The organism is Photorhabdus bodei (assembly GCF_003287735.1).
Classification (GTDB): domain Bacteria; phylum Pseudomonadota; class Gammaproteobacteria; order Enterobacterales; family Enterobacteriaceae; genus Photorhabdus; species Photorhabdus kayaii.
The window spans coordinates 57,672-173,014 of record NZ_NSCM01000005.1; the positions used below are offsets into that span (position 1 = coordinate 57,672).

98 protein-coding genes, 1 other RNA gene and 5 pseudogenes (2 of these 104 cut by a window edge) are annotated in these 115,343 nt (G+C 42.1%); 42 read left to right on the plus strand and 62 right to left on the minus strand.

The features are described 5' to 3' along the window. From CKY02_RS05650 to CKY02_RS05660, 3 genes and pseudogenes are all read right to left on the minus strand, one after another. Positions 1–255: pseudogene (locus tag CKY02_RS05650) on the minus strand (IS1182 family transposase) (it extends 1,169 nt beyond the left edge of the window). Positions 256–555: 300 nt separating this feature from the next. Continuing rightward, positions 556–1,242, minus strand: a complete 687-nt coding sequence (locus CKY02_RS05655) for an SDR family NAD(P)-dependent oxidoreductase (RefSeq protein WP_112894543.1) — start codon at positions 1,240–1,242, stop codon at positions 556–558. 235 nt (positions 1,243–1,477) lie between these two features. Next, positions 1,478–1,729 (minus strand): 6-carboxytetrahydropterin synthase, encoded by a 252-nt coding sequence (locus tag CKY02_RS05660; RefSeq protein ID WP_167405270.1) that lies wholly within the window; start codon positions 1,727–1,729, stop codon positions 1,478–1,480. A gap of 794 nt (positions 1,730–2,523) precedes the next feature. On the opposite strand from CKY02_RS05660, the gene CKY02_RS05665 reads away from it, so the two are divergent. Then, a complete protein-coding gene (locus tag CKY02_RS05665) occupies positions 2,524–3,336 on the plus strand; it encodes a TraB/GumN family protein (protein WP_112894545.1) in 813 nt (270 codons plus the stop codon). Positions 3,337–3,521: 185 nt separating this feature from the next. Beyond that, entirely contained in the window at positions 3,522–3,998 is a 477-nt protein-coding gene (gene ybaK / locus CKY02_RS05670) for a Cys-tRNA(Pro)/Cys-tRNA(Cys) deacylase YbaK (protein WP_112894546.1), read from the plus strand. A gap of 61 nt (positions 3,999–4,059) precedes the next feature. On the opposite strand, the gene ushA is transcribed toward ybaK, so the two are convergent. Continuing rightward, on the minus strand, positions 4,060–5,718 hold the full coding sequence (ushA, locus tag CKY02_RS05675) for a bifunctional UDP-sugar hydrolase/5'-nucleotidase UshA (protein WP_112894547.1): 1,659 nt from the start codon (positions 5,716–5,718) through the stop codon (positions 4,060–4,062). A 379-nt stretch (positions 5,719–6,097) separates the two neighbouring features. On the opposite strand from ushA, the gene CKY02_RS05680 reads away from it, so the two are divergent. Together CKY02_RS05680 and ybaL are read left to right on the plus strand one after the other, a co-directional pair. Next, the gene (locus tag CKY02_RS05680; protein ID WP_112894548.1) at positions 6,098–7,315 is read left to right on the plus strand and encodes an MFS transporter; all 1,218 of its coding nucleotides are present in this window, start codon (positions 6,098–6,100) and stop codon (positions 7,313–7,315) included. A 241-nt stretch (positions 7,316–7,556) separates the two neighbouring features. Continuing rightward, on the plus strand, positions 7,557–9,263 hold the full coding sequence (ybaL, locus tag CKY02_RS05685) for a YbaL family putative K(+) efflux transporter (RefSeq protein ID WP_112877963.1): 1,707 nt from the start codon (positions 7,557–7,559) through the stop codon (positions 9,261–9,263). Positions 9,264–9,662: 399 nt separating this feature from the next. Here the strand turns inward: ybaL and CKY02_RS05690 are convergent, their stop codons facing one another. The 10 genes from CKY02_RS05690 to apt form a co-directional block, all read right to left on the minus strand. After that, a complete protein-coding gene (locus CKY02_RS05690) occupies positions 9,663–10,274 on the minus strand; it encodes a LysE family translocator (RefSeq protein ID WP_112894549.1) in 612 nt (203 codons plus the stop codon). Positions 10,275–11,324: 1,050 nt separating this feature from the next. After that, entirely contained in the window at positions 11,325–12,635 is a 1,311-nt protein-coding gene (locus tag CKY02_RS05695) for an inosine/guanosine kinase (protein ID WP_112894550.1), read from the minus strand. Positions 12,636–12,733: 98 nt separating this feature from the next. After that, positions 12,734–13,837, minus strand: coding sequence for an LPS O-antigen length regulator Wzz(fepE) (gene wzz(fepE), locus CKY02_RS05700; protein WP_112894551.1), 1,104 nt, complete (start codon positions 13,835–13,837; stop codon positions 12,734–12,736). Between the two features lie 179 nt (positions 13,838–14,016). Beyond that, complete coding sequence (hemH, locus tag CKY02_RS05705) at positions 14,017–14,994, minus strand: ferrochelatase (protein ID WP_112894552.1); 978 nt, start codon at positions 14,992–14,994, stop codon at positions 14,017–14,019. Between the two features lie 176 nt (positions 14,995–15,170). Next, a complete protein-coding gene (adk, locus tag CKY02_RS05710) occupies positions 15,171–15,815 on the minus strand; it encodes an adenylate kinase (protein WP_112894553.1) in 645 nt (214 codons plus the stop codon). A 182-nt stretch (positions 15,816–15,997) separates the two neighbouring features. Next, entirely contained in the window at positions 15,998–17,890 is a 1,893-nt protein-coding gene (gene htpG / locus CKY02_RS05715) for a molecular chaperone HtpG (RefSeq protein WP_193493076.1), read from the minus strand. Positions 17,891–18,146: 256 nt separating this feature from the next. Continuing rightward, on the minus strand, positions 18,147–18,752 hold the full coding sequence (gene recR / locus CKY02_RS05720) for a recombination mediator RecR (protein ID WP_112894555.1): 606 nt from the start codon (positions 18,750–18,752) through the stop codon (positions 18,147–18,149). Further along, positions 18,752–19,081: a YbaB/EbfC family nucleoid-associated protein gene (locus tag CKY02_RS05725; RefSeq protein ID WP_049582543.1), complete on the minus strand. Its 330-nt coding sequence runs from the start codon at positions 19,079–19,081 to the stop codon at positions 18,752–18,754. The genes recR and CKY02_RS05725 overlap by 1 nt, the downstream gene beginning before the upstream one ends. A 56-nt stretch (positions 19,082–19,137) precedes the next feature. Next, positions 19,138–21,114 carry a DNA polymerase III subunit gamma/tau gene (gene dnaX, locus CKY02_RS05730; protein ID WP_112894556.1) on the minus strand — a complete coding sequence of 659 codons (1,977 nt, stop codon included), beginning with the start codon at positions 21,112–21,114 and terminating at the stop codon, positions 19,138–19,140. A gap of 96 nt (positions 21,115–21,210) precedes the next feature. Next, a complete protein-coding gene (gene apt / locus CKY02_RS05735; RefSeq protein WP_112894557.1) occupies positions 21,211–21,762 on the minus strand; it encodes an adenine phosphoribosyltransferase in 552 nt (183 codons plus the stop codon). A 143-nt stretch (positions 21,763–21,905) separates the two neighbouring features. Here apt and priC point away from each other — a divergent pair, with 143 nt between their 5' ends. After that, positions 21,906–22,448, plus strand: coding sequence for a primosomal replication protein PriC (gene priC / locus CKY02_RS05740; protein ID WP_112894558.1), 543 nt, complete (start codon positions 21,906–21,908; stop codon positions 22,446–22,448). Positions 22,449–22,470: 22 nt separating this feature from the next. Continuing rightward, positions 22,471–22,638, plus strand: a complete 168-nt coding sequence (rsmS, locus tag CKY02_RS05745) for a pleiotropic regulatory protein RsmS (protein WP_074524823.1) — start codon at positions 22,471–22,473, stop codon at positions 22,636–22,638. A gap of 129 nt (positions 22,639–22,767) precedes the next feature. Here the strand turns inward: rsmS and CKY02_RS05750 are convergent, their stop codons facing one another. Continuing rightward, positions 22,768–23,205 carry a DUF1284 domain-containing protein gene (locus tag CKY02_RS05750; protein WP_112894559.1) on the minus strand — a complete coding sequence of 146 codons (438 nt, stop codon included), beginning with the start codon at positions 23,203–23,205 and terminating at the stop codon, positions 22,768–22,770. Between the two features lie 123 nt (positions 23,206–23,328). On the opposite strand from CKY02_RS05750, the gene CKY02_RS05755 reads away from it, so the two are divergent. Together CKY02_RS05755 and CKY02_RS05760 are read left to right on the plus strand one after the other, a co-directional pair. Further along, entirely contained in the window at positions 23,329–24,093 is a 765-nt protein-coding gene (locus CKY02_RS05755; protein WP_112894560.1) for a 2OG-Fe(II)-dependent halogenase WelO5 family protein, read from the plus strand. A 31-nt stretch (positions 24,094–24,124) separates the two neighbouring features. Then, positions 24,125–25,030, plus strand: a complete 906-nt coding sequence (locus tag CKY02_RS05760) for a DMT family transporter (RefSeq protein ID WP_112894561.1) — start codon at positions 24,125–24,127, stop codon at positions 25,028–25,030. Here CKY02_RS05760 and CKY02_RS05765 read toward each other — a convergent pair. The 4 genes from CKY02_RS05765 to acrR all read right to left on the minus strand — a co-directional run bounded on the left by CKY02_RS05765 (position 25,027) and on the right by acrR (position 27,838). Then, positions 25,027–25,575, minus strand: a complete 549-nt coding sequence (locus CKY02_RS05765; RefSeq protein WP_112877949.1) for a biotin transporter BioY — start codon at positions 25,573–25,575, stop codon at positions 25,027–25,029. The genes CKY02_RS05760 and CKY02_RS05765 overlap by 4 nt on opposite strands. Before the next feature lie 40 nt (positions 25,576–25,615). Further along, entirely contained in the window at positions 25,616–26,245 is a 630-nt protein-coding gene (locus CKY02_RS05770) for an energy-coupling factor transporter transmembrane component T family protein (protein ID WP_112877948.1), read from the minus strand. Next, on the minus strand, positions 26,242–26,916 hold the full coding sequence (locus CKY02_RS05775; RefSeq protein ID WP_112877947.1) for an energy-coupling factor ABC transporter ATP-binding protein: 675 nt from the start codon (positions 26,914–26,916) through the stop codon (positions 26,242–26,244). The genes CKY02_RS05770 and CKY02_RS05775 overlap by 4 nt, the downstream gene beginning before the upstream one ends. Positions 26,917–27,196: 280 nt before the next feature. Then, positions 27,197–27,838: a multidrug efflux transporter transcriptional repressor AcrR gene (gene acrR, locus CKY02_RS05780; RefSeq protein ID WP_112877946.1), complete on the minus strand. Its 642-nt coding sequence runs from the start codon at positions 27,836–27,838 to the stop codon at positions 27,197–27,199. Positions 27,839–27,967: 129 nt separating this feature from the next. Here acrR and CKY02_RS05785 point away from each other — a divergent pair, with 129 nt between their 5' ends. The 3 genes from CKY02_RS05785 (at position 27,968) to CKY02_RS05800 (ending at position 33,593) form a co-directional block, all read left to right on the plus strand. Next, entirely contained in the window at positions 27,968–29,161 is a 1,194-nt protein-coding gene (locus CKY02_RS05785; RefSeq protein WP_112877945.1) for an efflux RND transporter periplasmic adaptor subunit, read from the plus strand. A gap of 27 nt (positions 29,162–29,188) precedes the next feature. Further along, positions 29,189–32,338 carry an efflux RND transporter permease subunit gene (locus CKY02_RS05790; RefSeq protein WP_112894562.1) on the plus strand — a complete coding sequence of 1,050 codons (3,150 nt, stop codon included), beginning with the start codon at positions 29,189–29,191 and terminating at the stop codon, positions 32,336–32,338. A gap of 1,051 nt (positions 32,339–33,389) precedes the next feature. Further along, entirely contained in the window at positions 33,390–33,593 is a 204-nt protein-coding gene (locus CKY02_RS05800; RefSeq protein ID WP_011147992.1) for an HHA domain-containing protein, read from the plus strand. A gap of 81 nt (positions 33,594–33,674) precedes the next feature. Here the strand turns inward: CKY02_RS05800 and ffs are convergent. Beyond that, positions 33,675–33,771: signal recognition particle sRNA small type (gene ffs / locus CKY02_RS05805), an RNA gene on the minus strand. A 133-nt stretch (positions 33,772–33,904) separates the two neighbouring features. Then, on the minus strand, positions 33,905–34,534 hold the full coding sequence (locus CKY02_RS05810; protein WP_238399016.1) for a YbaY family lipoprotein: 630 nt from the start codon (positions 34,532–34,534) through the stop codon (positions 33,905–33,907). 192 nt (positions 34,535–34,726) lie between these two features. On the opposite strand from CKY02_RS05810, the gene tesB reads away from it, so the two are divergent. Continuing rightward, positions 34,727–35,590 (plus strand): acyl-CoA thioesterase II, encoded by an 864-nt coding sequence (gene tesB, locus CKY02_RS05815; RefSeq protein ID WP_011147994.1) that lies wholly within the window; start codon positions 34,727–34,729, stop codon positions 35,588–35,590. A gap of 72 nt (positions 35,591–35,662) precedes the next feature. On the opposite strand, the gene amtB is transcribed toward tesB, so the two are convergent. The 5 genes from amtB to CKY02_RS05840 form a co-directional block, all read right to left on the minus strand. Further along, positions 35,663–36,946, minus strand: coding sequence for an ammonium transporter AmtB (amtB, locus tag CKY02_RS05820; RefSeq protein ID WP_112894635.1), 1,284 nt, complete (start codon positions 36,944–36,946; stop codon positions 35,663–35,665). 22 nt (positions 36,947–36,968) lie between these two features. Next, entirely contained in the window at positions 36,969–37,307 is a 339-nt protein-coding gene (gene glnK, locus CKY02_RS05825; RefSeq protein ID WP_049582557.1) for a P-II family nitrogen regulator, read from the minus strand. Positions 37,308–37,484: 177 nt separating this feature from the next. Next, positions 37,485–39,269: a SmdB family multidrug efflux ABC transporter permease/ATP-binding protein gene (locus CKY02_RS05830; RefSeq protein ID WP_112894563.1), complete on the minus strand. Its 1,785-nt coding sequence runs from the start codon at positions 39,267–39,269 to the stop codon at positions 37,485–37,487. An 11-nt stretch (positions 39,270–39,280) separates the two neighbouring features. Then, positions 39,281–41,035, minus strand: a complete 1,755-nt coding sequence (locus CKY02_RS05835) for a SmdA family multidrug ABC transporter permease/ATP-binding protein (protein WP_112894564.1) — start codon at positions 41,033–41,035, stop codon at positions 39,281–39,283. 122 nt (positions 41,036–41,157) lie between these two features. Then, positions 41,158–41,619, minus strand: coding sequence for an Lrp/AsnC family transcriptional regulator (locus CKY02_RS05840; protein WP_112894565.1), 462 nt, complete (start codon positions 41,617–41,619; stop codon positions 41,158–41,160). 127 nt (positions 41,620–41,746) lie between these two features. Here CKY02_RS05840 and CKY02_RS05845 point away from each other — a divergent pair, with 127 nt between their 5' ends. Then, positions 41,747–42,799, plus strand: a complete 1,053-nt coding sequence (locus CKY02_RS05845) for a PLP-dependent cysteine synthase family protein (protein WP_112877938.1) — start codon at positions 41,747–41,749, stop codon at positions 42,797–42,799. A 32-nt stretch (positions 42,800–42,831) separates the two neighbouring features. Continuing rightward, positions 42,832–43,530, plus strand: coding sequence for a 7-cyano-7-deazaguanine synthase QueC (queC, locus tag CKY02_RS05850; RefSeq protein WP_112894566.1), 699 nt, complete (start codon positions 42,832–42,834; stop codon positions 43,528–43,530). 28 nt (positions 43,531–43,558) lie between these two features. On the opposite strand, the gene CKY02_RS05855 is transcribed toward queC, so the two are convergent. The 9 genes from CKY02_RS05855 to tig all read right to left on the minus strand — a co-directional run bounded on the left by CKY02_RS05855 (position 43,559) and on the right by tig (position 53,623). Then, entirely contained in the window at positions 43,559–43,966 is a 408-nt protein-coding gene (locus CKY02_RS05855; RefSeq protein WP_112894567.1) for an acyl-CoA thioesterase, read from the minus strand. A 156-nt stretch (positions 43,967–44,122) separates the two neighbouring features. After that, positions 44,123–44,497: a ComEA family DNA-binding protein gene (locus CKY02_RS05860; RefSeq protein WP_112877935.1), complete on the minus strand. Its 375-nt coding sequence runs from the start codon at positions 44,495–44,497 to the stop codon at positions 44,123–44,125. A 152-nt stretch (positions 44,498–44,649) separates the two neighbouring features. After that, a complete protein-coding gene (ppiD, locus tag CKY02_RS05865) occupies positions 44,650–46,521 on the minus strand; it encodes a peptidylprolyl isomerase (protein ID WP_112894568.1) in 1,872 nt (623 codons plus the stop codon). Positions 46,522–46,696: 175 nt separating this feature from the next. Continuing rightward, positions 46,697–46,972, minus strand: coding sequence for a nucleoid-associated protein HU-beta (gene hupB / locus CKY02_RS05870; protein ID WP_112894569.1), 276 nt, complete (start codon positions 46,970–46,972; stop codon positions 46,697–46,699). A 176-nt stretch (positions 46,973–47,148) separates the two neighbouring features. Further along, positions 47,149–47,292: a hypothetical protein gene (locus CKY02_RS24365; RefSeq protein ID WP_162119806.1), complete on the minus strand. Its 144-nt coding sequence runs from the start codon at positions 47,290–47,292 to the stop codon at positions 47,149–47,151. Positions 47,293–47,325: 33 nt separating this feature from the next. Next, complete coding sequence (lon, locus tag CKY02_RS05875; RefSeq protein ID WP_112877932.1) at positions 47,326–49,680, minus strand: endopeptidase La; 2,355 nt, start codon at positions 49,678–49,680, stop codon at positions 47,326–47,328. Positions 49,681–49,888: 208 nt separating this feature from the next. Then, positions 49,889–51,160 carry an ATP-dependent protease ATP-binding subunit ClpX gene (clpX, locus tag CKY02_RS05880; protein WP_112894570.1) on the minus strand — a complete coding sequence of 424 codons (1,272 nt, stop codon included), beginning with the start codon at positions 51,158–51,160 and terminating at the stop codon, positions 49,889–49,891. A 262-nt stretch (positions 51,161–51,422) separates the two neighbouring features. Continuing rightward, positions 51,423–52,046, minus strand: coding sequence for an ATP-dependent Clp endopeptidase proteolytic subunit ClpP (gene clpP, locus CKY02_RS05885; protein ID WP_058588443.1), 624 nt, complete (start codon positions 52,044–52,046; stop codon positions 51,423–51,425). Positions 52,047–52,318: 272 nt separating this feature from the next. Next, positions 52,319–53,623 (minus strand): trigger factor, encoded by a 1,305-nt coding sequence (gene tig, locus CKY02_RS05890; RefSeq protein ID WP_112894571.1) that lies wholly within the window; start codon positions 53,621–53,623, stop codon positions 52,319–52,321. Positions 53,624–53,901: 278 nt separating this feature from the next. Between tig and CKY02_RS24370 the strand changes: the two genes are divergently transcribed. Then, complete coding sequence (locus CKY02_RS24370; protein ID WP_167405271.1) at positions 53,902–54,111, plus strand: hypothetical protein; 210 nt, start codon at positions 53,902–53,904, stop codon at positions 54,109–54,111. A gap of 118 nt (positions 54,112–54,229) precedes the next feature. Here CKY02_RS24370 and bolA read toward each other — a convergent pair whose 3' ends face one another. Continuing rightward, positions 54,230–54,544: a transcriptional regulator BolA gene (gene bolA, locus CKY02_RS05905; protein WP_112877929.1), complete on the minus strand. Its 315-nt coding sequence runs from the start codon at positions 54,542–54,544 to the stop codon at positions 54,230–54,232. A 243-nt stretch (positions 54,545–54,787) separates the two neighbouring features. Here bolA and CKY02_RS05910 point away from each other — a divergent pair, with 243 nt between their 5' ends. From CKY02_RS05910 to CKY02_RS05950, 9 genes are all read left to right on the plus strand, one after another. Next, positions 54,788–55,366, plus strand: a complete 579-nt coding sequence (locus CKY02_RS05910) for a lipoprotein (RefSeq protein WP_112894573.1) — start codon at positions 54,788–54,790, stop codon at positions 55,364–55,366. Positions 55,367–55,419: 53 nt separating this feature from the next. Next, on the plus strand, positions 55,420–56,898 hold the full coding sequence (ampG, locus tag CKY02_RS05915; protein WP_112894574.1) for a muropeptide MFS transporter AmpG: 1,479 nt from the start codon (positions 55,420–55,422) through the stop codon (positions 56,896–56,898). Between the two features lie 250 nt (positions 56,899–57,148). Next, positions 57,149–57,910 carry a nucleoside-specific channel-forming Tsx family protein gene (locus CKY02_RS05920; RefSeq protein ID WP_112894575.1) on the plus strand — a complete coding sequence of 254 codons (762 nt, stop codon included), beginning with the start codon at positions 57,149–57,151 and terminating at the stop codon, positions 57,908–57,910. Positions 57,911–58,259: 349 nt separating this feature from the next. Further along, complete coding sequence (gene cyoA, locus CKY02_RS05925; protein ID WP_112894576.1) at positions 58,260–59,195, plus strand: cytochrome o ubiquinol oxidase subunit II; 936 nt, start codon at positions 58,260–58,262, stop codon at positions 59,193–59,195. A 4-nt stretch (positions 59,196–59,199) separates the two neighbouring features. After that, on the plus strand, positions 59,200–61,191 hold the full coding sequence (gene cyoB / locus CKY02_RS05930) for a cytochrome o ubiquinol oxidase subunit I (RefSeq protein WP_112894577.1): 1,992 nt from the start codon (positions 59,200–59,202) through the stop codon (positions 61,189–61,191). Beyond that, on the plus strand, positions 61,181–61,795 hold the full coding sequence (locus CKY02_RS05935; RefSeq protein WP_112877923.1) for a cytochrome o ubiquinol oxidase subunit III: 615 nt from the start codon (positions 61,181–61,183) through the stop codon (positions 61,793–61,795). Before cyoB ends, CKY02_RS05935 begins: the two co-directional genes overlap by 11 nt. Beyond that, positions 61,795–62,127, plus strand: a complete 333-nt coding sequence (locus CKY02_RS05940) for a cytochrome o ubiquinol oxidase subunit IV (protein ID WP_112894578.1) — start codon at positions 61,795–61,797, stop codon at positions 62,125–62,127. The genes CKY02_RS05935 and CKY02_RS05940 overlap by 1 nt, the downstream gene beginning before the upstream one ends. A 12-nt stretch (positions 62,128–62,139) precedes the next feature. Continuing rightward, a complete protein-coding gene (cyoE, locus tag CKY02_RS05945) occupies positions 62,140–63,024 on the plus strand; it encodes a heme o synthase (RefSeq protein ID WP_112894579.1) in 885 nt (294 codons plus the stop codon). Positions 63,025–63,179: 155 nt separating this feature from the next. Next, positions 63,180–64,556, plus strand: a complete 1,377-nt coding sequence (locus CKY02_RS05950; protein WP_112894580.1) for an MFS transporter — start codon at positions 63,180–63,182, stop codon at positions 64,554–64,556. A 124-nt stretch (positions 64,557–64,680) separates the two neighbouring features. Here CKY02_RS05950 and CKY02_RS05955 read toward each other — a convergent pair whose 3' ends face one another. Next, positions 64,681–65,172 (minus strand): YajQ family cyclic di-GMP-binding protein, encoded by a 492-nt coding sequence (locus CKY02_RS05955; RefSeq protein WP_112879731.1) that lies wholly within the window; start codon positions 65,170–65,172, stop codon positions 64,681–64,683. Between the two features lie 134 nt (positions 65,173–65,306). Between CKY02_RS05955 and panE the strand changes: the two are divergent. Further along, positions 65,307–66,219: pseudogene (gene panE, locus CKY02_RS05960) on the plus strand (2-dehydropantoate 2-reductase). Further along, positions 66,182–66,772 carry a protein deglycase YajL gene (yajL, locus tag CKY02_RS05965; protein ID WP_112879733.1) on the plus strand — a complete coding sequence of 197 codons (591 nt, stop codon included), beginning with the start codon at positions 66,182–66,184 and terminating at the stop codon, positions 66,770–66,772. The pseudogene panE and the gene yajL overlap by 38 nt, the downstream one beginning before the upstream one ends. A 79-nt stretch (positions 66,773–66,851) precedes the next feature. On the opposite strand, the gene thiI is transcribed toward yajL, so the two are convergent. Beyond that, positions 66,852–68,300, minus strand: coding sequence for a tRNA uracil 4-sulfurtransferase ThiI (thiI, locus tag CKY02_RS05970; protein ID WP_112894582.1), 1,449 nt, complete (start codon positions 68,298–68,300; stop codon positions 66,852–66,854). A 199-nt stretch (positions 68,301–68,499) separates the two neighbouring features. On the opposite strand from thiI, the gene xseB reads away from it, so the two are divergent. The 3 genes from xseB (at position 68,500) to dxs (ending at position 71,628) form a co-directional block, all read left to right on the plus strand. Next, positions 68,500–68,778: an exodeoxyribonuclease VII small subunit gene (gene xseB / locus CKY02_RS05975; RefSeq protein ID WP_112894583.1), complete on the plus strand. Its 279-nt coding sequence runs from the start codon at positions 68,500–68,502 to the stop codon at positions 68,776–68,778. A gap of 4 nt (positions 68,779–68,782) precedes the next feature. Then, positions 68,783–69,700, plus strand: a complete 918-nt coding sequence (gene ispA, locus CKY02_RS05980) for a (2E,6E)-farnesyl diphosphate synthase (protein WP_112894584.1) — start codon at positions 68,783–68,785, stop codon at positions 69,698–69,700. A gap of 62 nt (positions 69,701–69,762) precedes the next feature. Next, complete coding sequence (dxs, locus tag CKY02_RS05985; protein ID WP_112894585.1) at positions 69,763–71,628, plus strand: 1-deoxy-D-xylulose-5-phosphate synthase; 1,866 nt, start codon at positions 69,763–69,765, stop codon at positions 71,626–71,628. Between the two features lie 331 nt (positions 71,629–71,959). On the opposite strand, the gene CKY02_RS05990 is transcribed toward dxs, so the two are convergent. The 13 genes from CKY02_RS05990 to queA all read right to left on the minus strand — a co-directional run bounded on the left by CKY02_RS05990 (position 71,960) and on the right by queA (position 82,387). Continuing rightward, on the minus strand, positions 71,960–72,097 hold the full coding sequence (locus tag CKY02_RS05990; protein ID WP_202924524.1) for a hypothetical protein: 138 nt from the start codon (positions 72,095–72,097) through the stop codon (positions 71,960–71,962). Continuing rightward, positions 72,069–72,341 carry a type II toxin-antitoxin system RelB/DinJ family antitoxin gene (locus tag CKY02_RS05995; protein ID WP_011148029.1) on the minus strand — a complete coding sequence of 91 codons (273 nt, stop codon included), beginning with the start codon at positions 72,339–72,341 and terminating at the stop codon, positions 72,069–72,071. Before CKY02_RS05995 ends, CKY02_RS05990 begins: the two co-directional genes overlap by 29 nt. A 140-nt stretch (positions 72,342–72,481) precedes the next feature. Then, positions 72,482–72,973 carry a phosphatidylglycerophosphatase A gene (pgpA, locus tag CKY02_RS06000; protein WP_112879364.1) on the minus strand — a complete coding sequence of 164 codons (492 nt, stop codon included), beginning with the start codon at positions 72,971–72,973 and terminating at the stop codon, positions 72,482–72,484. Continuing rightward, entirely contained in the window at positions 72,966–73,955 is a 990-nt protein-coding gene (gene thiL, locus CKY02_RS06005) for a thiamine-phosphate kinase (protein WP_112894586.1), read from the minus strand. Before thiL ends, pgpA begins: the two co-directional genes overlap by 8 nt. A 100-nt stretch (positions 73,956–74,055) precedes the next feature. Further along, a complete protein-coding gene (nusB, locus tag CKY02_RS06010) occupies positions 74,056–74,472 on the minus strand; it encodes a transcription antitermination factor NusB (protein WP_112879366.1) in 417 nt (138 codons plus the stop codon). A gap of 26 nt (positions 74,473–74,498) precedes the next feature. Then, on the minus strand, positions 74,499–74,969 hold the full coding sequence (gene ribH, locus CKY02_RS06015) for a 6,7-dimethyl-8-ribityllumazine synthase (protein WP_112879367.1): 471 nt from the start codon (positions 74,967–74,969) through the stop codon (positions 74,499–74,501). Between the two features lie 126 nt (positions 74,970–75,095). Continuing rightward, positions 75,096–76,205 (minus strand): bifunctional diaminohydroxyphosphoribosylaminopyrimidine deaminase/5-amino-6-(5-phosphoribosylamino)uracil reductase RibD, encoded by a 1,110-nt coding sequence (ribD, locus tag CKY02_RS06020; RefSeq protein ID WP_193493064.1) that lies wholly within the window; start codon positions 76,203–76,205, stop codon positions 75,096–75,098. 4 nt (positions 76,206–76,209) lie between these two features. After that, on the minus strand, positions 76,210–76,659 hold the full coding sequence (nrdR, locus tag CKY02_RS06025; protein ID WP_036775072.1) for a transcriptional regulator NrdR: 450 nt from the start codon (positions 76,657–76,659) through the stop codon (positions 76,210–76,212). 115 nt (positions 76,660–76,774) lie between these two features. Further along, positions 76,775–77,743: a protein translocase subunit SecF gene (gene secF, locus CKY02_RS06030; RefSeq protein ID WP_112879368.1), complete on the minus strand. Its 969-nt coding sequence runs from the start codon at positions 77,741–77,743 to the stop codon at positions 76,775–76,777. A 10-nt stretch (positions 77,744–77,753) separates the two neighbouring features. Further along, the gene (secD, locus tag CKY02_RS06035; RefSeq protein WP_112894587.1) at positions 77,754–79,601 is read right to left on the minus strand and encodes a protein translocase subunit SecD; all 1,848 of its coding nucleotides are present in this window, start codon (positions 79,599–79,601) and stop codon (positions 77,754–77,756) included. Between the two features lie 27 nt (positions 79,602–79,628). Beyond that, positions 79,629–79,958, minus strand: coding sequence for a preprotein translocase subunit YajC (yajC, locus tag CKY02_RS06040; protein WP_011148038.1), 330 nt, complete (start codon positions 79,956–79,958; stop codon positions 79,629–79,631). Positions 79,959–80,049: 91 nt separating this feature from the next. Further along, complete coding sequence (gene tgt, locus CKY02_RS06045; RefSeq protein WP_112894588.1) at positions 80,050–81,174, minus strand: tRNA guanosine(34) transglycosylase Tgt; 1,125 nt, start codon at positions 81,172–81,174, stop codon at positions 80,050–80,052. 145 nt (positions 81,175–81,319) lie between these two features. Next, positions 81,320–82,387, minus strand: coding sequence for a tRNA preQ1(34) S-adenosylmethionine ribosyltransferase-isomerase QueA (gene queA / locus CKY02_RS06050; protein WP_112894589.1), 1,068 nt, complete (start codon positions 82,385–82,387; stop codon positions 81,320–81,322). A gap of 104 nt (positions 82,388–82,491) precedes the next feature. Between queA and CKY02_RS06055 the strand changes: the two genes are divergently transcribed. From CKY02_RS06055 to ggt, 3 genes are all read left to right on the plus strand, one after another. Continuing rightward, positions 82,492–83,088 (plus strand): acyl carrier protein phosphodiesterase, encoded by a 597-nt coding sequence (locus CKY02_RS06055; RefSeq protein WP_112894590.1) that lies wholly within the window; start codon positions 82,492–82,494, stop codon positions 83,086–83,088. A 1,000-nt stretch (positions 83,089–84,088) separates the two neighbouring features. Next, positions 84,089–84,691 (plus strand): peroxiredoxin C, encoded by a 603-nt coding sequence (locus CKY02_RS06060; protein ID WP_011148042.1) that lies wholly within the window; start codon positions 84,089–84,091, stop codon positions 84,689–84,691. A gap of 218 nt (positions 84,692–84,909) precedes the next feature. Continuing rightward, positions 84,910–86,670, plus strand: coding sequence for a gamma-glutamyltransferase (gene ggt, locus CKY02_RS06065; protein ID WP_112894591.1), 1,761 nt, complete (start codon positions 84,910–84,912; stop codon positions 86,668–86,670). Positions 86,671–86,800: 130 nt separating this feature from the next. Here ggt and brnQ read toward each other — a convergent pair whose 3' ends face one another. From brnQ to phoB, 3 genes are all read right to left on the minus strand, one after another. After that, positions 86,801–88,132 (minus strand): branched-chain amino acid transport system II carrier protein, encoded by a 1,332-nt coding sequence (gene brnQ / locus CKY02_RS06070; protein WP_112894637.1) that lies wholly within the window; start codon positions 88,130–88,132, stop codon positions 86,801–86,803. 350 nt (positions 88,133–88,482) lie between these two features. Next, positions 88,483–89,820 carry a phosphate regulon sensor histidine kinase PhoR gene (gene phoR / locus CKY02_RS06080; RefSeq protein ID WP_112894592.1) on the minus strand — a complete coding sequence of 446 codons (1,338 nt, stop codon included), beginning with the start codon at positions 89,818–89,820 and terminating at the stop codon, positions 88,483–88,485. 23 nt (positions 89,821–89,843) lie between these two features. Further along, on the minus strand, positions 89,844–90,533 hold the full coding sequence (phoB, locus tag CKY02_RS06085; protein ID WP_112879375.1) for a phosphate regulon transcriptional regulator PhoB: 690 nt from the start codon (positions 90,531–90,533) through the stop codon (positions 89,844–89,846). A gap of 386 nt (positions 90,534–90,919) precedes the next feature. On the opposite strand from phoB, the gene sbcD reads away from it, so the two are divergent. The 8 genes and pseudogenes from sbcD to CKY02_RS26205 all read left to right on the plus strand — a co-directional run bounded on the left by sbcD (position 90,920) and on the right by CKY02_RS26205 (position 99,413). Continuing rightward, positions 90,920–92,155, plus strand: a complete 1,236-nt coding sequence (gene sbcD / locus CKY02_RS06090; RefSeq protein ID WP_112894593.1) for an exonuclease subunit SbcD — start codon at positions 90,920–90,922, stop codon at positions 92,153–92,155. Then, positions 92,152–95,838, plus strand: coding sequence for an AAA family ATPase (locus CKY02_RS06095; RefSeq protein WP_112894594.1), 3,687 nt, complete (start codon positions 92,152–92,154; stop codon positions 95,836–95,838). The genes sbcD and CKY02_RS06095 overlap by 4 nt, the downstream gene beginning before the upstream one ends. A gap of 306 nt (positions 95,839–96,144) precedes the next feature. Continuing rightward, positions 96,145–96,315, plus strand: a pseudogene (locus CKY02_RS26645) (hypothetical protein); the annotation flags it as partial. A 610-nt stretch (positions 96,316–96,925) separates the two neighbouring features. Continuing rightward, positions 96,926–97,210 carry a 3-phosphoshikimate 1-carboxyvinyltransferase gene (locus CKY02_RS06105; RefSeq protein WP_238399017.1) on the plus strand — a complete coding sequence of 95 codons (285 nt, stop codon included), beginning with the start codon at positions 96,926–96,928 and terminating at the stop codon, positions 97,208–97,210. Positions 97,211–97,284: 74 nt separating this feature from the next. Continuing rightward, positions 97,285–98,466: a multidrug effflux MFS transporter gene (locus CKY02_RS06110; RefSeq protein ID WP_112894596.1), complete on the plus strand. Its 1,182-nt coding sequence runs from the start codon at positions 97,285–97,287 to the stop codon at positions 98,464–98,466. Positions 98,467–98,499: 33 nt separating this feature from the next. Continuing rightward, positions 98,500–98,751 (plus strand): annotated as a pseudogene (locus tag CKY02_RS26195) (SDR family NAD(P)-dependent oxidoreductase); the annotation flags it as partial. A 13-nt stretch (positions 98,752–98,764) separates the two neighbouring features. Then, the gene (locus CKY02_RS26200) at positions 98,765–98,956 is read left to right on the plus strand and encodes a hypothetical protein (protein ID WP_275658206.1); all 192 of its coding nucleotides are present in this window, start codon (positions 98,765–98,767) and stop codon (positions 98,954–98,956) included. A 37-nt stretch (positions 98,957–98,993) separates the two neighbouring features. Further along, complete coding sequence (locus CKY02_RS26205) at positions 98,994–99,413, plus strand: SDR family oxidoreductase (RefSeq protein ID WP_275658205.1); 420 nt, start codon at positions 98,994–98,996, stop codon at positions 99,411–99,413. A 57-nt stretch (positions 99,414–99,470) separates the two neighbouring features. Here CKY02_RS26205 and CKY02_RS06125 read toward each other — a convergent pair. Then, positions 99,471–99,635: pseudogene (locus CKY02_RS06125) on the minus strand (IS110 family transposase); the annotation flags it as partial. Between the two features lie 71 nt (positions 99,636–99,706). On the opposite strand from CKY02_RS06125, the gene CKY02_RS23565 reads away from it, so the two are divergent. Both CKY02_RS23565 and CKY02_RS25155 read left to right on the plus strand, forming a co-directional pair. Beyond that, on the plus strand, positions 99,707–99,931 hold the full coding sequence (locus tag CKY02_RS23565; protein ID WP_146747391.1) for a hypothetical protein: 225 nt from the start codon (positions 99,707–99,709) through the stop codon (positions 99,929–99,931). Between the two features lie 2,716 nt (positions 99,932–102,647). Further along, a complete protein-coding gene (locus tag CKY02_RS25155) occupies positions 102,648–102,917 on the plus strand; it encodes a helix-turn-helix domain-containing transcriptional regulator (protein WP_338047382.1) in 270 nt (89 codons plus the stop codon). Here CKY02_RS25155 and CKY02_RS06135 read toward each other — a convergent pair whose 3' ends face one another. The 7 genes from CKY02_RS06135 to CKY02_RS06165 all read right to left on the minus strand — a co-directional run. Further along, positions 102,918–103,667: a creatininase family protein gene (locus CKY02_RS06135; RefSeq protein WP_112879515.1), complete on the minus strand. Its 750-nt coding sequence runs from the start codon at positions 103,665–103,667 to the stop codon at positions 102,918–102,920. Between the two features lie 17 nt (positions 103,668–103,684). After that, positions 103,685–104,554 carry a beta/alpha barrel domain-containing protein gene (locus tag CKY02_RS06140; RefSeq protein ID WP_112894599.1) on the minus strand — a complete coding sequence of 290 codons (870 nt, stop codon included), beginning with the start codon at positions 104,552–104,554 and terminating at the stop codon, positions 103,685–103,687. A gap of 107 nt (positions 104,555–104,661) precedes the next feature. Then, complete coding sequence (locus tag CKY02_RS06145; RefSeq protein WP_112879513.1) at positions 104,662–105,150, minus strand: nucleoside 2-deoxyribosyltransferase; 489 nt, start codon at positions 105,148–105,150, stop codon at positions 104,662–104,664. A gap of 129 nt (positions 105,151–105,279) precedes the next feature. Beyond that, positions 105,280–107,043, minus strand: a complete 1,764-nt coding sequence (locus CKY02_RS06150; protein ID WP_112894600.1) for an aminotransferase class III-fold pyridoxal phosphate-dependent enzyme — start codon at positions 107,041–107,043, stop codon at positions 105,280–105,282. 50 nt (positions 107,044–107,093) lie between these two features. Beyond that, the gene (locus tag CKY02_RS06155; RefSeq protein ID WP_240002008.1) at positions 107,094–108,794 is read right to left on the minus strand and encodes a beta-ketoacyl synthase N-terminal-like domain-containing protein; all 1,701 of its coding nucleotides are present in this window, start codon (positions 108,792–108,794) and stop codon (positions 107,094–107,096) included. A 42-nt stretch (positions 108,795–108,836) separates the two neighbouring features. Further along, positions 108,837–112,976, minus strand: a complete 4,140-nt coding sequence (locus CKY02_RS06160) for an SDR family NAD(P)-dependent oxidoreductase (RefSeq protein WP_112894601.1) — start codon at positions 112,974–112,976, stop codon at positions 108,837–108,839. After that, a protein-coding gene (locus tag CKY02_RS06165) for a non-ribosomal peptide synthetase (protein ID WP_112894602.1) crosses the window boundary here: on the minus strand, positions 112,969–115,343 show its 3' portion. Its footprint extends 952 nt past the window's final position; the window shows 2,375 of its 3,327 coding nt (coding positions 953–3,327); the start codon falls outside the window, past its right edge; its stop codon occupies positions 112,969–112,971. Before CKY02_RS06165 ends, CKY02_RS06160 begins: the two co-directional genes overlap by 8 nt.

Below are 115,343 nucleotides of genomic sequence, written 5' to 3' on the forward strand. Positions count from 1 at the left end.
GACCTAGATTTCCTGAGCCAAGCGGCATTCGCTGGGGATGCCAAACAAGTAGCCGAGCAACATCATTTTAATCAACATGACCGGATAAATGGCAGGCCGACCATTATTGTGGCAATACAAAGGCGCGACTCATTCGCGGATGAATTCAAAATCAATGGCGGCATCGACTTGATGGACCAAATGATTTTTGGGCACCAGCTCGTCAAGCGAGAGCGTTTCTGGCGGGAAAGTCTGGGGAGGGGGTATTCTTAACATGGCGGCCATCTCCGTCGGGTAAACGGAACTTAATTACTTAATTAAAGCAAAGCACCAGATAAAAATGTCAATAATCTGAAATTACGCCAGCACGACTGGCACTGGCATTTGTCATTATATGGCTGCCGATGAGTATTGAACAAATGATGAACAATAAACGTCAACAGCCCCAGCCCCTAAAGTGAATTTTAATTTCATAATTTTATGCAACACATCAAAACAGTGTGTCGATTACTATAGACTTAAGGTGTTAACTACTTTGTGATTGTTTTTTAATCCTTTGATTATTGTTGCGGCCCATTAGCTGTTAATTTGCCCAAGGTTAGCGTGAATTACACTTCCGTTGAGTGTTGGATTTTCAGAACAAAAATATGTTAGTGTTGCGATTTCCTCCGGTTCAACATATCTACCCAATGAAACTCGCTTAGAAAAAAAATCATCAGTGAACTTTTCACTCTCCGTGGCCATTCGGGTTGCGGTAACTCCCGGGCAAATACAACAAGTATGGACTTTGCGTTCACTCATGTCTTGTTGGGTCGCTCTCATCATACCGACAACAGCATGTTTTATCGTTATATATGAGAAGTTTCCAGGAACACCTAACTCGGAAAGCGTTGAACCTATATAAATTATTGACGAACCCTCATTAAGGAAATTAGAAAAAATACTATTTAGTTTTGCCGCTCCCTTTATAGAGATATTAAATAAATCACTCAAGTAATCAATATCTGCCTTAAGTGCAGTATCTGAAACATGCTGTGCAGCATTATGAACCAAACATATTTTATCCTTGCATTCATTAAGGATTTCTCGAATTCTATCCTCCTTGATGCTGCATTGTGCAAAATCAGTTTCGATGTGAATGCAGTCGTCAAGTGGCGGAGGAGTCCGAGAAAGTGAGACTACGCGCCAACCCATTTGTAAGTACATGGTGCAAATACTAAGACCAATCCCTGTGCTCCCACCTGTAACAAATACTGTGTTCATTTTATTATCGCTCTTCTACTAACCTTCTGTCCTTTGCTTGATCCAACATACACCACAATTTCGCTTATAAGATTCATTGGCATAGAGTCACAAACCGTTAGTTCTTTTATGAACCAAGAACTTAATGATTCGAGTGTAATGTTTTTTAACGGAAGAATACGTACATCCCTTTCAGGAAATGAGAAAAAATCATTATGAAAAAAACACTCTACATTAGCTTTGTTTCTTTTTATAACTAAAAATGGTGATTCACCAGGAAGTAATAATTTGTCATCGAGATAACTACAAAGCTCATGGAGTTTTTTTTGATTATGCAATAATCGAAAATCATACCGTTTTCTTCATATTCGGAATATACTTCTACACCAACATTGAAATTATGCCCATGCAACGTTTCCCGTTCAAACTCCGAAAAAATAGTGAAGTGCGAGGCTGAGAAACCGATATCATCCCTCTGCATCATAATGCCAATACTATCTATGTTCATCAATGCCTCCTGCCATGAGTCATACTCTCTTTGTATGTGAAATTTCGTGGAGACAACGATGAGCATTTTTAATTCAGAATCTAGCCAACTGTCAAATTATTTTTTACTATAAAAAGCGGGGGATGTAGTGATGTGATGGACATCTCCTTTTTCAGCGGCAAATAGTGCCATCTTTTTTCCGATGTACTAGTAAACCACACACACGGTACCCGACCTGAATATCCTCAGACAGCAAGTCAAGGAATGCCCAATTAACGGGTCTTCATGTTCAACTAATTACATGAGTCACAACAACTTCACCATTACGCAACTCAAAGGCCAATTGACTACCAGTATCAACACCCAACCCTATGGATTTCAAGATACATTGCGGCGGCAAGGGAGCGAATCCCCGGGAACATAGATAACTCTGTGACAAGGGTGAGCGAGTGCAGCCAACAAAGAGGCAACTTGAAAGATGACGGGTATATACCCAAGAAACTTCAAGATGCAGTTTTTAACACCTGAAAATGGTCATTAATTCTATACCTAATGAACTTCAAGATGCTTGAACAACAAGATATAAAAACATTTAAATTCAACAATATAGTTGTTTTTCAAACATGCACCTTGAAGTGTTTTGAGTATAGATCATTTTTAAAAAACTAGAAAGGTAAATACAGCGGTCAAGTAAAATCTCCTTGTATACTGAATAGTAGTAAAAGAACATTCAATGGAAATGGATAGAGATACAGTTGTAATATTAACCTAGAAAAATAGCTAGTTTAAAGAATAAATGCTAAACCGGAGCTAAAATGGGACGACTGATTAAACACCTTACCAATATATTAGGAATCAATGCTCTCCATCGTTATCCCTATCCCGCTCACGATATTACACTGGCAGGTGATAGACATTTGCATCTGGTGGGCAGTATTCATATGGGTACGAAAAATATGTTCCCACTGTCGGAAATATTGATAGAACAACTTAATCTATCCGATACATTAATCGTGGAAGCAGATATTATTCAGGCAGACTCCCCATTTCATGATGAATTTCAATCATATCACCGCATCGAACAACGTTTATCTTCTGAGATGTACCAGAATTTTCAAGACTGCTGCAATGAAATCCAACAGCAGGAAGAATTCCTCAATTTATTACCCTCATGGCAAATCGCTTTAATTTTACAAGCAGGACAAGCACAAAACCTTGGATTGCATCCCCATTACGGTATCGATTATCAGCTACTGAATGCAGCCAAAGCGCAAGGGAAAACGGTTATTGAACTAGAAGGTACTGAATCACAAATTAATTTACTTAATCAAATTCCCAATAACGGCCTGCCACTACTGGAAGATACATTAACCCATTGGCACGCAAATGCCCGCGCTTTACAAACAATGATCAGTTGGTGGATGGACTATCAACCTGAACAGCAAAAACATGTTTTACCAACAACTTTCAGTAAAGAGATATACCAACTATTGATGACTGAACGTAATAAACGATGGAATAAGCGTTTACGGAAATTACCTACCGGTCGATATCTTGTCGCTGTTGGTGCTTTGCATCTGTACGGTGAAGGGAATTTGCCTCAGATGCTGGCAGAAGAACAGGATTAAAAAAAGGCCAATAATACAGTAATATTGGCCAATCAAAGAGGAATAACCTGTCACTCTCGTTATTCTTATTGTTCGGGATATTACCTGTTTGTACACAAGCAACAGAGCCATAGTTAGAATATCAATTCCATCCTTCTATTTCATCCGTTATCCTTAATTACAAAATTATTCTATGTAATGAAATTATGACACCTGCGATCATTCTATTAGAAAAACAGAACGTTAGCTTTACTCTTCATACCTATGAACACGATACAAATGAGCATAACTTTGGTGATGAAGCAGTGAGGAAATTAAGACTCAATGCTAGGCAGGTATTTAAAACTTTGCTGGTTGCACTTAATGGTGAGGCTAAAAATTTGGTGGTAGCCGTCACCCCCGTTTCAGGTGAACTGGATTTAAAAAAGGTCGCCAAAGTTTTTAAAGTCAAAAAAGCAGAAATGGCTGATCCCCAAATCGCCCAGAAAGTGACAGGGTATCTCGTCGGCGGGATCAGTCCGCTAGGACAGAAAAAATACTTGCCAACAGTTATTGATAACCAAGCGCAACAGTTCCCAACTATATTTGTCTCGGGTGGTAAACGAGGGTTAGATATTGAATTGGCGTCGTCTGATCTCTGTAGATTATTGAGAGGTAATTTCGCTGATATTGCAAAAGCTTAAATTATTACCCAAAAAGGGCGGCCAAAATTGCCGCCCTTTCGATTTATCATTCTGTCAGGGATTATTGATAAATAATTTCACCCTTTGGCTCATAATCAGCCGCTTTCAGTGGTGAATGCTTCTCGATATAGTCTTTCAAAACTTCTGCATCAACAAAACCGGTGTTGACATAGGTTGGATAATTATCAACACGTGGATAGCCATCACCACCAATAGCATTAAAGTCCAGCATTGCCATGCGGTAAGTTTTATTCGGCTCTAGTGGCTTTCCACCGATTTTTACCTCTTTAACACCTTTACCATCAGCAATCAGGCTGACATTCACAAACTGTGCATAAGCACCAGAGTCAACTTTCATATTAGCAATCGCCGCCAGATATTGTTTGACTTCATCGCCTTTCATATCAACGTAAACCAATGTGTTAGCAAATGGATGCACTTTCAACACATCTTTATAAGTGATATCACCTGATTCAATCGAATCGCGAATACCACCACCACTCATAATCGCAAAATCAGCACCCGCGCGTTCCATCATGGCAGAAAGCGCAACATGGGCCATATTAGTCTGAACAAAACGAACTTTGCTACGATCCCCTTCCAATTTACCCTCAATAGAACCCACTTTTACACCAAGTTGTTTATCACCTTTATCTTGATAAGGCATCAGCAACTTTAACATATCCGGGTTTTGTGCAATTTCATGAGTGTAGTAAGCACGTTCAGTAGAACCATCTTCCTTCTGCACTTTCTTTTTGAGGTTAATAGGGATCAACTGATAGTGAGTCAGCTTTAATTCACCATTACGGAACTGGAAGTCAGCACGACCAACATATTTACCCCACTCATGAGCCTGAACAATCCAGGTACCGTTCTGACGATCCGGCGAACATGGGGTTCCTGGCACATAATCGATCTGCTTATAATTTTTATTTTCCGCAGACATACAGACCGGATCTTGTGAGTGACCACCGACAATCATATCCAGATAGCCCGCAGGCAAGCTGCGAGCCATTTCAACATCACCCGGCGCATTAGAACCATGATTACCGTTGTCATAGTGCCCCATATGGGTTGCTGCAATAATCACATCTGGCTTTTCATCTCTCTTTAGTTCTTCAACAACCATTTTGGCTTCTGTCGCAGGAACACGAAATTCAACATCAGGAAAATTAGCTGGGTTACCGATTTTCGCCGTATCATCAGTCGTCAGGCCAATAACCGCAATTTTCACACCCTGTTTATCGAAAATAGTATAAGGTTTGAACAAACGTTTGCCGGTGCTTGTTTGGTAAATATTGGCGGCCAGAAATGGAAAAGTTGCCCATTTTTCCTGTTGACGCAGTATTGACAGAGGATTATCAAACTCATGGTTACCCAACGCCATTGCATCATAGCCCACCAAGTTCATGCCTTTAAAATCAGGTTCGGCATTTTGCAGATCAGATTCTGGTACACCGGTATTAATATCCCCGCCAGAAAGTAGTAACACACTACCACCTTTTTTCACGACCTCCTGACGGATTTCATCAACTACCGTTTTTTGAGCGGCTAAACCATACTCACCATAATCGTTATGCCAAAAATGACCATGATGGTCATTGGTGTGCAAAATGGTAATGTTATAGGTTTTATCCTTCTCCCATGCATTTGCGATTGCTGGAAGTAGTGCTATAGATACAACCAAAGCACAAGCTGAGGTCTTGAACGAGAATTTCATGGTATATCTCCATGTTTTTTTTAGTGAATTGCCATGCAAAAACAGCTTTTAAAGCTAACAAGGCGGGATAAATTGATCATTTCTTGAGACAGGTTATGTTATGCAGTTATTAACACATGTTTTGTTTCGTCTTTGCGAGAATACTATATACCCGTCATCTTTCAAGTTGCCTCTTTGTTGGCTGCACTCGCTCACCCCGGTCACATCGTTATCTATGCTCCCGGGGATTCACTCCCTTGCCGTCGCGATCCATCTTGAAATCCATAGGGTATAAAACTATATCCAAGATAGTAAAAAATCAACTCTCTACCTAATATGTATTAAAATTCAACAAATAACCAATATACTGACTATTGATTAAGACAGGTTGGCTGCGAATATGAGCGAACAAAGCAATACCACCATAGTTCCATCTCACCCCAAAAAAACCAGGAATACCGTTTTTACTATTCTTGGGGCAATCAGTGTTTCACACTTATTGAACGATATGATCCAATCGCTGATTCTGGCAATTTATCCTTTACTACAATTAGAATTCAACCTGAGTTTTGTGCAAATCGGTATGATCACCCTGACTTATCAGATTACCGCCTCTTTATTACAACCACTGATAGGTCTCTATACTGATAAACATCCACAGCCCTATTCATTACCTGTTGGGATGAGTTTCACCTTATCCGGTCTATTATTGCTGGCCTATGCCAACAATTTCCCGTTAATTCTATTAGCATCTGCATTAATTGGAACAGGCTCTTCGGTATTCCACCCGGAATCGTCGCGCGTAGCACGTATGGCATCCGGTGGTCGCCACGGACTAGCTCAATCTCTTTTTCAAGTCGGCGGTAATTTTGGCAGCTCCCTTGGGCCTTTGCTAGCCGCTCTGTTTATTGCTCCCCATGGCAGAGGCAACGTTGGCTGGTTCTCTTTGGCGGCATTACTGGGTATCATCGTGCTGCTACAGATCAGTAAATGGTATAACGCTCAGAATTATATCAAGAAAAATCAAGCCAAAATTGGCCCTGCCATTAAAGTTTTATCAAGAAAAACCGTGATAGGTTCCTTGGTTATTTTGCTAATCTTAATCTTTTCCAAATATTTTTATCTCACCAGTATCAGTAGCTATTATACTTTTTACTTAATACACAAATTTGGCATTTCCGTGCAAAGCGCCCAGTTTCATCTGTTTATTTTTTTATTCGCAGTTGCGGCAGGAACCATTATTGGTGGACCGCTTGGTGACAGGATCGGCAGAAAGTATGTTATCTGGATATCTATCCTTGGAGTTGCACCTTTTACATTAGTTCTGCCTTACGCTTCTCTGTACTGGACAAGTATTCTATCAGTGATTATTGGTGTGATTCTGGCATCTGCGTTCTCTGCAATCCTGGTATACGCTCAGGAACTTATTCCAGGTAAAACCGGGATGGTATCCGGCCTGTTTTTCGGGCTGGCTTTTGGTATGGGAGGTATTGGCGCAGCGGTACTTGGTGATATTGCGGACAGAACAAGTATTGAACTAGTTTATCAGATTTGTGCTTTTCTGCCGTTACTTGGCATATTTACCGCTTTATTACCTAATATAGAAGATAAGAACTAGGAAAATCACCATACAATCCCACATAAAAGTTAATTTTTATGTGGGAATAGTGCTTATTTACCTCATAAATATTCAAATAGAGCAACACAAATACCTGTTACGGGTAATTTAATCCTTTCAATCCATATTTTTTGATGTTTTATTCATTTTTTTAGCGAATTTACCTCGAATTATCTATAAAATACAGTTACACCTACCTCTTCACTATGCTATTTACTAGCCTCAGCAAGAAGGAGTCTTAATGGAGCACTCGACACCACTTATCACCACTATCGTTGGCGGATTCTTTATCGCTTATCTGCTTGGTATGCTGGCACAACGCCTGAAAATCTCACCGCTGGTTGGTTACCTTACTGCGGGAGTACTCGCTGGTCCTTTCACTCCTGGTTTTGTCGCTGATGCATCACTGGCCCCCGAACTGGCAGAAATTGGTGTCATCTTATTGATGTTTGGTGTCGGACTGCATTTTTCACTCAAAGATCTGTTAGCAGTAAAATCTATTGCTATCCCTGGTGCTATTGCACAAATATTGGTCGCGACCCTACTCGGAGTAGGGCTATCAGCAATACTGGGTTGGGAATTATTTAGCGGTATCGTCTTTGGTCTCTGTCTATCAACCGCCAGTACCGTTGTTCTATTACGAGCGCTAGAAGAGCGCCAACTGATCGATAGCCAACGAGGTCAAATAGCTATTGGCTGGCTGATTGTCGAAGATCTAGCGATGGTGCTGACTCTGGTATTACTGCCCGCGGCTGCCGGTATTCTTGGTAATAAGGAAGCCAATATCGGGCAGTTAATTATGGAGCTCGCCATGACAGTCGGCAAAGTTATCGCTTTTATCTTGCTGATGATTGTTGTTGGCCGCCGTCTAATCCCTTGGGTACTGGCAAAAACCGCTAGTACCGGCTCCAGGGAACTATTTACCCTTGCTGTACTGGTTATCGCCTTGGGTATCGCTTACGGTGCCGTTGCTCTGTTTGATGCTTCATTCGCACTGGGGGCGTTCTTCGCCGGGATGGTATTAAACGAATCAGAACTAAGCCACCGTGCAGCCCAAGATACGCTGCCACTCAGAGATGCTTTCGCCGTATTATTCTTCGTTTCTGTTGGCATGCTGTTCGACCCAATGGTCCTCATTCAACAGCCCCTATCGATATTGGCAACGTTGGCAATCATTATTATTGGTAAGTCCGCCGCTGCAATGTTACTTGTAAAGATGTTCGGCCACTCACGCCGCACCGCGTTAACGATTTCAGTCAGTCTGGCGCAAATCGGTGAATTTGCCTTTATTCTAGCCGGTCTTGGGGTTGCACTCGGCCTGCTTGATGGAAATGCCCGTAACCTTGTTCTGGCTGGCGCGATTGTTTCTATCATGCTAAACCCAGTTCTATTTAGTCTGTTGGATCGCTATCTAGAAAAAACAGAAACTATTGAGGAACAGTTACTGGAAGAAACGTTGGAAGAAGAGACGCAAATTCCTGTCGATATCTGCGGCCACACTATCGTTGTCGGCTACGGACGTGTCGGCAGCTTGCTATGCCAACGCTTGCAGGAAAAAGAGATCCCTCTGGTTGTTATTGAAAACACCAGAGCTAAATTTGAGGAACTCGGTGAACAAGGTATTAGTGCGGTCATGGGCAACGCTGCCAGCAAAGATATTATGTCACTGGCGCGCTTGGATTGTGCCTGCTCCCTCCTACTAACTATTCCTAATGGCTATGAAGCGGGTGAGATTGTCGCCTGTGCAAGAGAAGCACGCCCGGATATTAATATTATCGTCCGAGCCGACTATGACGATGAAGTTACCTATATCACAGAGCGTGGAGCTAGCCACGTCATTATTGGTGAGCATGAAATTGCTAAAACAATGGCAACTGTATTCGCCAACAGTGAGCAAAGCTATCCGATTGAACCACCTCCAGCATCGCCTTTTTCGCCATTACTTTGAGGAAAGCGACTGCTGATGGAATCATTCCCTATTCCTTACCGAGTAGGGATCATGAGCCGTTCTTATCACTTAAGTATCAGTGATAAGAACGGTTCAGAGGGAACAAAACTTTCAGTTGAAGTATTGCTTTACTCAATTCTATACAACAAAAATCAGTCGAATTATCAATTAATCCTTAGCCCATTCAAAACAAGATTCAGCAACCCATTGAGGTAAATATTTTTTTATTAATAGGGAGGGTAAATACCATGCATTACTTAACATGATCATGGTATTTACCTAGTTACAACAAGGAAACTCTATACAATCCAAGCTACCTTCAACCACTATTAGCTTAATGAGACTATTAATGAAAAAGCCAATCAGTCGGGAGGGCGCAATATCAAACATCCGATTATATCAAAGATATAAAACACCTTTCATTGACGTGTAAAACATTGAAACAGAGAAAACACATAACACTAAAGAAGCAAGACGATAAAACAAATCGGGTTTTAAAATTCCTTTTCCCAACTTTCCTACATATAGCATTTTCCCAACCCCCACCCAAATCAGGGAAACGGGTAATAACGCACAAACAAAAACCGTCATGCATGGAATGTATTCTGACCACAAAGTAAATGCAGTAAGAGGAAATATATATGTAGCAAACACAAAAGCCTTAGGATTCAGCAATGTGGCAAATAATACCGTGATAAAATGGATTTTTGCTACATTCTTGTCTAATGAGAAATGCCAAACTTTAAAAGCTAGATAAGCAATGTATGTCGAAGCACACATCTTTAAGACGACCAGTGACCATATGAAAGCATGAGAGACTGTAGATAAAAATAACCCCCACAAACTAATTGCTGTTATATAACCCAATGCCTCAGCTAATATCAGCCTGAGTGTACTAATAAAACCATGTGAATATCCAGATGATACCAAAAGAGTATTTGTTGGTCCCGGCATAATTAAGACCATACTCACCATACTGGCAATTCTTATATAATCGTAGTAACTATTCATAGTATCCTCAGTGGCTGTTATACATAATAATTAATTATTTGAAATATAATAGGAAATTTTCAGTAAAAAATTTCATCACGCCCCCCATCTCTTTAAATTAACAATAATAAGTTACGGTCATTAAATACCATTACTTTCACTTAATAGCTATTAGGTTCGTCTTTTCTCTCAATGTTAGTAATCTCAATAACTCCAATTCAGTAATAAAATATACAAGAAACCTTTCCTAATATAGGCAACAAAATAAAATAATTACAGAAAACAAAAACTATTTCACTAAATGATCCTTCTGAGTTATCAATCATCGCCAAAGTTTCGCTATCTAAATTAGCATCATAAAACACTAATTTACATTTCAATACTATACAAAAAATATGAAATTCCGTATTAACCTCGGGAATACTCCTAAAATATAGCAGCTCCAATCCATATATAACTAATATCATTTCTATATATGGCCGATATCATTTCAATATATAAAGAATATCATTTCAATACACAGCTAGTATCATTTCAGTATATTACTAATAAAGGAGTATTCTCTAGCTAATCATCTTGATTATAATTAGTAAAATCAACAATTGATAAATCAGTTCCAAGATTTTTAAAAATTGTGATTTTAGTCCAAATTCTTCCTTTAGCTAATCCCTATTACAATAAACAGAAAAATTAGGTACATAATCAAATCAGCATGAACCGGATTGGTGATTTTAGCCGTATCTAGCTATATTAGAAATGCGCCGTCACACGAAATTTTTATATAAAAAACAACAATATAAGTTAAATATAAAAAACAAATAGAAAATTTTATTTGCATATTATTGCTATCTGGGTGATATAAATATTCTATTCTAGGACATTTTTAAATGTTATTTGAATTTATTTAAACAGATATATAAATAAGAATAAAATACTTTGCCTTTTATAAATTCGACGAAAAATCATTGCTGTTAATAAAATAAACTCTAACTACCATTTACAATCTTAATAAATGATTTTATAGCTAAATTTCGGCACCTCATTAATTTATACGGTGCCGAAATTTTAAAATTATCGTTCCCAGTAAGATTCTTCCAAACTATCTTCTTTTTCGGGTAAACCACGGCTTAATCGTGGGGAATGCTGACTCAATACCTGATAGCTAACTCTGTTGGCATATTTACACACTTGAGCAAGTGATGAATATGTTAGATAAGTACGGATATGTTTACTGGAATTAGGCACATTCATTCTGTGGTGATTGTTAGCCGTTATATCATGCAGCAAAGCAGATAAAGCACCATCACCTGCCCCATTGGTATTCATGATTTTTTCTGGCCCCCCCATATAAGGTTCAATATGGGAATAAACTTTCATCGGGATTTGGCAATCAGATTTACGCATAGCACGGCTGAACTCATAACGGTTAAATTCAGCAATAGCACCCGGTAACAATGGATGGGTTGTCTGACGCATATAATCTTTTTCCGTATAACCTGCCATATATAATCCAGCCGGACCTGCGGTACACAAAACTAAATCGACCCAATCTAGTGCCATATCCGAAGCCAATAGTGGATCACTGAAACCAGTAAGCTCATAAGCTTCATCTTCATTCATTGCCAGAACAGAAATATTCTCAACCAGAAAATCACGCCACCATTGTGGATCATCAGCAATAACATATTTCGTCCCTAGCGTCAGAACCACAGGTACACTATGCTTTTTCGCATATTCGATAGCTTTCATGGTTGCTTCTGGCATTGGTTCTCCCGGTTTACAACGAATCAAGTAAGCAGTTAATACCAAAGCAGAAGCTTCAGCAATAATCTTCTCAGGAATACTTTCCGGTTTAAGTTGATTCATTTGCCCAGGACTGATGGCAAAAGTCCGCTCACCATTTTCCGTTACTAACGTAAAACAGCGACCAATTGCCCCGTTCACTCCCTGTAAATAGTTCAGATCAGTACGGCTAGACGTGTTACATAAGTAGCGGTAAGCATAACTGCCAATCTGAATATTACTACACATAGTACCCAATAAGACGGAACGATCATCGGCAAGAACTGAGTAATTATGTAAAGTATTACCAATAGTGCCACCAGCAAATTCGTGGCTAATAAGATTATTATCAGTAAGTTCTTTATACAGGGTTTCAGCTACATCATCTTCAATAACTAATGAATGCCCTTGGCTGAGGTTATAGCGCTGGATAAAATCTTCATCTACTTTCGCCTCAATATCCACTAATGTCTGATCGATACCAACGATATAAGCTCGGTTATTCTCACCATCCATCATCTCTTTAATTGGCTGGAGTAAAGGATCACGCAGACTGACGGGAAAATAGTGTTTTGATTTACGTTTACCAGGGAATTTCATTTTTGATTGATGCTATAACGCCAAAAGGTGCAGCATATTAGCACAATAAAAACTGACAGGCAGCAAATGTCACTACGACATTTACTGCCAAGGAAAACTTAAGCCGCTTGCTGACGACTACGTACCATATGACGAATTAGAACAGACACCACAGCCAAGATCAGCCCAAGAAAAGCACTGCCTATTAAGATAAGTAGACGCTTCGGTGAATCTTTCGCTGTCGGCTCATAAGGAGCCTGCATATATCTAAATGGTTGGAAGTTAACTTTATCTACTTTAAGTGCTTTCAGCTCTTCTATATAGAACAAACGGTTACGTAAGTCAGCATCAATCAAGGTGGGATCTTTTATCTCCTCTGTAATTTGCAACTTACGTTGTAATGCATCAGCCCCCAAAGCAATGGAATAATCTGGATCGTCTTTGATCATTGCTCCTTCACTGGAAATAGGCTTTTTAATTCCTGCCGAATTAGCGATAGATAATGCATGTTTCAATCGCTCAATATTAGCTTCCTGTATATTATTCACACGGTTTAAATCAACGTTATATAAACCTTCAGAGTAATTAAGCTTTTGTTTTACTATATCACTTAATTCACTCTTCACCTGTTCATGGACAACAGACGACGCATAGTCAATATAGCCATTTAACAGATTATATGCATCTTCTGCGGTTCCGGCACTGAAAGTCAATTTAGTTTCACCATTTTCATCATCTTTTTCCGCTTTTGAAGAAGATGAAATATTATCATTCACAATCTTTTCAATAAGTTTTCTTTTTGCAAATGGTGAATGATCACCTGATTCAGCCACCAGATTTTTAAAATATTCTGTATTAACCAGATATTCTTCACGCAAAACCCGTGAATTAAAATTATTTAAAAAATTATTATACAGTGACGATGAAGTTACTGATGGTTGTAAACTTAAAACCTCTAACTTAGTCAGGAGATCTCTAAGTGGTTGTATCTCTTCAAGTTGAGGTTTAACAATAGAAGCCGAACTGCTCCACTTTTGTGGCATCAAAGATGCTGCTACAAAGCCAATAACAGCAAAAAGGATAGTAATAGTGATAATCAATAACTTTGATTGAAATAAAACAGAGAATAACTCAAACAAATCAATTTCATCATCTTGTTTTGAATTGTAATAATTAAAATATTCTTCACTGAAATTAGTGTCTTTAATCGGTTTATTACTCATTATTTATATCCAAATCCAAATATGCTGTTACTAATTGATATACAAAACATCATCCCACTGAGCCTATAGGTTAATTCCCATTTACTCTGAAACAAGTATGGCAGTTCCACCAGGCTGGCATCTGTGTAGCAATATACCTTAAAAAGCCAATGAACCCTAATGATAGATTAATCCTATCACTATTCATTCCTGTTTCTGACAAACCCGTTGATCAACTCTTCAAGTAGTAAAATATGACTAGCGTTGTCGTTAAGCGCCGGAATATATTCAAATTTTTTCCCACCTGCATTAAGAAACATCTCTTTATTTAGCTGTTTTATCTCTTCCAGCGTTTCCAGACAATCAGACGAAAAACCAGGGCAAAGTACCTGAATATGTTTTATTCCCTGATTAGGTAGAGTTTGCATCGTTTGATCTACGTATGGTGTCAACCATTGCTCACGACCAAAACGTGATTGATAAGCCATCATTACCTGCTCTGCCGGATAATTAATTGCTTGCTTTAGCAATCGTGTTGTTAACTTACACTGCTCAGCATAAATATCGCCCGTATCAACAAAACGCTGCGGAATGCCATGATAGGAAAGCAATAATCTGTCTGGTTGACCATGCTTATCGAAACTCTGCTCAATAGTTTCTTTCAGTGCAGAAATATAAGCCGGATGATCAGCATAACTACGAATAAAGTGAATCCCAGGAATAGTGCGGTATTTTTGCAATACCAGACTAACACCATCAAATACAGCCGCAGATGAGGAACCAGAATATTGGGGATAAAGTGGTAAAACAATCAGCTGCTCAACATTCTGCTTAAGTAAGTTGTCAATCGCTTGTTCAAGAGATGGAGAACCGTAATTCATTCCCAGTTCAACAGGGATGTCAGCAAGTCTTTCTGCCAGTAATTTCTGTTGCCGACGGCCATGTACTAATAGAGGAGAACCTTCATCAGTCCAAATTTTCTGGTATAACTTTGCTACACGTGAGGAGCGGAAAGGCAAAACAAAACCATATAATATTGGCTTCCAGATAAATCGAGATAAATCTATGACTCTTTTATCGCTAAGAAACTCAGCTAAATAACGTCTTATAGCCGCAGTTGTCGGTTTATCAGGAGTGCCGAGATTAACTAATAAAACACCAAATTTACCGTTGTTCATTATGTCGATCCTTCATTGTTTCGCTAGTGAAAACCCTAGCATAATAAAATACAGATGAAAATCATGTTTATCTACGAAAACAATGAGGAAAAATCGACTAATTTACCTGATACAGTAACTAAATAATATAGGATAAGGCGACTTATTAGTCGCCCTCTAAGAATCATTCAGGTTGATTAATCCAAAATTTTAGATAATTCTTCACTAATCTCAGATACCTTACGAGTACCATCAATTCTAAAATATTTGGTATAATCTGCCTCTGCTTCTTTTTGATAGTAGGACACTAAAGGTGCTGTCTGTTGATGGTATTCAACTAAACGTTTACGCACGATATCTTCGTGATCGTCTTTACGAACAGTCAGCTCTTCACCCGTAACATTATCCTTGTTTTCCACTGCTGGCGGATTAAATTTAATGTGATAAACACGGCCAGATGGCGCATGTATACGGCGCCCAATGATACGTTCAATAATGAGTTCATCGGGAACATCGAATTCCAAGACATAATCAACATTAATACCCGCTTCTTTCATTGCATCAGCCTGGGGGATAGTACGGGGGAACCCATCCAGCAAGAAACCATTGCGGCAGTCATCTTGTTTGATGCGCTCTTTGACCAAAGCAATAACCAGTTCATCAGTAACCAGCTTACCATGATCCATCAGCGCTTTTGCTTTTAAACCCAATTCTGAGCCAGCCTTAACCGCAGTACGCAACATATCGCCAGTAGAAATTTGAGGGATCCCATATTTCTCCACGATAAATTGCGCCTGAGTCCCTTTACCGGCGCCCGGAGCGCCCAGCAGAATGATACGCATTGCGTAAATCCCCTTGCTAGTTAGTTTTTATATTTTGAGAAAACGAGCCACCATACCATTTAGCATGGGGTTCGCTCAAGGAAACAGGTAAACGATTTCGTGATATTTTTCTGTAAAAATAAACCACGCCCCATCTCATTATCGGAGGCGTGGTTTCCAATCGTCACAAAAAAATGATTAAATCAAGCTTTCTCAGACAACAATAGCTGATTCATACGGCGAATAAACTGATTTGGGTCTTCCAACGTGCCACGCTCAGCAAACAATGCCTGATCAAGCAACAGTTCAATCCAATCCGCGAATTGAACTTCATCACTGATATCAGCAGCCAGTTTTACCAACTGATGATCAGGATTCAGCTCAAAATTGTACTTAACGTCCGGCACCTGTTGACCAGCCGCAGCAAACAATTTCGCCATCTGCGTGCTCATTTCATCCACATTTGTTGTGACAATTGCTGGAGTATCAGTCAGACGGTGAGTCAATTTAACCTCTTTTACTCGATCACCAAGCAATGTTTTTACACGCTCAACAAACGGCTCCAGCTGCTTTTCAATTTCTTCCTGTTCGGCTTTGTTTTCATCTGCCAGTTTATCCAAGGATTCATCGGCTTTACTGACTGACTGGAATTTTTTACCATCAAAATCAGTGAGGTATCCCATCATCCATTCATCAATGCGATCTGACAGTAACAGAACTTCAATACCTTTCTTACGGAACAACTCCAGATGAGGACTGTTTTTCGCCGCAGCATAACTGTCTGCGGTGATGTAGTAAATCTTATCCTGACCTTCCGTCATCCTACTAACATACTCTTCCAGAGAAACTGTTTGTGCCGAGCTGTCATTATGAGTAGAAGCAAAACGTAGCAATTTAGCGATAGCTTCTTTGTTGGTACTATCCTCCGCCGGGCCTTCTTTCATTACCAGACCAAACTGTTGCCAGAATTGCTGGTACTTTTCTGCATCATCTTTCGCCAGTTTATCCAGCATCTGTAATGCACGTTTGGTCAATGCATTACGTAAATTACGGGTAATAGAATTATCTTGTAAAATTTCACGGGAAACGTTCAGTGGCAAGTCGTTGGAGTCAATCAAACCACGGACAAAGCGTAAATAGTTCGGCATAAACTGTTCCGCATCATCCATAATAAACACACGCTGGACATACAATTTCAGCCCGTGCTTATGCTCACGGTTCCACATATCCCACGGAGCCTGAGATGGAATATAGAGCATGCTAGTATATTCCTGTTTACCTTCTACGCGATTATGGCTCCAGATCAGCGGATCAGTAAAATCATGAGAAATATGTTTGTAGAACTCTTTATACTCTTCATCTGTAATTTCAGATTTACCACGAGTCCATAAAGCTTGAGCTTTATTAATCTTCTCCCAAGTTACTGTATCCTCTTCACCCTCTTCTTCGCTCTTATTTTTGGTTTCAATTTCAACCGGCAAGGCAATATGGTCAGAGTATTTACTGATAACAGAACGCAAACGCCAGTCATTCAGGAATTCATCTTCTCCTTCACGTAAATGAAGGGTGATCTCTGTACCACGGGTTTCTTTTTCAATATCGGCAATCGTGTAATCGCCTTCACCAGCAGATTCCCAGAATACGCCCTGATCAATTGAAGCGCCGGCGGCACGAGTACGTACAGTGACTTTATCAGACACAATAAATGCAGAGTAAAACCCAACACCAAACTGACCAATTAATTGGCTGTCTTTAGCCTGATCTGAACCAATAGATTCCAGAAAAGCTTTTGTTCCTGATTTAGCGATTGTTCCAAGATTATCGATAACTTCATCACGAGTCATACCAATGCCATTATCACTAATCGTAATGCTTCTCTTTTCTTTATCAAAAGAAAGACGAACGCGTAGTTCACCATCATTTTCATAAAGTTTTGGAACAGATAATGCGCGGAAACGTAATTTGTCAGCAGCATCGGAAGCGTTTGAGATTAGTTCACGAAGGAAAATCTCTTTATTGGAATAGAGTGAATGGATCATTAATTGCAGAAGTTGTTTTACTTCAGACTGAAATCCACGGGTTTCCTGACCTTTCATACTCATTTATTACCTCAATCTAAATCCAGTTCAGACAGACAAAATCAGACGATAATATGCAGATGGGGATAAATAAGTTGAATTTCAAGTTTGATTATCCAAAAGAATTATGAAGTAACTTTTGATCATAGCAAAATGGATTAAAAGGCATGCGCCACATAAAATGTAGCGCCTCAAAACCTTTACGACTTGCTCTAACCAGACTACAACACTATTCGGTCACAACTCGACAAAACCGTAAGGCATTAACAGAAGATTAATAAGTAATCTTCTGCCGCCCAGCAAGTGAATGGGACAATGTTGTACCATCTACCATCTCAAGTTCACCACCCACCGGCACACCATGAGCAATACGGCTTGCTGTTACACCATACTGAAAGCATATCTCTGCGATATAATTGGCAGTGGCCTCTCCCTCCACTGTTGGATTAGTCGCCAGAATCACCTCTGAAATCTCCTCAGTAGAGAGACGATCCTCAAAACAATCTAAACCAATATCCATTGGACCAATGCCATCTAATGGGGATAAATGCCCCATCAATACAAAGTAACTCCCGGCAAACTGCCCAGTTTGTTCAATAGCATGAATATCCGCTGGACTTTCAACCACACAGATTTGACCATTTTGTTGACGGCGTGGATTAGCACAAATTGTGCACTGTTCCTGTTCGGTAAAAGTCCGGCAATATTTGCAGTGTCCAATTTCTGACATTGCTCTGGTCAATGCCTGAGCCAAACGCATTCCACCACTGCGATCACGCTGTAGCAGATGAAAAGCCATCCGCTGTGCAGATTTAGGGCCAACCCCTGGCAAACAGCGTAATGCTTCCATCAAGGATTCAAGGAGAGGACTGGTTTGCATCAGAATGGCATCTTAAAGCCTGGTGGCAATTGCATCCCACTGGAAATGCCTGCCATTTTCTCTTTCTGAGTTTCTTCAATACGACGGGCTGCGTCATTGAATGCGGCAGCAATCAGGTCTTCCAACATCTCTTTGTCATCTTCCATCAGGCTTGGATCGATCTCAACACGACGGCAATTATGAGCCCCATTGATAGTCACTTTAACCAGACCTGCTCCCGATTCCCCCGTCACTTCTAGATTGGCGATCTCTTCTTGCATTTTCTGCATTTTGTCCTGCATTTGCTGGGCCTGTTTCATCAAATTGCCCAAACCACCTTTACCAAACATAGATTTCTCTCTTCGCTATGGCTACATCGTACAACAAGGTACAGATTGCAGCATGGTTAAACCGGTCGGATACTGTCTTCATCCAATTCAGCATCAAATACCTGCCGCAATGTTTGAATAGTTTTATCCGCAATAATTGATTGGCGAGCTTGTGCCAATTTCTCTTCATAAATGGCTTGTCGCCACTCCAGCGGAGTTTTCTCCGCAGGATTATCATCTTCAATAATACTGAATTCAACTGTTACGCCGTACAACTCGCTTAAAGCCTCCGCTAATGACTTTTGTGTGAAAGCGGAATTAAGGTGACGCTGGCTCGAACGCAAATGTAAACGGATATTATTTTCACTAACCTGTTCTTTGAATGCATTTAATGCCAATTGCTGCACCAGTTTAGGAATTTTAAGTTTACCAACTTCTGCGGCCCATGCATCTCTCTGTTTAGATTCTTCCGTTAATTTCTCTGCCAGTTCTGGTGTTTTCTCATGTTCCAAAGCTGTTCTTAAAGCCTTTGGTGTGGCCACATGAGTTTCTGTTTTCTCCTCAATATTCTTGGCACGCCAACGGTAAGCTTCTTTTTTCTCAGACTTGTTTTCCTGTTTTTTATCTATTGATGACTGAGGTCGCTGTCCTGACACTGCGGCAAACCGTTCCAATGCTGAAGTTGCTGACTTCATCTTAACAGGCGTAGCTGATTCAGGCTTTTTTGTCGACGCTTGCTCTTGCTGTCGGGATAACACATTCCTTGCTTTCAGCAACTGCGCTGTTGGGCTTGATGCAAGCGCCTGAGGTATCTGGGGTTCCGACTGAGCAGTTCTATCCAATTGTGCCGGTTCATTAATATAATTAGCAGGTGGCACATCTCCCTGATCACTATGTTTCGGCTGTGCTGTAACTGATGGTATAACCGCAGGATGTACTACCGGTGCCGCAACCTCTTCAATAACTGTTTTCGGATGAAATGCCAAGGCTCTGAACAGCGTCATTTCAACACCCATCCTGCGCTCCGGTGCATACGGTAAGTCCCTACGACCAATCAGCAAAGTTTGATAATAAAGTTGCAAATCTTCCGGTGAAACAGCTTTTGCCAATATCCGCAAACGGCCTTCAATTGATGAAGAAGCGATTTCTGGCTGAGAAGGTAACAGCTGGAGCATTGCAATACGATGCAGCAATGCAAGAATTTCTACTAACAAATCCTCCCAATCAGCCCCCCGTGAAGCGACTTGTTCCACCAATGCCATAACCTGCTGACCGTCAGCTCGAATCAATGCTTCAATAATTGATAACGGCTGTTCATCATCTAAAGTTCCTAGCATCAAGCTGACTATTTCAGTCGTCACCAAGCCTTGTCCGATAGCAATAGCCTGATCTGTCAGACTCAATGCATCACGCATGCTGCCATCAGCAGCACGAGCCAATAGCTGACGAGCGCGGTTATCACTCTCTATATGTTCAGCTTTAAGAATACGCTCAAGCTGAGCGCTTATTTGACCAATATCCAGCGATTTGAGATGGAATTGCAAGCAACGGGAAAGAATAGTCACTGGCAATTTTTGCGGATCAGTCGTTGCCAGTAAAAACTTCACATGCTCAGGCGGCTCTTCCAACGTTTTCAATAATGCATTGAAACTGTGGCGGGAAAGCATGTGGACTTCATCAATCAGGTAGACTTTAAAACGCCCACGAGCCGGAGCATATTGCACGTTATCTAGTAATTCGCGCGTATCTTCAACTTTAGTACGGGAAGCCGCATCAATTTCAATTAAATCGACAAATCGCCCTTGTTCAATTTCAAGGCAATTAACACATTTACCGCAAGGCTTATCAGTAATACCTGTTTCACAATTTAGCCCCTTAGCAAACAAACGGGCGATCGTTGTTTTCCCAACACCTCTAGTGCCAGAAAATAAATAGGCGTGATGAAGCCGGCCATGGGCAAGACCATTAGCTAACGCAGTCAGGACATATTCCTGACCAATTACATCAGAAAATATTTGTGGGCGCCACTTACGGGCAAGTACCTGATAGCTCATTGATACCGGAAAAATCGAATACAGTTGGGTATCATGCTAACACAGCCTCACTACAGACAGCGAGGCCGATATGTTAGTAATACAAAAATAAGCAGATTAATGATCTGGGAATTCAAGTAGAGTAAAACTACTTACACCTTGTCTTTGCAGGCGCTCAACACCACCTAAGCCAAGCAAACCAATAATAAATGCCGCTTCAGAAACCTCACCACCTAAACGACGGATTAAACGAACAGTGGCTTCAACCGTACCACCCGTTGCCAGCAAATCATCAATAACCAGCACCTTATCATTTTCTTTTACGCTATCCTTATGCATTTCCAACGTATCAGTGCCATACTCCAGATTGTACGTTTCACTCAATGTTTCCCGAGGTAGTTTGCCCGCTTTACGAACAGGAATAAAACCAACACCAAGTCGTAACGCAACCGGGGCTCCAAACAGAAAACCGCGAGCTTCAGTGCCAACTATTTTTGTGATGCCTTTGTCCTGATATCGCTCCACCAGAAGATCAATTGTTGCCTGGTAGGCAAGAGGGTTATCCAATAAAGTGGTAATATCACGAAAAAGAACCCCTGGTTTTGGATAATCAGGAATAGTTTCAATACTGTCTTTAATAAATTGCAGTTGCTGCGCATTTGCGGTCATAATCGGTGCCAATGAGTAGAACACGAAGGTGCTAAAATCTATTCAAACTGATAGAAAAAAGCAACTAATGAACACGCACCAGCCTACTTTTTGTCGTCCCAGATTAATTCTGCTTCGCAAGGCATAACCATTTTAAGGTATAAATGAATACGCAGCCGTTATTAAATTTACTCGAAAAACAGGTCGATATACTGGCGGAAGAGATAGCACCATTAGCAGACACACCATTCTCTACTGCCCGGTTTGATCAGGCTTTATTTAACCGACACAGCGATAAACTCCGTGGTTATCTACAAGAAGTCAGGCACAACATGGAACAACTCAAAGAGTGTGTGCAGGATCACCGAACCGAACAGGTCGCATTTCTGACTGAACGCTTAGTTGCCCAAATAGAAGCATTAAGGCGTGAATTGTCTACCCAGTCATTGAGAAAAAAAGAGAGCCGATTTGAACATAAACAACAAACTACTGACCTGTATCACAAACTGGCTGAACATCAGGATTATGAACGCCGCCTGCTCGCAATGATCAATGATAGAGAGCTAAAATTGAATCAACAAACTACACTTAATCATCAACAAAAAATACAGAAAGAAATCGCGGCATTAGCCGGAAGACTAGCACGTTGCCGTCAATCTCTGACGCGAATTGAAAAATCAATCGAATACAAAGAGAACATGGATTAACGATTCAGATGAGGAATGCTTTATGTCCGTCGAACACGCACCACCCGAAGTTCAACTTGCTGTTGATCTGATCTATTTACTTGAATGCAATGAAATCGCTCCTGAAATCGCACTCGCCGCACTGGAAATAGTCAAACACGACTATCAAGCAAAATTAGCGAAGCAATCACAGTCGACGAAGGAATATTGAACGATTTACTTCAAACACCTTAATAGATATCTTGATCGATACTATAAAAGATTCACGTTTGTCTTAAGTATGTGATCATACATTCATATCAATATCAGCCTTTGCTAAATTTCAAACGGCTTTATATCGTCACTCGCTCTTTCCACTATTTCGTTTAAGAAACGTTGAAGAATAATCATCCGCAGCAATTCGAGTGCAAAGCGGTTCCCATTCACAGCCTATACAAGCAGATCTTATGATCCCACGATTGAAAGCCCATCGCGCCTGTTTTAAATAGGTTTCATCAAGCCTCAGCGTATGACCTATCTCAATTGGTCGGCCCATAAGAGAACCAACAGCTTCCAAAGCTCGACTATCCCGGATAATAACACTCTCGCCAAAACAATGAGGTTCATCTTCTCCAAGCAAGGGAATACATATGTCATCCGGTCCTGCCACAATCAAGATATCTTCGTCCCGAATTCGAGGAATAATCCTATTGTAGTTTTCAACAAAACTAGGGGAGTATCCGTTGCCCGCATAGGTAAGAATACACAAGAGGTGGTGACCTCTCAGGGATATTGTCATGAGTTACGCTCCTGAATGTGATCAAGTGTTGCATTTTTATACAATCAATGCTATATGATTGATACTGACCATCAATAGATCAATTTTTCTAATATAAAGAAAATCGGCTAGGAATCGACTATTATGTCGTCACGGTGGGTATCAAACGAACTTGTCAAATTATCATCAGAAAGCTTGCAGGCAATCATAGATAACAAGATTCCAGCAGCGATGATAGATGATTTTGCAACGACAAAAGAAACAGAACAACTTTCGTCTGCAATACTGAGCATGAAGGCAAAACCCTATGAATTTGGAAGGCCGGGGTTTTATTTGGGAAATACACTCGCTCATTATCGTGATCAACCAAAAGAGCAATATTTTGCTCAAGTTAGCGTAGCTGAGCAAGATCGCATCCAAATTATCAATCAAGCTTTTGATCCCGTTGATCGGTTCATGCGATACATCAATCATGATACAAATTTCAGCATTTCTGTCGCAGAAGAACCGGGGTTCGGTCCCTATTTTACCGGTATCGTTCGAATTATCTCCGGTGGCTCAGATCTACATGTAGATTACGCACCCACTTTTGCGAAAGGAAATTTAGTCGTCGGAGATATATCGACTCAGCTTGCTTGGAACCTCTATATTTTATCTCCCTCTCAGGGAGGAGAAACCGTGATCTATAACCAACCATTCAAGAATACTACCATTGATAAAACATACAAACCGTATGATAGTGCTCTATTGGTTAATTGCGAATCTTTCACTTTTCGACCTCAAGTTAGTTCAGTCGTCATTTTCAACACAACTAACCCTCATATTGTCCTGCCTGCAAGTGGCAATCGCATTGCAACAGGCTCCTTCATCGGTGTATTAAATGAGAAGAAGTTGATTTTATGGTCGTAATACATCTCAGCGAAACACTTGGGACCTGAATATGAAGAGTTCCTCTTCTTGCTCCACTGCTGTTCTATATGTCGTGACGATCATCACTGGGGGAACATCGTGGTATGCAGCAAAACTGCAATTAACTGATGTTTCACCTGTAATATCCCTGATTTATCGTTTTGGGTGTGCGTCGGTACTGCTACTTCTGATTGCTGTGATTTCACGGGAAAGACTTACACACACCTGGCGCGAGCACCTCTCTTTTGCCGCACTTGGAGCATTAGGATTCGCTGTCACATTCTTGCTGATTTACAAGGCTACGGCCTTGATCACTACCGGTCTAATCGCCCTTACCTACTCTTCAGTCATATTATTCAACTCCATAAATACAATTCTCTTCCTACGGCAATCGATTTCATGGTCAGTGCTGGTAGGCGCTGTAGTTGGGCTAACTGGGATAATTTTAGTCTTTAGTCCAGAATTTTTAAATAATGAATGGAATTGGACAGGATTCGGTTACGCAATCGCAGCAACCCTGACATTCTCATTTGCTAACATTTCCGCAGTTCAGTTACAGAGAAAAGGTGTCACTGTTCTGCCAATGACCGGGATTTCTATGGGATATGGCACCATATTCTTGCTCAGCTACGCCTTTTTGACCAAGCAAACGTTTGATTTTGATCTATCACCAGCCTATGTAACATCTCTATTCTATTTGATCCTGTTTCCTTCGGTAATTGGGTATACAACTTACTTTGCCGTTGTTGGTCGCTTGGGGGCTGAACGAGGAGCTTATACCATGCTTCTCGTTCCACTCGTAGCCTTAACGATCTCCAGCGTTACAGAAGGCTATCGTCCAACCATTTGGGCCATAATTGGCACAATGATGACACTTAGCGGTAACTATTGGGTAATTACAAACAAACATCAACCCACGACAAAAACTGACACTTAAGAACGCGGTTCAAGAGTGGGGTAAGCCCGACGAACCGTTTTCGCAATCAAAATAACCAGTACGATTTTAATAATATCTCCCGGTATGAACCCAATTGAACCTACGGCTGCTTGCCAGGTGCTGATATTAGCAAATACAGCAATCCACGGGATACCGATTACATAAACAACCATAATTCCACCAAAGACAAGAAATACAGCTTCTTTAAAGATATTCAGTTTTGCAAGATTTTTCTCATACAAATAGCCGATAACAAAAGCGGCAATCGGCCATGCCAAAATAAAGCCACCACTTGGACTGAGAAATACACTCAATCCTCCCCGCCCTCCAGACATTACCGGTAATCCAACGGAAACAAACACACAAAAGAGCAACAATGCTAATCCACCCCGTTTCGCACCAATAATGGCACCAGCAAGCATTGCTCCCATTGACTGCGCTGTTATCGGAACGCCCACAACGGGAAGTGTCAGTGGCGGAAATAAACCCAGTGCTACGGTTAAAGAGGCAAATAGTGCTATATAAACAATATCTTTGGTAGACATTTAATCCCCCTTTCTTTTCGATAAAGCCACAACCTCTGTTTTACTTGCTGCTTGATTTATTTCTGTCAAATTCTGGATCATAGGACCTAGCTTCAATAGCGGCGGAAATATCGTCTGCCATTTTGAGCATCCGCACAATAACAGGAACTGCAATTGCAATGACACTCTTATCAAGGCCCCTTGCTTTCTGCGCCTCCCGTACTTCTTCTGTAATTGACGCCAGAACAGGGATAAACCGCAAAGCAAGCGATAGAGCCAAACTCACTTTTCCAGGATTGATGCCAAGATAGTACAACCACCCAAGACCCTTTTCCAATGCGTCGATCATATCAGAAGAGCGAGTAGTGAGAGTGACCAGCGAGGCCAGCAATAAAAGAGAGGTAAGACGAACTATTACAAGTACACCTGTGGTCCAGTGGTGTAAAAACAATTGGACTATGAAAATAAGCGCGAAGATCCATAACGCCGGCCGTAATTGCATCCAAGCAGTTTTTAATGAGATTTTGGCTAACAAGTATAAAAGTACGATTCCCGCCAATGCCGCAGCAGAAAGATCGATACGTGGAATAACGAAAAGCAATGTTCCCAGAATGAGCAAAGAAATAATTTTAAGCCCAGGACTAACTCGATGCACAAATGATGAACCAGGATTATATCCAGACAGGCTCATAACATCATCCTTACGTATTCAGGGATAGCAATAGAGGGGATGTCATCAACAACGACACGACCCTCATCAAAAACCAGAACACGATCAAATCCCACTAGAAAATCAAGGTCATGAGAAACTACAATCACAGTTTGAGATAAGTTATCGATTGCTTCGGCAACACGGCGCTTGTTTCGTAAATCCAGCAAGGTTGTAGGCTCATCGAAAATAATGTAATCGGGCTCCATCACAAGAACACCGGAAATCGCAAGGAGTTGTTTCTGACCACCACTTAAAAGATGGGCAGGATGCTCCCTAAATTGAAGTAAATCATAGCGTGAAAGGGCCTCCTGCGTTCTTTGTCGAATCTTATCCTTGGTAAACCCGAGATTTTTCATGCCAAAGGCTAAATCTTCCTCAACGACTGGAAAAACGATCTGATTGTCAGGATTCTGAAATACGAAACCAACCTTACGTCGGATCGCTTTACCTTCCGTTCTGGTATTCAGACCATCCACCAAAACATCACCACTTTTCGGTACCAACAATCCATTAAGAAGGCGTGCGAATGTACTTTTGCCGCAACCATTACTACCTATGATGGCAATGCGTTTTTCCTTAAGCTGCAAATTTAATTCTTTCAATATTACTCGCTCGCCATAGGCATGCGTCACATTTCGTATTTCCAACATAGATGGTTATCCGTTCTCTTTCCGAAAAGAATCAGTACATTTTACACAGTCAAAATCTTCAGCATTTACCTTAGGCTACAGCCTGTCTTCAGTCTCTTCCTTAACAAAACCGGCAACAGTATCTGATATTAGAAATAATTTCAGCTTAGTTTCTCAGTCTAATCTCTTATATAACAGCAGATAAACAAAGAGCATAAGATAATGACTTTTTGCCATTAGCCACATTGTTAGCAATTACCAAAATAGAATTCACCTTAATTTTCCTCTATATTCTAGTTCTTCATTTTTCAGTGACTTTCATATGCTCACTATATTTAAGCATATCGATAAAACTATCCACTAACGACTCGGCTTCCTTCTGAATATCAAAACTATCTGGTGCAAATAGCCAATTTTCCAATAAGCCCGTTATCAATCCTCTTAACATGATAGCCGCTCGCCGTAGATGAAGATTATAAGGAAGCTGACCTGACGCAATACAGCCGGAAAGAGATGCTTCAATACGAACATAATCTGCAACACACAGCTCCTGACGGACTTCCACCAAGGCAGACATTTCACCAACAAACTCACATTTGTGGAAAAAAATCTCCATTAATAGCCGGTTTTTCGGATCATCAGTGACCGACGTCAGGATATGGATGATTAAAGTTCTTAAAATCAGGAGTGGATTATTAGGATATTTTGCTTGATACTCTTTCTCTAATTCGTCAATCTTAGAATCTGTTATTTTACAAGCTTCGGAAAACAGGTCTACTTTATTTTTAAAGTGCCAGTAAATTGCCCCTCGGGTTACTCCAGCTGTTGTGGCAATATCTGTCAGTGAAGTAGCCGAGACACCGCGCTCAGAAAACTCTTTTATAGCTGCGTCTATAATCTGTTGCCGGGTCTCCTCAGCCTGTTGTTTAGTTTTTCGTGCCATACACTCTAATTTTAACCTAAAATGGATTTACATACATTCACGTATGTTTGTATTATAGCATGCTGTTGTTAATGGAGTAATGGTTTTACGGATTGAAGGGTCAACATCTAAAAATATTGAGGTTTACTTATGCGAATAAACAGGGGAGTCTTGCCTCTGGCTACAGTACTGGTACTCTCAGGCAGCTTAGCTCTTTCAGGATGTAACGACAAAGACTCTCAGCAAGTTGCTGGGAACCAACAGGCTCCTGAAGTCGGTATCGTGACGCTGAAAACTGAACCTCTGATGGTCACGACGGAACTTCCAGGCCGAACATCAGCCTTCCGCATTGCAGAAGTTCGTCCACAAGTAAGTGGTATAATTCTGAAACGAAATTATAAAGAAGGTAGCGATGTAAAAGCAGGCACTTCTTTATATCAGATAGATCCAGCAACTTACCAAGCTGACTATGACAAAGCTAAAGCTGATTTGGCAAAAGCTCAGGCTAATGCAGAGATCGAACGCTTGACAGTGAACCGATATAAATCACTGTTAGGTACAAACTATGTTAGTCAACAGGAATTTGATAAAGCCAGCGCCGACTATGCACAAGCGAATGCTATAGTACAGGCAGCAAAAGCGGCCGTAGAGACCACCCGTATCAATTTGGCATATACCAAAGTTACAGCACCGATTAGTGGTCGTTCCGGCAAATCTACTATAACTGAAGGTGCTCTAGTTTCTGTTGGTCAACCAACAGCACTGACAACTGTTCAACAACTGGATCCGATTTATGTGGATGTCACTCAGTCAAGTGATGATTATCTGCGTCTTAAAAATGAAATCGCCAAAGGTATTGTGCAGAAAGGGGACAATAAGGCTAAAGTTCACCTGATCATGGAAAATGGTAAAAACTACAGTGAAACAGGTTACTTGGAATTCTCTGATATTACTGTAGATGAAACAACAGGCTCTATCACTATCCGTGCAATATTCCCTAACCCGAATGAAGAGCTGCTTCCAGGTATGTTTGTTCGTGCAAAACTGGAAGAAGGTATTCGCCAGGATTCAATACTGGTTCCTCAGCAAGGAGTTACCCGTACACCTCGTGGTGAAGCTACTGTCATGGTGGTTGGTGCAGACGAAAAAGTCGAACCGCGCATTATCACTGCCAACCAAGCTATTGGTGATAAATGGCTAGTAGCTTCCGGTCTAAAAGCAGGTGATCGGGTCATCGTTACTGGTTTGCAAAAAATTAAACCCGGCATCCCGGTTAAAGCAGAAGAAGTGGACTTAAATGCAAAATCTGCTGCGAACCAAGCTGAACCTGCGAAAAAGTCTTAATTTAGGAGTCATAGGAGTCAGTGATTCATGCCTAAATTTTTTATAGATCGGCCAATCTTTGCATGGGTAATCGCGATTATCACCATGCTGGCTGGCCTGCTGGCAATTATGAAATTACCCGTAGCGCAATACCCTACTATTGCACCACCGGCGATTTCTATCTCTGCAACTTATCCCGGCGCAGATGCCACTACTGTGCAAAACACAGTGACACAGGTTATCGAACAGAACATGAATGGTATCGATAACCTAGTTTATATGTCTTCCAACAGTGATTCTGCTGGAAACATGAATATTACACTAACCTTTGAGGCCGGTACTGATCCCGATATTGCACAGGTACAAGTACAAAACAAGCTACAACTCGCTATGCCTCTGTTACCACAAGAAGTGCAACAGCAAGGTATACGTGTAGATAAGTCCACGGCCTCTTTCTTGATGGTTGCCGGATTCATCTCTGAAGATGGCTCTATGTCACAAGACGATATCTCTGACTATGTTGGTGCAACCGTCAAAGACCCTCTGAGCCGTGTCACTGGTGTGGGTGATACAATGCTTTTTGGTAACCAGTATGCTATGCGTATCTGGTTAAATCCTGACAAGCTCATTAACTACAAAATGACGACTCTGGATATAATAAATGCCATCAAAGCACAAAATAACCAAATAGCCGCCGGTCAATTAGGGGGAACCCCTCCGGTTCCAGGTCAACGCTTGAATGCGTCGATCATTGCTCAAACACGTCTAACCTCACCGGAAGAGTTCAGCAATATTCTTCTGCGTGTCAATACTGACGGTTCTCAGGTCCGTCTGAAAGATGTAGCAAAGGTGGAACTAGGTGCAGAAAGCTACAACATCATTGCCCGCTATAATGGAAAACCTGCTGCGGGTATCGGTGTCAAACTAGCGACAGGCGCTAACGCTTTGGATACATCCAAAGCAGTAAAAGAAGCGCTAAAAAATATGGAACCTTTCTTCCCTCACGGGCTGAAAATCGTCTATCCATATGACACCACACCATTCGTTAAAATCTCTATAAACGAAGTGGTAAAAACACTGGTTGAAGCCATCATGCTGGTGTTCGTGGTAATGTATCTATTTCTCCAAAATTTCCGTGCAACACTCATTCCAACCATTGCGGTTCCAGTCGTACTCTTAGGAACATTTGCAATACTCGCTACATTTGGCTATTCAATAAATACATTAACCATGTTTGCTATGGTTCTCGCCATTGGCTTATTGGTAGATGATGCCATTGTTGTTGTAGAAAACGTTGAACGTGTTATGCAGGAAGAAGGTCTATCGCCGAAAGAAGCAACCAAGAAATCAATGGGACAAATCCAAAGCGCCCTAGTTGGTATTGCAATGGTGCTGTCTGCTGTATTTATCCCAATGGCCTTCTTCGGTGGTTCAACCGGTGCAATTTATCGTCAATTCTCGATCACTATCGTATCTGCAATGGTATTGTCTGTGCTGGTAGCACTAATCCTGACACCAGCTCTATGTGCCACCATGTTGAAACCCATTGCCAAAGGTAGCCACGGTAAGCAGACCGGCGTCTTTGGCTGGTTCAACCGCATATTTGACAAAAGTACCCACCACTATACTGACAGCATTGGTCGTATTCTACGCAATACAGGCCGTTATCTGGTAATTTATGTATTCCTGGTGGCGGGTATGGCCATCATGTTCACACGTTTACCATCCTCTTTTCTTCCCGAAGAAGATCAGGGAGTATTGCTGACAATGGTTCAATTACCTGCGGGGGCGACACAGGAACAAACAGAAAAAGTTCTAGATAAAATAAGCGATTACTTCAATACAGAAGAAAAAGATCGTGTGGTTTCTGTATTTACCGTCAGTGGCTTTGGTTTTAGTGGGCAAGGTCAAAACACTGGGTTGGGATTTATAAGCCTGAAAGACTGGGGTGAACGTCCAGGTGCTGAAAACAAAGTACCTGCTATTGTTGCCAGGGCTAGTGCTCACTTCCAGAAAATCAAAGAAGGTATGGTTTTTGCGTTTAACATCCCGGCAATTGTAGAATTAGGTTCAGCAACTGGCTTTGATTTTGAATTAATTGATAAAGCAAACCTTGGCCATGACAAACTGACAGAAGCCCGTAACCAATTACTTGGCATGATACAACAGCATCCAGATATGCTAGTAGGTGTTCGTCCTAATGGTCAGGAAGATACCCCTCAATATCGGATCAGAATCGATCAGGAAAAAGCTGAAGCTCTCGGTGTTTCCATCGTGGATATCAACTCTACACTCAGCACGATGTTTGGCAGTAATTACGTAAACGACTTTATCGATCGCGGTCGAGTCAAAAAAGTTTACGTTCAGTCGGAAGCTCCTTATCGTATGCTACCAAGTGATATTTACAAGCTGTATGTCCGTAATAAACAGGGTGAAATGGTTCCATTCTCTGCCTTTACAGATACGTCCAAAGAACCCTGGACCTACGGTTCACCACGTCTGGAGCGTTATAACGGTTTACCATCAATGGAAATATTGGGTGAAGCAGCCCCTGGTAAAAGTACCGGTGATGCAATGGCTTTGATGGAAGAATTAGCATCGCAGTTACCAAATGGAATCGGTTTCGACTGGACAGGTATGTCCTATCAGGAACGCCTGTCTGGTAATCAAGCCCCAGCTCTATATGCGTTATCATTGATAGTAGTATTCCTCTGTCTAGCTGCACTGTATGAAAGCTGGTCAATTCCATTCTCAGTTATGCTAGTAGTACCATTAGGTATCGTTGGAGCCTTGTTAGCAACAACATTCCGCGGTTTAGATAACGATGTTTACTTTAAAGTTGGCTTGTTGACCACTATCGGTTTGTCGGCTAAGAACGCGATACTCATCGTTGAATTCGCCAAGGACTTGATGGAAAAAGAGGGCAAGGGGTTGATAGAAGCTACGCTAGATGCGGTAAGAATGCGTCTTCGCCCAATCCTAATGACATCACTAGCATTTATGTTAGGTGTTATCCCCCTAGTACTGAGTAATGGTGCGGGATCCGGCTCTCAAAACGCAGTGGGTACTGGGGTATTAGGCGGAATGATTGCAGCAACCTCGCTAGCCATCTTTTTCGTGCCGGTATTCTTTGTGGTTATAAGACGACGTTTCAGTAAGAAAGCGGAGGAGATTGAACTCGCATCAGAATCTCATTAAATGCTACCAACAATAACCAGAAGGCCGTCAAATCGGCCTTCTTAAATATAATCGTTGCTTACATCTGACAAGATTCTGATCATTAATCTATCCGCTTAATATTTAAGTAATTTCGTTTAAATTTAATTATAATCACCACTTATGAGTATAAAATAGCTTTAAAAATCCAAGCATTAGTAACTTTAATAAAATTAATATGAAAGTTGTCGGACAAAAATTACTTTATCTTTTTTTACACTAAATGACAAAAAACAATACCAGCACATAGTGACTTATGTAATAATGATGTTATATTCATTGATTATTGTAGCCATCAGGCTATAATCTGCCGTTACTGGTATCTGAGGGAAATACTGTTTTATATAAACCTACATATTAACTCACACATACTAGCCGCTATTTATAGTTTATTGAGTTAAGGTATGAATTTTGTTAAGAGCTGATTCTGATTTACTAGAAGCAAATCAGAGCCATCTGTAAAAAAGATAAATAATCCCAAAGAACGATTATAGATACATAATAATAATCTCTCGAAAAAAATTTATAATACGTGTATATGCTTAGTGTTTAACTCGAAAAATTAAGTAATGGCATATACAGCAAGATCAACATGGCATGGATGAATATTCACTCAAGATGACATAATATTGATGAATTAGAATGCTTATGTGAAAATCTAAGGCAAGAAGCACTTCTAGTGCAGAGTACACAGAGATGAGACTGGTTGTGGAAATAGCTTCTACATTTCAGGAGATTTTAAAGCTAAACAAATAGATTGAATACATATCAACTTTCGTTTGGTACTTTAAAATAAAATATTCTGATGATTTCAGTCTTCTCACTTGAATTGATAAATGTATTGATAATACATATACTTATACTTTGTTTGGAAACAAATTAAGATTAGCGTTTCTAAACTTATGGAATGGTAAAAAAACTAATGAACGCTTAACCAGCGTCCTGTTACAGGATTTAAATTGCTCCTTGAGCAAAATTTGATTGAATATTTCCCTCAATAATTTTTTATATATGTTAAATAAGAAAGGCGATTATGACTAAAACTGATTATCTGATGCGTTTAAGAAAATGCACCACGATTGATACACTGGAACGTGTGATTGAAAAGAACAAATATGAACTTTCAGGAGATGAACTTGAACTATTCTACTCTGCTGCGGATCACCGCCTGGCTGAGCTGACCATGAATAAACTGTATGATAGAATTCCACCTTCAGTATGGAAATATGTTCGCTAAAATAGTCTTTATCAGATAGAAAGTGATCCGAGCCGGTAAAGTGCTATCGGCTTATTAGGTTACCAATGAAATTGGCGAGGGCTCTGCCAGCGGCATCCCGGCACACACATCCCCTGCTATGGCTGCTTCCTTCCGGACCTGACCAAGTTAACAAGTTAGCGTTGCGGGAGAACCAACAGAGCCCCCATTGTGACGTGTTGCTTTAACTCTAAAGCGGTGCCATTATCATTCATACCTACTTAAATAGCAAGACAGGCAGACCCGAACGCTGATTTATTGCGCATTGCAAATCAATACAATAAGGAAATGTATTATCTAACGGCTTTCAACGTAATTTCGACATCTTTAGTCTTCCCATTATTAATCACTTCATATGCGGTATCTGTAACAAACATCAAGCGGCTATGCAGCGAAACAGAAGCTCTGACAACAATGCGTGCATTCGGCTTAATTTTGTTTGGCTGATAAGGCAAAACAAAATGGAAAGGTGATTGTTTCCCACCTAAACGCTCTACCTTCTGAGACAGAGTAACTGAAGGTGCATCAGCCAAAGATACATCAGACAACGCTACTGTCAGAACAGCATCTGCTGGCAATGCTATACGCTGTAGTATATTAATATTACCTTCAACAAAAGACCGTTTCATTGGATTTTCAATCTTTCCCACCTGAGCATCTACTACCTCAGCACCTTTGGCATTACACCCAACCAAAGCAACCGCTAGTAATACGCCAGCGGGGAACTGCCATAATTTCATACACATTCCTCCATTATTAACTAATCTATACCCGTCATCTTTCAAGTTACCTCTTTGTTGGCTGCACTCACTCACCCCGGTCACATAGTTATCTATGCTCCCGGGGATTCGCTCCCTTGCCGCCGCGATGCATCTTGAAATCCATAGGGTATATATAAATATTAAAATAAATTGAAGTATCAAATCATTAAATCTAAATCATTTGAATTATAGATTAAAAATTTGAACATAAGACGCCAATAAATCTCACATTCTTTATTGCACTGCTGTTAGGACTTAAAACATTTACAATTTAGTTATTTATTAATCATCTATTAATGAGACAATAATCATCCCTTGTACTCTCGATAACCTAATAGAAAACAAAGGCATATTATGAGCAAGTCATTACAGAATCTGATAAATTTGATGAAATTGGAAAAAATTGAGGAAGGTATTTACCGAGGGCAAAGCGAAGATCTCGGTTTTCCTCAGGTTTTCGGAGGACAAGTGATTGGTCAGGCACTGTATGCTGCCAAACAAACCGTTGTCGATGACCGAATGGGCAACTCTTTCCATAGCTATTTCTTACGCCCCGGTGACAGTCACAAACCTATCGTCTATGATGTTGAGATTTTGCGTGATGGAGGAAGTTTTAGTGCCCGGCGAGTTAGTGCAATTCAGAATGGTAAGCCTATCTTTTATATGACTGCCTCATTTCAAAGTCACGAAGAAAGTTTTGAACACCAAAATATAATGCCGGATGTACCCTATCCAGAAGAACTTATCCCTCAGGATGAAATCGTGAAAAAAATGTCGCATCTACTGCCACAAAAGATGCAGAATACTCTTCTTTTTCCCTGCCCGTTAGAAATGAGACCCGTAAAATATCACAGTCCATTCAATTGTCCACCAGAAGAGCCTATACGCTATGTTTGGTTCCGCAGTAACGGCAATATGCCTGATAATCCTTTTATTCATCAATATCTACTTGGCTATGCCTCCGATTTTAACTTTCTGCCAACAGCATTACAGCCACATGGTGTCGGGTTCCTTGAGAAAAATATTCAGATAGCAACAATTGACCATTCTATGTGGTTCCACCGCCCGTTTAGACTAGACGACTGGCTGCTATATGCTGTAGATAGTCCGTCAGCTTCCGGTGCCCGTGGTTTTGTTCGGGGACAGATTTATAATCGTGAAGGGATACTTGTTGCTTCCACTGTACAGGAAGGTCTGATTAGGAAACGCAATAGATAAATGAATAAGGCAGCAAACTAAGAAACCAACATTACATTTTATGGCCTTATTGCTGCCCTTTTATATTACAACTTAATTATAAGCACTCTCTCCGTGAGAATTAATATCCAACCCTTCCCTTTCAATTTCAACCGTAACCCTCAGCCCTACCAACAGATCTGCTATTTTAAAAGCAATAAAGGCAACAACGACTGACCAAATCACACAAACCAGTATACTAAAAGCCTGAATACCAACTTGTTCCAACATGGTTATACCCTCTGCATAGCCGGTCCCTCCCAAAGATTTAGCCGTAAAAACCCCTGTTAGGAGACAACCTACGATCCCACATACGCCGTGTATGCCGAATACATCACACACATCGTCAACACGTAACCACCGTTTTAAGGCCACCACCCCCCAAAGTCCGGTAAAACCCGCGATCAGACCAATGATTAATGCACCACCAACACCAACCATTCCCGCCGCAGGTGTAATACCAACCAGCCCAGCAATACAGCCTGAACATGCCCCTAAAAGAGACGGTTTATTACGGAAAAACCATTCTGCAAAAACCCATGACAGGATAGCGGCGGCAGTCGCCACAATGGTATTTAAAAATGCCAGAGCAGCTATCTCATTAGCAGCACTAGCAGAACCAGCATTAAAACCAAACCAACCAATATAGAGCACAGCAGTACCAGTGAAGACCATCGGCAAGTTATGTGGTTTAAATGCTTCTTTCCCAAAGCCAGTACGTTTTCCCAGTAAGTAAGCACCAACCAATCCAGCTACAGCAGCATTAATATGAACAACCGTACCACCAGCAAAATCCAATGCTCCATCTTGTGAAAGCACACCCCCACCCCAAACCATATGCGCCATAGGCAGGTAAGAAAATGTCAACCACAGCACACTAAAAACTAACAAAGCCGGAAAGCGAATACGCTCCCCTAACGCACCAATAATCAAAGCAACTGTGATACAAGCGAAAGAGCCCTGAAATGCCACATGAATTAGCTGATAAAAATTGCCACTTAAGTCAGTGAATGCCAAATTTTTTAGCATCACTTGACTAACACCACCGAAAAAACCATTCCCTGGCTCAAAAGCCAAGCTGTAACCGTAAATCACCCATAATACACATACTAAAGCGAAGCTCACCATGACCTGAGCCATTAAAGATAAAACATTTTTATTCCGTAGCAATCCACCATAAAACAGAGCAATTCCTGGAATCGTCATAAACAGAACAAGGACTGTACAAATCATCATAAAAGCATTATCAGCTTTATCAACAACACCTTCCGCTGCCTGAGATAATGATGGTAAGCAACTGGCTACAATACCGGCAGCCACAGAGAATTTTCTTTTCATATCTATCTTCTCTATCAGTGAGTTACAGTGCCGCATCGTTAGTTTCTCCTGTTCTAATACGAATAGCCTGTTGCAATTCGATGACAAAGATTTTACCGTCGCCAACTTTTCCAGTGAAAGCTGATTGCTGAATAGCATGAATTACCTCCTCAACCAATTCATCTGCTACAGCAATATCTATCTTTATTTTAGGTAAAAAATTGACACTATATTCCGCTCCACGATAAAGCTCCGCATGTCCTTTCTGACGCCCAAATCCTTTTACCTCTGTTATGGTCAACCCCTGAACACCAAGACCAGAGAGAACTTCCCGAATATCCTCCAATTTGAATGGTTTTATAATTGTCGTAATGAGCTTCATACATCCCCCTTCCATCCGGCTATTATGTTTTCAATAAGGAAATAGCAAGGGGCGTGCCAGAAATTAAAAACATATAAAAATCAAATAATAAAGAGAGTAAAAATTATGGAGAATTAAGAAGGGAGGAGAGCAGCGAATATACTCTCCCGTGAGTGCACCGAATCAGTGCAAGCTTGATTAAATTAGCACCTCTTTCTCAGCGATTGTGCCACATTCATTTAATGTCTCACCTACTTGTTGCAACTGATACATCTGATAGTAACGTCCACGACTCACAAATAATTGTTGATGGCATCCCTGTTCAACAACTGCACCACGATGCAGCACCAAAATAGTATCAGCCTCCACAATGGTAGACAAACGATGAGCAATCACGATCAATGTTGTTTGTTGACGAATCAATCTCAAAGCCTGTTGTACCGCCTGTTCCGTACCAGAATCAATATTTGCAGTCGCTTCATCAAGGATCAAAATTTGTGGCGTTTGCACTAACACTCTCGCCATAGCAAGCAATTGTTTTTGACCGGCTGACAACGTATTACCCTGCTCTCCCAAGATAGTATGAAGTCCATCAGGCAATGTACGTACTAACCCAGCTAATTGAACAGTTTCCAGTACTTGCCAAACCTTCTCTTCTGAAATATTCCGACCAAGCGTAATATTGTCAAAGAAAGAGCCCACAAGAGCAACCGGGTCCTGCTGGACTATTGCCACACCATTGCGTAATACCGAATGAGACAGAGATGATACAGGCCGGCCATCAAGATAAATTTCCCCTTTCTGCCACGGATAATACCCCATCAGCAAATTTGCCAGCGTACTTTTACCGCTACCGGTATGACCAACCAAAGCAACAAAACCATGAGCCGGAACCTGTAAATTGATGTCTTGTAAAACTACTTTGTCATCCCGATAAGAAAAGCTAACATTTTCTATATCAATTCGACCGATGGACAATGGCTGATTATCCATGCCATAGCCTTGTTGAGGACTATCCATTAATTCAAATATTCTCTCACCAGCAACCACAGCCTGCTGCAAGATAGATTGCTGGGAGGTCAACTCAATGAGTGGTTCATTCAACCGTGCCAAGTAATCGATAAAGGCATACAACACCCCAACACTAATTACGCCGATTCCATTAAAACCAAATAGCATGATAAGGCCACACAGTACCATAGCTGACACAAAATTCAGTAATGGTCGTAATAAAAGCCCGTCTAACCGTAGTACCTGCATTCTTGCTTGATAATGAGCAAGATTAGTTGCCAGCATTCGCTCACCAAAACGGGCCTGCTGCCGGAATTGTTGGATAACACTCATTCCATTGATAATCTCGTTAAAATTATCATTAACGTCAGCTAAATAACTACGTACCTGTCGGATAATTGGTGTACTTAGATACTGATATATCGCCATAACAATTAATACGATAGGAAAAATAAGAATTGCAATCAATGCCATACGCCATTCCAGTACAAACATGGCAATCAACATAGCGCTAATCAATGCTATACCACGGAATACCGTAGGGATCACATTGATATAAAGATCTAGAATAACCTCTGTATCATTCGTTACACGAGAAATTAATTGCCCTACTGGTTGATTATCAAAAGCACTCAAAGGCTGACGCAATGCCGCATTCATTGCATCAGTACGAAGTCGCCGAACAACATCAACTGATATTTGGTTGAACAATAAAGCCTGGAAATAGTGTAATACAGCGGTGATAAGTTGCAGAGCAATAAAGGATACAGCCAAGCCAATAACCAATCCAATGGGCATATTACCTGTTGCAACCATATTATCGATAAAATAACAAATTAGAACTGGACCACTTACCTCCGCAATTGCAGCCACCCACAACATAAGTACCGCCAGCACCAACAGCTTACGATAATCTTTCCCATAAATCAGCAAACGTTTCAGAGACGGCCACAATTGACGAACCTTAGTCATCTCTATCTCCTTCATACGATTCCATCCTCACTATCCAGTGCTGCTTCAATTTGCTGATAATGATACATATCACGATACCATCCTGGTTGCTCCACCAGTTGCTGATGTTGTCCCTGCTGTATAATCGAACCTTGCTGCATCACCAGAATATTATCAGCATCAGTTAATGCAGATAGACGATGGGCACTAATAATAACAGTGCGTTGTTGTCTCCATTGTCTTAGGTTTTGCAAAATACTGTATTCAGTTTGCCCATCAACCGCAGATAAGGCATCATCCAAAATCAAAATCTCTGTATCTAAGAGTAATGCTCTCGCAATAGAGATACGCTGCTTCTGCCCACCAGAAAGCATCACACCACGTTCCCCTACCTCCGTTTGATACCCTTCTGGTAAACGAAGAATATCTTCATGAACACAAGCCAGGCGAGTAACTTCTTCAATTTGCTCCTGTGTAGCATCCGGATGTCCCAAAGCAATATTACTGGCAACAGTATCTGAAAACAGAAAAGGTGTTTGATTGACAACAGCAAAACGAGCCCTCCATTCATCCAACTGGATATCTGCAATTTTTATCGACTGGAAAAGAATTTCTCCCACAGTTACATCAAACTGTCTCTGCATCAGAGCAAGCAGGGTACTCTTACCTGAACCTGTTAGACCACAGATTCCCAGTAACTGCCCAGGAGATAACCTGAAATTAATTTGATTCAGAACACTTTTATTACTTTGAGGATAATTAAAAGATTTAATATCCACATTCAGGATACTGCGCTCAGGTGATAAATGGCGGAGACCATTTTTAATGACAGGAGGTTCTTGTAATAAACTACGGATACGGCTATATGCAGCACCTCCCCGTTCAACAATATTAAACATCCATGCTAGCGCCAACATTGGCCAAATCATCAAACCAAGGTACATTACGAAGCTAGTAAGTTCACCCAGTGTTAATCCCCCATTCAACACCATCCAACTACCGCCCCCGACAGCCAACAAATCTGATATACCGATTGCAATAACAATTGTCGGATCAAATCGGGCATCTACTCTGGCAACATACATATTCTTACGGCTAGCCTCTACTGCAACTTGCTCAAACTGATTTGCTTGTAGATCTTCAAGACCAAATGCCTTGATCATGCGAATACTAGTTAAACTCTCCTGAGCTTGATTATTCAGAGCAGAAAATGCACCTTGTGCCGATTTAAAAAGATGATGTAGTTGATCACCATATCGTTTAATAATAATTGCCATAATAGGCATAGGTAACATAGCCAATAACGTTAACTGCCAACTAATTTGCACACTCATTACAATCAACACAGCGCAGCCCATAACTAGCGAATCAACCAACGTTAACACGCCTTCTCCCGCGGCAAACACCACCCGTTCCACATCATTGGTGGCACGAGCCATCAAATCGCCCGTACGGTGACGCAGATAAAATTCCGGGTTTTGGCAGCTGAATTGTCGGTAAAAATTATTCCGTAATTTAACCGCTAATTGATATGACGCCCCAAACAACCATAATCGCCATATATATCGTAGAATATAGACAAACAACGCTACGACCGACATAACACCAATCCATATCATCAATTGGTAAGATGACATAGATCCAGCACTAACACCATCAACAATGACGCCCACCAAATATGGAGGAACTAGTAGCAGAATAGAAATGATAATAAGCAGGCTTACTGCTCCAAGGTAGCGACGCCATTCACTACGAAAGTACCAACTTAATTGAGAAAATAATATCACACGTGTATATCCCGAAATATAAATTTATATTTAAATATAAACTTAAATATAAATTTAAATAAATAATAAGAACATCGAATCAAACTCAAAATAATTGAATTAATTCTCTGAATAATAGTGGACTAATCTGGTATTGGCAATACCGTAGTATACTTGATTTTTTCCATTGCAAAGTTGGATGTAACATCAATCAACCCCGGGATACCGTTCACCATACGCTTGTAAAAAAGATCATAACTTTTCATATCTACAACTTCAACATGCATCAGATAATCACACTCACCAGCCATACGATAAAAAGCCAAGACTTCTGGCATTTGCTTTATAAATGCAACAAATTGCTCATACCAACCACTGCTATGCTGCTGAGTTCTGATCATAACAATCACTGTCAGCCCTAATCCTAATTTTTCGCTATCAAGCAAAGCAACTTTACCAACGATATAGCCTTCATCTTCAAGTCGTTTTAGTCGTTTCCAACAAGGAGTAGAGGTAAGATTAACAGCTTCCGCCAATACATTCAGAGACAGGCTACAATCTTTCTGTAGTAACTTAAGCAACTTGCGGTCTGTTTTATCCAACATAGCTACCTCTTATAGAAAAATTTTCCATAAAGAAACCACATATTAAGAAAAATAACAATCTATTTCTCCCAGTATCAAGTTAATCTACCCGCTGCCAATTATTTTTAAATTATAGAGTTAATAATTAATGTCACACAGTTGGACCACCAAGGCAATCAGAGAGATTCAAGCAGACCATCAACGCAGCTCTGACACTCATCTTATCCGCCTTAATTTGCCAGTTTTTCCAGGTATCCATTTATATCTAAAAGATGAAAGCACCCATCCAACCGGCAGTCTGAAACATAGGCTTGCTCGTTCTTTATTCCTTTACGCACTTAGTAATGGTTGGATAAAGGAAGGTACCCCGGTTATTGAATCCTCATCGGGTAGCTCTGCTGTATCCGAAGCCTATTTTGCCCGCCTGCTTGGGCTACCTTTTATTGCTGTTATGCCCTCATACACTGCGAAACGTAAAATTCAGGAAATTGAATTTTATGGGGGTAAATGCCATTTTGTTAACCATTCAGCACAAATATATGACGAGTCAGAACGACTAGCGAAAGAACTAAATGGTCATTATATGGATCAATTTACCTACGCCGAACGAGCAACAGACTGGCGAGGTAACAACAATATTGCTGAAAGTATTTTTCGCCAGATGCAAATGGAACCATTTCCTGAACCAGATTATATTGTTATGAGCGCTGGTACTGGGGGAACTTCTGCAACTTTAGGACGCTATATCCGTTACCAAGGGCATAACACTAAACTAATTGTTGTCGATCCAGAAAACTCTATATTTTATGACTATTACCGTCAAAATTGCTGTGATATTCGTGGCAATTATAGCAGCAAGATTGAGGGTATTGGCCGCCCTAGAGCAGAGCCTTCTTTTATTCCCTCAGTCATTGATGACATGATCCAAATACCCGATTGCGCCAGCATTGCAACAATTTACTGGTTGGAAAAATTACTAGGCAGAAAAGTTGGCGCATCTACGGGGACTAATGTCTGGGGAGCGCTTCTGCTTGCTAACCAAATGCATGAGCGTGGAGAACAAGGTGCAATAGTAACTTTACTGTGCGACAGTGGTGAACGTTATCTCGATACTTATTACAATCCAGATTGGGTAAAAAATAACATCGGCGATATCTCACCTTATCTCAAACAACTACCCAATTTCTGTAGTTATAAGTAACATAACCATTTTATTCCAATGAGGATGTTACAATGAGACAAGCTGTTGTTGTATTCAGTGGGGGGCAAGATTCCACTACCTGCCTGATTCAGGCAATTAATCAATATGATGAAGTACATTGTGTCACTTTTGATTATGGTCAACGCCATCGTGCCGAAATTGATGTTGCACGTAATATCAGTCATTCTCTTGGTGCTGTCGCACATAAAGTACTGGATGTCACATTACTTAACGAATTGGCTCTCAGCAGTCTGACTCGTAATAATATTCCTGTTCCCGATTACAATGAAAGTGAAAAAAGCGCCATACCCAGTACATTTGTCCCTGGCCGTAATATCTTATTCCTGACGCTGGCTGCTATATATGCTTACCAAGTTGAAGCCGAAGCAGTCATTACCGGCGTATGCGAAACTGATTTTTCCGGCTACCCTGATTGCCGTGATGAATTTGTCAAGGCACTGAATAAAGCAGTAAGCCTTGGCATTGCCCGTAATATCCGCTTTGAGACGCCATTGATGTGGCTCAACAAAGCTGAAACTTGGGCATTGTCCGACTACTACCAGCATTTAGACTTTGTTCGTAGTCAGACATTGACTTGCTACAACGGTATTCAAGGTAATGGGTGTGGTACATGTGCAGCTTGTCATCTCAGAGCTAACGGATTAGAACAATATCTCAATGCGCCTGAGAAAATTATGACTGAAATGAAAGCAAAAACACATTTAGTTTAATCCAAATGGCAATGAGAGCTTTTTCCTCTCATTGTCCTGTTTTCACCAAAACTCCCATTATTTCACGTAATTCACCTTCAATAGACAAAGCTCTTTGTGTTTTCCTATCAATCCAGACAAACGTAGTTTTAGCATCTGCAATGAGTTGATTATTCCTCTTGCGTATAATTTCTTGAGAAAATACGCCACTTCTGTTTCTCAGCTCCGTCAACCGGCAATCCACCTCTAATTCATCACCAAGAACCGCTGAACTGCGATAATTAATATTAATATTAACCACTGCAAACCCAACATTGTTTTTCTGTATCCATTCCACTACAGAGTGTTTATGCAGCCACTCCCATCGAGCACTTTCTAGAAATTCCAAGTAGCGAGCATTGTTCACATGTTGAAATAAATCTATATGATAACCATGAACTTTTATAACTGAACTCATAATATTGCCTTAATGTTAATGTCACTCGTCTGATCAAGTTGATTTCACAATAGCAAAACAAAAAATTCATACTAATTAAAGTGATTTATTTGCAACCTTGATCACAACATCCTCATTCACAAAATAAATCATGAATAAGGATGAGGGAGAGATATACTAGTAGCTTAACTTATTTCTGTTTCGTTCAACGAAAACTGGCCCTATTCCCTGAACCTCTTGTAATTGTTCCACCGTAGTAAATGCACCATGTTTTTCCCGATATTCAACAATCCCCTGTGCTTTTTTTACTCCAATACCATTCAGTGCTTTTGCTAACTCTTCCGCACTTGCAGTATTAATATTCACCTTTCCTTTTTCCTCTACTTTCAAAGCTTCCTGCTGCTGTAGCTGCTTTTCTGATGAAGAATGGCTGGTAGTACTGACTGTTTTAGCTACTTTGTCTTTTACTTGTTCGGCGGCAATCGCAAATTGTCCGCCACACGCATAAAGCAAGCCAGCAACCAGAACAGATAAAATTCCCGATTTTTTCATATATGAATTCCTCCATGTTTTATTAGCGAGAAAAAGATTGCCACAGATAAATTTGAGCACAATGGACGAAGATCAGATATGCGAAAGGCCGCGAAAGCGGCCTTTATTGACAAGATAATTACAAAGATATTTGCGATACTCTCCGCAAATTTTTATTCGATATGACCTAACTTAATTTTGGCTTTTTCACGCAGACTTATCAGCAAAGATTCCAGCATAGCGTTACCCATTTCACTCTGGTAAACACCCGTCATGCTTTTAATTTGTTCCTCCGATACAACACCTGGAGTCACTTTATCCAGTTGAATCAGCACAACGTCATCCAAACTATTTTTCGTCAAACCATATTCTGCCTGACCTTCTTTTGGCTGTGGTAACGCGAACACTGCATTAACTAACATATTATCTTGAGATGTACGCTGAATAACCTGGGATTCACCAAACTGAATACCTGCATTTTTCAAGGCTTGCTCACCTTTACCTTCCTTTAAGGCGGCCAGTAACTTATCGCTTTCGACTTGAAGTTGTTTTTCAGCTTTCTGACGTTTAACCAGTTCAGTAACCTGTTCTTTAACTTTTTCGAAGGGTTGTACTGTTTCTGGTTTATAATTGTCTACACGCAGAACAAATGCACGATCACCTTCAACGGAGATAACATCAGAGTTAGTTCCTGTTGGCCCCTGCCCATCAACAAGATTGCCTTCAAAAATGGCATGAATAACAGAACTAAAGTTAATCTCTGCCGGCACATGATTACGATCAAACCAATTAGTCGTCACAACCTTAATACCTGAAATTTCCTCAGCAGCAGCTAAAGATTCATTATCGCTGGTAGCAGCATCACTGACTTTCTGTTGCAGAGCATAGAAAGCATCTACTGCTTTTTCCTGCTTAACCGTTTTTTCAATTTCAGAGCGAACTTCAGATAAGGGTTTAATTATTTGAGGTTTAATCTCATCCAAATGGAAAATAGCGAAGCCATTAAGAACCTTAACCAAAGAAGAAATTTGGCCTTTCTCTTTTAAATTAGCTTGTCTCAACTCTTCAGGAAGAGCATCTTCTTCCATCCAGCCGATATCACCGTGATTTTTCGCTGAAAATTTATCGGTGGACTTTTCAGCCGCCAATTTACCAAAATCAGCACCTTTATTTAACTCATCAACTACTGTTTTAGCCTCAGCTTCAGTTGCAAGCTGAATTAAACTGTACTTTTTCTGCTCTGGTTGTGTATAGCGTTTTAAGTTGTGCTCATAGTAAGCATCAATGTCAGCAGACGTAGCCGAAACCTTATTCATTTCATCTACAGCATCCATTTTGATATAGCTGACTTTCACTTCCTCAGGAGCAATAAAGCTGCTCTTATTCAGATTATAGTAATCTTGCAAATCTTTATCTGTTACTTCCTGCTGCGCCTGAATTTTCTTCAGCTCCAGTGTAGCCAAACGGGCGGTTCTCTGTTGCAAAAACAATTCAGCATTGAGTTTCACTTCACTCGGCAAGGCTATTTCACTACCAGAAAAAGCCATAATTAATTGTTGATTAACTAAATTCTGACGTGTTTGTTCAGCAAAAAGATCCGGACTCATATTGGAACGGTTGAGCAACTCCAGATATTTGTTGTTATCAAATTTACCATTTATCTGAAAGTAAGAAGTATTTCGGATAAAATCCTTAACTTGCTCATCACTGGCAGATAAACCTAATTCACGGGAATATTGTTCAATTAATACATTATTAATTAGACGCTCCAAAGCCTGATTACGAATCTGCTTCATGCTTTGTTCGTCACTTGCCAACACAGAGAATTTATCTCCCAATTGATCTTTCAAGGTGTCTCTCTCTTGCTGAAACACCCTCTCCAATTCAACACGACTGATAGTCTGACCATTCACTTCGGCAGCATAACTACCAGCTCCACTTGTCAGGTAGCCCCCAACCCCCGTCAAAACAAAAGACAGGATAATGAGAGCCAGCACGATTTTAAGCACAGGACTGTTTGCCGCCGTGCGTAGGTTGTCCATCATAAAGAGGCAAAACTCCGCTTTGGTGAAATTGAAAATACCATATTACGCTAATTCAAGCGCTAAGAGAAAAAAAGCGCACCAATCAATTGATGCGCTTCTATTTTAACTTACCAAACCTATCTCGTCAGTCTATGTTTGCCAATATAACACGGACTGATAAAAAATATTTGGTTCGTCACCCATTAACAGCTTCTTTCAAACCTTTACCTGGACGGAAAGCAGGTACTTTAGCCGCAGCAATTTTGAGCTCTTTTCCTGTTTGAGGGTTACGGCCTGTACGTGCAGAACGTTCACGAACAGCAAAAGTACCGAACCCCACCAGAGCAACATCATCACCATCCTTCAATGCACCCGTTACAGAAGAAATGAATGCATCTACTACACGCCCCGCAGCTACTTTAGAAATATTAGAGTCAGCAGCAATTTTGTCGATCAGTTGTGATTTATTCACTCTTATCATCCCCATATAGTTTTTACTACCGCATCAGAATCCCAACGGATAACCCGATAGCAGTGCCGTTATATCAATCCTTTCCGATATTGGCAAGAAATCATAAGACAACAAAATATTTATTAAGCAGTTTATCCAAGTTAATAATATAAAAAAGCTGGTAAGCCTGAATTCACTTACCAGCCTATATACCCGTTATCTTTCAAGTTGCCTCTTTGTTGGCTGCACTCACTCACCCCGGTCACATAGTTACCTATGCTCCCGGGGATTCGCTCCCTTGCCGTCGCGATCCATCTTGAAATCCATAGGGTATATTTCATTCATACTTATTGAAAAAGTTCACTATTTTTGTATTACTTGACTGACACTAATTCTGCGCCAAACGCAGGGTTCTGCAATGTAATAGACAAAACATCTTCAATACGTTTAACTGGATGGATCTGTAGATCTGCAACAATGTTCTGGGGAATTTCTTCCAGATCACGTTTATTCTCTTCCGGAATTAAGACTGTTTTAATTCCACCTCGATGGGCAGCTAATAGTTTCTCTTTCAAGCCACCGATTGGCAGAACTAAACCACGCAACGTGATTTCACCCGTCATAGCAACATCCGCCCGAACTGGATTACCGGTCAGACAGGAGACTAATGCTGTACACATGGCGATACCCGCACTTGGGCCATCTTTTGGCGTCGCACCTTCCGGAACATGGACATGAATATCCCGTTTCTCATAGAAATCAGAGTTGATACCCAACTTATCAGCACGAGCACGAACAACTGTTAATGCTGCCTGAATGGATTCCTGCATAACCTCACCGAGTGAGCCGGTATAGGTTAGTTTACCTTTCCCTGGAACACACGCGGTTTCAATGGTCAGTAAATCACCACCAACCTCAGTCCATGCAAGCCCTGTGACCTGACCAATACGGTTTTCTGTATCTGCACGGCCATAATCCACACGTTGAACACCCAAATAATCTTTCAAGTTATCTGCATTGATTTCAATATGTTTTAAATTTTTATCCATTAACAATGTCTTCACCGTCTTACGGCACAGCTTAGAAATTTCTCTCTCTAAACTACGCACTCCGGCTTCACGAGTATAATAACGGATAATGCCAATAATAGCACTGTCATCAATAATTAATTCATTTCTTTTCAGAGCATTACGTTCAATCTGCTTAGGCAGCAAATGACGCTTGGCAATATTTAACTTTTCATCTTCGGTATAACCGGAAAGACGAATAATCTCCATGCGATCCAACAATGGTGCTGGAATATTCATAGAATTGGATGTTGCAACAAACATGACATCTGACAGATCGTAATCGACTTCCAGATAATGGTCGTTAAATGCCACGTTCTGTTCTGGGTCCAAAACTTCCAATAAGGCAGAAGCTGGATCACCACGCATATCGGACGACATCTTATCAATCTCGTCCAGTAGGAATAGGGGATTTTTCACTCCAACTTTGGACATTTTTTGAATCAATTTGCCCGGCATAGAGCCAATATAGGTACGGCGATGACCACGAATTTCCGCTTCATCACGGACCCCACCCAATGCCATACGCACATATTTCCGCCCGGTCGCTCGTGCAATAGACTGACCTAAAGAGGTTTTACCCACCCCAGGAGGACCAACCAGACATAAAATCGGTCCTTTAATTTTGCTAATTCGGCTTTGTACTGCTAGATACTCAAGGATACGCTCTTTCACACGCTCTAAACCATAATGGTCGGTATCCAGAGTTTCCTGAGCTTTAACCAAATCTTTTTTAACTTTACTGCGAGCAACCCACGGAACCTGCACCATCCAATCGATGTAGCTACGGACAACCGTCGCTTCCGCCGACATAGGAGACATCATTTTCAGTTTTTGCAATTCAGCTTCGGCTTTTTCACGAGCTTCTTTGGGCATTTTTGCCGCTTCAATTTTGCGCTTCAGGGTTTCATACTCATCAGGCGCATCATCCATTTCACCCAGTTCTTTTTGAATCGCTTTCATCTGCTCATTCAGGTAGTACTCGCGCTGGCTTTTTTCCATTTGTTTTTTCACGCGGTTACGGATGCGCTTTTCTACCTGTAACAAATCAATTTCTGATTCCATCATTGCCATCAGATATTCAAGACGCTCAACGACATCAGACATTTCCAAAACAGTCTGTTTATCACTGAGCTTCAATGGCATATGCGCAGCAATTGTATCAGCTAATTTAGCTGCATCTTCAACACTGTGTAGCGAAGTCAAAACCTCTGGCGGGATTTTCTTATTTAGCTTAATGTAGCCTTCAAACTGATTAATAGCTGTCCTGATCATAACTTCCTGCTCACGTTCATCAACGATCGGTGAGTCAAGATACTCAGCATGAGCAGAAAAATGTTCGCCATTGTCAGTCAGAGTTGTAATGCGGGCACGTTTCAACCCTTCAACAAGCACTTTTACGGTGCCGTCAGGCAATTTTAACATTTGTAAAATAGAAGCTACTGTACCAACGGAGAAAAGGTCATTAACCCCTGGCTCATCAGTTGAAGCTTCTTTTTGCGCAACCAACATGATTTGTTTGTCATGATCCATTGCTACTTCTAGGCAGTGAATAGACTTCTCACGCCCTACAAACAATGGGATCACCATATGCGGGTAAACCACCACATCGCGCAGAGGCAATACAGGGATTTCTATGCGTTCGGAACGCTCAAGATTCATAGAGCTCTCTCTTCGTTTAGCTTTCGCCAGTTTTTAGGGAATCTCGTGAAACGCGGTTCTCACGAGTTTCACTCCATAGAATATAAAATATATGGGGACAGGAATTTGACATTCAATAGTATGATACTTTAATAAAAATAAAATGAGGGTAGTCCCCTCATTTTATTCAAGAATATCTCGTTTAGTGAATTCCCTATCCTAGACTCAATTATTCACCAGAAACCTGGGCATCCGGTTTGCTGTAAATCAGTAAAGGCGCAGATTGACCATTGACAACCGATTCATCTACAACAACTTTCCCAACGTTTTCCATTGATGGCAGATCATACATAGTGTCCAACAATGCGCCTTCAACGATAGAACGCAGGCCGCGGGCACCAGTCTTACGAACCATTGCTTTCTTAGCAATAGCTGTCAGGGCTTCACTTCTGAATTCCAGATCAACACCTTCAAGGTTAAACAGTGCTTGATACTGCTTGGTCAACGCATTCTTAGGCTCTTTCAAAATCTGAATCAACGCATCCTCACTCAATTCACTGAGCGTGGCAACAACAGGTAACCGCCCAATAAATTCAGGGATAAGACCAAATTTGATGAGATCTTCTGGCTCAGCCTGTGCAAGCAATTCGCCTTCAGTCGCTTTTTCCGACTCACCTTTGACTTTCGCACCAAACCCAATACCTGTACTGGTATTTAGACGCTGACCAATCACTTTATCCAGACCTGCAAACGCACCGCCACAAATAAACAAGATCTTAGAGGTATCTACCTGCAAAAACTCCTGTTGTGGATGTTTACGCCCCCCCTGAGGAGGAACCGCCGCAATTGTACCTTCAATCAGTTTCAGCAGCGCTTGCTGTACGCCCTCACCTGAAACATCCCGAGTAATTGACGGGTTATCAGATTTACGTGAAATCTTGTCAATTTCATCAATGTAAACAATACCGCGCTGAGCTTTTTGCACATCGTAGTCACATTTTTGCAGTAATTTCTGAATAATGTTTTCTACGTCTTCTCCCACATATCCCGCTTCAGTCAGCGTAGTCGCATCTGCCATAGTAAAAGGAACATCAAGATAACGGGCCAATGTTTCAGCCAATAGTGTTTTACCACTCCCTGTCGGCCCAATCAGCAGGATATTACTTTTACCTAATTCAATACCGTTACTGGTATCGCCATTACGTAACCGCTTGTAATGGTTATAAACAGCAACCGCCAACACTTTTTTCGCCGTTTCCTGACCAATTACATAATCATCCAAATGCTGACGAATTTCATGAGGCGTTGGTAATGCATTACGCTCACGATGTGGTACAAGCTCTTTAATTTCTTCGCGAATGATGTCGTTACATAAATCCACACATTCATCGCAGATATACACTGACGGGCCAGCAATCAATTTTCGCACTTCATGTTGGCTTTTCCCGCAGAAAGAGCAATACAGCAGCTTTCCTGAACCGTCTTTGCGCTTATCTGTCATCAGTCACAACCTCACTTTATCAACTGCTCACCCAGATTCGTCTGGCAAAGCAGGAAACTTCTGCTATTACCCCGAACGTCATAGCCTTACCAAGTGGTAAGCCGAATGTTTATATACCCGTTATCTTTCAAGTTGCCTCTTTGTTGGCCGCACTCACTCACCCCGGTCACATAGTTACCTATGCTCCCGGGGATTCGCTCTCTTGCCGTCTCGATACATCTTGAAATCCATAGGGTATATTATAGCTTCTGGGAATAATAAATTAATCGCGATGGGTGAAAATCTTATCAACCAATCCATATTCTACGGCTTCGTCTGCTGACAAGAAACGATCACGTTCTGTATCTTTCGCGATCTCTTCAATAGGTCTTCCCGTATGTTTTGCCATCAACTCATTCATACGCGATTTCACTTTCAGTATTTCCTGAGCGTGAATTTCAATATCCGTAGCCTGCCCCTGGAAACCGCCTAATGGCTGATGAATCATAACCCGGGAATTTGGCAAACAGATACGTTTTCCCTTTGCCCCAGCAGTCAACAAAAATGCTCCCATTGAACATGCCTGCCCCATACAAATAGTACTGACATCCGGTTTAATAAACTGCATCGTATCATAGATGGACATTCCCGCAGTAATCACACCACCTGGTGAATTGATATATAAGAAAATATCTTTTTCCGGATTCTCTGCTTCAAGAAACAACATCTGAGCTGCAACCAGATTTGCCATGTGATCTTCAACCTGACCGGTCAGGAAAATAATACGCTCTTTTAATAAGCGAGAATAGATATCGTATGAACGTTCTCCACGAGCAGTCTGTTCAACTACCATCGGCACCAAAGCCATGTGAGGCGCATATTGATCCCGCTTGTCGCTATATGACATTTTCGTCTCCTAATAGAATTCATGTTGGTGCCATTCATAACCAATTCTACTTGAGATAAGCGATGATGACCATGATTCAAAGTTAGCCAATCAAGGGGGAATCCCCCCTGAAAAATTTTGCAATCATATACATAATATTAAAAAGGATCTGAGGGTAAACCCACTTTTTTCAAGAAAAATCTTGCCTCTTATTTATAAAAAAACCCGCAGGTTAATCTGCGGGTTCATTTCACTGAGATGATAAATTCATTATCTCATGACAAAACTAAAGCTTATGCCATTTGATTCTGATTCATTAACTCATTGAAAGTTGTTTCTTTTTCAGAAACTTTTGCTTTACCCAGAAGAACTTCAACAGCTTGTTCTTCTAAAGCAACATTACGAACATTATTCATCAATTCTTGGTTTTTACCATAGAATTCGATCACTTCTTGAGGAGCTTCATAGGCAGAAGCCATTTCCTCAATTAATGCTTTAACACGTTCTTCATCAGCTTTCAATTCATTACTACTGATAACTTCGCCTAATAACAAACCAACAACAACGCGACGCTTAGCCTGTTCTTCAAACAGTTCACGAGGCAGTTCCAAAGCTTGTTTTTCATTGCCACCGAAACGCTGAGCAGATTGACGGCACAGAACATCAATTTCGCTATCAACAGCAGCAGCGGGAACTTCGATTTCGTTAACTTTAACTAATCCCTCGATAACCTGAGATTTAATACGGTTACGAACTGCATTTTTCAGTTCACGTTCCATATTTCTACGTACTTCCGCACGCAGACCATCAACAGTGCCATCAGCAATACCGAAACGTTTGACGAATTCTTCATTAAACTCTGGCAGCTCACGCTGTTCCACTTTTTTCAACGTGATTGCAAACTTAGCAGCTTTACCTTTCAGATTTTCAGCGTGATAATCTTCTGGGAAATTCACATCAATGGTAAATTCTTCCCCAGCTTTATGGCTAATGATACCCTCTTCAAAACCTGGGATCATACGACCCTGCCCCATAGCCAGAACAAAATCAGAAGCCTTACCGCCTTCAAACTCTTCACCATCGATAGAGCCATTGAAGTCAACAGTCACACGATCTTCCGCACCAACAGCTTCTTCAGTTTCTTTCCAATTAGCCTGCTGCTTACGCAATGTTTCCAGCATTGCATCAACATCTTCGTCTTTTACTTCAACAACGGGCTTTTCAACTTCAATAGATTCCAGATCTTTCAATTCAATTTCTGGATAAACTTCAAACTCTACAGAGTAAATGAAATCTTCACCATTTTTGAATTGTTCTGGTGCATAACTTGGCGCACCTGCTGGATTAATTTTTTGTTCGATGATTGCATTAATAAAGTTACGTTGCATCAGATCACTCAGAACGTCCTGAATGACAGAAGCACCGTAACGTTGTTTAACAACGTTCATAGGCACTTTGCCTTTACGGAAACCATCGATACGAACTTTTTTTGCTACATTGACCAACTCACTACTAACTGCTTTCTCAACATCGGCAGCAGGAACGGTGATTGTCACACGACGCCCAAGGCCTTGAGTGGTTTCAACAGAAACTTGCATCTTTTTACCTCAAAAAAATCATAGTGCTCGGTCAACTCCAGAGACCATACAACCAGCACATATTTTATGTACCAATCGCAACACTCTCTACAAACCGGGGCGGTCGCATTTAAAAACCGAGAATCCCTGATGTCAGAAGCGTCCCGAAACCATTCTAAAAATTAGACGCGACATTATAGCGATGCAGAGGGTGTGAGTCGAGAATTGCTGAAAAAAGCCCGAACTATTCATCAACTTCACAGGATAACGATTATTCAACGGCTAAATTTGCATCCAAAATGTATCATATATATACCCTATGGATTTCAAGATGGATCGCGACGGCAAGGGAGCGAATCCCCGGGAGCATAGGTAACGATGTGACCGGGGTGAGTGAGTGCGGCCAACAAAGAGGCAACTTGAAAGATGACGGGTATATACTCAAGATACTTCAAAGTGCATGTTTGAAAAACGATTATGTTGTTGAATTTAAATGTTTTTATGTCTGACGACTCAAGCATCTTGAAGTTCATTCGGTATAAAACGTAAAAACGGCCCGAAGACCGTTCACTGGATTTATTCAGTTGTGTAAGAAAACGCCCCAAATTAAGCATCAATCAGCAGATTTCAGGCAACAATATTACCCCCACGACATGCCGGTGACGCTAAAACAGTATCCTGTAATTCATTCCACTCTTTTTCTGTATAGGTATGCAACGCCAAAGCATGAACACCTGCGGACAATTCTGCCGATAATACGCTGTAAACAGAACGATGGCGGTTTAGCATACGTTCACCAGCAAATTTATTGCTGATGATTACGACTTTAAAATGGCTTTCAGAACCTATGGGTACATTGTGACGATAACTTTCATCAATGACCTCAAGATATGAGGGATTAAATGCAACCTGTAATTTCTCTTCTATATCCTGATACACCATATCATTCCCCTTAACCACACAGTAGTCGTACTGCCAACCATACTAATAATTTTAGTCTATTCTCCATAAGTTATAGCATCAACGCATTAAAATATCTTTTAATCGAATCCCACATCATAAGGTTTTTATATGCGTTTACCCCATCAGAGATATGCCATGATCAAAAGGCAGTGCTATTATTGACGTAATTTATGCTATTGATAAGTATTACTGGATATCCTTATCACTGATGAGAAAATTAACATGTTGAAAAGAATCTTATTCCCACTCATTGCACTTTTTCTTCTTGCAGGCTGTGCAGCTCCCAGCAATACCCTGACCATCGAACCTAAAATTACATTGCCAACAGCAGACCCAACGATGGGTGCGATTACCATCAGTATCAGCGGTGCCGACAATCGTCAGTCTCAGACACTTGCTCAAGTTAACCGCAATGCAAAGCTGGAAATACTGAAACCATCCCGTGATCTGCGCTTTCTACTCCAGGAAATCCTGGAAAAACAGATGACCGCTCGTGGTTATATGATTGGCTCTCCAGCCAATGCCAATCTACAAATTATTGTGAACAATTTATATGCAGACGTTAAAGAAGGTAGCCTGCGCCATAATATTTCAACAAAAGCCGATATTTCCATCATTAGTACAGCGCAAAATGGCAGTAAACAAGTTAAGAATTATCGCACTAGCTATAATGTACAAGGTCCTTTAGGCGCAACTAATGAAAAAATTGCTGATGCAGTCAATACTGTATTATCAGAAGTCATAGCAGATATGGCTCAAGATCCTTCCGTCAGCAATTTCATCAAACAAAATGCTCGCTAATTAAAGGATTAATTATTTACTCTGCCCGCCAAGGGCAGGGCCTTGGGAGGCTCATGTCTTATCGTTATCTCACCGTTTTTACCCAACATAACTCACGAATCCTGCTTTTACTCGGCTTTGTTTCTGGTTTACCGCTCGCACTGACTGCCAGCACCCTGCAAGCATGGATGACCGTTGAAAACATTGATCTTAAAACAATTGGCTTCTTTTCACTTGTCGGCCAAGCATATGTTTTCAAATTTCTTTGGTCCCCTTTTATGGACCGCTTTATCCCCCCTTTTCTTGGACGTCGCCGTGGTTGGCTACTTGTTACACAGTTATTACTTATAGCCAGTATCGCAGCAATGGGCTTTCTCCAGCCATCTCAGCATTTATGGTGGCTAGCCACACTAGCGGTAACCGTCGCTTTCTGTTCTGCATCACAGGATATCGTCTTTGATGCTTATAAAGCCGATTTATTGAGTAGCGAAGAGCGGGGTGTAGGTGCTGCCATTTCGGTACTTGGTTATCGATTAGCCATGTTAGTTTCAGGCGGGTTAGCATTATGGATCGCAGACCGCTATATTGGCTGGCAACACACCTACTGGTTGATGGCCGGACTGATGCTGATTGGCGTCTATGCGACGTTAAAAGCTAGAGAGCCTGAGATTGACGCTCTACCACCAAAAACACTCCAGCAAGCTGCAATAGAACCATTAACCGATTTTTTTAATCGCAATAATGCGTGGCTGATACTGCTGTTAATTGTCATGTATAAAATGGGGGATGCCTTTGCTGCCAGCCTAAGTACCCCATTTCTTATCCGTGGTATTGGCTTTGATGCTAGTGAAGTTGGAATGATCAACAAAACTCTGGGATTAACAGCAACTATCGTTGGTGCATTATATGGTGGTTATCTGATGCAACGATGGAGTTTATTCCGCTCTCTCATGATCTTTGGCATTCTTCAAGCGATTTCCAATATTGGATACTGGCTGTTATCCATTACTGACAAAAATATCTACACTATGGGCAGCGCCATTTTTCTGGAAAATATCTGTGGCGGAATGGGAACCGCTGCATTTGTTGCCTTACTTATGGCGTTATGTCATAAATCATTCTCTGCAACACAGTTCGCTTTATTATCTGCCTTATCTGCTGTTGGACGCGTCTATGTCGGCCCAATCGCGGGTTGGTTCGTTGAATTACATGGCTGGACAAACTTCTATCTATTCTCTATAGCGGCCTCTGTTCCAGGCTTATTACTGTTATTTATCTGCCGCCAGACTCTGGCTTATACCCAGCGAGCTAACGATTTTATGCCACGTACTGAGTTTAGAAATTTCTATCGTCTAGCTCTTGGCTTACTATCATTTGCAAGCATCTTGCTCACGTTCTGGTTACTTACCATCACCACCAATGCTCTTAACTGGACTCATGCACCTTATCTGGCCGAAACATTACTATTATGGGGAGCACAGATTGGTATCACAGGCATCATTCTCGGCAGCTTTCTAGATTATCTCGCATTAAGAAGGAACAAATTGGCTTAAAAGGCGAAAATATTAAGTGACTTTATTAAAGGTTGACGACTGTCAGCCTTTGATATCTCTACCCTCTTTTTAAATACTTAAGTGATAGCGATCACACTTCAAATAGTCATTTGCCCAAAAGTGCTATTTTCGAGTGATTATTTGATTGTTCGATATTCATATCCGCGTAGAATTAGACTACCATTTTAAGGGTTATTTAATATAGCTTTAAAACCCAAAACCTCTTTTCATGGATGCGTTAGAGAAATTTATGAGAACAACCATTCTGGCTACTGCTTTATTCACCACCGTCTCAGTTCCAGCTTATGCTGAATATCAAGGGGGCTTTGCTAATATCAGCATGAACTACCTCGACTGGACTAGCCATACCACACACAAGTCAGGGCAAACCTCTCATAAAGACGACTTTGCCTACCTGGAACTGGAAGGCGGAGCCGGATTTAACTGGGGTGAATTATACGGGTTCTTTGATCTGGAAAATGCTTTCAACAAGCAGCATGCTGAACCAGGGGATAACCAAAGATACACTTTTAAAACAACCGGTCGTTTTTATCTGGCTGATACGGGTTTCAATCTCTATGGTCATGTTTATGGTACTTACTCCCTCCCAGGTACAGCACATGGCGGGAACTTCCATGAGGTAAACACCCTCTATGGTATTGGCTACAACACTGATTTCGCCGGTGTCTGGTTCAAACCGTTTGTTGCGCTGCACTATGTTGACCAAACTTTCTACTCCGGTAATAACGGCTATGTCGTTGGTTGGGTTGCGGGTTACGACTTTCAACTCTGGGAAGAAAAATTCAGCATAACTAACTGGAATGAAATAGAACTTAATCGGAATGAACGCTACGGCAACGGTGGACGGAACGGTACCAATGGTGCAATAGCATTATGGTGGACACCTCACCAATCCTTCACAACCGGCATTCAATATCGATATGCCGATCATAAACTGGGTGAAGACTTCTGGCAGGATGGGATTGTTTACACTATCAAATATAATTTCTAATTATTGATTTTAATTGTGAGCTACCAAAAGTGGCTCACAATTAATTTAATTCTTAAATAAAATGGCCGCGGTGGAAATTTTTAAAGCAAATTTTTATATTTTTTTCCTCTTCTCTAAAAAATATAAAATAACTTTAGTATAAATTCGTATTTCCGCCCTATTTCGTTACAATTAAATAACCTTTTCAAGCTAACTTCTGATTAATCCTCCATTTGCATGTGATCCCATCGACATAAAGGGTAACAACCCCTCAACTAACTATTACAAATGTTTACACTCCAGTAGCCTTACCGTAGAATGCCCGCACTGATGAAACGACAATAGAGCTTTTGTTATTTGGAGTCGTTAGATGAGACTTATGAAATACAATAAAAGTATTGGGATATTGTCAATACTAGCGGCTACTCTTGTGCTGAGTGGCTGCGATATGGTATTGATGAACCCTAAAGGCGCCATCGGCGCTGAACAAAAAACGCTGATACTCACGGCTATTGGCCTGATGCTGATCATCGTTATTCCGGTAATCATCATGGCATTCACTTTTGCCCTGCGTTACCGCGAAGCCAACAGAAGTGCTACCTATCGCCCTAACTGGGCACACTCAAATAAAATTGAGCTGGTAGTATGGACCGTTCCTATCATTATCATTATTATTTTAGCAACCATTACCTGGAAAACAACCCACGAGCTTGACCCATATAAGCCACTGGTTAGCGATGAAAAACCCGTAACTATTGAAGTCATCTCTCTTGATTGGAAATGGCTATTCGTTTACCCGGAGCAAGGTATTGCTACAGTTAACGAAATTGCTTTTCCTACCGGAGTGCCTATTAACTTCAAAATCACCTCTGATTCCGTGATGAACTCATTCTTCATCCCGCAGTTAGGTGGTCAAATCTATGCAATGGCTGGTATGCAGACTAAACTTCACTTAATTGCCGATGAACCTGGCGTTTATAAAGGTTTGTCCAGTAGCTATAGTGGTCACGGCTTCTCTGGCATGAAATTTACTGCTACCGCTACCGCAGATCGGGAAGGTTTTGAACAATGGGTTCAAAAAGTGAAAGCCTCTCCCAAAACCTTGGATACCATGCAAGCATTTGATGCGTTAGCCAAACAAAGCCAGAATCATCCGGTTGAATACTTCTCAAGCGTTAAACCTAACCTGTATCAAGACATTATTGCCAAATTTATGGGCAACATGAATATGCATGGCGGCCACGGTGCAACGACAGGTCATAACATGAATATGAGCGAAACTGCTCATGCCGGAGTTGAGGAATAAAGTAATGTTGGGAAAATTAACACTTGATGCAATCCCACTGCATGAGCCCATTGTCATGGTTACTCTTGCAGGGATTCTCTTAGCAGGGCTCGCAATTGTCGGAGCCCTGACCTATTTCCGTAAATGGAAATGGCTATGGAGCGAGTGGTTAACCAGCGTTGACCACAAAAAAATCGGTATTATGTACATTATCGTGGCGCTGGTCATGATGCTCCGTGGCTTTGCCGATGCCATCATGATGCGTGGTCAGCAGGCTGTCGCCTCTGCGAGTGAAGCAGGTTTCCTGCCACCGCATCACTATGACCAGATCTTTACCGCCCACGGCGTCATCATGATTTTCTTCATGGCGACACCTTTTGTTGTCGGTCTGATGAACGTCGTGGTTCCACTACAGATCGGCGCTCGTGACGTGGCATTCCCATTCCTGAACTCACTGAGCTTCTGGTTTTTCGTCGTCGGCGTTGCACTGATTAACATCTCTCTGGGTGTAGGTGAATTCGCTCAGACCGGCTGGTTAGCTTATCCTCCGCTCTCAGGTATAGAATATAGTCCAGGCGTTGGGGTCGATTATTGGATATGGAGTCTTCAGATATCCGGCATTGGTACCTTGCTGACAGGCGTTAACTTCTTTGCGACGATCCTGCGTATGCGTGCTCCTGGCATGTCCATGATGAAAATGCCTGTATTCTCTTGGGCAGCACTCTGTACTAACGTATTGATCATCGCCGCATTCCCGATTCTGACAGTTACCATTGCCCTGCTAACTTTTGACCGCTACATGGGCACCCATTTCTTCACCAATGATATGGGTGGCAACATGATGATGTACATCAACCTGATATGGGCTTGGGGTCACCCTGAAGTTTACATTCTGGTGTTGCCGGTCTTTGGTGTTTTCTCTGAAGTGACTGCGACGTTCTCGAAAAAACGACTGTTCGGCTATACATCTCTGGTATGGGCAACCATTGCCATTACCGTACTGTCGTTCATTGTATGGCTGCACCACTTCTTTACGATGGGCTCGGGTGCGAACGTTAACGCCTTCTTCGGCATAGCCACCATGATTATCTCGATTCCGACAGGCGTTAAGATCTTCAACTGGCTGTTCACCATGTATCGAGGCCGTATTGAGTATAAAACACCGATGCTGTGGACCGTTGGCTTCATCGTCACCTTCTCTATCGGTGGTATGACTGGCGTTCTGCTGGCAGTTCCAGGCGCAAACTTCGTTCTGCATAACAGCTTGTTCCTGATCGCACACTTCCATAACGTTATTATCGGTGGTGTTGTCTTCGGTTGTTTTGCCGGTACTGCTTACTGGTTCCCGAAAGCTTTCGGTTTCACACTGAACGAAAAATGGGGTATCCGCGCATTCTGGTTCTGGATTATCGGCTTCTTTATCGCCTTTATGCCAGTTTACGCGCTCGGCTTTATGGGGATGACTCGTCGTATTAGCCAAGATATCAACCCTGAATTCCATACTCTACTGGTCGTCTCCGCGATTGGTGTTGCACTGATTGCCGTTGGTATCCTGTGTCAGGTCATTCAATTCTACGTTAGTATCCGTGACCGTGACCAAAACCGTGACCTGACTGGCGACCCTTGGGGCGGGCGTACTCTGGAGTGGGCAACATCTTCTCCACCACCGTTTTATAACTTTGCTGACGTTCCACATGTGCAAACGCGTGATGCATGGTGGGATATGAAAGAAAAAGGCACAGCTTATAAACGTCCTGCTAAGTATGAAGAAATTCATATGCCTAAAAATGCCGGTGCGGGTGTAATTATTGCTGGCTTCAGCTTGCTGTTTGGTTTCGCCATGATTTGGCATATCTGGTGGCTAGCTATCGCAAGCTTTGCGGGCATGATTATCACTTGGATTGCAAAAAGCTTTGATGAAGATGTTGATTACTACGTACCCGTTGCTGAAGTTGAGCAAATTGAGAATCAACACCATGAACAAATTAGCAAGGCAGGTCTGAACCATGTCAACTGAAACTATGACTAACCACAATCATGCCCACGAGCATCACGGGCACCACGATGCGGGAGCCACTAAAGTATTCGGTTTCTGGGTCTACTTGATGAGTGACTGTATTTTGTTCGCATGTCTATTTGCGACTTATGCAGTACTCGTTAACGGAACCGCAGGCGGCAAATCTGGTAAAGAGATTTTCGACCTCTCTTTCGTATTGGTCGAAACTTTCCTACTGTTATTCAGTAGTATCACTTATGGCTTTGCCATGTTAGGCATGAACAAAGGAAAAGTCGGCCAGGTTAACGCCTGGCTCGGTATGACTTTCCTGTTCGGCCTTGGCTTCGTGGCGATGGAATTGTACGAATTCCATCACCTGATTGTTGACGGCCACGGCCCTGACCGCAGTGCATTCTTGTCCGGATTCTTCGCACTGGTTGCTACTCACGGTATCCACGTTACCTGTGGTCTGGTCTGGATTATCATCATGATAATCCAAGTAACCCGCCGCGGTTTAACTGATGTAAATAAAACCCGTCTGAACTGCCTGAGCTTGTTCTGGCACTTCCTGGATGTGGTATGGATCTGTGTATTTACCGTTGTTTATCTGTTAGGAGCTATGTAATGAGTCATTCCAATACCGCTCATACTGGAGCTAGCCACGGTAGCCTGAAGTCTTATCTGATCGGCTTTGTTCTTTCGGTCATCCTGACAGTGATTCCGTTCTGGATGGTAATGGATGGTTCCGCCTCCCATACGGCCATCCTGACAACAGTAGTCGCTCTGGCCGTGGTGCAGATTATTGTTCATTTTATTTACTTCCTGCACATGAACACTTCGTCAGAAGAGCGCTGGAACTTAGTCGCATTGCTGTTCACTATCTTGATTATCGGTATTGTTGTTGTTGGCTCACTATGGATTATGTACAACCTCAACATTAATATGATGGTTGATTAAAGAGCTGCATATATGATTAAGCAATACCTGCAAGTAACTAAACCAGGAATTATTTTCGGCAATTTAATTTCTGTGATCGGTGGTTTTCTACTCGCCTCGAAAGGGGTGATTGATTACCCTTTGTTCATCTCGACTCTGCTCGGCGTTTCATTAGTCGTGGCTTCTGGTTGTGTATTTAACAACTACATTGACCGTGACATCGATCGGATCATGGAAAGAACAAAAAACCGCGTCCTTGTAAAAGGGCTTATTGATCCGAAAATCAGCCTGATTTATGCATCAATACTGGGTATTGTTGGCATAGTGCTGCTCTATGCAGCAGCCAATGCTTTAGCAATGCAATTAGCGATTATCGGTTTTGTCATCTATGTAGGGGTTTACAGCCTCTATATGAAAAGGAAATCTGTTTATGGCACGTTGATCGGCAGTTTGTCCGGTGCTGCACCTCCGGTTATCGGTTATTGTGCAGTAACTGGTCAGTTTGATACGGGCGCGTTGATCCTGTTACTGATTTTCAGCCTGTGGCAAATGCCGCACTCCTACGCCATTGCTATTTTTCGTTTCAAAGATTACCAGGCAGCCAATATTCCTGTACTGCCCGTCATTAAAGGCATATCTGTGGCGAAAAACCACATTATCCTTTATATCCTGGCATTTATGATTGCAACCCTTATGTTAGCCATCAGCGGTTACGCTGGTTACAAATATCTGGTTGTTGCAGCAGCAGTGAGCGTCTGGTGGCTAGGAATGGCGTTATCCGGTTACAAAACTGATAATGACCGCATTTGGGCTCGTAAATTATTTATATTTTCCATTGTGGCAATCACTTCCCTGAGTGTCATGATGTCTATTGACCCACATGTGCCCTCAGAAGCCTTCCTAACTTACGTCCGGTAATTTTCCCTGATGGCAGCGGTACCCCCACTGCCATCAGTTTCCTTCCAGCCTATTATCCCCTCTCCTTAATACTTCAATATTATTAATTCAATTAACTATTTACCCCTTATTGAAAACCTATCTACAATGACGCATCAAAATATTTCGAGGTAATCATGAACGATAATAAAATGACGCCACTTGAGCTTCGGGCGACATGGGGCCTAGGTTCAGTTTTTTCTCTGCGAATGCTAGGCATGTTCATGGTTCTTCCTGTATTAACAACCTATGGACTTCATCTAAAAGATGCCACCGAAACACTTATTGGCATCGCCATTGGCATTTATGGTCTAACCCAGGCAATTTTCCAGATCCCTGTTGGCCTGTTTTCTGACAAAATTGGCCGTAAGCCCTTAATTGTTGGCGGGTTATTGCTATTCGTCCTTGGCAGTATTATTGCTGCTCTCAGTGACTCCATCTGGGGCATAATAATTGGGCGAGCGTTACAAGGCGCTGGAGCGATATCTGCTGCAATTATGGCGCTACTTTCTGATTTAACCCGTGAACAAAATCGAACTAAAGCGATGGCTTTTATTGGCATTAGCTTCGGAATAACTTTCGCCATCGCCATTGTACTTGGCCCAATCCTTACGAATGCCATTGGATTAAATGGCCTATTTTGGGGAATTACCATTCTGGCCGGTAGTGGCATTCTGATAACATTATTTGCTGTTCCTTCCACCGATAAACATATTATTAACCGTGAATCAGGCATTGTTCGTCGCAGTTTCAGTAAGGTTCTGGCTGATAGCCAGTTGCTAAAACTTAACTTTGGCATTCTCAGTTTGCACACTTTGTTAATGGCAAGTTTTGTCGCCCTTCCTTTGGTGATGCAACAAGCGGGGCTCCCTACCCAACAACACTGGAAGGTTTATCTGATCACTATGCTAGTTTCATTCTTATCTGTTTTACCTTTCATTATTTACGCAGAAAAAAAGCGCCGCATGAAACAAGTGTTTTCACTGTGTATCACGATGCTGCTGATTGCTGAAATTGTATTGTGGGCGGCGGGACATCACTTATGGGTGATTTTTATCGGCATACAAATTTTCTTTATTGCTTTCAATGTAATGGAAGCTATCCTGCCATCACTTATCAGTAAAGAAGCACCAGCGGGTTATAAAGGTACAGCAATGGGTATCTACTCCACCAGCCAATTTTTAGGTGTCGCTTTAGGGGGTGGTCTCGGTGGTTGGTTATATGAATTAAAAGGAGCACCGCTGGTATTTGCGGCAGGTATCGTTCTGACAATCATTTGGCTCATTATTAGCATAACAATGAAACAACCTCCTTATGTCAGCAGCATCAGAATTTCTCTACCAGAAAATATAGTCAATAAAGCATTGCTGGAACAAAAAATTCTTGTTCAGCCAGGCGTTTGCGATGTCGTTATTGTTCCGGAGGAGCATAGTGCTTACATAAAAGTAGATACTAAGCTGACAAGCAGAGCACAACTTGAGCAATTGATAGCTAATAATAACACGATAGATTAAATATCAAACCAGATAACCCCTACTCACTCCGATTCGATATTAAGGGAGATTGGGAGAGGGGTATTCCTAGTCAGAATACCCCTCTCCACATTAGGCTAGATATATCAATCCATTAGGCGGAAAATCAATCCCGGAAATTAGTAAACTGGAATGGCTGTCCCAGCTCTGCGCCACGAACTAATGCCATAACACTTTGCAAATCATCACGAGCTTTACCTGTCACTCGCACTTGCTCCCCCTGAATCTGTGCCTGTACTTTCAGCTTACTATCCTTAATCAGCTTCACGATCTTTTTCGCCGTAGGGGTATCAATCCCCTGCTTCAGAGTCGCTTCAACGCTGTAAGTTTTACCACTGTGCAACATATCATCAGGGATATTCAATGCAGCACCATCGATACCACGTTTAGCCAACTTTTCACGCATGATATCAACCAACTGATTTACCTGAAAATCTGACTCACTGGCAATCTTGATAGATTCATTTTTTTCATTTAACTCGAAATTGGCGCTGACATTACGGAAATCCCAACGGCTAGCAAGCTCGCGCTGCGCATTTTCTACCGCGTTGCGAACTTCATGCATATCAATTTCTGAAACAATATCGAAAGATGGCATTATCCATGACCTCCTGATAATCAATAAGTTGGCATGATAACCGCTTTCCATTGTCAGCAAAAGCGCTATACTCGGATTAGCGGGATCTTATTATTTCCATCCAATATTATGGCAGCGTCTTTCAAGAGGTGTATATGAAGATAACCGTTCTTGGCTGTGGCGCTATAGGAAAACTGTGGCTAGCAGCATTATCACAACAAAAACATCAAGTGCAGGGTTGGCTAAAAAGTTCTCGGTCTTATTTATCTGTTCATATTGACGAAATGAATGGGCAAGTCTTCAACCAACCAATCCCAACTAATAACAACGACCATCTTGCCAACAGCGAATTACTGATTGTCTGTCTGAAAGCATGGCAAGTCGCTGATGCAGTGAATAATTTACTCCCCAAACTTTCACCTAATTGTCCAATCTTATTACTACACAATGGCATGGGTACCCAAGAAGAACTATTATCAGCGCCTAATCCAATACTTCTTGGTGTCACAACGCATGGCGCATATCAGGATGACCAACGGGTTTATCATACCGCTTCCGGGCTAACCCATATTGGCTCAGCAACGTCAAATGCAACTGGGCTTAGCTCTCTGGCTAATGTATTACACCAATCTTTGCCAGATGTTGCATGGCATAATGAAATTCTCTCTATTAGTTGGCTGAAACTTGCCGCTAACTGTGTCGTAAACCCGCTGACTGCGCTTTATGAATGCCAAAATGGCGATTTGCTTCGCTACCCGGAACAATTGAATATTTTGTGCGAAGAAATTATTCAGGTTATGCAACGAGAAAACATCCATACCACTATCGACAACCTGATTGCCTATGTCTACGATGTGATTAAGCTTACAGCAAAAAACTACTCATCCATGTTGCAGGATGTCCGCGCAAAACGTCGCACTGAAATTGACTATATCACCGGTTATTTATTACGCCGGGCCCGTACACATGGTCTTTCTACCCCTGAAAATACCCGTATCTATAACCTAGTAAAACATAAGGAAAGATGATTATGAACCCTTCAGCACTCATCTGCCTAACTCACGGTAGTGAAGAAATAGAAGCCGTTGCAACCATTGATTTACTGGTACGCGCTGGCATCAGTGTTACGATCGCCAGCACCGCCAGCGATGGAGAATTGATTTTAACTTGCTCCAGAGGTGTGAAACTGGTTGCTGATGTCCCTCTGGAAAAAGTTATTGATGAATCTTTCGATGCCATCATCTTACCCGGCGGCATGCAGGGTGCCGAGTGTTTCCGTGATAATCCACTCGTTATCGAAAAAATCCGCAAGGCACATTATCAAGGAAAAATTATCGCTGCAATTTGTGCCGTGCCTGCTATCGTACTTGAACACCATAATTTATTCCCTACTGGCAAAATGACCGGCTACCCCGGTTTGCAAGACAAAATTTCATCCGATAAATGGATTGATTGCCGAGTCTGTTTTGATGATCGTGTCAATCTATTGACCAGCCAAGGGCCAGCGACAGCTTTCGATTTCGCATTAAAACTCATTGAATTATTAAAAGGACGAGCAACAGCAGCAGAGGTGGCGGCTCAACTCATATTGCCACTAGGTGTATATTCTTATCAGGATTGAAAAAAATAGACAAAAACACCTTACTTTATACGATTCGGGGTTCACATAATAGGAACCCCGAAATGCATAATTAAAACAATTAAGGCCGATAAACTTTCACGTTATCAAAACCCTGCTCAGATAAATAGAGTGCCTGCAAACGACTCATTACCCCACGTTCACAATAGAGCAAATAAGTCTTATCCTTTGGCAAATCACCAAACTGGCTGCTCAACTTATAAAATGGCAATGATTTGATTTCCACACCATTTAACTGCAATGGCCGATCATCTTGTTCATCAGGCGAACGAATATCCAATAACACATCCGTCGGAGCGAACGCTGTCACCGTTTCAATTTCAACCACTTGCTGATTGCTTTGTTCTGCTATCTGGCGAATATCAATATTCTGAGCTTCACTGACAACTTTTTCCAAAATATTAAAATCGAAATTCGCCTCTTCCGCTTCAATTTTAGCTTTAACAGCTTTTACTGTCGGGCTTTTTGAAATAACACCACAGAATTCAGGCATTGTACGGGCAAAATCCTCAGTGCCTATTTCACGTGCCAACCTGATAATGTGCTCTTTATCATGAGAAATCAGTGGCCGCAGAATCAACGTATCCGATGCATTATCAATCAAACGCAAATTAGTGAGTGTCTGGCTGGAAACCTGTCCCAAAGCCTCACCGGTAACAATCGCCTGCACGCCATAACGCTCTGCAACTTTAGATGCCGCTCTTACCATCATCCGTTTAAGCACCACCCCCATTTGACCATCATCAACTTTTTCCAAAATTTCAGCGACAACAGGTTCAAAATCCACAGCAACGAAACGGACTTTATGGGAACTGCCAAAACGATTCCAAAGATAATGAGCAACCTGTTTCACACCAATTTCATGAGCAGAACCGCCAAGATTGAAGAAACAATAGTGAACACGACAGCCACGGCGCATTAGCATATAGCTGGAAACACCAGAATCAAAGCCTCCAGAAATTAGAGATAATACATCTTCCTGCGTTCCGATAGGAAAACCACCAATTCCTTCATAACGGGCTTTTACCAGAATCAGCACATCTTGATCAATTTCCAGATTAACAGTCACATCAGGATGATTGAGTTTTACTTTTGCAGATTCAATATGCTGGTTTAAACCACCACCGACATAACGTTCTACTTCATTGGAAGTAAATTGATGTTTACCGCGACGTTTAACCCGAACACAAAATGTCTTATTGTGGAGCGATTCGCCATAAGCCTCATAAGCTTGTTCAAAGATATGATGCATGTCACGAAACTCACGCTCCTCTACTTGCAGAATATGGTGAATACCGGGGATACGTGTCAGCGCATCACAAATTTGAGCGCCAAGGTTTTCATCTTTAGTACGAACTTCGATATTATCCCAATGGCGAACCACTGCAATATTATCTCCTAATGTTTTAAGCACATTGCGAATATTACTAGCGAGAATTTTAATAAAGCGCAAACGAACAGTTTGGCTCTTGATCGTGATTTCAGGGAATAATTTAATAATAAACTTCATAGTGAGTTATAGTAGCGGTTAGGCATTTTGATAAATAAAATTAATGGTATGTTTTGGTTGTCAAATCAGGCCGCGAAGTATAACACTATCTCGTGGTACAGCGCGGAAAAAACACAAAATCAGTTAAGGATTTGTTTGCACCAGCGTAATAGGATAGTCTGCAACTCTCAGGCGAACTCTGTATAAATAGTAAAAAATTATGCCAAAGAAAAATGCAATATCAGAAAGTACAAACAGTACGCCAGAAACTGCACCGGCAATGACATTTGAAAGCTCATTAAAAGAGCTGGAACAGATTGTCGCCCGGCTGGAATCAGGTGAACTGGCACTGGAAGAAGCCCTAAGCGAGTTTGAGCGTGGTATTCAATTAGCCCGTCGAGGGCAACAAACTTTGCAACAAGCAGAACAGCGAGTGCAGATTCTGCTTAACGATGATGTCCAATCTCCACTGAGTCATTTCTCCCCGGATACTGAATAAGCCTATGTCTGAACAAAATTCAACCCAATTTAAAGAACAGCTTAAAATCTGTCAACAACGAGTCAATAACGTTCTGATAAGCACACTATCTTCACTGGCATTTGCAGACAATCCACTAGTTCACGCAATGCAACATGGCACTTTACTCGGTGGTAAACGTCTGCGCCCATTTTTAGTTTATGCCGTCGGTGAACTGTTTGGATTATCTGCAAATAATCTGGATGCTCCAGCAGCAGCCGTTGAATGTATCCACGCCTTTTCATTAATTCATGACGATTTACCGGCGATGGATAACGATGATTTACGCCGTGGACAACCAACCTGCCACATAAAATTTGGTGAAGCTCACGCGATTCTGGCAGGAGATGCATTACAGGCGCTGGCGTTTGAAATCCTATCTAAAAGAGAAATGCCGGATGTAACAACGGCAAATCGCCTTGAAATGCTTGCCGAACTGGCAACCGCCAGCGGTATCGCTGGTATGTGCGGCGGTCAAGCGTTGGATTTAGCTGCGGAAGGTAAACACATTGATCTCCATATGCTGGAACACATTCATCGCCATAAAACGGGCGCACTTATTCGTTGCGCCGTCAGAATGGGCGCATATGGCGCAGGCCAACGCGGGCATGATGCCTTACCTGAATTAGATCAGTATGCTCAGGCCATTGGCCTCGCATTCCAAGTTCAAGACGATATTCTTGATGTCATCGGCGATACCGAAATGATAGGAAAACGCCAAGGCAGTGACCAACAGTTAGAAAAAAGCACTTACCCCGCGTTATTGGGGTTAGAACAAGCACAGAAAAAAGCATACGAACTGTATCAAGAAGCATTACAAGCTTTGAATAAACTGGAAGATAAATCTTATAACACAGCAATGCTGCGCGCACTTGCCAGCTTTATCATTGAACGTAACAACTAAGGTCTGCCGGTAAATTTACCCACTGGCAGCGCTATTAATAAACACTTCTTAACGAGCATCAAATGAGCATTGATATAGCCAAATACCCCACATTGGCATTAGCGGAAAATCCTGAAGAACTTCGTATGTTACCAAAAGAGAGCCTGCCGAAGTTATGTGATGAACTGCGGCAATTCCTGCTAAACAGTGTCAGTCGCTCCAGTGGTCATTTTGCCTCCGGTCTTGGCACCGTTGAGCTGACTGTGGCGTTGCATTATGTCTATAAAACACCTTTCGATAAATTGGTATGGGACGTCGGCCATCAGGCTTATCCTCATAAAATCCTGACAGGACGCCGAAATCGTATTGATACGATTCGTCAAAAAAATGGGCTTCATCCTTTCCCTTGGCGAGATGAAAGTGAATACGACACCTTATGTGTTGGTCACTCATCAACCTCTATCAGCGCCGGATTAGGTATGGCAATTGCTGCTCAACGCGAAGGCAAAGGCCGCCGTACAGTTTGTGTTATCGGTGATGGTGCGATAACAGCGGGGATGGCTTTCGAAGCGATGAACCATGCCGGGGATATCGACCCAGATATGTTAGTCATTCTTAATGACAACGAAATGTCCATCTCAGAGAACGTCGGAGCGTTAAACAACCATCTAGCCCAACTTCTATCCGGTAAACTCTACACCACGTTGCGGGAAAGCGGGAAAAAAGTCTTTTCCAATCTACCACCGATTAAAGAACTACTGAAAAAAACTGAAGAACATATCAAAGGCATGGTTGTTCCTGGCACTCTGTTTGAAGAATTGGGCTTTAATTACATTGGCCCCATCGACGGACATGATGTACTGACATTGACCCAAACGCTGAAAAATATGCGTGAGTTGAAAGGACCACAGCTTCTGCACATCATGACCAAAAAGGGTCGTGGCTATGCCCCCGCTGAAAAAGATCCTATTAGTTGGCATGCGGTACCTAAATTTGATCCGACCACTGGCGCATTACCTAAAAGCTCAGACAACCGCCCTACTTTCTCCAAAATCTTTGGAGACTGGTTATGCGAAGAGGCCGCTAACGACAAAAAACTGATGGCGATCACACCTGCCATGCGTGAAGGCTCTGGTATGGTGCGTTTTTCCCGCGAATATCCTGATCAATACTTCGATGTCGCCATTGCAGAACAACATGCCGTGACTTTTGCCGCAGGTTTGGCAATTGGTGGTTACAGGCCAATTGTTGCAATCTATTCGACATTCCTCCAACGTGCTTATGACCAGGTTATCCATGATGTCGCCATTCAGAATCTACCTGTTCTATTTGCAATAGATCGCGGCGGTATCGTAGGTGCTGATGGTCAGACACACCAAGGCGCCTTTGATCTTTCATTCCTTCGTTGCATCCCCAACATGGTAATTATGGTGCCAAGTGATGAGAACGAATGCCGACAGATGCTGCATACTGGCTATCATTATCAGCAAGGTCCTGTAGCCGTGCGCTATCCACGAGGAACCGGAACGGGGGCAGAACCCCAACCCTTTGAACAATTGCCAATTGGTAAAGGTATTATTCGCCGTCAGGGTAAGAAGGTAGCGATCCTGAACTTTGGTACTCTGTTACCTGATGCAATAACAGCAGCAGAATCACTGGATGCGACTGTTGTTGATATGCGTTTTGTCAAACCATTGGATAAAGAATTGATATTAGAAATGGCAGATAACCATGATTTATTAGTCACGCTGGAAGAAAATGCCATTATGGGCGGTGCCGGAAGTGGCGTTAATGAACTACTAATGCAGGAAGGTCGCCTGGTGCAAATTCTGAATATTGGCTTGCCTGACCAATTTGTGCCACAAGGTAGTCAAGAAGAAATCAGAGCGGATTTAGGGCTTGATGCCGCAGGTATTCAAAATAGCATCAATAAAAGGCTATTTTCCTGAGTATATACCCTATGGATTTCAAGATGCATCGCGGCGGCAAGGGAGCGAATCCCCGGGAGCATAGATAACTATGTGACCGGGGTGAGTGAGTGCAGCCAACAAAGAGGCAACTTGAAAGATGACGGGTATATAAGGATAATAGGGTATTTATCCTATTATCCTTACTATCATATATAACAATATGATTAATTAACCATATAGCTTATTTACTGATGAAAACAGATATAATCTTCATACTAATTATGAAAGATTGGTATGTTATAATTAATATCTTTGTGAACTTTATTTTCTATAATAAATAGAAATTCGTTATCAATGAAATAATAGCCTATTAAATTCCTTTCTCACTCGAACTGTCATAGCGCCCAGAACGGCTCAATCGTTGCCAATCTTTACCGAACTGTTTTGTATAGTCTGAGCGACGCGGAAAGCTAGCGCGCTTACTTGCCGCAGTCTTTTTCAATGTCATGAATTAAATCATCCGCATCGTTAAAACGTGCATTCATTGAGCTTCTCGCCTCATTCATAGCCTCAACAGTAACTCTGTTAGGGATTTTCTTGATCTCGAAAGGTAGCGCCTTTTCTTTGGCCACCATCGTTACAGCAATGCGTAGAAAGTCAGACATTTTAATCCCAATAGCAGCTAAAACATCGGTTGCCTCTTGCTTAATTGCTGGGTCTATACGTGTACGAACATAAGTTTCAGTACCCATTTAATACCTCGTACATGCTGATTTTTGTAGTACTATCGTAGTCCTAATTTTGATATTACAATCTTAGCCCAGAGAAGAAAATGCTGAAGTATAAAGCAAAAAATGAGTCACCCTTTAAGGGGTAATCAATACACCACACCTCAAAAAGTCAAAATCTGATAAAACGCCAATAACCAAACAATCACGAAAGAAAATACAGCAGCGATAATATCATCCAACATGATGCCTAATCCGCCATGAACATAGCGATCAAACCAGCGAATTGGCCACGGTTTCCACATATCGAGAATACGAAACACCATAAAACCGGCCAAAACCCACTGCCAGTTAACCACAGGAATTGCCATCAATGTGATCCACATACCGATAAATTCATCCCAGACAATACTACCGTGGTCATGAACTTTCATATCATCAGAAGTACGCTGACAAATCATTATGCCGAAAAACATCCCGACAATAATAACCAACCAGCAAATCCATTCCGGAAACTGGATCAGTAATAACCAGAATGGAATAGCCGCCGCCGATCCCATTGTTCCCGGCACAACCGGCGACAGCCCACTACCAAAACCTGTCGCTAATAGATGCCAGGGATTACTCATCCGTAAACGACGCTTTGCCTTATCCATGTGCTTCCTCGGTAATAAAGTGATCGAACCCTTTTAGATCTAATTTAATCTCTTTATTATTGCTGTAATAACGAACTCCCTCCGATTCCGCCATAATCTGTCCAACACAGCTAAAACCAGCACCAGTATGCGCTAACGCAATTTCCAACGCACCACGATTCCTCTCCGGGACGGTAAAACACAACTCATAGTCCTCCCCACCACTCAAAGCCCACATCAAAGCTTGTTGCGGTTCAACGTACTGTTTCATTGCATCAGAGTAAGGAAGCGCATCCAGATTTATTCTGGCTCCACATCGGCTGGCTTTCAGAATGTGACCTAAATCGGAAATCAAACCATCAGACAAATCGATAGCTGATGTTGCCAAGCCACGTAGTGCTTGCCCTTGTAAAATACGAGGCTGCGGCCTGAGATGACGCTGAACCAACCAGTTGCGGGATACCGGATCAGAAATTTGTAGACGGTTTTGTAACAGAGCCAAACCCGCCGCACTATCACCCAACGATCCACTCACATAAATCCAATCACCATTTTTTGCGCTAGTACGCCGTAACGCCCTGCCTACGGGAACCAAACCATGAATCGTCAACGTCAGACTCATCGGACCGCGGGTAGTGTCACCACCAATAAGCTGCATGCCATAATAACGCAACTGCTCAAACAGACTGTCACTGAAACCACCCAGCCAGCGTTCATCCACTTCCGGTAATGTTAACGCCAATGAAAGCCAAGCAGGATCAGCGCCGACCGCGGCCAGATCACTCAGATTCACAGCAAGAGATTTGTAAGCTAAATCTTCAGGGGAAATATCAGGTAAAAAATGTACGCCTGAAACCAAGGTATCCGTACTAACCGCCAATTGTTGTTTATCGGCTAGTGTCATCAGTGCACAATCATCACCAATACCTAGATTTACATCACGCCGGCTAATCTCCCGACGATCAAAATAACGCGCAATGAGGTCAAATTCGCCACATGCCATAATAGAATCCCAAAAAGTTACTGATGATCATGAACATAAGGCCGGTATCCCGGCCTTACAAATCATCGTCTACGGTGGGAAAAACCCGACAAGCAGTAGCTTATCTTTTTCTGCGTACTGCCGGGCCAGATTTATCCAGTACCCCGTTTACGAACTTATGGCTATCTTCGGCACCGAAGACTTTTGCCAATTCGATAGCTTCGTTAATAGCCACTTTATAAGGGACATCATCACGATAACTTAGTTCAAACATAGCAACACGCAAAATGGCTTTTTCTACCTGACCTAACTCTTCGAGCTGACGGGAAAGATAAGGGGCCATCAAAGCATCCAGCTTAGCCGCATTTACAGCTACTCCTGACAGCAATTCACGAAAATAGGTTACGTCAACACCAGTGACGTCCTGCTCCGACAGAAACTGTAATTCAACATCAGCAATGCTATTGCCAGATAATTGCCATGAATATATAGCCTGAACAGCGCACTCACGAGCACGACGACGAGCAGCAGGTTTCACAAGATTCCCCTTAATTAAAACTAAAATCAGCCTTTAATGGCATTAATTACATTGACCATTTCCAGTGCGGTTAATGCAGCTTCCGCACCTTTATTACCCGCTTTGGTTCCAGCGCGCTCAATCGCCTGTTCAATGCTTTCTGTGGTCAGAACACCAAACGCTACTGGAATTTCACTAGTCATCGCTACACTAGACAGACCAGAACTGCATTCACCAGCAACGTATTCAAAATGAGCGGTACCACCACGGATAACTGTACCTAGCGCGACAACAGCGTCATATTTTTGAGTTTCGACCAATGTCTTCACTGCCAACGGCAACTCGTAAGCACCAGGAACCCAGACAACAGTGATATTCTCTGAGGCAACCTGACCGATACGCTCAAGCGCATCCACCGCTCCGCCTAACAGACTGTCATTAATGAAGTTGTTAAAACGTGCAATGGCAATCGCCACACGAGCTTGTGGAGCTGCAACACCACCTTTGATTACGTTCATAGCCTTCCTTCCATCTGTTCATATCCGCAGGGGGGCGGATTCTATCATATTCTTTCGTTAGCTGCGCCTGCCGATTTAGCAACAGAGCATAAAAACAGGCAAACCAACCCACACTCACATATTCAGTCAGTATACAGGCCGCAGACGCAGACGAAGATCAGGCCCCACCTGCTGTACATCAAAAATGTCAAATTCCGGCGCCTCTGCCAGATTTTTGAGTTCAGGAATAGTGAACAAACCACAAGCCGTATCACCTAGCACTTTTGGCGCAACATAAAGAACCAATTCATCCACCAACCCTAAAGTTAGCAATGCCCCCGCCAGCAATGCCCCACACTCAGTCCAGACTGTGTTGATCTGGCGCTTACCCAACTGCATCATCAATGACACCAAATCTACCCCAATACCATGAGCAGGTAACAGTATCTGTTCTACATTTTCAGATAAGTCATATTCATCTGCTTTAGTGCGAGCCAGCCAACAATAACCGGGCTGCTGTATGACCTGATGCTGAGGGCCAACACGATTCTGACTGTCAACAATAACACGTACCGGTTGACAAAGATTTTCCTCGGGATAAACCGCCTGGGTTTCCGCGTCCAATTCACGCCAACGAACTGTCAAGTGAGGATCATCAGCTAAAACCGTGCTACTGGAACTCAGAATCGCGCTACATTGAGCACGGAATTTTTGTACATCATCGCGAGCTTGAGGTGATGTAATCCATTTACTTTCGCCAGAAGCTAATGCCGTTCGGCCATCAAGAGAAGAAGCCATCTTCAACTGAATATATGGAAACCCGGTACGCATCCGCTTCAAAAACCCCCGGTTGAGAGATTCAGCTTCTTCCATCATCAGTCCATGTTCTACTGCAATACCAGCCTGTTGCAACTTATAAAGCCCCCTTCCTGCTACCTGTGGATTGGGATCCTGCATCGCCGCAACCACACGGCTAACGCCAGCCGCAATCAACGCATCGGCACAAGGCGGTGTTTTACCGTGATGGCTGCATGGCTCAAGCGTGACATAAACAGTTGCGCCTTTAGCTTTATCTCCGGCTATCCGTAAAGCGTGAACCTCCGCATGTGGCTCACCAGAACGTAAATGAAAACCTTCCCCAACAATTTGTCCATCACGCACAATTACACAACCAACGTTAGGATTAGGTGGCGTGGTAAAGCGCCCTTGACGCGCCAATTCCAAAGCGCGCGCCATATATTTTTTATCGTTATTCACTGGCTCAACCTTGTAATTTAGCAATCTCTTCGCCAAATTCACGAATATCTTCAAAGCTGCGATAGACAGAAGCAAAACGGATATAGGCGACTTTATCCAACTTCTTCAATTCATCCATGACCAGATTACCAATCATTTTGGATGGAACTTCCCGCTCACCGGTAGCACGTAACTGAGATTTAATATAGCTAATCGCCATTTCTACATCATCAGAACTGACCGGGCGCTTTTCCAGTGCTTTTTGCATACCACGGCGCAATTTTTCTTCATCGAACGGCTCTCGGATATCGTCACTTTTTATTACTCTAGGCATAACCAGCTCAGCCATTTCAAAAGTGGTGAATCGTTCATGACACTCAAGACACTGGCGCCGCCGGCGCACCTGCGAGCCATCCCCGACCAAACGAGAGTCAATCACTTTGGTATCAACAGCAGCACAAAATGGGCAATGCATATCGTTTCCTGATGGTTAATCCGAACTAAATTTACAGTTTATCCTTAATCTGAATAAAAAACACCCTGTCAGCCGGATACTCACAGGGTGTTTGAACAGCATCAAGGCAGAATAATTAAGGCAATAAAGATGGCTGATCAGCCCCTTCCTTCTCAACCTTTTGTTGGATCATGTGTTCACGCTTCATACCCAGTTTCAACGCTAAAGCGGAAGCAACATAGATAGAAGATACCGTACCGATAGAAACACCAATTAACATCGCTAGTGAGAAACCCTTCAACATTGCACCACCGAAAATATACAACATCAGCACCACCAGTAAAGTTGTTGCCGATGTCATGATTGTACGGCTCAATGTTTGCGTCAGAGAGACGTTCATAATTTCATACGACGTACCACGACGGATCTTACGGAAATTCTCACGGATACGGTCAGAAACCACGATACTGTCATTCAATGAGTAACCGATAACCGACATCAGCGATGCCACAATGGTCAGATCAATCTCGATATGGAACAATGACAGAACCCCTAGCGTGATGATGACATCATGGGCAAGCGCAAGAACCGCACCCAATGCTAAACGCCATTCAAAACGGAATCCAACATAAATCAAGATACAGATAAGCGCCGCCAGCAACGCCATTGCACCATCTTGGGCGAGCTCAGCCCCGACACTCGGCCCAACAATTTCAATACGATTGACACTCGCATCTTTATCAATGGTGTCATTAATGACTTTAATAACCTTTTTACCCAGCTCCTCATTAGCCGCACCCGTAACTGGTGGCATACGCACCATTACATCACGGCTACTACCGAAATTTTGCAACAGAGGATCTTCAAAACCCGCTTTTGCCAGGTTATCACGCATCTTATCCAAATCAGCAGATTGACTGAGTTTGATTTCGATTACCGTACCACCGGTAAAATCGAGTCCCCAGTTAAACCCGCGGGTTGCCATCACAAAAACAGAAGCTACCAACAGTAGCAACGAAATTCCGAAAGCAACGTTGTCCCAGCGCATAAAGTCATAGACTCTGCGACCGTAGTTCAATTGTTCAACAGTATAATCCTGTGCCACAACGTGCTCCTTAAATTGACAGCTTCTTAATACGCTTACCGCCGTATAGCAGGTTGACGATCCCTCTAGTACCTACAATAGCGGTGAACATAGAAGTCGCGACACCAATTGACGTTGTTATCGCAAAGCCTTTAATTGACCCGGTACCAACAGCATAAAGAATGACCGCGGTAATCAACGTGGTCAAATTAGCATCAATAATACTGGAGAAAGCCCCTTTATAACCTTCATGTATCGCTTGTTGTACTGTCCGGCCATTACTCAACTCTTCTTTAATACGTTCGTTGATCAGCACGTTCGCATCAACCGCCACAGCCAGCGTTAGCACAATACCCGCGATCCCCGGCATGGTTAACGTCGCCCCTGGTAACAGAGACATGATACCAACAATCAGCACCAGGTTAGCCAACAACGCACTGCTGGCAATCACACCGAATTTGCGATAGTAAATCACCATAAACAGAATTGATGCAATTAAGCCCCACAGACAAGCTTCTAAGCCTTGTTCAATGTTTTGCAGACCAAGGGTTGGCCCAATGGTACGCTCTTCTACAATCTGAATCGGCGCAATCAGAGCACCCGCACGCAACAATAAGGATAACTGACGCGCTTCGGTTGCGTTGGAAAGGCCCGTGATACGGAAATTGTTCCCCAGACGAGTCTGAATATTAGCAATGTTAATCACTTCTTCATGTTTAACTAACACCGCCCGACCATTAGCATCTTTCTTACCGCTGTCTTTATATTCCACAAACAATGTCGCCATTGGCTTACCAACATTGTCCTTGGTGAAATTAGACATCGCGGAGCCACCAGCACTGTCCAGTGAAATACTCACCTCTGGACTACCGTATTCATCGGTACCAGGGGTTGAATCTGTAATATGATCACCGGTCAGAATAACACGCTTATATAACACAACCGGATTACCATCACGGGTGCTCTTCACCTCAGAATCACCTGGCACACGGCCTGATGTAGCTGCGGTAGAGTCAATACCGGTATTGACCAGACGGAATTCCAACGTCGCTGTCGCACCAAGAATCTCTTTTGCACGAGCAGTATCCTGAATACCCGGTAATTCAACCACGATACGGTCAGCGCCCTGACGCTGAACCAATGGTTCAGCCACACCCAGTTGATTAACACGATTACGTAGAATGGTAATGTTCTGCTGCACCGCATAAGATCGGGCTTCGCGCTGACGTTCATCACTCATCACCGCTTTCAGAGTATTATTGCTTCCAATACTGAAAACTAAATCACGGTGGCGGCCAGTAAGATAGTTTTCCGCCTCAGACCGCGCTTTTTCATCACGGAAGCGGATTTCTACACCGTAATTATCAATTTTACGGGCAGTGGAATAAGGAATGCCTTTTTCTCGCAAATCAGTGCGCAGGCCATCAATATTCTGCTCTTGCAGTTTGCCTAATGCGGTTTCCATATCCACTTCCATCAGGAAGTGCACCCCACCTCGCAGATCAAGGCCTAGTTTCATTGGTTCGGCACCAACCTTACTTAACCAAGTTGGTGTTGCTGGTGCCAGGTTCAATGCCACCACGTACTGATCGCCTAATGTGGACATCAATACTTCACGGGCACGAAGCTGAATATCGGAATTATTGAAACGAGCAAGAATCGCACCATTTTCCAGCGCAATAGATTTACTCGCGATTTGATTTTTTTCTAAAACATTATGGACTTGGCCCAGCGTTTGCTCACTGGCGGCAATGCCTCGCGCGCCAGTGATTTGTACAGCCGGATCCTCACCATAAAGGTTGGGAAGTGCATAAAGCAAACCGATGAGGATCGCAGCGATCAGCATCAGATACTTCCACAAAGGATAACGGTTTAGCACGGCAGTTCCCTTCGGGAAAATCAGAAATTACAGAGCCTTCATTGTACCTTTCGGTAAAACGGCAGCGACGAAATCACGTTTAATGGTTACTTCAGTAGTGTCATTCAGTGCTACAACGATATAACCCGTGTCAGAAACTTTAGTGACACGACCAATCAAACCACCATTGGTCATCACCTCATCACCTTTGGAAATAGAATCCATCAGCTTTCTGTGTTCTTTAGTACGTTTCTGTTGTGGACGCAGGATCATGAAATAGAAGATCAAGCCGAAAACAACCAGCATGATGATCAAAGAATATGGGCTTCCCTGAGCCGGTGCGCCAGCAGATGCTGCTGCTTCAGAAATAATACTCATTAAACTTCCCTCATTGTTATCAAATTCAATAGTAATCAAAAACCAGCCGCAATATGCTATACACACTGAAACCAGTCAATCACTACTTAAGTCAAATACTTAATGCCGGAACGGGTTTACCAATCCGTTGATAAAAATCTTCAACAAACTGTTCAAGATTACCTTCCTCGATGGCTTGACGGATCTTAGCCATCAGGCGCTGATAATACCGCAAATTATGGATAGTATTCAGCCTTGCACCGAGAATTTCGTTACAACGGTCAAGATGATGCAAATATGCCCGACTATAATTTCGGCAAGTATAACAGTCACACTGCTCATCCAGTGGCGAAGTATCCTCTTTATGTTTGGCATTACGGATTTTAATCACACCATCGGTCACAAAAAGATGACCATTACGGGCATTACGGGTTGGCATCACACAATCGAACATATCAATGCCGCGACGAACCCCCTCCACCAAATCCTCTGGTTTTCCTACCCCCATCAGATAGCGCGGTTTGTCTTGCGGGATTTGCGGACAGACATGTTCAAGAATGCGGTGCATATCCTCTTTAGGCTCCCCTACCGCCAGACCACCTACAGCGTATCCATCAAAACCAATCTCTACCAGACCTTTTACTGAGATGTCACGTAAATCTTCATAAATGCTTCCCTGAATAATACCAAACAAAGCGTTTTTATTCTGTAGCTCATCAAAACGCTTGCGACTACGCGCAGCCCAACGTAAGGACATCTCCATCGAACGTTTCGCATAATCCCAATCAGCAGGATATGGCGTACATTCATCAAAAATCATGACAATATCAGAACCCAAGTCATACTGGATTTCCATCGATTTTTCTGGGCTGAGGAAAACCGGCGTACCATTAATTGGATTACGGAAATGTACCCCTTCCTCTTTGATTTTACGCATTGCGCCAAGGCTGAATACCTGAAAACCACCTGAATCCGTCAAGATTGGACCATGCCACTGCATAAATCCATGCAAATCACCATGAAGTTTCATGATTTCCTGCCCTGGGCGTAGCCACAGATGGAAAGTATTGCCAAGCAGGATCTGCGCACCGGTTTCTTTCACTTCTTCCGGTGTCATTCCTTTTACTGTGCCATAAGTCCCAACTGGCATAAATGCTGGCGTTTCCACCACGCCACGCTCAAAAATCAGACGACCACGACGGGCTTGACCGTCGGTAGTTTGTAATTCAAATTTCACTTAACCTCCAGGCATCAGATAAACAGTCCGATGCTGTTGTTTAAAACCAGACAAAGTTGAAATTTACCGTTGAGCTGAGATATTCACATAACCCTATTTTCAACAAATTCAACAATATATTCCAGTCAATGCCATAATTATTACATTAAGAAATCTTTTCCTTGCAAGCGAAGGGATTACGACGAATAAACATAGCATCACCATAACTAAAGAAACGGTATTTTTCTGCAACAGCCTCTTTATAAGCATTCATCGTATTTTTATAACCCGCGAACGCAGAAACCAGCATAATAAGTGTCGATTCCGGTAAATGGAAATTAGTAATCAACGCGTCCACAACCTGATATTCAAAACCCGGATAGATAAAAATTTGCGTGTCATTAAAAAATGGCGCAATTAACCCATCCTGACAGGCTTTCGCGGCACTTTCCAGCGATCGAACTGACGTTGTGCCAACGGCAACAACTTTATTACCTCGCGCCTTACATGCCAGCACAGCATCAACCACATCCTGTGGCACTTCTGCATACTCAGCATGCATAATATGGTCTTCAATGGTCTCCACCCGCACAGGCTGGAAAGTACCCGCACCAACATGCAATGTCACGAAAACCATTTCCACGCCCTTTTTACGCAGCGCTTCCAATAATGGCTCATCAAAATGAAGACCGGCCGTTGGTGCAGCTACCGCCCCGGGCCGTTCGCTGTATACAGTTTGGTACAACTCACGGTCTGCCTCTTCATCAGGACGATTAATATAAGGCGGCAAAGGCATATGACCTATGTCATCCAAAATGGACAACACATCACGTTCATCATCAAAACGTATTTCGAACAAGGTATCATGGCGGGCCAACATGGTTGCTTTAAGACTTTCATTGTCACCCAATAACAATTCAGTCCCCACTTTTGGCGCTTTGGAAGCACGCACATGTGCAAGTACCCGCTTATCATCCAGCACCCTTTCAACCAGCACTTCCAACTTACCGCCCGTGACTTTTCGGCCGAAAATACGCGCAGGTATGACGCGGGTATTATTGAAAACCAGCAAATCTCCGGCATTCAGCTTATCGAGAACATCCGTAAAAATACCATGCGTTAATTTCCCCGTTTCACCATCAAGCGAGAGCAAACGGCAGCCACTGCGTTGCGGTTGAGGGTAATGAGCAATCATTTCATCAGGAAGTTCAAAAGTAAAATCGGAGACACGCATTATATTTAATCATTCAGAAAAACAGGCGGACTAGTCTAGTGCCGCGGCCCTAAGGGTGCAACAAATAAGCACATAACTTCGCGGATTTATATTATAATCACCAAATGAATTTTCTCGCTCACCTTCATTTAGCTACTCTGGCTGACAGCTCCCTACTAGGAAATCTGATGGCAGATTTTGTGCGCGGTAATCCAGAGGGACAATACAGCGCTGATGTGGTTGCAGGTATTCGTATGCATCGGCGTGTTGATGTACTAACAGATACCCATCCATTGGTTATTCAAGCCCGTCACTTATTCAGCGCTCCATATCGACGGGTTGCGCCGATCACTTTAGATATTATCTGGGATCACTTCCTCTCCTTGAATTGGGATAAACTGGTTCCCACCTACTCATTACCGGCATTTATTCACCATGCTCGCAACCAGATTGAACCTCATCTTTATTACACTCCCGAAAAATTTCAGGAACTGAATGAGTTTTTATGGCCGCAAAACTGGCTGATCCGTTATGCAGATCTTGCATTTATCGCAGATGTATTAAAAGGCATGGCCCGAAGACATCCCAGATTATCGGCTTTATCTGGATCATTTCAGGATATAGAACAACATTACGCTGACTTTGAAGCACTATTCTGGCAATTTTATCCTTATATGATGGAAAAAGCGGAAAATAAGGATTTTTACTGTTCGCCTCAATAAGCGCTATTATTACAACTATGCTTGTGAATAAATCGTAAATGCGGATAGAAAGAAATCATTCAGGCAATACGGCACTTTCGCATGTTTAATGATTTTTTCATCCTTGATATCCGGTGGTATAGTCAGAATTCCTTTTTCCCAGCATGCCAGCCATTTGGCTGGCATAAGATGAATAGTAGGAAATTATTTTTTAACGCTAGCTTTCATTCGGAAAGATCTTCATCAGGAGGACCCAGGCGATCCAATTCGGCCAGAATCAACGGAATTTGAGCCTCTCTCAATTATTCAAAAAAGTTCATACAACCAAAGGCTGAGAATATTTTCACTGGTTACAATCCTGAATAAGTTCATTGTTCAGGCGGTGAACTTGCGCAAATGATTTAACAGCACTTCAAAAAGCTGTTTGGAGGGATAGGTATGGACCAGATATTGCATGAAACAGGAGAAATCAGAAGGGAAAAATGTGGATTTTCTCGCGTCAACTCATTTACATCATGTTTTATTTGTAAAAGTCTTTTCCTATTGGTGTCTTTAGGATTTCTCATTTCTGCCTCTGTTTTTTACGTTAGAAAGTTAATACAAATTTATATTTATTCTCAATAAATATCAAAGTTGACAGTTTAAATAAATGTAAATTTTTTTATCAAAACAGTTAATAACGTAAATTTTATAAATATTTAAGTAACATGATTAGTTAATTTATTTCGGTAAGTTTTTATCCCAATAACCACTATTGCCAATCTATGCTGGAGAATAATGATGAACACGGATGGACACAGAAACCGGTACACGCAGGTAAGAATGAAATAGTCTCTTAGCTTGAATTCGACCAAACCCTTGCAAAAATCCTCTATCTTATTAAGGTAAAGAAAATAAAAATAAAGTATTAATAGGTAAAATCTATTGCAAAGATTAGTATTTTATCCTTTATTGGTGTACGCTAATTCTTTATTCTATATCCAATTTTTACATAAACCTCGTAAAACTACAGGAGTAACTCATGGTTCTGGTAACTCGTCAAGCCCCTGACTTTACTGCAGCAGCGGTCCTCGGCAACGGCGAAATAGTTGGGAATTTCAACCTGAAAAAACACCTGAACGGTAAACCTGCCGTTATCTTTTTCTGGCCAATGGACTTTACTTTCGTATGCCCTTCTGAGCTGATCGCATTTGACCACCGCTACGAAGAGTTCAAAAAGCGCGGTGTTGAAGTTATAGGTGTTTCTTTTGATTCTGAATTCGTCCACAACGCATGGCGTAAAACTCCTGTCGATCAAGGTGGTATTGGCGAAGTTAAATATGCAATGGTTGCTGATACTAAACGCGAGATTCAAAAATCCTACGGCATTGAGCACCCAGAAGCGGGTGTCGCTCTGCGCGGCTCTTTCCTGATCGACAAAAATGGCGTAGTTCGTCATCAAGTCGTTAACGATCTGCCTCTGGGCCGTAACATTGACGAAATGCTGCGTATGGTTGACGCACTGCAATTCCATGAAGAGCACGGCGATGTCTGCCCTGCACAGTGGGAAAAAGGTAAAGAAGGCATGAGTGCTTCTCCAGATGGCGTAGCTAAATACCTGTCTCAAAACGCTGCTAAACTATAACCTTAGATATTACCCATAATTAGGCCAGCCGATTATTCCGGCTGGTTTTTTTCACTGAAATTCCTCGTTTTGCCACCTTGCGCACAAAAACCCCCTATTCCCGATAACTATCACCACTTACAATTAAATTTACAATTGTTTAACATTAAAATCCGTGTAAATAAAACAAGTCATTACACCAACAAAAATAACCCCGCCAAAAGACAGGAGCTTACAAAATGTTGAAAACATGGAAAACACCGCTGGCAATAATATCCCTGCTCGTCTCGTCCCACCTTTATGCCGCTTCGGAACCGGCTGTTGAAGCCAAAAATGGTATGGTCGTTTCAGCCCAACATCTTGCTTCACAAGTTGGTGTGAATATCCTCAAAATAGGTGGAAATGCGGTTGATGCAGCGGTTGCTGTTGGCTATGCCCAAGCCGTTGTCAATCCATGTTGTGGCAATATCGGTGGTGGTGGCTTTATGACAATTCATTTAGCCGATGGTACCGATATTTTTATTAACTTCCGCGAAACCGCGCCAAGTGCAGCAAGTGCCGATATGTATCTGGATAAAGAAGGTAATGTTATTAAAGGAGCCAGTTTATATGGCTACCGCGCGGCCGGTGTGCCCGGAACCGTGATGGGGTTAGACAGTACCCTAAAAAAATATGGCAAATTGAGCCGTGAACAAGTCATGGCACCTGCAATTAAGCTGGCACGAGAAGGCTTTATACTGACCCGTGCAGATACCGATATTCTGGACACCACAATCAAGCGTTTCCGCAAAGATCCAGAAGCAGCTCGTATCTTCCTACGCAAAGATGGCTCGCCTTATCAACCAGGAGATAGATTAATACAAACCGATCTGGCAAATACGTTAGAGTTAATTGCTAAAAAAGGGCAAGAAGCTTTTTATCACGGAAATATTCCTAAACTGGTCGCCGAAGCCGCTAAAAAATCCGGCGGCATTATTACCGAAGCCGATTTTGCCAATTATAAAATTTCAGAAACAACCCCCGTCACCTGTCACTATCGCAGTTATAAATTTATCTCTTCCCCGCCACCGAGTTCAGGCGGAGTAACCATGTGTGAAATTCTGAATATTTTGGAAGGTTATAACCTTAAAGAAATGGGATTCAACTCGGCTAATTATATTCACACATTGACAGAAGCCATGCGCCATGCCTACATGGACAGAAATACTTACCTTGGTGATCCAGAATTTATTAAAAATCCCATCGATCGCTTACTGAGTAAACACTATGCTGAATCTTTACGTAAAAAAATAGAGCCAGGTAAAGCAACATTATCGGAGAATGTTCAGCCGGGTATTGGACCCCATGAGAAACCAGAAACCACACACTACTCCATTGTCGACAAAGAAGGTAATGCAGTTTCAACTACCTATACTATCAATGGACTTTTTGGTGCTGTCGTCATCGCCCCCGGAACAGGTTTCTTCCTCAATGATGAGATGGATGATTTCACCACTAAAATTGGTGAAAAGAATCTTTATGGTCTCGTCCAAGGTGCGACTAACTCTATTGCCCCCGGTAAGCGCCCATTATCCTCAATGAGCCCGACACTTGTCACAAAAGACAATAAGACATTCCTTGTTCTGGGCTCACCCGGCGGCTCCCGTATTATCTCTATTACCCTGCAAACCGCCTTAAACATTATTGATCACGGTATGTCTCCTCAAGAAGCGGTCAATAGCCCCCGTATTCATCACCAATGGTTACCCGATGAAGTTTATTATGAACAACGTGGTATTTCTAAAGACTCGTTGAATTTGCTAGAAAAAATGGGATATAAAATGGTGGAGCAGATACCATGGGGCGCTGCTGAAGTGATTATGGTTGGTTTACCTAAAACCGCTGACGCTGCTGCTAATTCTTCCGGCAATGATGCAGCCGTATCTGGTCAAGTGCGTGAAAACCATTTTTATGGCGCCAATGATGTCCGACGCCCGGCCGGTGCGGCCATTGGTTACTAATGACCAACAACTAAAAAAATAGCTAATCCGTGTAGGCAATATCGGGATGGGATATCCTTTTTTCAGGAACCCCATCCCATACTTTCCCTGAACATCTGACGATGGCAAACAGTCAGAGAAACAAACATCATCACTGATGCATTTGAGTCTCGCGGGTACCAGAGCGCCCTAAAACGCGGTCATAAATACCAGCCACAACTAAAACCAACAGGGATGGTGCTAACCAAGCCAACCCTTGATCCGCCAGTGGTAAACGTGTTGCCCAATTTGGCAACAAATAAACCAGTGCTTCGGATGACTTAATCGCATCCAAAATACCAAACATCAGACTAATTAACATTACCGGAGCTAAAATACGGGTAAAATTGTGCCACCAGCACAGCGTAAAACTCAACACAATCAGAACGATACAAGGTGGATAAATAGCTGTCAGTACCGGTATGGAAATCTTAATCAAATGACTCAAACCAAGGTTAGAAGTCAACATGGAGAATCCTCCAAGGATCAAAACCAGTGAACGATAAGACAGGGGCAGATAACGGCTAAAAAACTCAGCACATGCACAAGTTAATCCAACCGCAGTCACCATACAGGCGACAAAAATCAACACAGCCAGGAAAATACTGCCGACACCACCAAAAGTATGATGAACATAGGCATGCAAAATGACCGCGCCATTTTCTGCATGAGGCACTAACGATCCACTACCAGCGCCTAATTTAAACAGCGATAGATAAACCAGTATCAGACCAAAGCCGGCAATAAAACCTGCCCACATCGCATAACGGGTCAATAATGAAGATGCGGCAACGCCTCTTGAACGCGCTGCGTTAACGATGACAATCCCAAAAACCATCGCACCCAGCGTATCCATTGTCAGGTAACCATTGACGAAACCACTGGAGAATGGGATTTGCTGATAAATATCAATCGCTGGAATTGAATCACCGGCAGGCCAAAGTAAAGCAGCAACACCAAGTATACCTAGCGCCAACATCTTGATAGGCGCTAACACATGCCCGACAGTATCAAGCAAACGGCCTGGGTAAAGGGAAACAGCAATTACCAACACAAAATAAATAAGACTGTAGATAAACAGGGGTAACTCACCGTTACTGGTAAGCGGGGCAATGCCTACTTCAAAAGAGACAGTTGCGGTCCGTGGGATAGCGAATAAAGGACCAACAGCCAAATAACAAACTGTCGCAAGCAGCAAACCAGCAACTCTACCAATAGGTGAACTCAGCTCTTCAATACCACCGCCAACTTTTGCCAATGCGATGATTGTAATGACGGGTAAACCAACCGCCGTCGCTAGAAAGCCTAATGCTGCTAGCCAAACATATTCACCTGATTGTAACCCCACCATAGGGGGAAAAATAATATTTCCCGCCCCGACAAACAGAGCAAAAGTCATAAACCCTAATGCCCAAATATCCTTAGATGATAAACGATGTGTCATAATGATTATTAATGTTTTGTTACCATATTTAATGGCCTGAATAATATAAATATCATCAATAGTTAAGCCCATATTGACAATATTGAACCCTAATTTAACGATTTATTATCAAAATAATATTCACCAGGTATCTGTTGAAGACAGATTATAGTGGTCATGATAGATAGAATCGCCAACAACTGCCCACAAGTAAAACTTTTATAGCGCCAGAAGGCAATAGATAAACCAGAATGCAGAAGTATATGCCGCACTCTTTTTCAAAACTAGTGATTGCTGTTAGCTATCATTGAATAAACACTATATGATTTGCGTTTTTTTTAACCTGAAAAAATAATAATCAATTACGAAGATTAATTATTACTGTTAATCAAACTATTCCTATCTCTTCTGCTGGTTATTTTGACAGGTACAATCAATCCTGCCGGTAAAGTAAAACTAAAGATCGTTCCTTTGCCTATTTCGCTGGAAACTTTAAGATGAGAATGGTGATGATGTAAGGCATGTTTAACAATCGCAAGACCGAGACCACTTCCTCCAGTTTGTCTGGAACGCGCTTTATCTACTCGATAAAAACGTTCGGTCAAACGAGGTAGATGTTCAGCGCTGATACCTTGCCCATTATCTTTCACTGTAAATTCAGCACCATGGGAATTCTTTTTCCAACTGACATCAATTTGAGTCCCTTTAGGAGTATGGTTAACCGCGTTATAAACCAAATTCGACATTGCACTGCGAAGCAGCTCTTCATTACCGAACACTTTTAGGCCTTCACCAATATCAAAATTAATCTTATAACATTCACTACCTAGCGCAGTGGCTTCCTGACGCAATACTTTAAGCATCAAAGGCACATCAACGACTTCATTCATATCAATTTGGGGAGCGACTTCAATTTTAGACAGTTGCAACAATTGTTTCACCAAACCGTCCAGCCTCCGGGTTTGCTCCTGCATCGTATTCAGCGCTTTCTTATTTAGCGAACTATCCTCTGCCTGATCCTGCATCACTTCCAAATAACCCTGCAAGACGGTTAGAGGGGTACGCATTTCATGACTAACATTGGCAAAAAAGTCACGACGGGCATTTTCCAGTGTTCGCTTCTGAGTCACATCTCTGGCAACCATTAAGAATTGCCCCTCAGAATAAGGCATCACCCGGAACTCAACAGCGAACCCATTATTTAATTCAATGGATAAAGGGCGCGAAAAATCCCTGGAAAGGATATATCGGCTAAAATCAGGGTAGCGAAGTAAATTAAAAATATGCTGTCCGTTGTCTTCAGGCCAGCGAAAACCGAGTAAATGTTGTGCTAAACGATTACACCAGAAAATATTACCTTCCGTTGTCATCATCACAATAGCATCGGGTAATGATTCCGCCCCGCTACGAAACCGTTTGATCAACAGCGCCAGCTCACGACGCCGCTTTCGATTCCGTTGCTGCATCTGGTGAATACCATAGAAAATTGGCTCCCACCCTCCTCTCCCCGACGGTGGCAACATACTGCGATCCAACCATAGCCAATTCGAAAGTTTCAGCAAGTTATAACCATGCCATATCAGCACCAAAAATACCGAAACAAATAAACACCAGGACAAATGACCAATAAATATCGACAGAATTACCGCAGGCAAACAAAAGAGAAACAGTTCTGAAACCAGTTTTTTCCAAGATAAACGTTCTAACACATTAGATTCTCCGGTGCGTGGACTTAGTAACGGGTAGAAAAACGATAGCCCGTACCACGAACGGTCTGCACCATTTTATCATGGCCGCCAATCTCTAATACTTTACGTAAACGGCGAATATGAACATCAACAGTTCTATCTTCAACATAAACATTTGCTCCCCAAACATAATTAAGCAACTGTTCACGGCTATAGACTCGCTCGGGGTGAGTCATAAAAAAGTGCAGTAATTTAAATTCCGTCGGCCCCATATCCAGTGCTTTATCCTGGCTGGTCACCCGATGGGACGTTGAATCCAAAACCAAACCATCCATTTCGATGATATCTTCCATGACCATCGGTGAAATACGCCGTAATACCGCTTTAACTCTGGCAACCAGCTCTTTAGGAGAGAAAGGCTTAGTGATATAGTCATCTGCCCCAACTTCGAGGCCACGCACCCGATCTTCCTCTTCACCACGGGCAGTCAACATCATCACCGGAATATCGCGAATATTATTATTCCGTTTCATCTGCTTAATTATCTGCAAACCAGAACCACCGGGGAGCATCCAATCCAATAACACTAAATCAGGATATGGTTCAGATAAACATGCCAACGCAGAATCATAATCCTCTGCTTCCACCGGCTGATACCCGTTTTTTTCCAGAACAAAACAGACCATCTCACGAATCGGAGCTTCATCTTCAACTACCAGAATACGTCTTGCCATGATTAATCCCGTTAATATATTGAGATATACCCGTCATCTTTCAAGCCGCCTCTTTGTTGGCTGCACTCACTCACCCCGGTCACATAGTTATCTATGCTCCCGGGGATTCGTTCCCTTGCCGTCGCGATGCATCTTGAAATCCATAGGGTATAAACGCTACTTAGTTTGAAAAAGCATTATGCGTCAGTTTTATGACAAATTTATGAAATCCTGCCTTGGTTATCCTCTATCTGCAATCGATTTCGCAATAATTAATTTAACAATTGTCATATTTCATAATGAATGCGAAGCCGCTCGAAGATATATTCACGAAATCAGATTTAAAAGCGACATCCAGAATATAGCGATTATAATCATGCTTCACTTTAACCAACGACGGCGAAAATATGCGTATTATTCACACTTCGGACTGGCATCTTGGCCAATATTTTTTTACAAAAAGCCGGGCTGCTGAACATCAACATTTTCTGCGCTGGCTGATTAAACAGATTGAACATTATCAGGTCGATGCATTAATTGTTGCCGGAGATGTATTTGACACGGGCTCACCGCCTAGCTATGCCCGTGAACTATATAATCGCTTTGTCGTTGAACTACAACCGACCGGCTGTCAGTTAATTAGCCTTGGTGGTAACCATGATTCAGTAGCAACATTAAATGAATCAAAAGAACTCCTTTCCTGCCTAAATACCACCGTTATTGCTCACGCAGAAAAAGATCAACAAAAACAGATAAAAGTACTCACCGCCAAACAAGGCAATACCGGTGCAATTCTTTGTGCAGTCCCTTTTCTGCGGCCAAGAGATATTATGATCAGCCAGGCTGGTCAGTCAGGAGAACAAAAACAACTCGTATTACAAGAAGCTATTGCAGAACACTATCATCGACTCTATCAGCGAGCATGTGAATTACGTGATGAATTGAATTTGCCCTTACCTATCATTGCTACCGGGCATCTGACGACCGTTGGTGCCACTGTTACAAATTCAGTGCGGGATATTTATATTGGTACATTGGATGCCTTCCCGGCGCAAGCTTTCCCGCCGGTAGACTATATTGCGCTTGGGCATATTCACCGGCCACAAATAGTGGCTAAATCTGAACATATTCGCTACAGCGGCTCCCCTATTCCTCTTAGTTTCGATGAAGTCGGGCAAGAGAAAAGTGTTTGTTTGGTGGAATTTACTCAAGACAAACTGGAATCCATCAAGCTTTTACCCATTCCGCAATATCAGCCCATGCAACTAATCAAGGGTAACCTGCAACACATTGAACAACAGTTGCAAACTTTTAATGACTATCAAGGAGAACAACCCGTCTGGCTGGATATTGAAGTCGCAACCCAAGATTACCTCCATGATATCCAGAAAAGGATTCGATCAATGGTTGCAGAGCTTCCCGTCGAAGTCATTCTGCTACGACGTAGTAAAACACAGCAACAAAATAGGCTAGCACAAGAAAACAGAGAAACTTTGACAGAACTTAGCGTTAACGAAGTTTTTGCCCGACGGCTTGCACAATCAGCACTCGAAGATGAAGAACATAAAAAACGTCTGACCACCCTTTTCGAACAAACACTGAACGATATCTATCAGGCTAAAAACAAGGAGGAGCAGGCATGAAGATTTTGAGTCTACGGCTAAAAAACATCAATTCATTACAAGGTGAATGGAAAATTGATTTCACAGCAGAGCCGTTTGCCAGCAGTGGTTTGTTCGCCATAACCGGCCCTACCGGCGCGGGCAAAACCACCTTATTGGATGCGATCTGCCTTGCGCTTTATCACGAAACCCCACGCTTGACGATTTCTACCTCACAAAATGAGCTGATGACCCGACACACTGCGGAATCATTGGCTGAAGTGGAGTTTGAAGTGAAAGGTGTCGCTTATCGTGCTTTCTGGAGCCAACGACGAGCGCGTAATCAACCCAATGGCAATCTGCAAGCCCCTAAAGTGGAACTCGCCCTTAGCAACAGTGGTAAAATTCTGGCCGATAAAATCCAGGACAAGAAAGAAAAAATCATTGAAATTACTGGATTAGATTACGGCCGTTTCACCAAATCCATATTGCTATCCCAAGGAGATTTCGCTGCTTTCCTCAATGCTCAGCCAAACGAACGGGCTGATTTATTGGAAGAGTTAACCGGCACTGAAATTTATGGAATTTTATCTCAACAAATTTACCAACAACATAAACAAGCACAGTCAGAGCTGAATATTCTGCAAGTCAAAGCGTCCGCCATTGATTTGCTAACGGCAGAGCAGTATCAACAACATCTGGAACAACAGCAACAACTCACCCATGCGGAATCACAACTCAATCAGCAGATAAAAACAGTGCAACATTTGGCACAATGGCTGACACGTGGGGAAGAACTTGAGCAACTTGTTACTGAAAATAACGCTTCCTTACAACAGGCGGAAAAAGCGCTTACTCATGCAGAGCCGCAACTGCAAAAACTGGCTAGCAGTGAACCCGCAGAAACACTGCGCCCATTGCTGGATGATAAAAACCGAACACAATATGAACATCAGAGAACCAGCAAACAGTTGGAAGAGATGCATCAGCAACTTCAGCAACAGCAACAGACGCTCACGCCGATACAGCAAAAGGTGACTCATGCAGATTCTGCCAGAGCAGAGTATCAACAACACCGGCAACAACAAGAAAAGCTGATAACAGAACAGGTGATTCCATTAGATCATCAAATTGCGGTACAGATTAAAGAGCTCAATCTTACTCAGCAACAAATCAACGAGCAGAAAACTGCGCTTGAAAACCGTTGTCAACAATATGACACAGCAAATCAGCGCGCCCTATCATTCACCAATCAAAGAAAACAACTGGAAAACTATTTCGAGCAACAACCTTATCATCAATATTTCGGCGAAAAACTGGCTTTTTGGCAACACCAATTCTCTTGGTGGCAAGAGCAGCAGCAACAAATTGATCACCAAACGCAAAAAGTTGGCAAGCTCTCTGCCGAAATCACGCAACTTAACAATAACCTGAACAAACAAGGGGAAAACTTAAAACAACAAATTGAACATAACCAACCGCTGGAACTGGCATTTGAGCAGGCCAAGCAACAATTTTTTACTCTGCAAAAACAATATTCGCCGGAGAAATTAAAAAAACAATTAACTCAATATCAGGAACAGCTACCGCTGCAACATAAACTGGAGATCCTGTCGCCGCAAATCTTGCAATTACAAGCCGCTATTGCCAGCCATCATATTCGCTTACAACAACCGGAAAAATTATTAAAAGAACTTCCTATTCAAATTGAATCCATCGATAAACAACTCTCAGACAAACAGCAACATTTAGCCGATCTTACTCAACGTATTCAGTTAGAACAAAAGATTGTCAGTCTGGAAAAAGAGCGGGCACAACTCAAGGAAGGTTCTCCTTGCCCACTATGCGGTGCTGAACATCATCCTGCAATTCAAGCTTATCAAAACATTGAACTGCCAAAATCAGAACAACGGTTAAAAGATTTACGCCAGCAATTTGAAGCGCTACAAGCCACCAAAATATCATTGGTTAATAAAAAAGAGTTCCAACAGCAACAATACGACCATATTTTGCAAGAAATTGCTGATGCTGAACCACGATTGAATATATTAACGCAACAATGGCAGGAAACTTGCGCAATATTACAGACCGAAATTTCTCTTTCAGATAAACCCGCTCTTGAACTATTTGTGCAACAAAACCAATCTACTCATCGGCTTTGCCAAACTCAATTAACCGAATTTGAACTGGCAGAAAAAACGTACCAGAAAACAGAAAAAACACTGACCGCTCATCAAGAATACGTTAAAGAAATTGAACGAAATATTGAACTGAGTAAACATCAACACAATGTACTGAAAAAACACTTATCTGAATTGCAACCAGAGATACAACAACAGCAGCGTAAACTAACTGATGTCATCGAAAAAATGACGTCAGAATTACAGCAATATAATTTATCCCTGCCAATGCTGAATGATACTGAAAACTGGCTGCAACAACGTAGAGAGGAGTGGCAGATATATCAAAACTGTCATGAAAACTGGCAACAGATCCAAAAAGAAGAAGCGGTCATTCAAAATCAGATTGAATCATTGCATAAACAGAAAGAAGAATATGTATGCCGTTTAAATGGGCTTAATCAAACAGCACGGCAACAGAAACAGCAACTCGCAGAAGCACAACAACAGCGCCAACAACTATTTGGTAAGCAATCTGTTACGGACATCACTCAGGCATTACAACAACAATCTCAACAACTGGAAGAAGCGTACAAACAGGCACAATCACATCTGCAACAGGCACAATCCAATATTAGCCAACTGACCGGTGCCATTAATGAGACAGAAAAAAACTACAACCAGTCTGAGCAACAAAAACAGCAGGCAGAACAAAACTTCAATGCTGCATTGGCAAAGAGCCCATTTGCCGATCAGCATGCCGTTGAATCAGCGCTGTTATCGCAAGAACAACGTAAGGAATTACAACAACTCAAAGAACAGCTTGAACAACAGCAGATACAAGCCAACGCCCTATGCCAGAAAGCAGCAGAAACTCTGCAACAACATCGGAAAAATCGCCCTGAGTTACTTAATCAATATACAAAATCACAACTGACCGAACAGTTGGACAACATTACTGATGAGCTAAAAAGAAACACCTTACAACAAGGAGAGCTGAAAAACCTGCTTGGTAATGATGCAATACGCCGTCAACAGCAAAAATCCTTATTGGAAGAGATCAGCCATTGCCAACAAAATTATGATGACTGGAGTTATCTTAATAATCTGATTGGTTCGGCTGATGGTGCTAAATTCCGTCGCTTTGCTCAAGGATTAACACTGGATCATTTGGTTCATCTCGCCAATCAACGGCTGAAAAAATTGCACGGACGCTACGATTTGCAACGTAAAAACAGTGATGGTCTTGAACTACAAGTGATTGATACCTGGCAAGCCGATGCTATTCGTGATACCAAAACGCTTTCCGGTGGCGAAAGTTTTCTGGTCAGCCTCGCCTTGGCTTTAGCGCTATCTGATTTAGTCAGCAATAAAACCAGTATTGACTCACTGTTCTTGGATGAAGGTTTTGGCACACTTGATCCAGAAACCCTTGATATTGCTCTTGATGCACTGGATCATTTAAATGCTTCCGGTAAAACCATTGGAGTCATCAGCCACATCGAAGCCATGAAAGAACGGATACCCGTGCAAATTAAAGTGAAAAAAATTAATGGGCTTGGGATAAGTAAACTCTCACCTGAGTTTCGTTATGGTAAACAATAGCGGAAAACAATAAAAAGTATTCCCAAAGTGAACTGAATGCCGTTATTTTTTCCTTAAAAGGATACTCCCGCCAGCATAAAGGCGGGAAGGAAATTTCGACAAGGCATTACCCTTGCTGGTTTTGAATGTACTGCGTGACTTGCTCTCGCCAACATACATCAAGAAGCAAGAACGCCCAACGAAATGACAATTCTTCGAGCTGTTTGTTATCCCTCTTCCCCTGATATTAAAAACGCGTTTTACTCATAATTAGCATTCAGGAGGGAGAAGTCCGCAGGTTTTGTTAGACCACTACACTCCAGAAAATATCTGGGTAAAGGCCGAGGACTCTCTCTGTACACTCTGATAGCCAATTACGTTGCCGTGAATGCGAAAAATATCGGGCTGAATGAGTATGAAGACCACTCTCTCCATGACATGGTTTACAGCAACAAAAGTGCTGGAAGAGCATGTGAAATAATATTTTTGGAACGATGAATAGTCCTGACTTGTGATTTTCGAGGACTTTTATACTGGATACAAAGATAGTATTCAATTGTGATAATAAAAATATATTTACATTACTCTTGTTTTTAGCGGTTTATATGAAAATAAATTTTAATTAAAATTAAATCTATATATATGTTAGTTAACTATATTTTGTAAAGTTTAATATTTTTCATATATTAAATTAAATAATTTACTTACTGATAAAAGATAGTTATCACCAGATAAATAAAAGAAATTGGAAAAAATATATTTTACAAAATACCATATAAGAATGATTTAATAGTTATGAAATATACCTGTCATCCTTCAAGTTGCCTCTTTGTTGGCTGCACTCACTCACCCCGGTCACATAGTTATCTATGCTCCCGGGGATTCGCTCCCTTGCCGCCGCAATGCATCTTGAAATCCATAAGGTATAGAATTATTAAAATTTACATAATGAGAAATAAGTGAGAAATGCAATGATGCTATAAAAAAATAAACTGGTAGAAATCTATAAACATGTTTGTTATTGAATTTCACATAAATGTGAATCGGGAAATCATTAAATCAAAGAGTTATTTACTTATTGTATTAGTAAAATATAAAAGGAGAACCTATGTCTTTAGTAAAATACCTAGAAGTTAGTCCATCTAACTATGTACTTCATTCTGCCTATATACCGTCATCTAAACCAGAAACCCAACGAGCGATTTTAGCTGCCAGTTTGTCTGATGGAAAATCAATTATAAATAATGATTTGCGTTGTTCAGAAACAACCACAATGAAGGAGGCATGCCGTAGTATTGGAGCCAAAATTATTGAAGAGCCTAGTCGATTAATTATATATGGCACTGGTGGGAAGATTATACCTAATAATAATGTTATTGATGCTATCGGATAACCAACACGCTACGCCAAATAAGGAATACAACGGACGCATAAAAATACTCCCTCTTGTATGAAAGGAGCAATGGCATGAAATCAAAACTCATTATCATCAACTCGTGCGTTATCTTAGTGCTCGGATTGTTTTCTATAGACCTCTATAATCCAGCACTTCCCATTATAAAAATAGCGCTCTCAATAACAGACAATCAGGCACAAAGCTTGGTTGTTTATTATCTCCTTGGTTTTGCAGTATCTCAGATTTTTTATGGCCCACTTTCTGATAAATACGGGCGTATTCCTGTAATCATATTTTCCTTATTATTTTCTGCTGTTGGTAACTATCTAACTTCTACCGCAGAATCATTTCACACACTCTCATTATTCAGACTCCTGACGGGAATTGGTGCAGGTGGATGCCCAGTTATTAGTAGAGCAATACTCAGCGATACTTTTAGGGATAAGACGGAACTATCAAAATCACTGGCAATTTTTTCTATGGCATCACAAGTTTCTCCTGCTTTTGCCCCCATTATTGGGGGATATATCACAGAGTATCTGCCGTGGAAATTTAATTTTATCGCGCTAGCCATCATGATGTTGTTAGGTGCGATTTTTGTCAAAATGACACTGCCGGAAACATCTCCGATGAGATCAAGTCGCAATGGTAGATTGGCTGGTTTTCGAATTTTATTATCAGATGTTAATTTTGTTATATACAGTGTTGTCTCTGCTGTCTTATTTGCCATTACCATTGGTTATTTTACTGCTAGTCCTTTCGTATTCCAGACCCAATTTGGGTTATCGTCATCACAGAACGGATATCTGTTTATAATCTATTCTGCTGGAATTGTAATAGGTTCATTGTTAACAAAAAAAGGATTATCACACGTTACACCTGAATACATTCTTAAAATATCGTTGCCATTATTACTGTCATTTACGGTAATAGCGCTCATTTTTATTCACTTCACTCAGATATTATCAATTGACTTCATCATTATTTATAGTTTTGCGATAGGGTTGGGATGTGGGCTATCTTCCCCTTTATTGCTCGGGATAAGTTTACATGGTCATCCTGAATTATCAGGAACGGGTAGCGCTTTGCAGGGGGCACTCAAAATGGCCGGAGCCGCTATTGTATTATGGTTTTTCTCCAGTGGTCATACAACGACTGCGACTGGTTTGATGTGGGGACTTTTTGCTCTTGCTCTGATTTGTTTCATTTTAATAGCTTGTACCCAGTATTGGGTGTCTGAAACAGAAAACTGACGTTTTGTAGAACTATTCATATATGGAGAGAATATGGATCTTAAAATAACGGGGCGTTGGGCTGTTATATGTGCAGCCAGCGAAGGTCTGGGCTTTGCTTGCGCGGCGGCATTAGTTGCAGAAGGTGTAAATGTTGTTATTAACGCACGACGAACTGAACAATTGGAAATGGCAGCGCTACAGTTGCAAGAGATAAATTCAGCCGTGTCGATAAGATGGATATCGGGTGATATAACTCAACCGGAAACACAAAAGGCAGTATTAACAGCTTCACCTATGGTGGATATCCTTATCACAAATGCAGGGGGGCCGCCAACAGGTCATTTTTCTGAATGGAGTCATGATATATACCTTATGGATTTCAAGATGCATCGCGGCGGCAAGGGAGCGAATCCCCGGGAGCATAGATAACTATGTGACCGGGGTGAGTGAGTGCAGCCAACAAAGAGGCAACTTGAAGGATGACAGGTATATGGTATCAGGCAATTAACACCAATATGCTTACACCAATAACCCTGATCCAAGCAGTGATCAATAAAATGGCTGACCGTAGTTTTGGGCGCATCATCAATATTACTTCTGGCACAGTTAAAGCACCTCAAAATGAGTTGGGATTATCAAATGCAGCACGAGGAGGGCTAATAACTTTCGTTAGTGGTTTGGCAAAATCTCATTTATTGATGAGAAATAATGTCACTATAAACAATCTATTACCCGGAGCATTCGAGACTCAGCGCCTGAGACAAACATTTAAACAAAAAGCATTAAGATGTGGTGATTCACCGGAAAATATGGCAATGCAACGTAGCCAGAAAATTCCCGCAGGAAGATTTGGAATTCCAGAAGAATTTGGAGCCTATTGTGCATTTTTATGCAGTTCCCATGCCGGTTATATAACAGGACAAAATATTCTTATCGACGGGGGCGCTTATCCCGGTGTCTTTTAGCAAAATCCGCCGTAAACCCTCGCCCGCGCTGGGCGAGCAACTGTCTTGAACGACAATTTATGAAGCCATCTGATGGTATGACTCATCCCATTCTTCGTTCTTTCTGAACAGGGCATTCAGGATGGTCAGAAGTTTGCGCATACAGGCAACCAGAGCCACTTTTTTGGCTTTACCCGCCGCCAGCAGACGGTTGTAAAACGCCTTTATCACCGGGTTAAAGCGGCCACGTTTCCAGCCAAGACTCCATACGGTTCTTAAATTCATAATCAGAGCCACGAAAGCCAAGCCGACAGATGATTTCATTCATCTGCACTGATAACGTTCAGCAGTGGATAACACTGGTGCTATATGGTTATACCTTATGGATTTCAAGATGCATCGCGGCGGCAAGGGAGCGAATCCCCGGGAGCATAGATAACTATGTGACCGGGGTGAGTGAGTGCAGCCAACAAAGAGGCAACTTGAAAGATGACGGGTATATTATAATTACTGTGCATTTGCTCTTCGTTCATGATTAAGCCTCTTCCATCCATTGTTTTTCTGTCATTTTCCCCAAAAAGCTCACACTAATGATCGCGGCCTCGGACATTAAACCAAGATCAGATTGAACCTCTCGTAACCTGATAGATGTCATTCTTGGGGTTTTATGTTTTACGATTGCAACTAACCACCATAATTACTATGATACAAGGGCAACATCGTTAATCCGGAAGTAAACATACTCGTATTCCCTTAAATCATTTTCTTGGGGGTTTTTATACCTATTTGCCATAATGAATTATTTAATTACTTTATGAATAAAATTTATTTCCAGATTGAAAACGTTATTAAATCCAGTCCCTTTAAGAAAACAGCTTGCCTGATTAATCTATTCATATTGTTATTTATTTTCCCTGATTATATGATCATTAACAGAGTCAAGTTTTTTTCACTGATGGTTTTATGATGGGCAGGATTTAAACCGTTATTAAAACGCATTATTTTAACATCGGATTTTAATCGGTATAAAATTTTAAATGGTATTTTTACCACTTCCGACGCCTGATTTCTGTTAAGTTTAATCATATCCGCTCTCTATCTTTACCGATCATAGTAATCACTTATCTGGTTTATTATTTATTCTTTTTTATCCATTATTTCCCAACGCGCATTAATACTAATTCTGTTTTACCGGCAATCTTGAGTGGTTTTAATAAGCTCCACTCTTTATTTTATTGATAAATCAGCCAGTAAATGGCCTGATGATATAAAGATACCCCTTTCTGTTTTTTCGGATAATCAATTCATTTTTCAGATTTTAAATCCGACTAAATTAACCTTTTTACCTGTTTTTTATTACGTCATTTTTATAGCTAGCTTCGTAAAATAACAACGAAAAAACATTTGAATATCCTCCTGTTAGTTATATAAAAGCTTTAATATCTCCGCATGATCACTTTTAAATAGTTGTATTAGATTAGGTAAACGTAAAATAATCGGCGGATAGTATCGCCGATAAATGTATTAAATATGACAGAAAGTCGGCTGTTTTTAGCCACTCTGTATTTTTAAAAAATCTGACATTAATGAAGTACCTATTTTTTCAATCCTTAGCTAACTAATCACCGGTAAAAAGCATCTGACAATTGTCAAAGAGGGAAAATGCAAGTAAAAAGATAAGCTGAGCCATGTTAAAAAGATGATAAACCGAGCCTGGAGAGACTATAATTTAAATCATTTTCTTGGGAGTTTTTATACCTATTTGCCATAATGAATTATTTAATTATTTTATGAATAAAATTTATTTCCAGATTGAAAACGTTATTAAAGCCAGTCCCTTTAAGAAAACAGCTTGCCTGATTAATCTATTCATATTGTTATTTATTTTCCCTGATTATATGATCATTAACAGAGTCAAGTTTTTTTCACTGATGGTTTTATGATGGGCAGGATTTAAACCGTTATTAAAACGCATTATTTTAACATCGGATTTTAATCGGTATAAAATTTTAAATGGTATTTTTACCACTTCCGACGCCTGCTTTCTGTTAAGTTTAATCATATCCGCTCTCTATCTTTACCGATCATAATAATCACTTATCTGGTTTATTATTTATTCTTTTTTATCCATTATTTACCAACGCGCATTAATACTAATTCTGTTTTACCGGCAATCTTGAGTGGTTTTAATAAGCTCCACTCTTTATTTTATTGATAAATCAGCCAGTAAATGGCCTGATGATATAAAGATACCCCTTTCTGTTTTTTCGGATAATCAATTCATTTTTCAGATTTTAAATCCGACTAAATTAACCTTTTTACCTGTTTTTTATTACGTCATTTTTATAGCTAGCTTCGTAAAATAACAACGAAAAAACATTTGAATATCCTCCTGTTAGTTATATAAAAGCTTTAATATTTCCGCATAATCACTTTTAAATAGTTGTATCAGATTAGGTAAATGTAAAATAATCGGCGGATAATATCGCCGATAAATGTATTAAATATGACAGAAAGTCGGCTGTTTTTAGCCACTCTGTATTTTTAAAAAATCTGACATTAATGAAGTACCTATTTTTTTCAATCCTTAGCTAACTAATCACCGGTAAAAAGCATCTGACAATTGTCAAAGAGGGAAAATGCAAGTAAAAAGATAAGCTGAGCCATGTTAAAAAGATGATAAACCAAGCCTAGAACGGGTAAATAATTCTATTTTCCACCTCGTATTTAACGATGCCATTTTCATTAAACTGATACTTTCCATTAAACTGATACTTAGTTTTTTGCATTTTCACTTTAATAATCTATATTCCTTTTTCTACACTTAAAAAACAGAGAGAGTAAATGGTGTGTTAATAACATTAAAATTAAAGTATATTTCTTTAATCATTTTCAATGTTATTAATCTGGTTAACTTAAAGATTAATCGGCTTTATTTAACGATTATCTCTGATTTTCCGTAAACTTTTTACAGCCATGTAAAATAAACTTAAAACCCGCTTTTCCTAAGGTTTTCTCTTTCAATGCTAATATAGCATCGAATTTTTTATCCGCTGCAAAAGAACTTTAACGACTTCTTTTTACCTTTGATGATTAAAATTTTTACCTGTTTTTTCATAATACGATTACCATCTCTTTCCCGATTTTAAAACCACACTGATAGATAAAAACAGCTTTTCTTAACACCTGCTTTATCACATACTGATAAAACATATCCAGTCTTATAGCAAGATTTCCCTTTAAACAGAAGAAGATATCCAACTGTATTTAGAAGAAGTGATGAAAGAGGATAATCCAGCCCTGATATTATCTGCATTGGGAGATATTGCCAAAGCCAGAAATATAAGCCAGCTTGTAAAAGAAGTGGGCATAGCAACACGGGCATACAGTTTTAAACAGAAAACTGCGCCTTATAGCCTTCCCCTGAAAGACAAGGTTTTAAGGCGCCCCCTGATAATAGAAAGCAATAAATTTTTCCCCAGCAACCAAAACAAAATCAAAAAGACACAGCGATATTACGACTGATTAATCCGCAGTAACCAGTTCCAATATTTGCTGCCTGACATGCTCGAAAATGAGTTCGCCAATCTCCGCACTCGAACCAGATGTTTTAGAAAGGACGCCTCTCGTTGAAAATTCTTTTTTAATCGGCACTTGATAGATCCCAGCACGTGGAGGTTTATCGTGATCAGGTCGCTCAGCTCTCACTAAATCCGGGCGTAAATGCAACATTAAACTCGTTTCTGTTAACCCTGCATGCTCAGCATGCCAACCGGGAAAATCAACTAAATGTTCACGCGTCCAGTCATCAGACACCAAACTCCACCAGCTAAATACGATAACGGAACGATCGTTAAAATGTCCCTCCGCCCGTAATGCGTCTACCGCTTCGAAAATAAAACCTTCATTCTCAAAATGACCATTAATGATCACCAGTTGTTTAAAGGGTAATGAGCACAAGCTCTTAATTGTTCGGCTGATATAAGCGGTAAATGTTGATCCATCCAGGTAAATCGTGCCAGGAAATTCAAGTCCACCCCCACTTTGTGGCAATGATCTGGCAGACACTGGCTGTACCGGCAAGGTGAATCCATTAATATCCTCCGCCAGCACGCGGGCAAAGGCTTCTGGGATCACTGAATCCACATTCAACGGCAGATGAGGCCCATGCTGCTCAATCCCGCCAATCGGCCATATCAATGTCTTACCTTCAACCGCGGCTAAGACCTGCTCACTGGTCAGTTCCGCAAATTCTCTAATTTTATTATTATTCATGATGTTATCCATTTTCCTCATACTTTTTCTGACGTCATGACTTGCGTATATTCATGAACAATGCGCTGCAATGTTTTATACATATGCCGATGAAGCGCGGTGTAAACCTGCACCGTATTCGCCCCTGCCAGTAGGTATTCATGAACATCATTACCATCCTGTACGCCTCCCGACCCAAGTATTGGAATCGTCACCCCTCGCTTACGCAGGTTATAAATAGCGGCAAGCACCATTGGTTTGATCCCTGGCCCAGAGTATCCGCAAACCCCATTAAGCAGCGCTTCGCCATTCGCTGTGTCGAATGCAATGCCTGAAATGGTATCGCTCAACGTTATCGCATCAGCCCCCCCTTCCACCGCAGCTTGAACACGCCCATACAAATTATCGCCAAGCGAGAGTTTGACCGCAAAAGGGGTGTCCGTTCGCTCTTTCACCGCTTTGGTGTAGTTAAATACTCGTTCTGGTGTATCTTCCGTGAAGTCGTCCGCATGCAAGCATGAAATGCCTAACTCCAAAGGGGCATCGGTCACTTCCGAGATACGAACAGCCAATGAACCTAACGCCTCAGGTGATTCAGCATGGATAGAAACTATCACCGGAAGTTGTTCTTCCTTAAATTCACGGAGAAGCGTTAACCAATATTCAACGGTTTTCTTCGAATACGTCGTATTGTTCAGCATCCCTGTACTGAATAAATAGGTCTTTTCTGTATGCAATTTTTCTGAGCGCGGGTAAATCGTTTTTGTCACGACTGCCCCTGCGCCGTGAGCGATAAACTGGCGAATATTTTTAGCTTGATCAGAAAGCAAACCCGACCCAACAATAATTGGGTTTTTTATCTTCATTCCTAAAACATCATAGGTTGATTCAATAACTCGATTTTCCATCGTAACTCCACAAATTACCCATTCAAGCAAACTCGCTATTAACCCGCCTTTCAATTCAATAAAAAGTCAATAGAAAGGCGGTATATCCTCAAAAAGGTGATCAATAGCTATTCAACTGCAAGATTCCTGAAAATCTCGCCAATCTGTCCCGGATTTTGACGAAAATCGTGAATATCCAATTTCGACAAATTGCAAATATGCTCTAATCCCTTTAACAAATGACTACCACCATTCACAATCGGTAGTTGAGTGATTAATAAGACGGGCCGTTTCAGAGCAGAGGCCCAACCAAGTTCAATATGTGTACCGTCAGTACGCAGTAATTCATCACCTTGATGAACCGGAAGAATGGGCATGAAAAAATCACACTGCCGCATCCATTGGAAATCCCGTTTCGATACCATATCTGGCGTATAACTGGGTGTATCAATGCCAAATTTCTCAGTCAAATGCGCCGAAAATACATTACCATTCAGTGCCTTCACCGTCTTAATCGCCAGTTGGATAGTCGTTCTCAACTCCTCATGAAAACCGTTATCACAAATTGCAAATTGAATCGGCCCACCAATGAAAACACTTTTATTTGCCAACGGCATAACGTTCCCCTTAATTTTCATTACTCAACAGACTATGAGCCGTCGTTTCAGAGCATCGAACTCAGCACAGCCAGAAGATAGGATGCTTAATAATTCAATAAGTTATTACTCACAACAGGCCAGTTTGCTCTAGCTATATCGAGGAAGCAGGTTGTTTTCCTCAAGTTCATCTAAGCTATCTACAAATGCCAAATAAACTTTTTCCAGATGAGTATCATCATGTGCATCGGATATAAACCAGCAACGCCATTCCCAGATATAAACCCCTCTCATCAACAGGTTGTAGTAAAGCAAATCCATGTTGTCGCGATGCATTAATCTAAAAAACGAGGAAAACGATCTTGCCTCGATAGGAACCCGACGGCTTAAGAACAGTTGGTTCAAACGTGAAACAAACGATTCAGTACGCTGAGTCAGTGCCTTGGTAAAAGTTTCCCCTCGCCTCTTGATCTCCTGCAAAGTGGCTTTCGCAGCGGTCATGCAAAGCGGATGTTGAAAATAGGTCCCACCAAAGAATGTCGGCTCCGCCGCGGGGAAACTATCATCGTTGAAATTCCAGTTTCCACCGTCAATCGAATCAAGCATATTCTTCCTACCCGTAATGACGCCCAGAGGCATTCCACCACCTATCGTTTTGCCATAGGTCACAATATCGGCCTCAATGCCGAATAACCCCTGGACACCCGCTGGATGAGATCTGAAACCTGTCACGATTTCGTCAAATATCAGCAGAATATCTAACTCCCTGGTCACTTGACGCAAACGTCGCAAATAATCTGGATTACTCAATCCTGGGTCACGCGTGGGTATAGGTTCTACCAGCACCGCGGCGATATCGGTTCTATTGGTTTCGAGAAACTCAATGGCCTCATTGGAGCCAAACCCAAACACCGAAACATCAGCAACCATATTTTCAGGTATACCCACCGAAATGGGTTTTGTCGCATTAACTTCATCATATTCACCAGCTCTAGCCAGTACGGCATCCCAATGTCCGTGGTAACTGCTAGAAAAGAGCACAATATGATTACGACGAGTGAGCGCTCGTGCTGCCCGAACCGCATTCATCACTGCTTCCGTTCCACTATTGACGAAAGCAACGCGATCCATGCCAGTAATCTCTTTGATAAGTTCAGCCACTTCTAAACCTATCTCATGCCGAGTTCCCAAACCAAAACTGTTGTCTATTTGCTGAGTGAGCGCTTTAACTACAAAAGGTGGGCTATGACCAAACAAATGCGCACCGAATCCCATCGTCATATCAATGTAATCATTACCATCAATATCCTTGACAACAGGGCCGGCAAACTTGGTACAGACAATCGGGTAAAGTAGCTCTTTTATGGAGGGTTTAAAGCCAATTCCAGAACGGCTATCTGCAATATTTTTACGTACCGCTACCGAATGAATTTTTGATTTAATCGTTCGCTCGTTATATTTAGATATGAATGAAGCCAGATACTTTTTTCTCTCCTCAGATTCAATCGATGGCGCACTTCTTGACATCCATTGGAAAAAGCGTTCTTTCTTAACCGGTGGAATATTTGGCGTATCGGATTGTTCAGACCTTTTTTCTTGATCAGCCAAGGCGGGTTGAGTGACCGAATGGTTATCTTCCATAACATTGTTTTTATCCGCCATAACATTGCTTTTATCCGCCATCAAGATATATTCACTGAGTTGACGAACCGTTTGTAATTCTGCGAAAAATTGCCGCACTGAAAGTTTTATACCAAATCGTTTATGGATGGGCTCCAATGCTTCGAATAACAAGAGTGATTCCGCCCCCAATTCAACCAACGGTATTTCTAGTTTTATCTCTTCTTTCGGTAAACCAAATGTTTCTGCAAAAATAGCGATTATTTCTCTCTGAATAATTTCAATATTACTCATATCAACCTCACTTTCCTCAAAATGAAGACGATCTCTACCGGTTTTACAGCTCAGATTGCCGTTCTTTCAAATGGATAAGTTGGCAGCGGGAGCCGTTTACGATATTCGCTCTGGTAAAAAATATCCCAATTGATACTTCCCCCGGCCTGCCAAACAGAGGCAGGCGAAATAAACATCTCTTGCAGTTCACTCAATTGAGGGGTCACCACTAGGGCTTTATTTAGCAGGCCCGATATCAGTTCACGGATATCACGTGCGACAATCACCTTGCGTATGGATAAATGTCGTCGGCCACGTTGTAAGGTAAATGCCACATCAGCGATATTCGTTTCTGGATACTGTTCAAGATATTTCACTAAATCCAAAATTTTTTGCGCTAATGCTGTTTCAGTACGTGCACTCAGCGGGATCAGATGTGCCGCCGCCAGGGAAGGTGTGTCAGGCTTTCTCTCCGGTGGTTCGGCAACGACAACATGAACATTTGTACCACCGATCCCGAACGAGCTAACACCAGCAATTCTCGCCGCCTTATCGTTATCCCAATCTCTAGATTCAGTAGGCACATAAAACGGCGATTCAGGCTCCCTCAACTCAGCACAAGGAGATTCACAATTCATTGACGGAGGAATAATGCCTGAATTGACAGCATAGATGGCTTTTATCAGCCCAGCGATACCCGAAGCACAATCAGCATGACCAAGATTGGATTTAATCGAACCTAAAGCACACGATCTGGCCGATACGCCGGCAAATACCCGTCCTAGCGCCCGTAATTCAATCCCATCACCAACAGGTGTGCCAGTACCATGCGCTTCAATCAAACCAATCTGATCAGCTCGGACATCAGCCGCCGCAAGCGCACGACGGATCACCTGCTCCTGACCTGAAACCCCCGGAGCACTATAACCCGCCTTGACAGACCCATCGTTGTTAATTGCCGACCCTTTGATAACCGCTAAAATCGGCTCACCATTAAGCAAAGCATCCTCCAGACGGCGTAATACCACGAACGCGGTGGCATCAGAGAAAATCGTACCGTCAGCTTTCTCATCGAACGCGCAAACTCGTCCTGTCGGAGACAATATCCCTCCCGCATGGTAAACATAACCAACATGAGCGGGATACCTGACACAAACACCGCCTGCCAGCGCCATGTCACTTTCACCTAGCAATAAACTGTTGCAAGCCATATGCACAGCCACTAGTGAACCTGAGCAAAAAGTGCCTACGCTGACAGCAGGCCCTAAACAGTTGAGCTTATACGCCACACGCGTTGCCAAAGCATCTACAGAACTTCCACCAAATAGCAGCATGGCGTCAGCAGAAGAGTGGTTCAGTGTCGGTACATCGGCTTGCCAGGTACTCCGACGAGAACCGATAAAAACTGAACAGAGCCCTGCGTCCGCCCCGTTGGAATAACCGCTAAGTTCCAGTGCCTCATGGCAAACCTCCAGACAAATCCGTTGCTGAGGGTCCATTTTAGAAACTTCTCTCGGCATCATTTGAAAATAGCTGTAATCAAACGCCTCTGGATCTTGCAGGTACGCACCACGCGGAACGTAATGCAATCCGCCTTCACCTGCATCAACGCCCCGATTATGAAGTTCTTCATTGGTATAACTCGAAATCAGCTCCCGTTTCCCTAAGATCGCATCCCAAAGATCTTGACTCGAATCCGCATTAGGAAAACGTCCAGCTATGCTGGTAATCGCAATATCTGTTGAATAATGCATTTGTATTTTTGATTTCATGCTAATTCCCTTTCCCGAACACGTTGGTCTTGCCGATCCGCGCTATAGCACACCGCCTTGATTGCGCTTTTTCTCTACTTGCATCGTAAGAGACGCCACGGTGCTCGATTCGAAAAGATCAACCATAGATACCGCAACATTAAAATGAGCATTAACTTGTCGCACCAACTCAGCCCCAACCAGTGAATCTCCCCCTAAATCGAAAAAGTTCGATTCATGATCAACCGCGCAGCGCAGTACACCACGCCAAATAGCTGTCATATCATCGATAATGGATTTATTCGATGCCGAGGGAGATACCATTGCAGTTTGCGCCGTATCCGTTTGCAATGAATTCTCCACAATATTATGCAACCGCTCATTCAAAGGTACGGTGGAGACAGCAAAACGCGGCTCTGCATGGCATGCCGAGAAAATAATATCCAATGCATTAACAACATCAGCATGGCGTAAAGGGCGAGCACGATTGACGCTATATTTGAAGCTATTTGACTCATCCCAACCCTCCCATCCATCCCAATCAATGGAGAAATAGGGTTTATCCAAATGGTGGGTTGAAGCAAATGCAGCACAAGCTTCGTTTGCCGCAGCGTAAGGTGCAAGCCCCAAACCACCCGCGAAAACCGACAGAGATGAGGTAAAACAACCAAACCTCAGAGGACGATCGGCAAATATTTCATGCAAAACAGCCGCCCCTTTTAACTTCGGCTGCATCAACTTTTCCCAATCATGATGAGTCGAATTTCGCAGCCACTGGATTGTTGCCTGACCAGAAAGCCCGGCAGCATGGACAAAACAATTAGCGGCCCCCAGCCGAGATTCCACACGGGAAAGTTCTGCCAGCACACGGGCTTTATCTGTCACATCGGCAGTAATCACTGCAAAGTCCGCCCCCATATTGCGCAATTGCGCTATGCGTTGGCTCCGCAACGTATCAGACTGGGTAAAATCTCTGGATGTCTGACCAAGCAGGATAAGTTTCGCGTTAAACTTGGTGACCAGATATTGTGCAATGCCAAAACCAACCGTTCCTAATCCTCCAGTCACTAAACAGATCATGTTAGATGAAAGATTTTCGCTAACAACTGGGCTCTGAACGTCAAAATAGCGTTTCCAACGCCAACCTTGACGCATAGCAACCGCATTCTGATCATGAGCAGTAAAAAGTTCAGCCACGATATACTGGGCATCCTTAAGAGAGTTAAGTTCTTTGACCGGTATGTCGATAACTTTCACTATCATGCCAGGCAATTCCTGGTTGATCGCCGAAATGGAGGCCAGCGCCGTAGCCCGTTCAATACTCCGTGGTTCGCTGCCCATCACGTCGATAAAACCGGGTCCGATCAATGTTAATGAAATGGCTTTATTTCCCACTTGAGAAAACGCTTTTACCCTATTAAACAGCGTAAATGGGAACCGATCTTCCCCTACTGGCACTTCATCCACTGACGGGATATCACCCAAAATGAAGAGGATATGATCGGGCGTAGGCGCTTGTTGTGCCTTCAACCTTAGCATCAAACTCTGAACACTGACGGGATCGTCAACGTTGACGATGTACTCTGTTTCATCAAAAGCAATTTCATCAAAAGCAGTTTCATCGAAATCAGCTTCATCGAGAGAAGTGACACGATTTTCATGCACTTCAAACACGTTTTGCCCCAGATTACGCAGCACATCCGCGATCGGACACATCTTTTTATCGCTGTTATCGTAGAAAATCAGCCAGTTACGCTTAGCCACCGATGATGATATCGGCGACAAGCGCTGCGTTCGTTTCCAACGTTCAACATAAACGCCGACTGACTCGTCGGAAGCCTCAGAACTTGCCACAGGTTGACTAGTGCCAGGTTCTGGTTTGTACTCTGTTAATGTTGAATCCGTGTACCAGCAGCGCCGACGTTGCAACGGTTGAACCGGTAGTGGAATACGTTGAACAACTTCCCCATCTCGCAATATCGACCAATCTATCACCAAACCACGTTGCCAAAGCTTGCCGACCAGTTTGACTAAAGCCGAGTCGCGCTCTTCATGGAGAGTATCCAAACGAATAATATTTTCAGGATTTACAACGATTTCAGAGAAACTATCAGGCGAATGGTCCAAATCTAATATCACATCATTTGCTGATATGACTTCATTCTGCTGCTGTAAGCTCGGCAGCGCACCATCAATCAAGATAGCTTTCACATTATTGCCATCAATCATGCCGTGGTGTTTAGACCAAAAACTTCCGGGCAAAGCTATACCACGCTCAGCGAAATTACCACGCTCAGCGAAATGTGGTGTCACATTTCCTAGCAACTTATCAACGATTTCAGGCAATGTCAGCATACCCAGCGAGCAGGCAACAGCAAGGTCGTAACGACTATCGGATATGATGAATATTGGCGTCGAAATCATCTTCCGCCAACAATTGATCGCCGCGATTATCGCCACAAGATCGGCAATTTTTCCCTTATCGCCATCATTTATTGTCATTTCAGTGATATCGATTTTACCGATGTTATGGGAAACATCTGTCGGCAATGCAGCAAGCAACCTATCCACTTCTTGCCAATAACCAGGTATCCGCACTGATAAAGCGGATCGAATAGCAGGACCAAGTGCAATCACCAGACGTTGTGGTTCAGAGACTTGTGCCGTGACGGTGAAATCTGTATTTCTGATACCGTCAATCAACATCTTCACATCTTTAGCATATAAACAAGCTCTGTATGGCTGGGCTGCACGACCTTCCGCATAAGTAAAAGCCACTTCATCAATATGCGTATCGGGTTTAACTTCCAGCGTTCTTGCCAAATGAGTACTCAATGTGTTCAAGGCATTAGCACTGCGCCCCCCTAATGGAATAGCTCGCCAGCTAACTCTATTTTTACCTGACCTTCGTACCGGCGCTTGCTCCAAAATCATGTGAACATTGCTGCCACCGGCACCAAAAGAGCTCACGCCTGCCCGTCGTGGTCCTTTCACCGGCCAGTTGATGGGCGTGGTATTGATAATGAAAGGGCTTTGCTCAAGATTCATAACAGAGCTGGCCTTGCTGAAAGTCGGATGTGGGGCAATCATGCCGGTCTTTAATGCCATTATCGTCTTGGCTAATCCAGCAAACCCCGCCGCCGCCGCTAAATGACCCACGTTAGCTTTAATCGATCCCAACGCACAAAATCTCTCACGATCCGTATTCTGGCGGAAAGCCTGACAAAGCGCGGCATATTCCACCGAATCCCCAAGTGGCGTTGCGGTACCATGTGCCTCGATCATCCCTAATTCATCCGGCCCAACATCAGCGAGCGCCTGAGCATCCAAAATGAGTTTTCGTTGCCCATCCACCCCCGGCGCAGCAAAGCCAGCCCGTGCTGAACCATCATTATTCGCCGCTGAACCGAGGATCACCGCATGGATGGTATCCCCGTTGCTAATGGCTTCATCCAATGGCCGTAGCGCCACCAACCCCGCCCCATCACCAAAGAAAGTCCCCGATGCCTTCTCATCGAACGGTCTACAATAGCCATCCTCAGAGAAGATCATATCCTGCTGGTGAAAATAACCCGGTCGAGAATGGACATGCCCGGCAACACCACCGGCGAAAGCAATCTCGCACTCGCCAAGCAAGAGGCTTTGTATCGCCATATGCACCGCCGTTAGTGATGTCGAACAGCCGGTCAAAACAGCTACACTCGGCCCGTCAAAACCGAGTTTGTATGAAATTCGCGCTGGCAGATAATCCTTATCATTAGTCAGCATGAGCTCTGTTCCCATTAATGAAACCAGATCACACTCAGATTTAATGACATTGGGCAAATAGGTATTCATCGAACTCCCGGTAAAAACACCGATACGAGGACGTCGGAAAGGATTGCCATAGCCGGTCACTTCGGCCAGTTCCCATGCGCACTCAAGCAGCATTCGATGCTGAGGATCAAGCAATTCGGCTTCTCTCTGGCTGATTGAAAAGAAATCCGGGTCGAACAGATCAATATCCGGCAAACGCGAATCGACAGGAACATAATTTTTTGCAGTGAATATATGCTGAGCTACACCACAACGGATAAGCTCTTCCTGGCTATATCTTTTGGCAAGTATTCGGCCAGCAACAAGATTATTCCATAGCGCATCCAAGTTATTCGCCACAGGTAACCGACAAGTTACGCCAATGATGGCAATCGCATTCTCAGACATCTTGTTCCCCTTTCAGTGAATGAATTTGTCTCTCCTTCAATGCTTTTCTTGCATTCAACGTTTTTTGACGTCGCGTTTGAGAGGATTTATCCGCAACTTCTACCAACACCATCGGTTGCAGAGGGCTTAAAAGATAATTAGCCAACTTCCGGATAGTTGGAAAACGGAATAAATCTGAAGGAGCCAAGGCACCACATCCCGGTAATTGCACGAGCTGTGCATAGATTTGCATCAGTGCCAATGAATTACCGCCAATATTAAAAAATGCGTCATCCAGCCCGACGGTTGATCTTCCCAACACTTCACACCAAATTCTCGAAATTTCGGCAAAAACTGAATCAACAGGTAATACAGGCGCGGGTCTCAACGAACTGATATCTGTCAATTGCCCCGCTTCAATCAAGCCATTTAATGCTCTTCTATCAATTTTGTTGTGAGCATTACGCGGCAATTCATCAGCCAGCATCATCCTGCCGGGCAACATGTAGATGGGGAGATAAGCTTTGAGATGATCACGAATAGCGGACTCTTCGGGAAGGTTATCCTTACTGACAGGGACGAATATTGCGACTAAGCGATTGAGCCCTTCGTGAGATTCAACGATGACTGCGGCGTCCGCAATAGCATGATGACGATTGAGGCAATCCTCAATCTCAGCAATCTCAATTCGATAACCAGAGACTTTTACTTGGTCATCCACGCGGCCACAAAAATGAATTCGTTCCCCATCCCAATAGGCTAAATCACCGGTTTTATACATACGTCCATGATGAATATAGGGATCGGCAATGAAACACTGAGTAGTCAACTGTTCAAGACCGACATAACCACGAGCAACGCCACGACCACCAATGTAAATTTCGCCAACCTCACCCATCAGGGGTGTTTGCCTTGAAGGATTTAAAAGATAGACCGTTGCGAAGCTTAACGGTTTGCCAATGGGAATCACATTGTAGTCAGTCAGTTCTTCCGTTACCTTCTCCACAGTGGCGAAAATGGTTGTCTCTGCAGGACCATACATATTCCAAAATGTCCACTGCGCACTCAAATAAGGCCGAACCGTGGCACTGAGCAATGCTTCACCACAAATTACCCAATGCTTTATCGCATAAGCCCTTGGCCGATGCCGAAACTCAGATAATAGATTTTTCAAACCGGAGGGCGTCTGGCTGACAATCGTTACCTGCTCTGCTGCGACAAGATCCAGAAATTTGTCTGGCTGGTTCCGCAGATCATCAGGCACAACCACTAAAGCGCCACCAGAGCAAAGGGCCCCCCAAAGCTCCCACACAGATAAATCAAAGCTGGCTGCATGGAACCAAGTCCACACTTCGCCAGGCGCGTGGGCCAAATATTCGCTCATTGCATTCAAACAGGAAACAACATTGCCGTGCTCAACATCAATACCTTTAGGAGTCCCAGTGGAACCCGAAGTGAAAACACTGTATGCAATCGAAGCAGGTGTACAATAATTAAATGTACAATGATTAAATGTACCGTGCTCAGTACGCCTTACCGTAAGAGGTGATTCAGTAGCCGTAATCGTCATCAGCTTAGCAGTACACCAATCATCTAGGTCAACATCAGTGTTAACAACAATAAGCTTCATCTCTGATTGCTCGACAATCTGCGCCAGACGTTTCTGTGGCAACCTGAGATCTAACGGTACGTACCCCGCGCCCGCACGCATAATACCAAGCATGGCCACCACCGCTTCCGGTGAAGGTAACAATGCAACCCCTACGCGATCGCCAGGCACAACCCCATTTTGTATAAGCTGAACAGCGACCTCCTGCGACCAATGCTGCAAATCCAAATAAGTTAATGTATCAACACCATAACGAATCGCTGTTGACGCCGCTTGTTGCGTCACCCATTGATCAAAAAGCGAAATAATGGTTTGATTTGACACTTCCGGGAGAGCATCAGAATTAATCGGACCAAATGGCAGATTGTAATCCTCTGATTTTGGTGCCAACAAAGTATTAATCTCCTCATCAGGCGCTGCGACAAGCGCTTCAACCACCAGCTCAAAGCGCTCCGCAAATATCTGAAGACCTGAATGTGAGAAAAAATGTTTGTCCCCTTTAAGCTCACATCTTAATTGGGAACCGGCATCCACAAATAACAGCTCAATATCAATCTGGCCTTCCTGCTGACAAACCCTGAATGGGGAAATAGTCCGTCCCGCCCATGATACCTGAACAGAATCGCCAGCCATCTCCAGCGCCAACCAACGCGACTGCTCTACATGCCCTAGCATATTCACCATTGCCTGAAACAATGGGTTACGACCATCATTTCGTTCCACGGCCAGATGTTCGACCATTTGGCTGAGACAAAAATTTCGATTATCAAGGGCCGATA

What these genes read in the sequence shown, in the direction of transcription:
- CKY02_RS05690 (WP_112894549.1), bottom strand. Translation starts at nt 10,274, where the DNA reads ATGAATAGTTACTACGATTATATAAGAATTGCCAGTATGGTGAGTATG.
- cyoE (WP_112894579.1), top strand. Translation starts at nt 62,140, where the DNA reads ATGATTAAGCAATACCTGCAAGTAACTAAACCAGGAATTATTTTCGGC.
- ybaK (WP_112894546.1), top strand. Translation starts at nt 3,522, where the DNA reads ATGACACCTGCGATCATTCTATTAGAAAAACAGAACGTTAGCTTTACT.
- cyoA (WP_112894576.1), top strand. Translation starts at nt 58,260, where the DNA reads ATGAGACTTATGAAATACAATAAAAGTATTGGGATATTGTCAATACTA.
- tesB (WP_011147994.1), top strand. Translation starts at nt 34,727, where the DNA reads ATGAGCAAGTCATTACAGAATCTGATAAATTTGATGAAATTGGAAAAA.
- CKY02_RS05770 (WP_112877948.1), bottom strand. Translation starts at nt 26,245, where the DNA reads ATGAGCCTGTCTGGATATAATCCTGGTTCATCATTTGTGCATCGAGTT.
- dnaX (WP_112894556.1), bottom strand. Translation starts at nt 21,114, where the DNA reads ATGAGCTATCAGGTACTTGCCCGTAAGTGGCGCCCACAAATATTTTCT.
- CKY02_RS05845 (WP_112877938.1), top strand. Translation starts at nt 41,747, where the DNA reads ATGTCACACAGTTGGACCACCAAGGCAATCAGAGAGATTCAAGCAGAC.
- rsmS (WP_074524823.1), top strand. Translation starts at nt 22,471, where the DNA reads ATGTCCGTCGAACACGCACCACCCGAAGTTCAACTTGCTGTTGATCTG.
- CKY02_RS05990 (WP_202924524.1), bottom strand. Translation starts at nt 72,097, where the DNA reads ATGACATTGAAAAAGACTGCGGCAAGTAAGCGCGCTAGCTTTCCGCGT.
- CKY02_RS06135 (WP_112879515.1), bottom strand. Translation starts at nt 103,667, where the DNA reads ATGAATAATAATAAAATTAGAGAATTTGCGGAACTGACCAGTGAGCAG.
- CKY02_RS05790 (WP_112894562.1), top strand. Translation starts at nt 29,189, where the DNA reads ATGCCTAAATTTTTTATAGATCGGCCAATCTTTGCATGGGTAATCGCG.
- apt (WP_112894557.1), bottom strand. Translation starts at nt 21,762, where the DNA reads ATGACCGCAAATGCGCAGCAACTGCAATTTATTAAAGACAGTATTGAA.
- CKY02_RS05920 (WP_112894575.1), top strand. Translation starts at nt 57,149, where the DNA reads ATGAGAACAACCATTCTGGCTACTGCTTTATTCACCACCGTCTCAGTT.
- clpX (WP_112894570.1), bottom strand. Translation starts at nt 51,160, where the DNA reads ATGACAGATAAGCGCAAAGACGGTTCAGGAAAGCTGCTGTATTGCTCT.
- CKY02_RS05840 (WP_112894565.1), bottom strand. Translation starts at nt 41,619, where the DNA reads ATGTTGGATAAAACAGACCGCAAGTTGCTTAAGTTACTACAGAAAGAT.
- CKY02_RS06140 (WP_112894599.1), bottom strand. Translation starts at nt 104,554, where the DNA reads ATGGAAAATCGAGTTATTGAATCAACCTATGATGTTTTAGGAATGAAG.
- CKY02_RS06150 (WP_112894600.1), bottom strand. Translation starts at nt 107,043, where the DNA reads ATGAGTAATATTGAAATTATTCAGAGAGAAATAATCGCTATTTTTGCA.
- yajL (WP_112879733.1), top strand. Translation starts at nt 66,182, where the DNA reads ATGAACCCTTCAGCACTCATCTGCCTAACTCACGGTAGTGAAGAAATA.
- cyoB (WP_112894577.1), top strand. Translation starts at nt 59,200, where the DNA reads ATGTTGGGAAAATTAACACTTGATGCAATCCCACTGCATGAGCCCATT.
- ppiD (WP_112894568.1), bottom strand. Translation starts at nt 46,521, where the DNA reads ATGATGGACAACCTACGCACGGCGGCAAACAGTCCTGTGCTTAAAATC.
- CKY02_RS06055 (WP_112894590.1), top strand. Translation starts at nt 82,492, where the DNA reads ATGAATTTTCTCGCTCACCTTCATTTAGCTACTCTGGCTGACAGCTCC.
- CKY02_RS05860 (WP_112877935.1), bottom strand. Translation starts at nt 44,497, where the DNA reads ATGAAAAAATCGGGAATTTTATCTGTTCTGGTTGCTGGCTTGCTTTAT.
- CKY02_RS06155 (WP_240002008.1), bottom strand. Translation starts at nt 108,794, where the DNA reads ATGAAATCAAAAATACAAATGCATTATTCAACAGATATTGCGATTACC.
- yajC (WP_011148038.1), bottom strand. Translation starts at nt 79,958, where the DNA reads ATGAGTATTATTTCTGAAGCAGCAGCATCTGCTGGCGCACCGGCTCAG.
- CKY02_RS06060 (WP_011148042.1), top strand. Translation starts at nt 84,089, where the DNA reads ATGGTTCTGGTAACTCGTCAAGCCCCTGACTTTACTGCAGCAGCGGTC.
- CKY02_RS05695 (WP_112894550.1), bottom strand. Translation starts at nt 12,635, where the DNA reads ATGAAATTCCCTGGTAAACGTAAATCAAAACACTATTTTCCCGTCAGT.
- thiL (WP_112894586.1), bottom strand. Translation starts at nt 73,955, where the DNA reads ATGGCATGTGGCGAATTTGACCTCATTGCGCGTTATTTTGATCGTCGG.
- CKY02_RS06145 (WP_112879513.1), bottom strand. Translation starts at nt 105,150, where the DNA reads ATGCCGTTGGCAAATAAAAGTGTTTTCATTGGTGGGCCGATTCAATTT.
- phoB (WP_112879375.1), bottom strand. Translation starts at nt 90,533, where the DNA reads ATGGCAAGACGTATTCTGGTAGTTGAAGATGAAGCTCCGATTCGTGAG.
- CKY02_RS05660 (WP_167405270.1), bottom strand. Translation starts at nt 1,729, where the DNA reads ATGAACATAGATAGTATTGGCATTATGATGCAGAGGGATGATATCGGT.
- thiI (WP_112894582.1), bottom strand. Translation starts at nt 68,300, where the DNA reads ATGAAGTTTATTATTAAATTATTCCCTGAAATCACGATCAAGAGCCAA.
- CKY02_RS05765 (WP_112877949.1), bottom strand. Translation starts at nt 25,575, where the DNA reads ATGTCTACCAAAGATATTGTTTATATAGCACTATTTGCCTCTTTAACC.
- ribH (WP_112879367.1), bottom strand. Translation starts at nt 74,969, where the DNA reads ATGAACGTAATCAAAGGTGGTGTTGCAGCTCCACAAGCTCGTGTGGCG.
- ybaL (WP_112877963.1), top strand. Translation starts at nt 7,557, where the DNA reads ATGGAGCACTCGACACCACTTATCACCACTATCGTTGGCGGATTCTTT.
- amtB (WP_112894635.1), bottom strand. Translation starts at nt 36,946, where the DNA reads ATGAAAAGAAAATTCTCTGTGGCTGCCGGTATTGTAGCCAGTTGCTTA.
- adk (WP_112894553.1), bottom strand. Translation starts at nt 15,815, where the DNA reads ATGCGTATCATTCTGCTGGGCGCTCCGGGCGCCGGTAAAGGGACTCAG.
- CKY02_RS05955 (WP_112879731.1), bottom strand. Translation starts at nt 65,172, where the DNA reads ATGCCATCTTTCGATATTGTTTCAGAAATTGATATGCATGAAGTTCGC.
- CKY02_RS06110 (WP_112894596.1), top strand. Translation starts at nt 97,285, where the DNA reads ATGAAATCAAAACTCATTATCATCAACTCGTGCGTTATCTTAGTGCTC.
- CKY02_RS05800 (WP_011147992.1), top strand. Translation starts at nt 33,390, where the DNA reads ATGACTAAAACTGATTATCTGATGCGTTTAAGAAAATGCACCACGATT.
- CKY02_RS06105 (WP_238399017.1), top strand. Translation starts at nt 96,926, where the DNA reads ATGTCTTTAGTAAAATACCTAGAAGTTAGTCCATCTAACTATGTACTT.
- CKY02_RS05785 (WP_112877945.1), top strand. Translation starts at nt 27,968, where the DNA reads ATGCGAATAAACAGGGGAGTCTTGCCTCTGGCTACAGTACTGGTACTC.
- ggt (WP_112894591.1), top strand. Translation starts at nt 84,910, where the DNA reads ATGTTGAAAACATGGAAAACACCGCTGGCAATAATATCCCTGCTCGTC.
- CKY02_RS05655 (WP_112894543.1), bottom strand. Translation starts at nt 1,242, where the DNA reads ATGAACACAGTATTTGTTACAGGTGGGAGCACAGGGATTGGTCTTAGT.
- ushA (WP_112894547.1), bottom strand. Translation starts at nt 5,718, where the DNA reads ATGAAATTCTCGTTCAAGACCTCAGCTTGTGCTTTGGTTGTATCTATA.
- CKY02_RS05680 (WP_112894548.1), top strand. Translation starts at nt 6,098, where the DNA reads ATGAGCGAACAAAGCAATACCACCATAGTTCCATCTCACCCCAAAAAA.
- xseB (WP_112894583.1), top strand. Translation starts at nt 68,500, where the DNA reads ATGCCAAAGAAAAATGCAATATCAGAAAGTACAAACAGTACGCCAGAA.
- CKY02_RS05940 (WP_112894578.1), top strand. Translation starts at nt 61,795, where the DNA reads ATGAGTCATTCCAATACCGCTCATACTGGAGCTAGCCACGGTAGCCTG.
- CKY02_RS24365 (WP_162119806.1), bottom strand. Translation starts at nt 47,292, where the DNA reads ATGAAATATACCCTATGGATTTCAAGATGGATCGCGACGGCAAGGGAG.
- lon (WP_112877932.1), bottom strand. Translation starts at nt 49,680, where the DNA reads ATGAATCTTGAGCGTTCCGAACGCATAGAAATCCCTGTATTGCCTCTG.
- CKY02_RS05755 (WP_112894560.1), top strand. Translation starts at nt 23,329, where the DNA reads ATGTCGTCACGGTGGGTATCAAACGAACTTGTCAAATTATCATCAGAA.
- glnK (WP_049582557.1), bottom strand. Translation starts at nt 37,307, where the DNA reads ATGAAGCTCATTACGACAATTATAAAACCATTCAAATTGGAGGATATT.
- htpG (WP_193493076.1), bottom strand. Translation starts at nt 17,890, where the DNA reads ATGAAAGGTCAGGAAACCCGTGGATTTCAGTCTGAAGTAAAACAACTT.
- queC (WP_112894566.1), top strand. Translation starts at nt 42,832, where the DNA reads ATGAGACAAGCTGTTGTTGTATTCAGTGGGGGGCAAGATTCCACTACC.
- recR (WP_112894555.1), bottom strand. Translation starts at nt 18,752, where the DNA reads ATGCAAACCAGTCCTCTCCTTGAATCCTTGATGGAAGCATTACGCTGT.
- CKY02_RS05935 (WP_112877923.1), top strand. Translation starts at nt 61,181, where the DNA reads ATGTCAACTGAAACTATGACTAACCACAATCATGCCCACGAGCATCAC.
- brnQ (WP_112894637.1), bottom strand. Translation starts at nt 88,132, where the DNA reads ATGACACATCGTTTATCATCTAAGGATATTTGGGCATTAGGGTTTATG.
- ampG (WP_112894574.1), top strand. Translation starts at nt 55,420, where the DNA reads ATGTCTTATCGTTATCTCACCGTTTTTACCCAACATAACTCACGAATC.
- acrR (WP_112877946.1), bottom strand. Translation starts at nt 27,838, where the DNA reads ATGGCACGAAAAACTAAACAACAGGCTGAGGAGACCCGGCAACAGATT.
- ispA (WP_112894584.1), top strand. Translation starts at nt 68,783, where the DNA reads ATGTCTGAACAAAATTCAACCCAATTTAAAGAACAGCTTAAAATCTGT.
- bolA (WP_112877929.1), bottom strand. Translation starts at nt 54,544, where the DNA reads ATGGTGTATCAGGATATAGAAGAGAAATTACAGGTTGCATTTAATCCC.
- priC (WP_112894558.1), top strand. Translation starts at nt 21,906, where the DNA reads ATGAATACGCAGCCGTTATTAAATTTACTCGAAAAACAGGTCGATATA.
- CKY02_RS24370 (WP_167405271.1), top strand. Translation starts at nt 53,902, where the DNA reads ATGTATCATATATATACCCTATGGATTTCAAGATGGATCGCGACGGCA.
- CKY02_RS23565 (WP_146747391.1), top strand. Translation starts at nt 99,707, where the DNA reads ATGATTTCATTCATCTGCACTGATAACGTTCAGCAGTGGATAACACTG.
- CKY02_RS06160 (WP_112894601.1), bottom strand. Translation starts at nt 112,976, where the DNA reads ATGTCTGAGAATGCGATTGCCATCATTGGCGTAACTTGTCGGTTACCT.
- tig (WP_112894571.1), bottom strand. Translation starts at nt 53,623, where the DNA reads ATGCAAGTTTCTGTTGAAACCACTCAAGGCCTTGGGCGTCGTGTGACA.
- CKY02_RS26200 (WP_275658206.1), top strand. Translation starts at nt 98,765, where the DNA reads ATGCAGGGGGGCCGCCAACAGGTCATTTTTCTGAATGGAGTCATGATA.
- CKY02_RS05995 (WP_011148029.1), bottom strand. Translation starts at nt 72,341, where the DNA reads ATGGGTACTGAAACTTATGTTCGTACACGTATAGACCCAGCAATTAAG.
- clpP (WP_058588443.1), bottom strand. Translation starts at nt 52,046, where the DNA reads ATGTCATATAGCGACAAGCGGGATCAATATGCGCCTCACATGGCTTTG.
- nrdR (WP_036775072.1), bottom strand. Translation starts at nt 76,659, where the DNA reads ATGCATTGCCCATTTTGTGCTGCTGTTGATACCAAAGTGATTGACTCT.
- CKY02_RS05775 (WP_112877947.1), bottom strand. Translation starts at nt 26,916, where the DNA reads ATGTTGGAAATACGAAATGTGACGCATGCCTATGGCGAGCGAGTAATA.
- CKY02_RS05760 (WP_112894561.1), top strand. Translation starts at nt 24,125, where the DNA reads ATGAAGAGTTCCTCTTCTTGCTCCACTGCTGTTCTATATGTCGTGACG.
- hemH (WP_112894552.1), bottom strand. Translation starts at nt 14,994, where the DNA reads ATGAACAACGGTAAATTTGGTGTTTTATTAGTTAATCTCGGCACTCCT.
- CKY02_RS05910 (WP_112894573.1), top strand. Translation starts at nt 54,788, where the DNA reads ATGTTGAAAAGAATCTTATTCCCACTCATTGCACTTTTTCTTCTTGCA.
- pgpA (WP_112879364.1), bottom strand. Translation starts at nt 72,973, where the DNA reads ATGGATAAGGCAAAGCGTCGTTTACGGATGAGTAATCCCTGGCATCTA.
- queA (WP_112894589.1), bottom strand. Translation starts at nt 82,387, where the DNA reads ATGCGTGTCTCCGATTTTACTTTTGAACTTCCTGATGAAATGATTGCT.
- dxs (WP_112894585.1), top strand. Translation starts at nt 69,763, where the DNA reads ATGAGCATTGATATAGCCAAATACCCCACATTGGCATTAGCGGAAAAT.
- CKY02_RS06095 (WP_112894594.1), top strand. Translation starts at nt 92,152, where the DNA reads ATGAAGATTTTGAGTCTACGGCTAAAAAACATCAATTCATTACAAGGT.
- CKY02_RS05950 (WP_112894580.1), top strand. Translation starts at nt 63,180, where the DNA reads ATGAACGATAATAAAATGACGCCACTTGAGCTTCGGGCGACATGGGGC.
- CKY02_RS05665 (WP_112894545.1), top strand. Translation starts at nt 2,524, where the DNA reads ATGGGACGACTGATTAAACACCTTACCAATATATTAGGAATCAATGCT.
- sbcD (WP_112894593.1), top strand. Translation starts at nt 90,920, where the DNA reads ATGCGTATTATTCACACTTCGGACTGGCATCTTGGCCAATATTTTTTT.
- CKY02_RS05750 (WP_112894559.1), bottom strand. Translation starts at nt 23,205, where the DNA reads ATGACAATATCCCTGAGAGGTCACCACCTCTTGTGTATTCTTACCTAT.
- CKY02_RS05855 (WP_112894567.1), bottom strand. Translation starts at nt 43,966, where the DNA reads ATGAGTTCAGTTATAAAAGTTCATGGTTATCATATAGATTTATTTCAA.
- CKY02_RS05725 (WP_049582543.1), bottom strand. Translation starts at nt 19,081, where the DNA reads ATGTTTGGTAAAGGTGGTTTGGGCAATTTGATGAAACAGGCCCAGCAA.
- CKY02_RS05830 (WP_112894563.1), bottom strand. Translation starts at nt 39,269, where the DNA reads ATGACTAAGGTTCGTCAATTGTGGCCGTCTCTGAAACGTTTGCTGATT.